General features: G+C 66.7%; 113 protein-coding genes and 2 riboswitches (1 of these 115 only partly in view). Of the genes, 51 read left to right on the top strand and 62 right to left on the bottom strand.

The annotated features are described in order from the left end of the window. Positions 1–988, bottom strand: the 5' end (the start) of a protein-coding gene (locus IPU70_RS19090) for a hemagglutinin repeat-containing protein (protein ID WP_207469375.1). 14,252 nt of this gene lie to the left of the window's left edge; the window shows 988 of its 15,240 coding nt (coding positions 1–988); its start codon is at positions 986–988; its stop codon lies off the left edge, out of view. 55 nt (positions 989–1,043) lie between these two features. Beyond that, entirely contained in the window at positions 1,044–2,750 is a 1,707-nt protein-coding gene (locus IPU70_RS19085) for a ShlB/FhaC/HecB family hemolysin secretion/activation protein (protein ID WP_207469373.1), read from the bottom strand. Positions 2,751–3,208: 458 nt separating this feature from the next. On the opposite strand from IPU70_RS19085, the gene IPU70_RS19080 reads away from it, so the two are divergent. From IPU70_RS19080 to IPU70_RS19050, 7 genes are all read left to right on the top strand, one after another. Next, the gene (locus IPU70_RS19080; protein ID WP_207469372.1) at positions 3,209–3,721 is read left to right on the top strand and encodes a winged helix DNA-binding protein; all 513 of its coding nucleotides are present in this window, start codon (positions 3,209–3,211) and stop codon (positions 3,719–3,721) included. A 9-nt stretch (positions 3,722–3,730) separates the two neighbouring features. Beyond that, the gene (locus tag IPU70_RS19075) at positions 3,731–5,584 is read left to right on the top strand and encodes a dipeptide ABC transporter ATP-binding protein (protein ID WP_242702587.1); all 1,854 of its coding nucleotides are present in this window, start codon (positions 3,731–3,733) and stop codon (positions 5,582–5,584) included. A 54-nt stretch (positions 5,585–5,638) separates the two neighbouring features. After that, positions 5,639–7,171 carry an ABC transporter substrate-binding protein gene (locus IPU70_RS19070; protein WP_207469371.1) on the top strand — a complete coding sequence of 511 codons (1,533 nt, stop codon included), beginning with the start codon at positions 5,639–5,641 and terminating at the stop codon, positions 7,169–7,171. A gap of 240 nt (positions 7,172–7,411) precedes the next feature. Then, complete coding sequence (locus IPU70_RS19065) at positions 7,412–8,335, top strand: ABC transporter permease (RefSeq protein ID WP_013394895.1); 924 nt, start codon at positions 7,412–7,414, stop codon at positions 8,333–8,335. Positions 8,336–8,340: 5 nt separating this feature from the next. Then, on the top strand, positions 8,341–9,210 hold the full coding sequence (locus tag IPU70_RS19060) for an ABC transporter permease (RefSeq protein WP_207469370.1): 870 nt from the start codon (positions 8,341–8,343) through the stop codon (positions 9,208–9,210). A gap of 34 nt (positions 9,211–9,244) precedes the next feature. Then, positions 9,245–10,984 carry a peptidase M14 gene (locus IPU70_RS19055; protein WP_207469369.1) on the top strand — a complete coding sequence of 580 codons (1,740 nt, stop codon included), beginning with the start codon at positions 9,245–9,247 and terminating at the stop codon, positions 10,982–10,984. Positions 10,985–11,049: 65 nt separating this feature from the next. Then, positions 11,050–11,487: an acetyltransferase gene (locus tag IPU70_RS19050; protein ID WP_013394898.1), complete on the top strand. Its 438-nt coding sequence runs from the start codon at positions 11,050–11,052 to the stop codon at positions 11,485–11,487. A 34-nt stretch (positions 11,488–11,521) separates the two neighbouring features. Here IPU70_RS19050 and IPU70_RS19045 read toward each other — a convergent pair whose 3' ends face one another. The 6 genes from IPU70_RS19045 to IPU70_RS19020 form a co-directional block, all read right to left on the bottom strand. After that, positions 11,522–11,707 carry an oxidoreductase-like domain-containing protein gene (locus IPU70_RS19045; protein ID WP_013394899.1) on the bottom strand — a complete coding sequence of 62 codons (186 nt, stop codon included), beginning with the start codon at positions 11,705–11,707 and terminating at the stop codon, positions 11,522–11,524. After that, positions 11,704–12,312: a GNAT family N-acetyltransferase gene (locus IPU70_RS19040; RefSeq protein ID WP_207469368.1), complete on the bottom strand. Its 609-nt coding sequence runs from the start codon at positions 12,310–12,312 to the stop codon at positions 11,704–11,706. The genes IPU70_RS19045 and IPU70_RS19040 overlap by 4 nt, the downstream gene beginning before the upstream one ends. 76 nt (positions 12,313–12,388) lie before the next feature. Continuing rightward, positions 12,389–12,991 (bottom strand): bifunctional 2-polyprenyl-6-hydroxyphenol methylase/3-demethylubiquinol 3-O-methyltransferase UbiG, encoded by a 603-nt coding sequence (locus tag IPU70_RS19035; RefSeq protein WP_207469367.1) that lies wholly within the window; start codon positions 12,989–12,991, stop codon positions 12,389–12,391. Continuing rightward, on the bottom strand, positions 12,988–14,628 hold the full coding sequence (locus IPU70_RS19030; protein WP_207469366.1) for a lytic murein transglycosylase: 1,641 nt from the start codon (positions 14,626–14,628) through the stop codon (positions 12,988–12,990). The genes IPU70_RS19035 and IPU70_RS19030 overlap by 4 nt, the downstream gene beginning before the upstream one ends. A gap of 135 nt (positions 14,629–14,763) precedes the next feature. Beyond that, positions 14,764–16,146 (bottom strand): MATE family efflux transporter, encoded by a 1,383-nt coding sequence (locus IPU70_RS19025; protein ID WP_207469364.1) that lies wholly within the window; start codon positions 16,144–16,146, stop codon positions 14,764–14,766. 54 nt (positions 16,147–16,200) lie between these two features. After that, on the bottom strand, positions 16,201–16,908 hold the full coding sequence (locus IPU70_RS19020; RefSeq protein WP_242702586.1) for a hypothetical protein: 708 nt from the start codon (positions 16,906–16,908) through the stop codon (positions 16,201–16,203). Between the two features lie 159 nt (positions 16,909–17,067). Here IPU70_RS19020 and IPU70_RS19015 point away from each other — a divergent pair, with 159 nt between their 5' ends. From IPU70_RS19015 to IPU70_RS19000, 4 genes are all read left to right on the top strand, one after another. Beyond that, positions 17,068–18,003 carry a LysR family transcriptional regulator gene (locus IPU70_RS19015; protein ID WP_207469363.1) on the top strand — a complete coding sequence of 312 codons (936 nt, stop codon included), beginning with the start codon at positions 17,068–17,070 and terminating at the stop codon, positions 18,001–18,003. 60 nt (positions 18,004–18,063) lie between these two features. Further along, positions 18,064–19,014: an adenosine deaminase gene (locus tag IPU70_RS19010; RefSeq protein WP_207469361.1), complete on the top strand. Its 951-nt coding sequence runs from the start codon at positions 18,064–18,066 to the stop codon at positions 19,012–19,014. Positions 19,015–19,162: 148 nt separating this feature from the next. Continuing rightward, positions 19,163–20,431, top strand: coding sequence for a carboxylesterase family protein (locus IPU70_RS19005; protein WP_207469360.1), 1,269 nt, complete (start codon positions 19,163–19,165; stop codon positions 20,429–20,431). Positions 20,432–20,504: 73 nt separating this feature from the next. Then, positions 20,505–21,455 carry a tripartite tricarboxylate transporter substrate binding protein gene (locus IPU70_RS19000; RefSeq protein ID WP_207469359.1) on the top strand — a complete coding sequence of 317 codons (951 nt, stop codon included), beginning with the start codon at positions 20,505–20,507 and terminating at the stop codon, positions 21,453–21,455. 23 nt (positions 21,456–21,478) lie between these two features. Here IPU70_RS19000 and IPU70_RS18995 read toward each other — a convergent pair whose 3' ends face one another. Further along, positions 21,479–22,108 carry a TetR/AcrR family transcriptional regulator gene (locus IPU70_RS18995; RefSeq protein WP_207469358.1) on the bottom strand — a complete coding sequence of 210 codons (630 nt, stop codon included), beginning with the start codon at positions 22,106–22,108 and terminating at the stop codon, positions 21,479–21,481. A 143-nt stretch (positions 22,109–22,251) separates the two neighbouring features. Here IPU70_RS18995 and IPU70_RS18990 point away from each other — a divergent pair, with 143 nt between their 5' ends. Both IPU70_RS18990 and IPU70_RS18985 read left to right on the top strand, forming a co-directional pair. Next, positions 22,252–23,745 (top strand): MFS transporter, encoded by a 1,494-nt coding sequence (locus IPU70_RS18990; protein WP_207469357.1) that lies wholly within the window; start codon positions 22,252–22,254, stop codon positions 23,743–23,745. Between the two features lie 144 nt (positions 23,746–23,889). Further along, a complete protein-coding gene (locus IPU70_RS18985; protein WP_013394911.1) occupies positions 23,890–25,278 on the top strand; it encodes an amidohydrolase in 1,389 nt (462 codons plus the stop codon). A gap of 48 nt (positions 25,279–25,326) precedes the next feature. On the opposite strand, the gene IPU70_RS18980 is transcribed toward IPU70_RS18985, so the two are convergent. Continuing rightward, entirely contained in the window at positions 25,327–25,824 is a 498-nt protein-coding gene (locus IPU70_RS18980; protein WP_207469356.1) for a GNAT family N-acetyltransferase, read from the bottom strand. A 175-nt stretch (positions 25,825–25,999) separates the two neighbouring features. Here IPU70_RS18980 and IPU70_RS18975 point away from each other — a divergent pair, with 175 nt between their 5' ends. Beyond that, positions 26,000–26,803 carry an aspartate dehydrogenase gene (locus IPU70_RS18975; protein WP_207469355.1) on the top strand — a complete coding sequence of 268 codons (804 nt, stop codon included), beginning with the start codon at positions 26,000–26,002 and terminating at the stop codon, positions 26,801–26,803. A gap of 25 nt (positions 26,804–26,828) precedes the next feature. On the opposite strand, the gene IPU70_RS18970 is transcribed toward IPU70_RS18975, so the two are convergent. After that, positions 26,829–28,697 (bottom strand): ABC transporter ATP-binding protein/permease, encoded by a 1,869-nt coding sequence (locus IPU70_RS18970; RefSeq protein ID WP_207469354.1) that lies wholly within the window; start codon positions 28,695–28,697, stop codon positions 26,829–26,831. Between the two features lie 205 nt (positions 28,698–28,902). On the opposite strand from IPU70_RS18970, the gene IPU70_RS18965 reads away from it, so the two are divergent. Genes IPU70_RS18965 through IPU70_RS18955 form a run of 3 tightly spaced genes read left to right on the top strand, consistent with a single transcriptional unit; the run spans position 28,903 to position 30,062 of the window. Beyond that, positions 28,903–29,283, top strand: a complete 381-nt coding sequence (locus tag IPU70_RS18965) for an RNA-binding S4 domain-containing protein (RefSeq protein ID WP_207469353.1) — start codon at positions 28,903–28,905, stop codon at positions 29,281–29,283. A gap of 46 nt (positions 29,284–29,329) precedes the next feature. Beyond that, on the top strand, positions 29,330–29,689 hold the full coding sequence (locus IPU70_RS18960) for a translation initiation factor Sui1 (RefSeq protein WP_207469351.1): 360 nt from the start codon (positions 29,330–29,332) through the stop codon (positions 29,687–29,689). A 19-nt stretch (positions 29,690–29,708) separates the two neighbouring features. Beyond that, the gene (locus IPU70_RS18955; protein WP_207469348.1) at positions 29,709–30,062 is read left to right on the top strand and encodes a DOPA 4,5-dioxygenase family protein; all 354 of its coding nucleotides are present in this window, start codon (positions 29,709–29,711) and stop codon (positions 30,060–30,062) included. 4 nt (positions 30,063–30,066) lie between these two features. Here IPU70_RS18955 and ppk2 (IPU70_RS18950) read toward each other — a convergent pair whose 3' ends face one another. Further along, complete coding sequence (gene ppk2 / locus IPU70_RS18950) at positions 30,067–31,299, bottom strand: polyphosphate kinase 2 (RefSeq protein WP_207469346.1); 1,233 nt, start codon at positions 31,297–31,299, stop codon at positions 30,067–30,069. A gap of 187 nt (positions 31,300–31,486) precedes the next feature. Here ppk2 (IPU70_RS18950) and IPU70_RS18945 point away from each other — a divergent pair, with 187 nt between their 5' ends. After that, positions 31,487–31,966: a hypothetical protein gene (locus IPU70_RS18945; protein ID WP_207469345.1), complete on the top strand. Its 480-nt coding sequence runs from the start codon at positions 31,487–31,489 to the stop codon at positions 31,964–31,966. Here the strand turns inward: IPU70_RS18945 and IPU70_RS18940 are convergent. The 7 genes from IPU70_RS18940 to IPU70_RS18910 all read right to left on the bottom strand — a co-directional run bounded on the left by IPU70_RS18940 (position 31,941) and on the right by IPU70_RS18910 (position 38,860). Further along, positions 31,941–33,131 (bottom strand): PLP-dependent aspartate aminotransferase family protein, encoded by a 1,191-nt coding sequence (locus tag IPU70_RS18940; protein WP_207469342.1) that lies wholly within the window; start codon positions 33,129–33,131, stop codon positions 31,941–31,943. The two genes, IPU70_RS18945 and IPU70_RS18940, sit on opposite strands and share 26 nt — an antisense overlap. A gap of 54 nt (positions 33,132–33,185) precedes the next feature. Beyond that, positions 33,186–33,842, bottom strand: a complete 657-nt coding sequence (locus IPU70_RS18935; protein ID WP_207469341.1) for a methionine ABC transporter permease — start codon at positions 33,840–33,842, stop codon at positions 33,186–33,188. Next, a complete protein-coding gene (locus IPU70_RS18930) occupies positions 33,823–34,926 on the bottom strand; it encodes a methionine ABC transporter ATP-binding protein (protein WP_242702594.1) in 1,104 nt (367 codons plus the stop codon). The genes IPU70_RS18935 and IPU70_RS18930 overlap by 20 nt, the downstream gene beginning before the upstream one ends. 18 nt (positions 34,927–34,944) lie before the next feature. Continuing rightward, entirely contained in the window at positions 34,945–35,760 is an 816-nt protein-coding gene (locus IPU70_RS18925) for a MetQ/NlpA family ABC transporter substrate-binding protein (protein WP_207469339.1), read from the bottom strand. Positions 35,761–35,915: 155 nt separating this feature from the next. Then, on the bottom strand, positions 35,916–36,341 hold the full coding sequence (locus tag IPU70_RS18920; RefSeq protein WP_237709922.1) for a CopD family protein: 426 nt from the start codon (positions 36,339–36,341) through the stop codon (positions 35,916–35,918). Positions 36,342–36,434: 93 nt separating this feature from the next. Then, complete coding sequence (locus tag IPU70_RS18915) at positions 36,435–37,271, bottom strand: DUF2242 domain-containing protein (RefSeq protein ID WP_207469338.1); 837 nt, start codon at positions 37,269–37,271, stop codon at positions 36,435–36,437. 212 nt (positions 37,272–37,483) lie between these two features. Then, positions 37,484–38,860 carry an MFS transporter gene (locus IPU70_RS18910; RefSeq protein WP_207469337.1) on the bottom strand — a complete coding sequence of 459 codons (1,377 nt, stop codon included), beginning with the start codon at positions 38,858–38,860 and terminating at the stop codon, positions 37,484–37,486. A gap of 124 nt (positions 38,861–38,984) precedes the next feature. Between IPU70_RS18910 and IPU70_RS18905 the strand changes: the two genes are divergently transcribed. The 3 genes from IPU70_RS18905 to IPU70_RS18895 all read left to right on the top strand — a co-directional run bounded on the left by IPU70_RS18905 (position 38,985) and on the right by IPU70_RS18895 (position 42,219). Then, positions 38,985–39,995: an AraC family transcriptional regulator gene (locus IPU70_RS18905; protein ID WP_242702585.1), complete on the top strand. Its 1,011-nt coding sequence runs from the start codon at positions 38,985–38,987 to the stop codon at positions 39,993–39,995. 114 nt (positions 39,996–40,109) lie between these two features. Beyond that, a complete protein-coding gene (locus IPU70_RS18900) occupies positions 40,110–41,207 on the top strand; it encodes an NAD/NADP-dependent octopine/nopaline dehydrogenase family protein (RefSeq protein ID WP_207469336.1) in 1,098 nt (365 codons plus the stop codon). A 16-nt stretch (positions 41,208–41,223) separates the two neighbouring features. Next, positions 41,224–42,219 carry a 3-hydroxybutyryl-CoA dehydrogenase gene (locus IPU70_RS18895; RefSeq protein WP_371818999.1) on the top strand — a complete coding sequence of 332 codons (996 nt, stop codon included), beginning with the start codon at positions 41,224–41,226 and terminating at the stop codon, positions 42,217–42,219. Between the two features lie 17 nt (positions 42,220–42,236). Here IPU70_RS18895 and ampC read toward each other — a convergent pair whose 3' ends face one another. Beyond that, positions 42,237–43,373, bottom strand: coding sequence for a class C beta-lactamase (ampC, locus tag IPU70_RS18890; RefSeq protein WP_371819008.1), 1,137 nt, complete (start codon positions 43,371–43,373; stop codon positions 42,237–42,239). Positions 43,374–43,529: 156 nt separating this feature from the next. After that, a riboswitch (glycine riboswitch) is annotated at positions 43,530–43,622 on the top strand. A 1-nt stretch (position 43,623) separates the two neighbouring features. Then, positions 43,624–43,712, top strand: a riboswitch (glycine riboswitch). Positions 43,713–43,756: 44 nt separating this feature from the next. On the opposite strand from ampC, the gene IPU70_RS18885 reads away from it, so the two are divergent. The 3 genes from IPU70_RS18885 to IPU70_RS18875 all read left to right on the top strand — a co-directional run bounded on the left by IPU70_RS18885 (position 43,757) and on the right by IPU70_RS18875 (position 45,669). Further along, positions 43,757–44,986, top strand: coding sequence for a D-amino acid dehydrogenase (locus IPU70_RS18885; protein WP_207469333.1), 1,230 nt, complete (start codon positions 43,757–43,759; stop codon positions 44,984–44,986). A 72-nt stretch (positions 44,987–45,058) separates the two neighbouring features. Beyond that, positions 45,059–45,340 carry a type II toxin-antitoxin system Phd/YefM family antitoxin gene (locus IPU70_RS18880; protein ID WP_207469331.1) on the top strand — a complete coding sequence of 94 codons (282 nt, stop codon included), beginning with the start codon at positions 45,059–45,061 and terminating at the stop codon, positions 45,338–45,340. Further along, on the top strand, positions 45,337–45,669 hold the full coding sequence (locus tag IPU70_RS18875) for a type II toxin-antitoxin system RelE/ParE family toxin (RefSeq protein ID WP_207469329.1): 333 nt from the start codon (positions 45,337–45,339) through the stop codon (positions 45,667–45,669). The genes IPU70_RS18880 and IPU70_RS18875 overlap by 4 nt, the downstream gene beginning before the upstream one ends. 62 nt (positions 45,670–45,731) lie before the next feature. On the opposite strand, the gene IPU70_RS18870 is transcribed toward IPU70_RS18875, so the two are convergent. Then, entirely contained in the window at positions 45,732–46,286 is a 555-nt protein-coding gene (locus IPU70_RS18870; protein WP_207469327.1) for a DJ-1/PfpI family protein, read from the bottom strand. 108 nt (positions 46,287–46,394) lie between these two features. Here IPU70_RS18870 and IPU70_RS18865 point away from each other — a divergent pair, with 108 nt between their 5' ends. Further along, positions 46,395–47,840, top strand: a complete 1,446-nt coding sequence (locus IPU70_RS18865; protein ID WP_207469326.1) for a PLP-dependent aminotransferase family protein — start codon at positions 46,395–46,397, stop codon at positions 47,838–47,840. Positions 47,841–47,875: 35 nt separating this feature from the next. On the opposite strand, the gene IPU70_RS18860 is transcribed toward IPU70_RS18865, so the two are convergent. Both IPU70_RS18860 and IPU70_RS18855 read right to left on the bottom strand, forming a co-directional pair. Continuing rightward, complete coding sequence (locus tag IPU70_RS18860) at positions 47,876–49,189, bottom strand: amidohydrolase family protein (protein ID WP_207469323.1); 1,314 nt, start codon at positions 49,187–49,189, stop codon at positions 47,876–47,878. A 65-nt stretch (positions 49,190–49,254) separates the two neighbouring features. Beyond that, positions 49,255–50,037 (bottom strand): alpha/beta fold hydrolase, encoded by a 783-nt coding sequence (locus tag IPU70_RS18855; RefSeq protein WP_207469321.1) that lies wholly within the window; start codon positions 50,035–50,037, stop codon positions 49,255–49,257. A 251-nt stretch (positions 50,038–50,288) separates the two neighbouring features. Here IPU70_RS18855 and IPU70_RS18850 point away from each other — a divergent pair, with 251 nt between their 5' ends. Continuing rightward, on the top strand, positions 50,289–51,143 hold the full coding sequence (locus IPU70_RS18850) for a helix-turn-helix domain-containing protein (protein WP_207469319.1): 855 nt from the start codon (positions 50,289–50,291) through the stop codon (positions 51,141–51,143). 25 nt (positions 51,144–51,168) lie between these two features. On the opposite strand, the gene dmpG is transcribed toward IPU70_RS18850, so the two are convergent. From dmpG to IPU70_RS18825, 5 genes are all read right to left on the bottom strand, one after another. Then, positions 51,169–52,212, bottom strand: a complete 1,044-nt coding sequence (gene dmpG / locus IPU70_RS18845) for a 4-hydroxy-2-oxovalerate aldolase (RefSeq protein ID WP_207469318.1) — start codon at positions 52,210–52,212, stop codon at positions 51,169–51,171. A gap of 12 nt (positions 52,213–52,224) precedes the next feature. After that, positions 52,225–53,130: an acetaldehyde dehydrogenase (acetylating) gene (locus IPU70_RS18840; RefSeq protein ID WP_207469316.1), complete on the bottom strand. Its 906-nt coding sequence runs from the start codon at positions 53,128–53,130 to the stop codon at positions 52,225–52,227. A 41-nt stretch (positions 53,131–53,171) separates the two neighbouring features. Continuing rightward, positions 53,172–54,455 (bottom strand): TRAP transporter large permease, encoded by a 1,284-nt coding sequence (locus tag IPU70_RS18835; protein ID WP_207469314.1) that lies wholly within the window; start codon positions 54,453–54,455, stop codon positions 53,172–53,174. Beyond that, a complete protein-coding gene (locus tag IPU70_RS18830) occupies positions 54,452–54,934 on the bottom strand; it encodes a TRAP transporter small permease (protein WP_207469312.1) in 483 nt (160 codons plus the stop codon). The genes IPU70_RS18835 and IPU70_RS18830 overlap by 4 nt, the downstream gene beginning before the upstream one ends. Before the next feature lie 143 nt (positions 54,935–55,077). Beyond that, positions 55,078–56,100, bottom strand: a complete 1,023-nt coding sequence (locus IPU70_RS18825) for a TRAP transporter substrate-binding protein (protein WP_207469311.1) — start codon at positions 56,098–56,100, stop codon at positions 55,078–55,080. A 260-nt stretch (positions 56,101–56,360) separates the two neighbouring features. Between IPU70_RS18825 and IPU70_RS18820 the strand changes: the two genes are divergently transcribed. Beyond that, on the top strand, positions 56,361–57,788 hold the full coding sequence (locus IPU70_RS18820; protein ID WP_242702584.1) for an FAD-binding oxidoreductase: 1,428 nt from the start codon (positions 56,361–56,363) through the stop codon (positions 57,786–57,788). Between the two features lie 53 nt (positions 57,789–57,841). Here IPU70_RS18820 and IPU70_RS18815 read toward each other — a convergent pair whose 3' ends face one another. The 8 genes from IPU70_RS18815 to IPU70_RS18780 form a co-directional block, all read right to left on the bottom strand. After that, on the bottom strand, positions 57,842–58,639 hold the full coding sequence (locus IPU70_RS18815; protein ID WP_242702583.1) for an IclR family transcriptional regulator: 798 nt from the start codon (positions 58,637–58,639) through the stop codon (positions 57,842–57,844). A 109-nt stretch (positions 58,640–58,748) separates the two neighbouring features. After that, positions 58,749–60,305 (bottom strand): L-aspartate oxidase, encoded by a 1,557-nt coding sequence (gene nadB / locus IPU70_RS18810; RefSeq protein ID WP_207469308.1) that lies wholly within the window; start codon positions 60,303–60,305, stop codon positions 58,749–58,751. Between the two features lie 20 nt (positions 60,306–60,325). Continuing rightward, the gene (gene nadA, locus IPU70_RS18805) at positions 60,326–61,465 is read right to left on the bottom strand and encodes a quinolinate synthase NadA (RefSeq protein ID WP_207469307.1); all 1,140 of its coding nucleotides are present in this window, start codon (positions 61,463–61,465) and stop codon (positions 60,326–60,328) included. A 146-nt stretch (positions 61,466–61,611) separates the two neighbouring features. After that, complete coding sequence (locus IPU70_RS18800; protein ID WP_207469306.1) at positions 61,612–62,400, bottom strand: PhzF family phenazine biosynthesis protein; 789 nt, start codon at positions 62,398–62,400, stop codon at positions 61,612–61,614. 93 nt (positions 62,401–62,493) lie between these two features. After that, positions 62,494–62,991 carry a transporter suffix domain-containing protein gene (locus IPU70_RS18795; RefSeq protein WP_207469305.1) on the bottom strand — a complete coding sequence of 166 codons (498 nt, stop codon included), beginning with the start codon at positions 62,989–62,991 and terminating at the stop codon, positions 62,494–62,496. A gap of 14 nt (positions 62,992–63,005) precedes the next feature. Further along, complete coding sequence (locus IPU70_RS18790) at positions 63,006–64,070, bottom strand: DUF2955 domain-containing protein (RefSeq protein ID WP_207469304.1); 1,065 nt, start codon at positions 64,068–64,070, stop codon at positions 63,006–63,008. Next, the gene (locus IPU70_RS18785) at positions 64,060–65,169 is read right to left on the bottom strand and encodes an HlyD family secretion protein (protein WP_207469302.1); all 1,110 of its coding nucleotides are present in this window, start codon (positions 65,167–65,169) and stop codon (positions 64,060–64,062) included. The genes IPU70_RS18790 and IPU70_RS18785 overlap by 11 nt, the downstream gene beginning before the upstream one ends. Beyond that, positions 65,162–66,709, bottom strand: a complete 1,548-nt coding sequence (locus IPU70_RS18780; RefSeq protein ID WP_207469300.1) for an efflux transporter outer membrane subunit — start codon at positions 66,707–66,709, stop codon at positions 65,162–65,164. The genes IPU70_RS18785 and IPU70_RS18780 overlap by 8 nt, the downstream gene beginning before the upstream one ends. Positions 66,710–67,065: 356 nt before the next feature. On the opposite strand from IPU70_RS18780, the gene ppk2 (IPU70_RS18775) reads away from it, so the two are divergent. The 3 genes from ppk2 (IPU70_RS18775) to IPU70_RS18765 all read left to right on the top strand — a co-directional run bounded on the left by ppk2 (IPU70_RS18775) (position 67,066) and on the right by IPU70_RS18765 (position 68,769). After that, positions 67,066–67,887 carry a polyphosphate kinase 2 gene (gene ppk2, locus IPU70_RS18775; RefSeq protein ID WP_207469299.1) on the top strand — a complete coding sequence of 274 codons (822 nt, stop codon included), beginning with the start codon at positions 67,066–67,068 and terminating at the stop codon, positions 67,885–67,887. Positions 67,888–67,934: 47 nt separating this feature from the next. Further along, positions 67,935–68,189, top strand: a complete 255-nt coding sequence (locus IPU70_RS18770; protein ID WP_013394949.1) for a hypothetical protein — start codon at positions 67,935–67,937, stop codon at positions 68,187–68,189. A 133-nt stretch (positions 68,190–68,322) separates the two neighbouring features. Continuing rightward, on the top strand, positions 68,323–68,769 hold the full coding sequence (locus IPU70_RS18765) for an SRPBCC family protein (RefSeq protein ID WP_207469298.1): 447 nt from the start codon (positions 68,323–68,325) through the stop codon (positions 68,767–68,769). 34 nt (positions 68,770–68,803) lie between these two features. On the opposite strand, the gene IPU70_RS18760 is transcribed toward IPU70_RS18765, so the two are convergent. Beyond that, a complete protein-coding gene (locus IPU70_RS18760; RefSeq protein ID WP_207469297.1) occupies positions 68,804–69,388 on the bottom strand; it encodes a cyclopropane-fatty-acyl-phospholipid synthase family protein in 585 nt (194 codons plus the stop codon). A 177-nt stretch (positions 69,389–69,565) separates the two neighbouring features. Here IPU70_RS18760 and IPU70_RS18755 point away from each other — a divergent pair, with 177 nt between their 5' ends. Further along, positions 69,566–70,021 carry a DUF1801 domain-containing protein gene (locus tag IPU70_RS18755; protein WP_207469296.1) on the top strand — a complete coding sequence of 152 codons (456 nt, stop codon included), beginning with the start codon at positions 69,566–69,568 and terminating at the stop codon, positions 70,019–70,021. 51 nt (positions 70,022–70,072) lie between these two features. Here IPU70_RS18755 and IPU70_RS18750 read toward each other — a convergent pair whose 3' ends face one another. Beyond that, a complete protein-coding gene (locus IPU70_RS18750; RefSeq protein WP_207469295.1) occupies positions 70,073–71,029 on the bottom strand; it encodes a LysR family transcriptional regulator in 957 nt (318 codons plus the stop codon). Between the two features lie 162 nt (positions 71,030–71,191). Here IPU70_RS18750 and IPU70_RS18745 point away from each other — a divergent pair, with 162 nt between their 5' ends. Continuing rightward, positions 71,192–72,202 carry a tripartite tricarboxylate transporter substrate binding protein gene (locus IPU70_RS18745; RefSeq protein WP_207469293.1) on the top strand — a complete coding sequence of 337 codons (1,011 nt, stop codon included), beginning with the start codon at positions 71,192–71,194 and terminating at the stop codon, positions 72,200–72,202. 27 nt (positions 72,203–72,229) lie between these two features. After that, complete coding sequence (locus IPU70_RS18740; RefSeq protein WP_207469292.1) at positions 72,230–73,945, top strand: amidohydrolase family protein; 1,716 nt, start codon at positions 72,230–72,232, stop codon at positions 73,943–73,945. A gap of 84 nt (positions 73,946–74,029) precedes the next feature. Here the strand turns inward: IPU70_RS18740 and IPU70_RS18735 are convergent, their stop codons facing one another. Then, a complete protein-coding gene (locus tag IPU70_RS18735; protein ID WP_041654055.1) occupies positions 74,030–74,677 on the bottom strand; it encodes an IclR family transcriptional regulator in 648 nt (215 codons plus the stop codon). 94 nt (positions 74,678–74,771) lie between these two features. On the opposite strand from IPU70_RS18735, the gene IPU70_RS18730 reads away from it, so the two are divergent. Next, entirely contained in the window at positions 74,772–75,740 is a 969-nt protein-coding gene (locus IPU70_RS18730; RefSeq protein ID WP_207469290.1) for a tripartite tricarboxylate transporter substrate binding protein, read from the top strand. A 14-nt stretch (positions 75,741–75,754) separates the two neighbouring features. Continuing rightward, positions 75,755–76,630 carry a TauD/TfdA family dioxygenase gene (locus IPU70_RS18725; RefSeq protein WP_013394958.1) on the top strand — a complete coding sequence of 292 codons (876 nt, stop codon included), beginning with the start codon at positions 75,755–75,757 and terminating at the stop codon, positions 76,628–76,630. A 15-nt stretch (positions 76,631–76,645) separates the two neighbouring features. Here the strand turns inward: IPU70_RS18725 and IPU70_RS18720 are convergent, their stop codons facing one another. Continuing rightward, a complete protein-coding gene (locus tag IPU70_RS18720; protein ID WP_041654058.1) occupies positions 76,646–77,125 on the bottom strand; it encodes a thioesterase family protein in 480 nt (159 codons plus the stop codon). A 350-nt stretch (positions 77,126–77,475) separates the two neighbouring features. Here IPU70_RS18720 and IPU70_RS18715 point away from each other — a divergent pair, with 350 nt between their 5' ends. Beyond that, positions 77,476–78,030, top strand: coding sequence for a hypothetical protein (locus IPU70_RS18715; protein ID WP_207469287.1), 555 nt, complete (start codon positions 77,476–77,478; stop codon positions 78,028–78,030). A 60-nt stretch (positions 78,031–78,090) separates the two neighbouring features. On the opposite strand, the gene IPU70_RS18710 is transcribed toward IPU70_RS18715, so the two are convergent. Beyond that, positions 78,091–79,071 carry a GlxA family transcriptional regulator gene (locus tag IPU70_RS18710; protein ID WP_041654061.1) on the bottom strand — a complete coding sequence of 327 codons (981 nt, stop codon included), beginning with the start codon at positions 79,069–79,071 and terminating at the stop codon, positions 78,091–78,093. Positions 79,072–79,241: 170 nt separating this feature from the next. Here IPU70_RS18710 and IPU70_RS18705 point away from each other — a divergent pair, with 170 nt between their 5' ends. Next, the gene (locus IPU70_RS18705) at positions 79,242–79,598 is read left to right on the top strand and encodes a DUF1428 domain-containing protein (RefSeq protein ID WP_013394962.1); all 357 of its coding nucleotides are present in this window, start codon (positions 79,242–79,244) and stop codon (positions 79,596–79,598) included. 53 nt (positions 79,599–79,651) lie between these two features. After that, positions 79,652–80,155 carry a VOC family protein gene (locus IPU70_RS18700; RefSeq protein WP_207469285.1) on the top strand — a complete coding sequence of 168 codons (504 nt, stop codon included), beginning with the start codon at positions 79,652–79,654 and terminating at the stop codon, positions 80,153–80,155. Here the strand turns inward: IPU70_RS18700 and IPU70_RS18695 are convergent. Together IPU70_RS18695 and IPU70_RS18690 are read right to left on the bottom strand one after the other, a co-directional pair. Then, complete coding sequence (locus IPU70_RS18695; RefSeq protein WP_207469283.1) at positions 80,152–80,673, bottom strand: DUF1993 family protein; 522 nt, start codon at positions 80,671–80,673, stop codon at positions 80,152–80,154. The two genes, IPU70_RS18700 and IPU70_RS18695, sit on opposite strands and share 4 nt — an antisense overlap. Before the next feature lie 138 nt (positions 80,674–80,811). After that, positions 80,812–81,894 carry a PHB depolymerase family esterase gene (locus tag IPU70_RS18690; RefSeq protein ID WP_207469281.1) on the bottom strand — a complete coding sequence of 361 codons (1,083 nt, stop codon included), beginning with the start codon at positions 81,892–81,894 and terminating at the stop codon, positions 80,812–80,814. Positions 81,895–82,104: 210 nt separating this feature from the next. On the opposite strand from IPU70_RS18690, the gene IPU70_RS18685 reads away from it, so the two are divergent. Then, complete coding sequence (locus tag IPU70_RS18685; protein ID WP_013394966.1) at positions 82,105–82,749, top strand: hemolysin III family protein; 645 nt, start codon at positions 82,105–82,107, stop codon at positions 82,747–82,749. A gap of 12 nt (positions 82,750–82,761) precedes the next feature. On the opposite strand, the gene IPU70_RS18680 is transcribed toward IPU70_RS18685, so the two are convergent. Beyond that, positions 82,762–83,949 carry an NAD(P)/FAD-dependent oxidoreductase gene (locus IPU70_RS18680; protein ID WP_207469280.1) on the bottom strand — a complete coding sequence of 396 codons (1,188 nt, stop codon included), beginning with the start codon at positions 83,947–83,949 and terminating at the stop codon, positions 82,762–82,764. Between the two features lie 63 nt (positions 83,950–84,012). Beyond that, a complete protein-coding gene (locus IPU70_RS18675) occupies positions 84,013–84,780 on the bottom strand; it encodes a helix-turn-helix domain-containing protein (RefSeq protein WP_207469278.1) in 768 nt (255 codons plus the stop codon). Positions 84,781–84,905: 125 nt separating this feature from the next. On the opposite strand from IPU70_RS18675, the gene IPU70_RS18670 reads away from it, so the two are divergent. Together IPU70_RS18670 and IPU70_RS18665 are read left to right on the top strand one after the other, a co-directional pair. Then, positions 84,906–85,718 carry a sulfite exporter TauE/SafE family protein gene (locus tag IPU70_RS18670; protein ID WP_207469276.1) on the top strand — a complete coding sequence of 271 codons (813 nt, stop codon included), beginning with the start codon at positions 84,906–84,908 and terminating at the stop codon, positions 85,716–85,718. 211 nt (positions 85,719–85,929) lie between these two features. Beyond that, complete coding sequence (locus tag IPU70_RS18665) at positions 85,930–86,343, top strand: DUF4168 domain-containing protein (protein WP_207469274.1); 414 nt, start codon at positions 85,930–85,932, stop codon at positions 86,341–86,343. A 13-nt stretch (positions 86,344–86,356) separates the two neighbouring features. Here the strand turns inward: IPU70_RS18665 and IPU70_RS18660 are convergent, their stop codons facing one another. Further along, positions 86,357–86,815: a helix-turn-helix domain-containing protein gene (locus IPU70_RS18660; RefSeq protein WP_207469272.1), complete on the bottom strand. Its 459-nt coding sequence runs from the start codon at positions 86,813–86,815 to the stop codon at positions 86,357–86,359. An 80-nt stretch (positions 86,816–86,895) separates the two neighbouring features. Here IPU70_RS18660 and IPU70_RS18655 point away from each other — a divergent pair, with 80 nt between their 5' ends. The 4 genes from IPU70_RS18655 to IPU70_RS18640 all read left to right on the top strand — a co-directional run bounded on the left by IPU70_RS18655 (position 86,896) and on the right by IPU70_RS18640 (position 89,683). Further along, complete coding sequence (locus IPU70_RS18655; RefSeq protein WP_207469270.1) at positions 86,896–87,390, top strand: DUF2938 domain-containing protein; 495 nt, start codon at positions 86,896–86,898, stop codon at positions 87,388–87,390. A gap of 88 nt (positions 87,391–87,478) precedes the next feature. Next, positions 87,479–88,006, top strand: a complete 528-nt coding sequence (locus IPU70_RS18650; protein ID WP_207469269.1) for a GNAT family N-acetyltransferase — start codon at positions 87,479–87,481, stop codon at positions 88,004–88,006. A 16-nt stretch (positions 88,007–88,022) separates the two neighbouring features. Beyond that, positions 88,023–88,871, top strand: coding sequence for an arylamine N-acetyltransferase (locus tag IPU70_RS18645; protein ID WP_371819007.1), 849 nt, complete (start codon positions 88,023–88,025; stop codon positions 88,869–88,871). A gap of 113 nt (positions 88,872–88,984) precedes the next feature. Continuing rightward, positions 88,985–89,683, top strand: coding sequence for a glutathione S-transferase family protein (locus IPU70_RS18640; RefSeq protein ID WP_207469267.1), 699 nt, complete (start codon positions 88,985–88,987; stop codon positions 89,681–89,683). 25 nt (positions 89,684–89,708) lie between these two features. On the opposite strand, the gene IPU70_RS18635 is transcribed toward IPU70_RS18640, so the two are convergent. The 6 genes from IPU70_RS18635 to IPU70_RS18610 form a co-directional block, all read right to left on the bottom strand. Further along, positions 89,709–90,470: an ABC transporter permease gene (locus IPU70_RS18635; RefSeq protein WP_207469266.1), complete on the bottom strand. Its 762-nt coding sequence runs from the start codon at positions 90,468–90,470 to the stop codon at positions 89,709–89,711. Then, a complete protein-coding gene (locus IPU70_RS18630) occupies positions 90,467–91,390 on the bottom strand; it encodes an ABC transporter ATP-binding protein (protein ID WP_013394977.1) in 924 nt (307 codons plus the stop codon). Before IPU70_RS18630 ends, IPU70_RS18635 begins: the two co-directional genes overlap by 4 nt. Before the next feature lie 104 nt (positions 91,391–91,494). Beyond that, positions 91,495–92,424 carry a dihydrodipicolinate synthase family protein gene (locus IPU70_RS18625; protein WP_013394978.1) on the bottom strand — a complete coding sequence of 310 codons (930 nt, stop codon included), beginning with the start codon at positions 92,422–92,424 and terminating at the stop codon, positions 91,495–91,497. A gap of 2 nt (positions 92,425–92,426) precedes the next feature. After that, positions 92,427–93,599: an L-rhamnonate dehydratase gene (locus IPU70_RS18620; protein ID WP_207469265.1), complete on the bottom strand. Its 1,173-nt coding sequence runs from the start codon at positions 93,597–93,599 to the stop codon at positions 92,427–92,429. A gap of 46 nt (positions 93,600–93,645) precedes the next feature. Beyond that, positions 93,646–94,680: a 4-hydroxythreonine-4-phosphate dehydrogenase PdxA gene (locus IPU70_RS18615; protein ID WP_207469264.1), complete on the bottom strand. Its 1,035-nt coding sequence runs from the start codon at positions 94,678–94,680 to the stop codon at positions 93,646–93,648. Positions 94,681–94,687: 7 nt separating this feature from the next. Then, a complete protein-coding gene (locus tag IPU70_RS18610) occupies positions 94,688–95,662 on the bottom strand; it encodes a tripartite tricarboxylate transporter substrate binding protein (protein WP_207469262.1) in 975 nt (324 codons plus the stop codon). Between the two features lie 127 nt (positions 95,663–95,789). Here IPU70_RS18610 and IPU70_RS18605 point away from each other — a divergent pair, with 127 nt between their 5' ends. Together IPU70_RS18605 and IPU70_RS18600 are read left to right on the top strand one after the other, a co-directional pair. Beyond that, positions 95,790–96,722 (top strand): LysR family transcriptional regulator, encoded by a 933-nt coding sequence (locus IPU70_RS18605; protein ID WP_207469261.1) that lies wholly within the window; start codon positions 95,790–95,792, stop codon positions 96,720–96,722. A gap of 108 nt (positions 96,723–96,830) precedes the next feature. Next, positions 96,831–97,172 (top strand): zinc ribbon domain-containing protein YjdM, encoded by a 342-nt coding sequence (locus IPU70_RS18600; RefSeq protein ID WP_207469259.1) that lies wholly within the window; start codon positions 96,831–96,833, stop codon positions 97,170–97,172. Positions 97,173–97,247: 75 nt separating this feature from the next. Here the strand turns inward: IPU70_RS18600 and IPU70_RS18595 are convergent, their stop codons facing one another. From IPU70_RS18595 to IPU70_RS18550, 10 genes are all read right to left on the bottom strand, one after another. Then, on the bottom strand, positions 97,248–97,484 hold the full coding sequence (locus tag IPU70_RS18595) for a hypothetical protein (RefSeq protein ID WP_207469257.1): 237 nt from the start codon (positions 97,482–97,484) through the stop codon (positions 97,248–97,250). Positions 97,485–97,500: 16 nt separating this feature from the next. After that, the gene (locus tag IPU70_RS18590; protein WP_207469255.1) at positions 97,501–97,710 is read right to left on the bottom strand and encodes a FixH family protein; all 210 of its coding nucleotides are present in this window, start codon (positions 97,708–97,710) and stop codon (positions 97,501–97,503) included. Positions 97,711–97,730: 20 nt separating this feature from the next. Beyond that, positions 97,731–99,221, bottom strand: coding sequence for a cytochrome c oxidase accessory protein CcoG (gene ccoG, locus IPU70_RS18585; protein ID WP_207469253.1), 1,491 nt, complete (start codon positions 99,219–99,221; stop codon positions 97,731–97,733). A 76-nt stretch (positions 99,222–99,297) separates the two neighbouring features. Beyond that, positions 99,298–100,284, bottom strand: a complete 987-nt coding sequence (gene ccoP / locus IPU70_RS18580) for a cytochrome-c oxidase, cbb3-type subunit III (protein ID WP_207469251.1) — start codon at positions 100,282–100,284, stop codon at positions 99,298–99,300. After that, a complete protein-coding gene (locus IPU70_RS18575) occupies positions 100,281–100,457 on the bottom strand; it encodes a cytochrome oxidase (RefSeq protein WP_013394988.1) in 177 nt (58 codons plus the stop codon). The genes ccoP and IPU70_RS18575 overlap by 4 nt, the downstream gene beginning before the upstream one ends. 2 nt (positions 100,458–100,459) lie before the next feature. Further along, positions 100,460–101,179 (bottom strand): cytochrome-c oxidase, cbb3-type subunit II, encoded by a 720-nt coding sequence (gene ccoO, locus IPU70_RS18570; protein WP_207469249.1) that lies wholly within the window; start codon positions 101,177–101,179, stop codon positions 100,460–100,462. 10 nt (positions 101,180–101,189) lie between these two features. Next, on the bottom strand, positions 101,190–102,677 hold the full coding sequence (ccoN, locus tag IPU70_RS18565; protein WP_207469248.1) for a cytochrome-c oxidase, cbb3-type subunit I: 1,488 nt from the start codon (positions 102,675–102,677) through the stop codon (positions 101,190–101,192). A gap of 136 nt (positions 102,678–102,813) precedes the next feature. Next, positions 102,814–102,990 carry a cbb3-type cytochrome oxidase assembly protein CcoS gene (ccoS, locus tag IPU70_RS18560; protein WP_013394991.1) on the bottom strand — a complete coding sequence of 59 codons (177 nt, stop codon included), beginning with the start codon at positions 102,988–102,990 and terminating at the stop codon, positions 102,814–102,816. Next, a complete protein-coding gene (locus tag IPU70_RS18555; protein ID WP_207469247.1) occupies positions 102,987–103,961 on the bottom strand; it encodes a hypothetical protein in 975 nt (324 codons plus the stop codon). Before IPU70_RS18555 ends, ccoS begins: the two co-directional genes overlap by 4 nt. A 146-nt stretch (positions 103,962–104,107) precedes the next feature. Further along, positions 104,108–105,376 carry an adenosylmethionine--8-amino-7-oxononanoate transaminase gene (locus IPU70_RS18550; RefSeq protein ID WP_207469246.1) on the bottom strand — a complete coding sequence of 423 codons (1,269 nt, stop codon included), beginning with the start codon at positions 105,374–105,376 and terminating at the stop codon, positions 104,108–104,110. A gap of 146 nt (positions 105,377–105,522) precedes the next feature. Here IPU70_RS18550 and IPU70_RS18545 point away from each other — a divergent pair, with 146 nt between their 5' ends. From IPU70_RS18545 to IPU70_RS18530, 4 genes are all read left to right on the top strand, one after another. Further along, entirely contained in the window at positions 105,523–106,710 is a 1,188-nt protein-coding gene (locus tag IPU70_RS18545) for an aminotransferase class I/II-fold pyridoxal phosphate-dependent enzyme (RefSeq protein WP_207469245.1), read from the top strand. A gap of 26 nt (positions 106,711–106,736) precedes the next feature. After that, complete coding sequence (locus IPU70_RS18540; protein WP_242702582.1) at positions 106,737–107,393, top strand: alpha/beta fold hydrolase; 657 nt, start codon at positions 106,737–106,739, stop codon at positions 107,391–107,393. Further along, positions 107,390–108,826, top strand: coding sequence for a dethiobiotin synthase (bioD, locus tag IPU70_RS18535; RefSeq protein ID WP_207469243.1), 1,437 nt, complete (start codon positions 107,390–107,392; stop codon positions 108,824–108,826). Before IPU70_RS18540 ends, bioD begins: the two co-directional genes overlap by 4 nt. Before the next feature lie 377 nt (positions 108,827–109,203). After that, the coding region (locus tag IPU70_RS18530; RefSeq protein WP_207469241.1) for a hypothetical protein at positions 109,204–109,434 on the top strand (231 nt) is incomplete at its 3' end.

Genomic DNA, 109,434 nt, shown 5'->3' with positions numbered 1-109,434 from the left:
GCACGGACACGTCGCGCGCAGCCGCGAGCGCGGCCGTTGCGCCGGCCTGCGCCGCGCCTTGCACGGCCAGATCGCGGCCGCTGTCCACGCGCAGATTGCCGGCTGCCTGCGCCGTGCCGCGCGGCGCGATGCGGACGTCGCCCGCCGCCGTGACTTGCAAATCGCCGGTCAGGGCCACCAGGTTGCCGCCGATGTTCACGCCCACCCCAGCCTCGGTGCCGATCAGGCGCACGCTGTTGGCATACATGCCGCCCAGCGCCGCGGTATCCAGCGCCACTTCTGGCGCCGCGCCTTCTCCCGCCTGCGCCGAAACGGCTCCGGAGGCGTAATCGACGCGCGCCGCGCCCGCAGTCACGTTGAGCTTGTCGGCCCAGACGTCGGCATTGATCTCCAGTGTGCGCGCCAAGAGATCGACCTGGCTGAGATTGGCGCCGTTCAGGCCGGCGCCGTCGACACGGATCTTGCCGGAAGCGATATCGAAACCGATGCTGCCGTCAGGCCCGACCTGCGGTTTGCCCGTGGTCAGGGTGGCGCGGTCCGCATTCAGAAAACCGCAGCCGTTGCAGGTGATGCCTGCCGGGTTGGCGACGATCACATTGGCCCGGTTGCCAGCCACTTCCAAGGTGCCCAGCAGTTGCGACGGATTGGGCGCGGTGACCTGGTTGAGAATGGTGCTAGCGCGCTGGTTGCCCAACATGGGATTGCCGCCCACCTGCCCCGCCAACTGGGTCTGGCTGGCGCCGCCGCTGTTGTTGAGCACCGCGCCGGACGGACCGACGTTGAATTGCGTGTAGCGGTTGTTGGACACACCGCCGGCCGAAGGCGGCGCGATGTTGATGACCGGCACGCCGTTGCTGACGCCAACGGAAGGCTTCGCGCCCGCCACGCTCTTGTCCACCGAGATCGGCAAGGTCTGCGCCAGCACTGGCGACCAGACCTGGGTAAAGACGACGGACCAGACGATCAGGGAGCGAAGCTTGGACATCATGCGTATCCGGGTGGACTAAGAATGGACGGCGGTCAGGCGGCACGCGGCCGCCGGGTCAGAACTCGAACATCAGCACCGCCGCGAACACGGTCGAGGCGGTTTTCAGGGATTCAGGCTTTTTCAGCGGCCAGCCGGCAGACAGGTCATAGCTGGCATTGACATAGGGCATGGCGATCCGTCCGCGCAGCCCGGCCACGGCGCCGACCAGCGTGCGGCCGGACAGCGACGCCGCCGACGGACCGCCCACCCGGCCCACGTCCAGACCCGTGTACAACTGGTGGCCAGGCACGCGCAGCAGCTTGTCCAGGCCCAGCGACAAGTCGTTGCGCAAGGTCCAGCCGTCCTCGGCGGCCAGCGTCATCTGCCCGTCAAAGCCGCGCACCGCATAGCGGTTGCCGATGGTGAAGTAGTCGGACGGCACGATGGGCGTCTTGGCGTGCTGGATCTGCCAGTTCAATTGGTAGGCCCAGGGCTGCTCCGCCAACTCGAACGGCAGATGCAGGCCGGCGTTGGCCGAAACGATGGTGCTGCGCCCGTTCCAGTCCGGATCGCCATAGACGTAGCCGGGCCGGTCGGACAGTCCTGCGAGCGTGCCGCGCACGCCCCCGCCGATGTCCAACGCGGCGCGCCCCAGGTAGTGGCGATGCCCCAGGTTGAACTCGTAACCCGTGACGTCGCGCCGCTGCACTTCGATGTCCACATCGTTGAGCGTGCTGGTGGTGCGCTTGCGCAGCAGGGTCAGCGATGAGGTGCCCTTGTAAGTGGCGCCGCGATACGGCACCACCGAGACGCCCGCCTGCACCTGCTTGGTGGTGCCGCCGTAGATGATGGGTTCATCGAAGCCGGCCACGGTCTGCCGGTAGGTCGATTTGCTGGCCCCGGCAAAGAAGGTCCAGTAGCCGAAGGGGACGCTGTAGTTCAGGGAAGCCGCGCGCGTGTTCGACTCCGCGTCGCGCCAGCGCGCATTGCTGTTCCATGACACCGACAACTGGTCGTACAGAAACAAGGGCGAGTCCAGGGTCAGACCGGCGTTGACCTGGTACTTGCCGATAGCGTCCATGCCGGCGTTGTCGCCGCCGATGTATCCATGCCAGCGCTTGCCGGTGCCGGGACGGATGAGAATGTCGGAATCACCCAGTTCCGGTCCGGGCGCGACGTCAATGGCCGCGTCGGCCTGGCTGCCCAGCCTGCGGATGTTCTCCAGCGCCTGGTCCAGGTCGCGCTGGTTCACTTCGCCGCCCGGCCCGGTGGGCAAGGCCGTGCGCCACCAGCCTATGGCGCCCTCGCCCTTGACGGCGGAGATACGGCCCGGCAGGTAGCGCAGCGTCAGCGTTCCCGCAGCCAGCGATTGTTCCGGCACGACCACCCGCGCGGTGACGAGTCCGCGATCGATCAACAGGCCGATCAGATGTTCCTGCAAGGCCCGCAGCCCCAGGCCGCCCACGCAATGGCCAATCACGGCATCGGCTGCGCGCGCCAGCGATTCGGCAGGCTGCGCTCCGTCCCAGACGACTTCCTTCAGGGCGAAGCAAGGCGTTTCGACCGGCAGGACCAAACCGCCGGCAGCCGGCCCGGCGGGCGACAACACGTCTGGCCGTTCGGCCGCGCGGGCGCGCTGCGCGCCCAATTCCTGCTCTTGGCGGCGTTCGATCTCGGTGGCACGCAGGGCCGCCTCGGGCAGCGGCTGAGCGCCGGAACCGGCGGGAAAAAAGCCAGCCGCCAACATGCCCGCGGCCATGCGCAGGCGCCAGTAATGATTCATGCCGGTACGGCGCCTGCGGACGTGCGCGGCGCTCCTTGTTGTCTATGTATGAAACTAAATGTTTGCCAAGTTTGCCTTAACGCACAATTAATGACAATAAATATCTGATTGTATACAGGCTACTATCAAGGTACTTAAATGAAATTAGGAGATAAAGACTGATTAATTGAGGCCTGAATGCCATAGTTCCGGGGTGCGGAACTATCACGATTGCGCCAAGCGTGATTTGATATGAAACAAAACGCTAACAGCTCAGCCGCGCCGCCAGCTGCTGCTTTTTGGTCCCGGCCTTTTTTATTCGAGCATCTGGAGCGGATAAATAAGGGGCGTCCGAAAGCCTGCGGCCCGCCTTGTTCACACCGGTTGCACACGGGTTATCCCGGATACGGCCATATCCACAAATCGTCAATAATTCGCCAACGTTTTATCGCCGATCCGTCCCCTTTCCCTGCCAGCCCATGCCTGTATCCGTCCGGGACGCCATTGTTTCCTCCTCCCACCTGGCCTCTTCAGCTCCCGAGCTTTCCGAAGTCGAATTCGGCCTGATCATCGCCTCGCATGCGTTCAACCGCTGGATGGTGCGCTGCATGGCCTGTGCGGGACTGCCCGAGCTGACCTCGCTGGACATCCTGGTGCTGAACCACGTATTCCATCGCGGCCGCGGCAAGAAACTGGCGGACATCTGCTTCACGCTCAATGTCGAAGACACCCACCTGGTGAACTATTCGCTCAAGAAGCTGGAGCGCCTGGGCGTGGTGCAAGGTGCCAAGACCGGCAAGGAAGTGATCTACACGGCGACCGACGCTGGCGCCGCGGCGATCCAGCGCTACGCCGAAGTGCGCGAGCAGTGCCTCGTCAAACCCTTCATCGACTCCCCCGCCGCGGACGAAGCCAGCCATCAGCTGGCCAACACCCTGCGCGCCCTTTCGGGCCTGTACGACCAGGCTGCCCGCGCCGCCACCTCGCTGTGAGAATCCACGTTGTCTAGCATTACTGCATCCACTTCCGCCCCGCTGTTGTCCGTGCGCGGCGTGTCGGTCGACTTCAATACCGAAAATGGCGTGTTCCGCGCCGTCGACAACCTGGATTTCGAGGTGCGCCCCGGCCGGACGCTGGCCATCGTCGGCGAATCGGGCTCGGGCAAGTCGGTCACGTCCATGGCCATCATGCGCCTGACCGACTACACCAGCGGCCGCATCGCCACGGGCCAGATCCTGTTCCGCGACAGCGCCGACCGCGAAATCGACCTGACCGCGGCCTCCGACGAAGACATGCGCGCCATCCGCGGCAACGACATCGCGATGATCTTCCAGGAGCCGATGACCTCGCTGAACCCGGTGTTCACCATCGGCGACCAGATCGTCGAGGCCATCATGCTGCACCAGCAGTTGTCGCGTTCGGCCGCGCGCCAGTCCGCATGCAAGCTGCTGGAAAAGGTGCGCCTGCCCGACGCCGAGCAGATGCTGGACCGCTATCCGCACCAGCTATCGGGCGGTATGCGTCAGCGCGTGATGATCGCGATGGCGCTGTCGTGCCAGCCGCGCCTGCTGATCGCCGACGAACCGACCACGGCGCTGGACGTCACCATCCAGGCGCAGATCCTGAACACCATCCGCGAACTGCAGCGCGATCTGGGCACGGCCGTGATCTTCATCACGCACGACATGGGCGTGGTGGCGGAAATGGCCGACGACGTGGTGGTGATGCTGCGCGGCAAAAAGGTCGAGCAAGGCACGGTGGACGAAATATTCAACGCGCCCAAGCATCCCTACACCCGTGCGCTGCTGGCGGCGGTGCCGCGCCTGGGCAGCCTGACGGGCCGCGACCTGCCGCTGCGCACGCCGCAAACTGTCCTGGAAGGCGACACGCTGCGCGAAGTGGGCGAAACCCGCGAGCAGGACACAGCGACCTACGACGAGCCCGTGCTGCGCGTGGAGAAGCTGACCACGCGCTTCGACGTGGGCCACAATTTCTTCGGCCGCGTCACGCATCGCGTGCACGCCGTGGAAGAAGTGAGCTTCGACGTCTACCCCGGTGAAACGCTGGCGCTGGTGGGCGAATCCGGCAGCGGCAAGTCCACCATCGGCAAGACCCTGCAGCAGCTGGTGGCGCCGACCTCGGGGGCCGTGCGCTACAACGGCCAGGACATTTTCTCGATGGACAGCGCCGGTCGCCAGCGCCTGCGCCAGGAGATTCAGTACATCTTCCAGGATCCCTACGCTTCGCTGGATCCGCGCAAGACGGTGGCCTTCAGCATCGCCGAGCCGATCCGCACGCACGGCCTGCTGAGCGGCGAGGACGCCATCGCCCGCCGCATCGGCGAACTGCTGGAACAGGTCGGCCTGAAGCCGGAACACGCCAAGCGCTATCCGCATGAATTCTCGGGCGGCCAGCGCCAGCGCGTGTGCATCGCGCGCGCGCTGGCCAGCAACCCAAAGCTGATCATCGCCGACGAATCCGTGTCGGCGCTGGACGTGTCGATCCAAGCGCAGATCCTGAACCTGCTGATGGACCTGCAGAAGGACCGCGGCCTGTCCTATCTGTTCATCACGCACGACATGGCGGTGGTGGAAAAGGTCAGCCACCGCGTCGCGGTCCTGTACCTGGGCCAGATAGTCGAGCTGGGCACCCGCCGCCAGATTTTCGAATCGCCGCAGCACGCGTACACGCGCAAGCTGCTGGCCGCCGTACCCGTGGCCGAGCCCGGCCGCCACATCGACACCTCGCTGATCGAAGGCGAGATCCCCAGTCCGGTACGGCGCGTCGGCGACGAGCCCGCCATCATTCCCCTGGTTGAATTCGCGCCCGGCCACCAGGTGGCCCGCGCGGCTTGAGCCGCATCCTCTTTCCACGTCGGCCGACCCGACTTCCCGTCCCTGGAGTTGAACATGCTCTCCCTACGCAAAACCTACACCGCCACCGCCCTGGCTTTGGCGCTGGGCGGCGCGCTGCCCGCCGTCTTCTCGACCGCGCATGCCGCCGGCACGCTCAATGTCGCCATCAACCAGGACCCGGGCAGCTGGGATCCGATCGACACCTTCGTGACCTTCTGGGGTTCGGTGGGCAGCAACCTGTATGACGGCCTGACCATGCGCGGCGCCGACCTGAAGCTGCAGCCGGGCCTGGCCACCAGCTGGGAATACCTGGACGACAACAAGCGCCTGCGCTTCAAGCTGCGCGAAGGCGTCAAGTTCCACAACGGCGAACCCTTCAACGCCGAAGCCGTGAAGTTCACCTTCGAGCGCCTGTTGGGCGCGGAAGGCGCCAAGGGCCCGCAAAAAGCCAACTACGACTCGATCGGCGAGATCAAGGTCGTGGACGAATACACCGTGGACTTCATCCTGAAGCAGCCCGATCCCGTCCTGCTGACCAAGCTGGCCGGCTACGGCGCCATGATCGTGCCGCCCAAGTACATCAAGGAAAAGGGCGAGGACAACTTCAACATCAACCCGGTCGGCACCGGCCCGTTCAAGTTCGAAAGCTACCAACCCAAGGTCAACGTGACGCTGGCGCGCAACGACGACTACTGGGGCGGCAAGCCCAAGCTGGACAAGGTGGTCTACCGCTTCATCGGCGAGCCCGGCACCCAGGTGGCCGAACTGCAGGCCGGCCGCATCGACATCGCCACCCTGATCCCGCTGGGCCTGATCGAAACCGTGAAGAAGTCCGGCAACGCCGACGTCATCTCCACGGGCGGCCCGGTGGCCTTTGCCCTGCGCTACAACACCAAGAACGGCATCACGCAGAACCGCGACGTGCGCCGCGCGCTGATCATGGCGGTGGACCGCGATGCCATTGTCAAGCAGCTGCTGCTGGGCCAGGCCAAGACCATCGCCAGCTTCCAGGGCCCGCAGTCCTTCGGCTACAACCCCGAGCAAAAGCCGCTGCCCTTCAACCCCGCCGAAGCCAAGAAGCTGCTGGCCGCCGCCGGCGTGAAGCCGGGCGCCACCGTGCAGATCGACGTGCGCGGCAGCGATTCGAACTTCCGCGAAGTGGCCCAGGCCGTGTCGGGCTACCTGCAAGGCGTGGGTGTGCGCGCCACCATCAAGCCGTATGAAACCGGCGTGCTGCTCAACGACATCATCCCCGGCGGCAAGACCGGCGAGATGTGGCAGAACCAATGGGGCGGCTGGACCTACGACTACGACAACACGGCCTACCTGATGTACCACACGGGCCAGAAGTGGAACCCGTACGATAACGACGCCAAGCTCAACGGCATGCTGGAAGCCCAGCGCACGGTCTACGACGTGAAGAAGCGCGAAGCCATGCTGCAGGAGATCGCCGGCTACGTGGCCGACCAAGCGCTGGAACTGCCGCTGTACAGCCTGAACACGATAGTCGGGGTGAACAAGCGCGTGAAGGACCTGGAGGTCCCGGGCGACATCCGCTTCCGCTTCCTGAACGCCGCTATAGAGTAGGCCCCCCCGAAGCGCTGCGCGCTTCCCCCCAGGGGGCATGTCTACGGACCGGCAAAGCCGGCTCCGCAAGGAGGGCTCCCCCCCGAAGCGCTGCGCGCTTCCCCCCAGGGGGCATGCCTGCGGACCGGCAAAGCCGGCTCCGCGGCATCCCGCTAGATTGATATACGTTGAAGCGTCGGCGATGTCCGTTGCCGCATTAACCCCACCGACCCGTCCCGGCGCAAGCCGGGGTGGTGATTTATGACCGGATTTCTCATCAAACGCGTGTTGCAGGCCGTCTTCGTGATCGTGGCCGTGACACTGCTCGTCTCCTATGCCGTGCGCCTGACCGGCGACCCTGCGCTGATGCTCAGCCAGGGCTCGGGCAGCGTCACCGAGCAGGACCTGGCCAATATCCGCCAGGCGCTGGGCTTGAACCGCCCCTTCCACGAGCAATACCTGTCTTATATGCAGGGACTGCTGCACGGCGATTTCGGCCGCAGCTTCATGGGCGGCACGTCGGTCGCCAAGCTGATTGGCGACGCCCTGCCCGCCACGCTGATGCTGGCGTTCACTTCGCTGCTGGCGTCCATTCTGATCTCGTTGCCGCTGGGCATCCAGGCCGCGATCAAGCGCGGCAAGGCCACCGACCAGGCGATACGCATCCTGTCGCTGGTGGGGTTGTCCTTCCCCAATTTCTGGCTGGCGCTGATGCTGGTGCTGCTGCTGTCGATCACCTTCCCGCTATTGCCGCCGTCCGGCTGGAGCGGTCCCGCCAGCCTGGTGCTGCCGTCGCTGACGATGGCCATCATCCTCAGCGCCACCAACATCCGGCTGGTGCGCACCACCATGCTGGAAACGCTGTCGGCGCAATACATCATGGTGGCGCGCAGCAAGGGCCTGAAGGAACGCGTGGTGCTGTACAAGCACGCGCTGCGCAACTGCGCGATTCCGCTCATCACCTACCTGGGCTTGCAGTTCGGCGGCCTGATCGGCGGCATCGTCGTGATTGAAATGGTCTTCAACTGGCCGGGCCTGGGCACGCTGGCGTTCGATGCCATCTCCGGCCGCGACTACCCGGTGTTGCAGGGCACGGTCACCGTGTTGGCCACCGTCATCGTCCTGGTCAACCTGATCGTCGACATCGCCTACGGCATCGTCGACCCCCGCATCCGCACGCGCTGAGCCTTATGCAGACTACTACTCCCACCGCCGCCGCCCCCAAGGCGGCCAAGCCCCGCAGCCGCTACCGCTCGCTGGAATTCGTGCTGGGCGCCGTGCTGACCGGCACCATGATCCTGCTGGTACTGACTTCCGGCTGGCTGTTCCCCGATGGCGGCGAAGCCATGGACCTGGCCGCCCGCCTGACCGCGCCCTTCGCTTCGGCGGCCCATCCCTTCGGCACCGATCCGCTGGGCCGCGACGTGCTGGCGCGCGTCATCGTCGGCGGCAAGATCTCGCTGACGGTGGGCTTCGTCTCGGTCGTAGGCGGCGCGCTGCTGGGCATCGTCATGGGCCTGATCGCCGGCTACTACCGCGGCTTCTGGGACATGATCGTGATGCGCTTTGCCGACGTGCAGCTGGCACTGCCGTTCATCCTGGTGGCCATCACTTTCATCGCCATCCTGGGCGGCGGCCTGTTCAACGTCATCTTCTTCATGATCGTGTCGCAGTGGGTGCAATACGCGCGCCTGGTGCGCGCCCAGGTCCTGGCCCTGCGCGAGCGCGAGTTCGTGCTGGCCGCCCGCGCCTTCGGCGTGCGCGACCTGGCCATGATCCGCCACCACATCGTGCCCAACCTGCTGGGCCCGCTGGTCATCCTGATGACCTTGAACGTCGCCAACAACATCCTGCTGGAAAGCAGCCTGACCTTCCTGGGCCTGGGCGTGGATCCCATGATCCCGAGCTGGGGCGGTATGCTTGCCGACGGCCGCACGTATATGCAGACGGCCTGGTGGGTCAGCGTCTTCCCGGGCCTGGCCATCATGCTGACGGTACTGGGCCTGAACCTGCTGGGCGACTGGCTGCGCGACCGCCTGGACCCGACCGGCAAGGTCTGAAGCCGCCCCGGTCCGCCTGAAAGGAATATCGAGTATGTCTTTGCTGGAAAAAACATTCGACCGCACGCTGGACGCCTGGACCCACGCCTACATGGCGCCGGCCTGGCGCGGCGCGGTCGTGGAAGGCTGGCTGTTCGAAGGCGTGGAGGCGCGCCGCGCGGCGCAGGAACGCCTGGCCCAGGCCGGCGTCACGGCGCGCTTTCGCAGCGCCTACAAGCCGCTGCTGCACTACTTCCTGGAAGAGGTCGAGCGCGCAGGGCTGGCGTCCGTCGTGGTGCGCTATCCGCTGCACGAACAAGCCCAGGCCAAGCGCTTCACGCTGGAAGCCTATCCGCTGATCGCGCTGCTGGACGGCGTGGACGTCGTAATGCAGCCCGGCGCGGACGACCTGCATTACGACGTCAGCCTGAGCTACATTGACGGCCGCAAGATCGATACGCGCGTCTATGCGCCCAACCAGATCGGCTACGCCCAGGACGGCACGCCGGAGCTCTCGCCCACCGGTTGGCTGCGGGTGCGCGACGCCGAGGGCGCGCTGCAGACTGATGCAGCGCAGGCCACCGAGTACCAGCAGGCATTCCGCGCCATCGTGGACACGGTGCGCAACCATGCCTGGGGTGCGCACGAGCCCTATTTCGAACGCCTGGAAATCCGCGTGGACCTGCCGGGCATCGACTTCGCCCTGCCGGTGGACGAGGAAATCGTCAGCACCTTCGAAGCGCTGCACGAAGACATCTATTTCTCGCTGCTGGAACACTTCCAGAAGCATTCCGGCCGCCCGTCCGGCGACCGCGGGCTGCAACCGGGCCAGATCATTCCCGACATCCGCCGCCACGACGGGGCGGCGCGCGTGCAGATCTCGCTGGAACATTTCGGGGCTTTGACGCCCGTCGCTCCCGCCGCGCCCGATGCGCCGCTGGCCCAGCTCCGCGAACCGCTGTCCGCCGGGCAGATCGCCGGCTGCATGGCCGCGTTCGGCGGCGACGCCTTCCAGGCCGTCTCGCGCCAGGGCCGCCCGGTGCTGGGCACTTATCTGCGCGGCCCCGGTCCCGCCGTCTTCATCTCGGGCGCGCAGCACGCCAATGAAACCTCCGGCGTGGTCGGCGCCCTGCGCGCGGCGCAAACGCTGGCCGCGCGCGGCGACGCCCATTTCGCCCTGATCGCCGCTGAAAATCCGGACGGCTACGCGCTGTTCAACCGCCTGCGCGAGCACCACCCGCGCCATATGCTGCATGCCTCGCGCTACAGCGCGCTGGGCGATGACATCGCCTACCGCGAACGCGCCCCGTTCTTCGAGCGCGAAGGCCGCCACCAGGCGCACGCCATCAGCGGCGCGCAGTTGCACATCAATCTGCACGGCTATCCCGCCCATGAATGGACCCGGCCGCTGTCCGGCTATCTGCCGCGCCACTTCGAGCTGTGGACCATCCCCAAGGGCTTCTTCCTGGTGCTGCGCCATCATCCGGGCTGGGGCGATCGCGCCCGCCGCCTGATCGAAGGCGTGACCGCCAGGCTGGCCCGCAACGTCCCCGGCCTGGTCGAGTTCAATGCCCGGCAGCTTGAACTATTCCAGGCGCACGCGCTCGAAACCGGATTCGATGTGCTGAACGGCATCCCGGTGCAGATCAGCGAAAGCGACCGCGAAGACCTGCCCATGGCGCTGATTTCGGAGTTTCCGGATGAAACCGTCTACGGCGACCGATTCGTTTTCGCGCATACTGTGCAAATGGAAACCGTCCTGGCGGCGACCGAGCTCTACCGCGCAGGGCTCTAGCGGCAAAAAAGCCCGGCGCAGGCCAAGGACCACGCCGGCACCCGACCTGTAAAACCATTAGAAAAATGAATATCCGAGAACGCAACCACGGCGATGACCTGGCCCTGGTGGACATCTGGCTCCGTTCGGTACGCGCCACCCACACGTTCCTGACGGAAAAGGAAATCCAGGCCATGTACCCGCAGGTGCTCAACACCCACCTGCCTTCGGTACGGGTCTGGGTCTGTGAGGACGATGCCGGCGAGGTCGCCGGCTTCATGGGCCTGAATGGCAACAAGGTCGAAATGCTGTTCGTGGACGCCAACAAGCGCGGCAAGGGAGCGGGCCGGCGCCTGCTGAATTTCGCGCGTTCGCTGCACGGCACCCTGCTGGTGGACGTGAACGAGCAGAACCCCCAGGCCCATGGCTTTTACAAGCACTACGGTTTCGAGGACGTGGGCCGTTCGGCGCAGGACGACTCGGGCCGCCCCCGCCCCATCATCCACATGAAGCTGGCGGGCTGAGGCCCTGTTGGCGCCCGTCCCCCCTGACAGGCGCCTAGCCCTTGGATTGCTCCGGATGCCTGGCCCGCCAGGCTTTCAGCGCTTCCCGGTAGTCGTCCATGGCTTCGTTATAGGTGTCATAGACGCAGGGTATGCAGCCGCTGTTGCAACACTCTTCGGGCGCGGGCGCTTCGGGTGGAACGGGCTGCGGGTCGTCGACGGGGATCTGCTTGGTGCTCATACCCGAATCTTAGCGCCGATGCCGGGAGCAGCGTCCGCGGCCGGCAGCGGCCATTCGGCGCGGCGGATTTCGTAGTGGCGCTTGCCGGCGCCGCCCGCGCCCGCGCCGCCGATCTGGCGCATGCCGCATTTTTCCAGCACCCGGCAGGACGCCGCGTTCTCTTCCAACGCCACGGCGGCCAGCGCGTCCACCGACAGTCGCTTGAACCCCAGCGACAGCAGCGCCTGGGCGATTTCCGTGGCGTATCCCTTGCCCCAGCTCGCGGGCAGGAAGGCATAGGCCACCTCGACCTCGTCGCGGCCCCGCGACTGGGTACGCTTCAGGCCTGCCCGCCCCGCCAGCAGGCCGCTGGCGCGGTCAGTCAGCACATACATCCCGAAGCCTTGCTCGGCCCAATGCTCGACGTTCTGCAATAGATAGCGGCGGCTGGCCGACTCCGTCCGGGTGCCGCCCATGGTAGCCATGAGGCGTTCGTCCGCATGCATGGCGGCAATGAAGGAAATATGCGTGTCATCCATGCGCCGGGCGTGCAGCCTGGCGGTCTGGAAGGTATCGGGGAGTAGCGCGGCAGGCATGGCGGGCGGAAGGGACGGGATGCTGGACATGATACCGGCGGCCGGCCCGCCAGCCCATCGTCCGATGGACGAATCCCCCGGGCCGAGGCCGGCCCGGGATCCGGCTTCAGTCGCGGCGCAGGCCCAGGAAACTCCAGCGCACGTCGGCGCGGTCCAGCATGTCTTCGCGTGAACTGAGATGGTGCGAAGACAAGCCGTGGCCGGCTGCCAGCGCGATCGTTTCCTGCGCGGACACGTCGAACATGCGGCGTCCTTGCGGCACCGGACCGTGCCGCAGCGACATCAGGATCTGGCCCTGCGGCGCCAGCAGCGCGGCCAGCGCCTGCATGCCCTGGCGGCGTTCGTCGGTGTCCAGGTGCATCCAAACGGCCGTCAGCATGATCACGTCGAACAACTGGCCCTGCCCGCGCAGCACGGCCAGGTCCGGCAAGGCGTCGTCGACCCACTCCAGGTTGGGCAGCGCATGACGGCGCTGACCCTCCTGGCGGAGTTCGGGCGTGGGTTCGGCCGCAACCACCGCATGGCCCATCCGCGCCAGCGCGGCGGCGTCGCGCCCTGACCCCGCGCCTATGTCGGCGATGCGCGACGGCGCCGAGGGGATCAGGTGCGCCACGTCGCGGTGCACGTCCGCGAATGCAATGCTCTCGTACTGGTCTGCCAGGGCTGCGGCGTTTTCGCCATAGCCCTGCGTGCCGGAAGCTCCTGTCATTGCTGGGCCGCCGGGCGGGCCTGGATCGCCGCGGGCGGCCAGGTGGCCTTGATCGCATCGTAAATGCGCTTGCCCACGCGGCCGTCCTCGGGCAGCTTGCGCTTGACCTGTTCTTCGCGCACAGCATCGCGGGTCTTGCTGCCCGGGATGCCATCGGCCACGCCTACGTCATGGCCCAGGCCATAGAGCATCTCCTGCAGTTCCTTGATCTGCGCGCGCGACAGCCCCGGATCGTCCGTGGGCCAGGCCGCGACCAGGTCCGGACCGCCTTGCAGGCGGTTGAGCAGCATCGACACCGCCAGGCCATAGCGGCGCGACTGGTTGTAATGCAGGATGGCGTCGAAGTTCACGGTGGCCAGGAACACCGGGCCGGCGGAGCCGGTGGGCGCGAACAGATAGGCCTGCTCTTCGTTGCCCGAGGGCAGCTTCAGCGCCGAGCCGTTGCCCTGCTTCAGGCCGGCCTGGGCCCACTGGGCAATCGTGCGGCGGTCCTGCGAGCCCACGTATTCCGCGTCGGGCGAGGCCGGGATGGCGGCGGCCAGCTCGGCCGGCACGCGCACTTCAATCACGGCCGGCAGGTTGTGGGTCCATTTGGCGCGGCGCTTGCGCAGGTGGTTGGCGGTGGAGGCCAGCGCATCGGGCAACGAGTTGTACAGGTCGATCTTGCCGTTGCCGTCGCCGTCGGCGGCCAGTTCATAGAACGAGGTCGGGATGAACTGCGTCATGCCGAAGGCGCCGCTCCAGGAGCCGATAAAATTATCCGCCGGCACCACGCCATCACGCAGCAGGCGCACCGAGGCGTAGGCGTTCTTTTCCCACAACTGCTTGTTCTCGGTGCAGGCGCGCGTCAGCCAGGCGTCCAGCACATTGGTCTTGCCGACCTGGCGGCCGTAGTTGGTTTCGATGCCGAAGATGGCGACCAGCGTCGCCGGGTCGACCTGATACTGCTGGCTGATGGCCGACAACTGCGGACCGTATTTGGCAAGCACCGCGAGGCCGTCGCGCACGCGCTCTTCGTCCACGGTCTTGGCGATGTAATCCCACCAGGCTTCGCGCCCTTCGGGCTGGCCCTTGGCGGATGCGACCGTGGTGGGCAGCAGCTTGGCGTTGGCGGTGTACTTGTCCCAGTCCGCCACGGTCAGGCCGTTGGCCGTGGCGCCCTTGCGCAGCTTGGCGATGCAGGCCTTGGTGTCGAGTTCGGTCGGGATGATGACCGTGGGAGCGGGGGTGGCGGTGGCGGCCGGCGCGGCGGCAGCAGCCGGCGCAGCGGCGGCGGCGGGAGCGGCGGTCGCCGCCGGAGCGGCCGCTGCCGGGGCCGCTGCGGGCGCGGGCAAGGTTGCGGGCGCAGGCAAGGTTGCCGGCGCAGGCGCGGCCGACCTGGGAGGCAGCGTCTGGCCGGCCCGGTCGTCAACCGAAGCCGCCGGCGCATTGCTGCCAGGCGCGGGCGCATCGTCGAAGCTGCGCTTGGGCGTCAGGGCGGGCAGGGTCTGGACCGGCACAGCGGGCTGGGCGCGCGAGCCGGTGGCGGAAGCAGGCCCCTGCGCCTGCGCGGCGCCTGCGGCGGCGGCAGTAAACGCCGCGGCCAGCAGCACGCGGGAGAAGGAGTCGATTCGAAGGCGTACGGAACGCTGACGCATGGCTATCCTGAAAAATCGAAGTCAGCCGGGATCGTACCGCGACCGGCCGTCAAAATCGAACGCATCGCAGGGCCAGTCCGCCTGCAGGGCCGCGCCCACGGGCCAAGCCAGCCTGAAAGCAACTTCGCGCCGTCCCTAGGCGGCTTGCCTCACGCCCACCGCGCTGTTCGCCGGCGGCGCGCGCAGCACGCGCCGGCACAGCAGCATGGCGATCAGGCTGAACAAGGCGAAGCCCGCCGTCTGTCCCGCCAGCACACCCTCCGGGCCGCCGTAGTGCGCGCCCAGCCAGACAAAGGGCAAAGTGCCCACGGTGGCGCGCAGCCAGCCGATGACGGTGGAGTACGTGGCATAGCCCAGGTTGTTGAACACCGCGATGGCAACGAAATACAGGCTGTTGAGCGCCCAGGCGAAACTGCCGTAGCGGCAGAAGAAGACGATCAGGTCGCGCCCCGGCCCGGTCACCTGGAACAGGTCGGGCATCCAGGGCGCCAACAGGGCCAGCAGGACAGCTACCGAGAAGCCGTAGATCAAGGACCAGCGCGTGGTCAGGCGCGCCGTCTGCTGCACGCGGTCCCACTGCCCCGCACCCAGGTTCTGCCCAAGGATGGGCCCGATGGCACCCGGCAACACGAAGAACAGCGCATAGGCCAGTTGCAGCACCCGGTCCACCACCGTCGCGCCCGCCATCACGCTGGAGCCGAAGCCCGCATAGGTAGACACGGTGAAGATGACTGCCGCGGGCGTGGCCAGCGTGGTCAGCGCAGCCGGCAGGGCGATCCGCCCGATCGCCGCGAGGTGCGCGCGCAGCGCGGCGCCGGCGGGCCAGGCCACCAGGCGATGCTTGCGGAATACCAGCCAGGCACCCAGCGCCACCGTGACCAGGCGGCCCACCCCGCCGGCCCAGGCCACTCCCTCCATGCCGCCGTCCAGCACGAAGATGACCAGCGGGTCCAGCGCCGCGACCGTCGCCGTCCCGGCCAGCAGCACCCACATGGACTGGCGTCCATGGCCCGCGGCTCGCAGCAGGTTGGACAACATCATGCCCACCCCCATCACGACCGCGAACGGGGTCGTAATGAACACATAGGACAGCAGATGCGCGCGCACGTCCTCTGCCAGGTCGATAGCCGCCGTGTAGGGTCCGATCACGGCCAGGAACAACGCGCCGGACACGAGCGCGGCCGTGGCCATCAGCACCAGCGCAGCCCCGCCCAGCGCGCGGGCACGCGGCCCATCCCCGGCCCCCAGCGCGCGCGACACCAAGGCCGTGCCGCCCACGGTCACGCCGATGCAGATCGAGATGATGGTGAACTGCGTCATCGATCCGAAGCCCACCGCGCCCAGCACCGCCTCGTCCTGGAGCGTGCCCAGGTATAGCAGCGACAGGAACTCCACCGCGAACACGGCCAGCATGCTGGCCCAGCCGGTCAGCACCATTTCGAGCACATGCGGGCCCATCGGCCCGAAGATGAAGCGGGCGCGCGGGTCCTTGGCGGCGGAAGGACTTGCTGAGCTCATAAGGCAATCACATCGACTGCGGCCCAGGCCGCGGGAAAAGTGGAGGACACGCGCTCAGCGCCCCACGGGCGCGAACCAGTATTGGTACACGCTGCCCTCGTTCGAATACCAGGGCAAGAGGCCAATGCTGTCCGACTCCCGCTGTACCGTCACCAGTAGGCCGCCCTTCTCGAGCCGCAACAGCGCCACGTGGCGCCGCACACCCATCGACTCGTACTGGTGCCAATCATGCCGCACGCTGACCCACAGCCGGCCCTGGCTGCAGCCGCTGACACGCCGGATGCCGTCTGGCCAGGACGGCCGGGCCGCGCCAGGCAAGGCGGCGGGATCCTGCACACCATTCAGCTGCGCCAGATGGCCGGACGAGCGCGCGCCCTGTCCGTCCAGCGCCAGCACCTGCCATCCGTCCGCGGCGGCCGTGAAGGCCACAGTGGCCTCAGGTCCGGAGCGCCATTCCGGCAACGGATTGTCGTCCATGCCCGGCAGGTCCAGCGGGTACTTCAGGAAATTGCGCAGGTCCGGCAACGCGCCGGCCTCGCGATCGCCCGAGACGAACTCGCCCTGTGCCCGGTAAGTGCCGGCCAGATCGGGGCATTGCGCCGGATCGGCAGGCAATGACGCGAGCGTGCCGTCCCGGAAGGGCGGCCAGGTCACGGCCACGCCGTCGACCTTGGAAGCGCCGCAGCCGCTCAGCATCAGCGCGGCCAGCGCCAACAGGGCGAGCCTGCCCATCCCCCGCGCGCCGCATACCGCTGCATTCATGGCTGTCCCTATTCTTCTGCCGGCCGCGCGACCCGCGCCGCGCCTGCGATGATCGGCCTGGCGCGAACTATATCCGAATCCCGGCCGGCCGAATCCCGGCCGGCGTTGCCAAGCGCGCAGCGCGGGAGAATAATCGGCATCTCCCTCCCGACCCGCGCCATGACACCGTTCCGAGGCAAGCTCCGCATCCGGCACCTGGAAATCGTGCTGACCGTCGCCGAATTGGGCAACCTGTCCAAGGCAGCCGCCCAGTTGCACAGCACGCAGTCCGGCCTGTCGCGCGCCATCGCCGAAATCGAGGAGCTGGTCGGCGCGCGGCTATTCGAACGCACTGCCAAAGGCACCACCTGCACGCCGCTGGGCGAGACCATGTGCCGCCACGCCCGCCTGCTGCTCACCGATTTCCGCAAGGCCGAGATCGACCTCGCCGCGGTCTCGCGCGGCGATGAGGGCAGCCTGACGGTAGGCTGTTTTTCGATGTTCGCGGGCTGGCCGGTGGCCGAGGCCGCGCGCGCCTACCGCCAGGCCTATCCGCGCATCACGCTCACTATCGAGATCGGCACGCATGAACGGCTGATCGAAGACCTGGACGCGGGCGCGCTGGACGTGCTGATCAGCCGCTTCTCGTCGACCGTCAATCCGCAGATCTACCGCTCCACCACGCTGCTGGAAGATTCGGTGGTGCTAGCCTGCGCCACGCATCACCCCTTGGCCCTGCTGCCCGGCGCCACGCTGGCCGATTACGTGGCCTACCCCTGGATCACCGCCCTGCCCGGCAGCCGCATCCGCGGCGAACTGGAAATGTCGCTGCGCCAGGCCGGCCTGGAAATTCCGGATATGATCGGCGCCCTGTCGCTGGAATTCGGCCGCGAAATGCTGCTGGACGGCCTGTACCTGTGGATGCTGCCCGGCAGCGTGGCGGCCATCCGGCAGGCGCGCGGCGAACTGGTGGTCCTACCGGACAGGCCGGTCCTGCGCAAGTCGCCGCTGGCCGCCATCTGGCGCCGCGACCGCCCCAGCACGCGGCAGGCGCGCGCCTTCGCCGCCCAGCTCCAGCTTGCCATCCAGGCCGACGCCATCGCGCTGACGGCCTGAGCCTGCAAGCGCATTGCGCGTTATCCTGGACGGGCAACACTTTTCTTGATCGGAGCACCCATGTACGACTGGCTCAACGCACTGCCCAAGGCGGAACTGCATCTGCACCTGGAAGGTTCGCTCGAACCCGAGCTACTGTTCCGGCTGGCGCAGCGCAACGGCGTGGCGCTGCCGTGGCCGGACATCGAGTCCCTGCGCGCGGCCTACGACTACGGCAATCTCCAGGAATTCCTGGACCTCTATTACCGCGGCGCGGACGTGCTGCGCACCGAGCAGGATTTCTACGACCTGACCTGGGCCTATCTGCTCAAGTGCCGCGAGCAGAACGTGGTGCACACCGAACCGTTCTTCGATCCGCAGACCCACACCGACCGTGGCGTGCCCTTCGAAGTGGTGCTGGGCGGCATAAGCCAGGCGCTGGCAGACGGCCGCAAGCAACTGGGCGTGAGCAGTGGGCTGATCCTGAGCTTTCTGCGCCACCTGCCCGAAGAGCAGGCCATGCGCACGCTGGAAGCCGCGCTGCCCCACCGCGACGCCTTCATCGCCGTCGGCCTGGACAGCAGTGAAATGGGCTTTCCGCCGCGCCTGTTCCAGCGCGTGTTCGAGCGCGCCCGCGCCGAAGGATTGCCCGGCGTCGCGCACGCGGGCGAAGAAGGGCCGCCCGAATACATCTGGGAAGCGCTGGACCTGCTGAAGGTGCTGCGCATCGACCACGGCGTGCGCGCCGCCGAAGACCCGGCGCTGATCGCGCGCCTGATCGACGAGCAAATCCCGCTGACCGTCTGTCCGCTGTCCAACACCCGGCTGCGCGTGTTCGAACACATGCGCGAGCACAACATCCTGTCGCTGCTGGACGCGGGCGTAAAGGTCACCGTCAACTCCGACGATCCCGCGTATTTCGGCGGCTACGTCAACGAGAACTTCCACGCGCTGTACGACCATCTGGGCATGTCACGCGCCCAGGCCCAGGCCCTGGCGGACAACAGCCTGGACGCGCGCATCCTCAAGTAGCAAGCGCGCCCCCAGCCCAGCCATGCGGATTGCGCATGGCAATGTTCGAAACCTGCATGCCTGGCGCGGCTCATTCCTCCCTACCATAGTCCGACCGCCGCGGCGCCTGCCGCGGCCGGGCCATGGACCAATACACAAGGGGCAGGATATGAGTCAGTTGGTAGAGGCGGCGCTGCAGGCAGGCACGCTGACCGGCGTGCAGCAAGGCGGCGTTTGCCGCTACAGCGCCATTCCCTATGCGCAGGCGCCAATCGGCCGCCTGCGCTTCGCGCCGCCGCAACCCGCCGCATGGCACGGCAAGCTCGACGCCACCCGGCCGGGACCGGTCGCGCCGCAATTGCCCTCGCGCCTGCGCGGCGCCATGGGTGACTTCAACGCCGAACAATCCGAGGACTGCCTGCACCTGACCGTGTGGACGCCGGCCGCCGACGGCAAACGGCGGCCGGTGGTCGTGTGGCTGCACGGCGGCGCCTGGCAAAGCGGCGGCGGCGCGCTGGACTGGTACGACGGCGCGAACCTCGCGCTGCGCGGCGACCTGGTGGTGGTCGCGGTCAACTACAGGCTGGCCGCGCTGGGCTGGCTGTATGTGCCTGGCCAGACTGCCAACGCGGGCCTGCTGGATCAGGAAGCCGCCATAGCCTGGGTGCTGGACAACATCCAGGACCTGGGCGGCGATCCCGAACGGCTCACGGTCATGGGCCAATCGGCGGGCGCGTCCTCGATCTGCGCCATGCTGGCGCGCAAGCCGCGCTTCTCCCGCGCCATCCTGCAAAGCGCGGCGCTGGGCCGGGGCTTTCGCAGCGCGGAGCAAGCCGACGCACTGGGGCAAGCCTTCCTGCGGGCCGCGGGCGCCGACTCCCTGGAGGCCGCGCTCGAACTGCCCGTGACGGCATTGCTGGCTGCACAGCAGGCGCCCGCCGTGGCCGAAGTACTGCGCGCCGAGGGCAGCAGCCGCAGCCAGTTCGCCCCGGTGCTGGACGGCCAGGTGCTGCCGCAAGACATCGCGCCCGCGCTCGAGCAGGCCGCGTCCCGCGCCGACGTGCTGGTCTGCTATACCCGCGACGAAATGGCCGCCTTTCCCGGCAATGGCAGGGATGCGTCCGACCAGGAACTGGGCGACGAGGTATTCGGCGCGCCATCGCGCCAGTGGGCGCGCGACGCCGCTGCCCAGGGCCGCCAGGCCTGGCTGGCGCGCTTTGATGTGGCGCCCACGGCGAACTTCGGCGCCTGCCATTGCATCGAGCTGCCCTTCGTCTTCGACACGCTGCCGGCATACGCTGACGCGCCCATGCTTGCCGGACTGCCGCCTGCGCAGGCGCGGCAACTGGCCCAGGCCACGCAGCAGGCATGGATCGCCTTCATCCGCGGCGACGGCCCCGGCTGGCCGGCGGCTCCGCATATGCAGATCCTGGCCTGAGCGCGGACCGCACGCGCATCGGCGCGGGCGCACTCGGCCCGCGCCTCAAACACATCAAAACAAGGGGAATTCCATGTTCAAGCAAACCGCGCTCGCGCTGGCGCTGTTGACGCCGCTGGCGGCCACCGCCGCCTATCCCGACAAGCCCGTCAAGATCATCGTCTCCAATCCGCCTGGCGGTCCCGTCGACGTCATGCTGCGCGTGCTGGCCAGCAAGCTCGGCGCCGCCTGGGGCCAGCCGGTGGTGGTGGAGAACAAGCCCGGCGCCTCCGGCATCATCAGCACCGGCGCGCTGGTCAAGTCCGCGCCCGACGGCTACACGCTGGGCATGGTGGTCGCATCGTCCGTCACCATCGTGCCTTTCGCGGTGGACAGCCTGCCGTTCGATACGCAGAAAGACCTCAAGCCGATCTCGCTGGTCGCCCGCACGCCCTTCATTTTCATCGTGCCCAAGGACAGTCCGCTCAAGACCTGGGAAGACTTCGTGCGCGAAAGCAAGGCGCGCAACCTGAGCGTCGGTTCGTTCTCCATCGGCACCGCGTTCCACCTGGTCTGGGAACAGACGGCACGGCGCGCCGGCATCAAGGCCTTGTACGTGCCCTCGTCCTCATCGGGCAAGACGCAGAACGACCTGATCGGCGGCCAGCTCGACGTCGGCCTGGACGCGCCTTCGAGTTCCAAGGGCCTGATCGACAGCGGCCGGCTGCGCGCCCTGGCGATCACCAGCCCGCAACGCTTCGGCGGCCTGCCCGACACGCCCACGCTGGAGGAATCAGGGCTGAAGGGCTATGCGCCGCAACCGTGGATCGGGTTGATGGCGCCCGCCGGCATTCCGGACGACCGGGTCGCGCTGATCCAGAAATCGGTGGCGGACATCCTGAAAGAACCCGCGATGCGGGCGCAGATGGAAACCCTGGGCATGATCCCCATCGGCAGCACGCCAGAGGAACTGGCCGCGACCATCGAGGCCGACCGCGCCGACATGGGGCCGCTGATCAAGGAACTGGGCATCAAGCTGCAATAGCGGCGATCACGGCGGCGCCGGCCTCAGCCCGCGCCCAGCGTGCGCAGGAACATCGCCGACAAGGGGCCGGATAGCGCCTGCGCGTCGCGCCGGCCCTGCGCAATACTGGCGTCCACCGCGCCATGCATGCCGTGGTAAAGCACGATGGCGGTCAGCGCCGCATCTTCCAGCTGCCAGCAGCCGGCGCGCGCGCCCGCCTCCAGAATGGCTTCCAGCTGTTCCAGCACGGCGCTTTTCTCGGCCACGCCGCGGTCGGGATGCTGGGCGTCGTGGAACACCACGTCATGCAGTTCATAACCGTCGAAGTAGGCCTCGACACCCGCCCGGGTCCAGGCGCGCAACCGCGCCACGCCGTCGTCCGGCGCACAGGCTTGCACCTGGCGGTCGATATGGTCCAGGAACCCCTGCGAGAACTTGGCCCGCAGCGCCGCCAGCATGTCGTTCTTGGAAGTGAAGTAGTGATAGAACGTGCCCTTGGCCACGCCCGCGCGCTCCACGATCTCGTTGATGGTGGCAGCCTCGACGCCCTTCTGGATGAAAAGCGCTGCCGCGGCCGCCATCAGCTCGTCCAGCCGCACGGCGGCCGGTTTGGTGCGGGGTTTGGGAGCGGCGTCCGGGCCTGGCAAGGCAGACGGGTCGGCGGGAGCAGGCATATCGTTCAGGGTCGGTTCAGTAGCAAGGCGCCAGTGTAGAGGAGGCGCGGGGACAGGGCCAAAATTTGAGAATCGTTCTTCTTTCCATTGACCGACGGTCGGTCGATGAATAGAATAACGCTTCCCCTACTCTGCGTCCCGCCATGCATCCCGCACGCCGCCGCGCCCTGGTCCTAGCCGTCAACCTGGGCAGCTTCATCACCATCCTGGACATCAGCATCGTCAACGTGGCCCTGCCCACCATGCAGGCGGCCCTGCGCATCGACATGGCCGGACTGCAATGGGTGGTGGACGCCTACGCCCTGTTCCTGTCGGCCTTCATGCTGTCCGCGGGGCCGCTGGGCGACCGCTACGGCCGCAAGCGTTCCTGGCTGGCGGGCGTGCTGCTGTTCACTGCGGGATCCGCCCTGTGCGGCCTGGCGGACAACCTGACGGCGCTGCTGATCGGCCGCGCCGTGCAGGGCGTGGCCGGCGCCCTGCTGGTGCCGGGCGCGCTATCGCTCTTGACCCAGGCCTTCCCCGATCCCAAGGAACGCGCCCAGGCCATCGGCATCTGGGCTTCCTGCAATGCGATTTCGCTCATCGTGGGCCCCATGCTGGGCGGCGTGCTGGTGGCCCACTTCAACTGGCAGAGCATTTTTCTCATCAACCTGCCGGTGGGCGCGCTGGCCATCGCGCTGGGCGCCTGGAGCATCACGGAAAGCGCCCATCCCGAACATGCCGCCTTCGACCCCGCAGGCCAGGCCCTCAGCGTGCTGTGGCTGGGCGCGTTGACCTATGGCCTGATCGCTGCCGGCGAATATGGCTGGGCCGCGCCGCAAGCCACGGTTGCGCTCGCCATCGCGGCCACCGGCCTGCTCGCCTTCCTGTGGGTCGAGCATCGCGCCGCGCGGCCCATCCTGCCGCTGGGGCTGTTCCGCGACGCCGGCTTCGCCATCACCAACTTCGCGTCCTTCGTGCTGGGCTTTTCCGCCTACAGCAGCCTGTTCTTCTTCTCGCTCTACCTGCAACACGTGCGGGGGCTGTCGCCGCTGGCCACCGGTTGGCAACTGGCGCCGCAGTTCGCCGCGGCCGGGCTGGTATCGCTGGTATTCGGCCGGCTCAACCTGCGCTTCGGCCTGCCCCGCCTGATGATCGCCGGCTTTGCGTTCATCGGCCTGGCCATGCTGGGCATGACCAGCTTCGAGGCCCACACGCCGTATGCCGTGTCCGGCGCCCTGCTGGTGCTGCTGGGCCTGGGCACCGGCCTGGCGGTTCCCTCGACCAGCATGGCCGTGATGGCCACGGTGCCGCGCGAACGCTCCGGCATGGCCTCGGCCACCATGAACGCGCTGCGCCAGACCGGCATGACGATAGGCATCGCGCTGCTGGGCGCGCTGATGAGCGGGCGCGCGATCGAGGCGCTGACGGCCTCGCTGTCGCGGCTGGGCTCGGCCGACGCGCAGGCCTTGGCGCGTGCCGCCATCACCCTGCATGAGCTGCCCGGCCAGCCCGGCAACGCGGCCGAATTGGCCGTCGCCGCGCTGGCCGGCGGCTTCCATGCCGCCATGCTCTTCGCGGGCGCCGCAGCGCTGCTGGCTGCGCTGTTGCTGCTGTTCCTCGCACGCGGCGCGAAGAACGTTCTGCGCACCGCATGAACCCCGGATTCCGGCGCGCGGAATTCCATCCGCCGGAATCAAAACGGCCTGTTTTTAAGCGTTGGTAACAAACGCGCCCGCTATCTTGCGCTTCGGTAAGATCCTCGTCCAATAACAGGTTAACAACCACGAGGAGAGCAAAACATGCCTTACCGCAAACCCCTGTTCCGCCTGGCCCCGCTGGCGCTCGCCGCGCACCTGCTGATGTCCGGCCCGGCCGCCGCGCAAAGCGCGCCCGGCACCCAAGGACCGCTGGTTCCCGCCCCCAATCCCGCGCTCGCCGCGCAGATCGATCAGCGCGCCAAGGCCATCGAGGACAAGCTCATCGCCTGGCGCCGCGACATCCATGAACACCCCGAACTGGGCAACCAGGAAAACCGCACCGCCAAGCTGGTCGCCGACCACCTGCGCGCGCTGGGCATGGAAGTGAAGACGGGCGTGGCCGGCACCGGCGTGGTCGCCGTGCTCAAGGGCGGCAAGCCCGGCCCGGTGGTGGCGCTGCGCGCCGACATGGACGCGCTGCCCGTCAAGGAACAGGTGGACCTGCCCTTCGCCTCCAAGGCCAAGGGTACCTATCTGGGCAAGGAAGTGGACGTGATGCATGCCTGCGGCCACGACACCCACACCGCCATCCTGATGGCCACGGCCGAAGTGCTGGCCGGCATGAAGGACCAGCTCCCCGGCAGCGTGAAGTTCATCTTCCAGCCCGCCGAGGAAAGCCCCGCCGACTTCGAGCCGGACGGCAAGAAGATCTGGGGCGCGAAGATGATGGTGCAGGAAGGCGTGCTGGAAAATCCCAAGGTCGACGCCATCTTCGGCCTGCACGTGTCCAGTTCGTATCCGGTGGGCAAACTATCGTGGCGCAGCGGCCCCGCCATGGCCGCCGCCGACCAGTTCTGGATCGACGTCACCGGCAAGCAAACCCATGGCGCACGGCCCTGGTCGGGCATCGATCCCATCGTGGTCAGCTCGCAGATCATCCTGGGCCTGCAGACCATCCCCAGCCGCCAGATCAACAGCATGCTGGAGCCGGCCGTCATCACCGTGGGCGCGATCCACGGCGGCAACCGCATGAACATCGTGCCGGACAACGTCGCCATGACGGGCACCATCCGCACCTATGACGAAGGCATGAAGAAGGACATCCACCAGCGCATCGCGCGCACCGCCGACATGATCGCGCAGAGCGCGGGCGCCAAGGCGGACGTGCGCGTGGTGGAGCTGTACAACGCCACCGTCAACAATCCCGCGCTGACCGAGCAGATGGGTCCGACGCTGCGGCGCGTGGCGGGTGAAGGCAACTACGGCCTGCAACCCAAGTCCACCGCGTCGGAGGACTTCTCCTTCTACCAGGAGAAGGTGCCGGGCATGTTCTTCTACCTGGGCGTGACGCCCAAGGGCACCGACGTCGAGAAGGCCGCGCCCAACCATTCGCCGCGCTTCTACGTCGATGAGTCCGGCCTCATCAACGGCGTGCGCGCGCTGTCGAACCTGACCGTGGACTACATGACGCAGGCGCAGAAAGGCAGCTGATCCGCGCGCCTCGCGCGCTTGAAACAAGCCTGCCGCCGTCCGCGCCGGCTAGGCCGTTGCTTCGAAACCCGGGTGATACGCGACCTGGCCTTGCGCCGGGCGCGTGTACACCTGGGCCATGAAGTACTCCGGCGGCACGCCGGGATAGGTCAAGCCAGGCATCTGCGCAAAGCCGAATCGCCCGTAGTACGCCGGATCCCCCATGACCACGCAGCCGGCGGCGCCCAGCGCCTTCAGGCGCTCCAGGCCGTCCCGGATCAAGGCCGCGCCGATGCCCTGGCCTTGCAGATCGGGCAGGACCGCCACCGGCCCCAGGCCGTACCAGTCCGCCGAGCCATCGCTGACCGTCACCGGAGAGAACGCGACGTGGCCTGCGACGCGTCCATCCACCCGCGCCACCAGCGACAGCGTCAATGCCCCCGCCTCGCGCAGCGCGTTGGTGATGTAGCCCTCGGTCTGCTGGCTGTGGGGGTGGTCTTTGAACGCGGCTTGCGTCAGCGCGAAGATCGCGTCGCGGTCGCCCGGCGCTTCGGGGAGGATATGCATGCCTGTACTCCTGTCGATCCAGGCGCAAAGTGTAGCCGGGCATGGTCGCCATTCCGCATTGACGCCTGCCGGCACGGTGGCTACAGTGGCCGACAGCCCGGCGCCGCGTTCTCGCATAGTCGCCCAGCCCCTTCCGAACCGCCCGCGGCACGCCGCGGCCCTACTCTGGACCCTTATGAACAGCTACCGCGTCGGCATCGCCGGCTTCGGCGCCATCGGCCAGGCCGTGGCGCAATCCCTGGATGCCGGCCTGCCCGGCCTGACGCTCGCCGCCGTGGCGGTGCGCGATCCCAAGGCCCCGCCGGCCTTTGCCTGGACCCAGGCGGCGCCCGCCTACACCACCATCGACGCGCTGCACGAGCACTGCGACGTGGTGGTGGAATGCGCGCCCGCCGCGGTGTTCCGCGACATCGCCGAGCCCGTGCTGCGCGCCGGCAAGAAGATGGTGGTGCTCAGTTCCGGCGCCTTGCTGCGCCATGACGACCTGATCGAACTCGCCCGCCAGCACCACGGCCAGATCCTGGTGCCCTCGGGCGCTATCCTGGGCCTGGACGCCATTACCGCCGCGGCCGAAGGCGTCATCCATTCCGTCACCATGATCACCCGCAAGCCGGTGCGCGGCCTGCTGGGCGCGCCCTACCTGACCGACAACAACATCGACATCGCGGACATCACCGAGCCGCGCCTGATCTTCCGCGGCTCGCCGCGAGAAGCCGCGGTGGGCTTTCCGGCCAACCTGAACGTGGCGGTCAGCGTGTCGCTGGCCGGCATCGGCCCGGACAAGACCACCCTGGAAATCTGGGCCGATCCTTCCCTGGAACGCAATCTCCACCGCGTCGAAGTCGTGTCCGACTCGGCCTCGTTCTCGATGGAAATCCAGAACATTCCGTCGGCCAATCCCAAGACCGGCCGCATCACTGCGCAAAGCGTGATCGCCGCGCTGCGCAAGCTGACCGGTCCGCTGCGCGTGGGCACCTGATCGCAGCCGGGCGGCAGGTGGCCGACTAGGCCGCCGCCCGCTGCCGCCCGCCGGACACGTCGTCCGCCGGGCGCAAACGCTCCACCTGGCCGCCCGCCCGGACCATCGGCCCGATCCGCCAATTCCCCGCGCCATCCAGATCCAGCCTGTCCGTGTGGAACGCGTCCAGCGTGCTGCGATGCCCCACGCTGACCAGCATGCAGGATGGCAGCTCCTCGCGCAGCAGGCCATACAACGCATGCTCCAGCCCTTCATCGGTGGCTGACGTGGCCTCGTCCAGGAAGACGATGGCGGGCCGGTTGTACAGCACGCGCGCGAACGCCACGCGCTGCTGCTCGCCTATGGACAGGATCCGCGACCAATCGGCCACCTCATCCAGCCGGCCGGCCAGATGCCCCAGGTTGACCTGCCGCAACGCATCGGCCAGGCGCGCATCGTCCTCGGGTTGCGCCAGCCCCGGATATGCGACCGCGCCACGCAGGTCGCCCAAGGGCAGATACGGCCGTTGCGACAGGAACAAGGCGCAAGCGCCCTGCGGCCGGCGCACCGAGCCCTGCGCATAAGGCCACAGGCCCGCCAGCGCGCGCAGCAAAGTGGTCTTGCCGCTGCCCGACGGTCCCTTGATCAGCAGGGCCTGGCCCGGCCGCAAGCTCAGGTTCAGCTCGCGCAGCAGAACCGTGCCGTCGGGCCGCGCCACCTGCATGTCTTCGATATCCAGGCCGCCGGACAAGGGTTCGGTCTGCACCGCGGGCAGCGCACGCGCGGCCTCGTTGGCGTCCAGAAAACCGTTCAACCGGTCCAGCGTGGCGCGGTACTGCGCGAAGGTGTCGTAGGAAGTACGGAAAAAGGACAGGGAATCCTGCACCTGTCCGAAGGCCTGCGAAGTCTGGATGACGTCGCCCAGCTTGATCGCGCCGCTGAAAAAGCGCGGCGCCTGCAGGATGAAAGGAAACACCACGGCCACCTGGCTCACCGACAGGTTGAAGCCGTCGAACTTCAGCCCCCGGTACACGCGCGCCCACAGGTTGGCGATATAGGCGGAAAAACGCGTCCACAAGGTCGCGCGCTCCACGTTCTCGCCTTGATAGAACGCCACGTTCTCGGCGTTTTCGCGCAAACGGACCAGCGCGTAGCGGAAGTTCGCCGTCAGCCGTTCGGACAGGAAATTCAGCTTGATCAGCGGCCGCCCGATCTTGAACGCGAACAAGGTCGCCACGATCACGTACAGGTACACCATGAACACCATGGCGCGCGGGATTTCCACGCCGGCCAGGGTCAAGGCGCCGGACAGGCCCCAAAGGATGGAGGTGAACGCCACCAGCGAGACCACCGCGCTCAGCGCGCCGATCGCCAGTGTGCGCGAGCCCGTCACGAACATGGCGATGTCCTGCTCGATGCGCTGGTCGGGGTTGTCGACCGGAGCATCGACGAAATGGCCGCGGTAGTAGGCGCCCGCGCCCAGCCAGTCGCGGGTCAGGCGATCGTTGAGCCACACGCGCCAGCGGATGTCGAAGGCCTGCCCGGCATAGCTGTCGGCCAGCGTGCGCACCACGTGCACACAGGCCAGCACCGAGAAGATGCCCAGGAAGCGCCAGAACGCGCTCTGATCCAGCGCCTGCAAGGCGCTGTAGAAGCCGTTGTACCAGAACGAAAACAGCACGGTCATGCGCACGGCGAACATCGCCAGGAACAGCAGCAGCGCCAAGGTCAACAAAGGCCGCCAGCTGCGCCGGGGGTCCAGATACGGCCACGCCAGCCGCCAGAACTTGCGTCCCCAGTCCGTGTAGCGCGCAAGCAGGCCCGTCACCAGCACCAGCGCGATGGCCGAAACGCCGAACGCGCGCGCCAGCCAGAGCCCGCTCTCCGCCAGTTGCTGCTGCCAGTTCAGGTCCATGAGCCGATTGCCCTCCAGTACGCGTTTCTGGTTAGACGAGGCACGCGCATCGAGTTCCAGCGCACGGGCCGTTTTAAGCCTGGCTTAAGCGTTCTGGCAGGGTGAGCGAAAGCGATCTGACAGCAAGCGCCTGCCTCTCGGGCCGGCAGGCTTCCCGCGGCGGCTATCATGGACACCTGAGCAGCAATCCGGCAGGTACGGGACGATGGACAAGATCCGGCTAGACAAATGGCTATGGGCCGCGCGCTTCTATAAGACGCGCAGCCTGGCCGTGCAGGAAATCGGCAAGGGCCGGGTATTGGTGAACGACCAGCCAGCCAAGCCCGCGCGCGAGGTCGCCCCCGGCGATCTGGTCACGGTGCGCAAGGAAGATCCGGCGCTGCACGTGCGGGTGATGGGCGTCAGCGGCGTGCGCGGCCCCGCCCCTGTCGCGCGCCAGCTCTACGAGGAAACGCCCGAAAGCGTGGCGACGCGGGAGCGCGCCGCGGAAATGCGCCGCCTGGCGCCCGAGCCCGCGCTGGGCATAGAGGCCGGCCGCCCGACCAAGCGCGACCGGCGGCTGATAGACCAGATGCGCGGCAAGTAAATCCGCCCGCGCGCACGACGATCAACTCTTCTTTCGCAAGCCCATCATGAAAAGCAGTTCTACAGGCGGCCTGGTCTATTCCACCGACGGCGGCCGCATGTGTCCCGAATGCCGCAAGCCGCTGCCGCAATGCCTGTGCAAGCAGGCCCAGGCGGTTCCCGCCGGCGATGGCGTGGCGCGCGTATCGCGCGAAACCAAGGGACGCGGCGGCAAGAGCGTCACCGTGGTCAAGGGCCTGGCGCTGGACGGCGCGGCGTTGAACGCGCTGGGCAAGCAGTTGCGCAACGCCTGCGGCTCGGGCGGAACGGTGAAGGACGGCGTGATCGAAATCCAGGGTGACCACTGCGAGCGCGTCATGGAAACCCTGCAAAAACAAGGCATCCGCGCCAAGCGCGCGGGCGGCTGACATCGACGGAGTACTAGCAATGACCGATCTGCAAACCAGCGATGTCGCCAGTTGGCACGCCCATGTGTATTTCGACGCCGCCAGCCGCGACGCGGCGCACGCGCTGCGCGAACGGATCACCGCACGCTTTGCTGGCAAGATGGAAATGGGGCGCTTCCATGAGCGCCCCGTCGGCCCGCATCCCCAGTGGAGCTACCAGATCGCCTTCACGCCGGAGCATTTCGCGGAGATCGCCACCTGGCTGACCCTGCACCACGGGGCGCTGGACGTCTTCATGCATCCCAACACCGGCGACTCGATCCGCGACCACCGCGACTGCGCCGTCTGGATCGGCCGCAGCTACACGCTGAACCTGAAGGCGCTGGGCGCCTGAACGGCTACAGCGCGCGGCCCACGATCAACGAATCCAGCGCCATCATGGGATCGCCGCTCTTGCCTTCGTACGGCAGGCGGCTGAGCACATAGCGCATCGCATTAATCCGCGCGCGCTTCTTGCAATCGGACTTGACCACCACCCAGGGCGCGTCGGCCGTATCGGTGTGCGCGAACATGGCTTCCTTGGCGCGGGTGTAGTCGTCCCACTTGTCCAGCGAGGCCAGGTCCACGGGGCTGAGCTTCCACTGCTTGAGCGGATGCACCTTGCGCTGCAGGAAGCGGCGGCGCTGTTCTTCCTGGCTGACCGAGAACCAGAACTTGACCAGATGGATGCCGCTGCTGACCAGATGGCGCTCAAAGTCCGGCACCTGGCGCAGGAAGTCCAGGTATTCGTTCTGGGTGCAGAAACCCATCACACGCTCCACGCCAGCACGGTTGTACCAGGAGCGGTCGAACATGACGATCTCGCCCGCGGTGGGCAGGTGCTGCACGTAACGCTGGAAGTACCACTGGCCCTTTTCCGTGTCGGACGGCTTCTCCAGGGCGACCACGCGCGCGCCGCGCGGATTCAGGTGTTCCATCATGCGCTTGATGGTGCCGCCCTTGCCCGCGGCGTCGCGGCCTTCGAACAGGATCACGACGCGCTGGCCGGTGGCCTTGACCCAGGCCTGCAGCTTCAGCAGTTCGACCTGCAGGCTGTATTTCTGCTTTTCGTAGTTACGGCGCAGCATGCGGTGGCGATAGGGATAGACGCCTTCGCGCCAGTCCGCGGCCAGCTCGTCGTCGGGGTTGCGGCGCACGCGCGGCGCCGCCGAATTGGCTTCCACCAGCGCGCGGTGCACGGCCTGCGCATCGTCCGGCGACAGCTCCTCGATGACCGAGCGCAGCGCCTCTCGGGAATGGGCTGGCGCGCTGACGTTGTAGCGGCGGGCAATATCGGCCAGGACCGCCACGGTCTCCTGGCGCGCGGCATCCTGGCGGGCGACGACACGCTTGCGCACATTGAGAGCCGGCTCGGCGGCGGCTGCCGCGGATATGGGATCAACAACCGCGGGGGCCTTGGCCGCGCGTGGTTTACGGCTGGTGGTCACAGGCGCGACCACCGTCTTGACCACCGTCTTGACCACCGTCTTGGCGACCGGTTTGGTGGACGCGACGGCGGTGCGCCTGGCGGCGCGCTTGCGCGGCGCCTCGGCGATGGCTTGTCCGGTGGCTGGGGTGGTCTTGTCTGTCATCGATCCTGTCCTTGCTACGCTGATCGTCCTGTCCGCGGCTGCCGGGCTTGCGCCTGCGGCCTTGGTCGGGAAAAGCGCAAACGCTACCCCGAGCCCTGCCCTGCGGATTTGACTACGATCAAACGTTGTAACATTTTTGCAGCGACGAAGGCCGCTACACTGGCCTCCCTTCATCTGCCTCCGCGCCATGTGGTCATTCATCAAACGGCTGCTTGCCGGTCCGACACCGCCCGAGAATCCCCTGAGCGAGACCATATGCTTCGACGAGGCCGGTTTCACGCGCAGCGGCGAGCTGGCGCGCGCCCTGGGCCAGCAGGAGTTCTGGCCCTGGAGCGACATCCAGGAATTCGGGTTCCGCTACACGCAGGCCATCTACCCCGATCCCTGGTCGGGCGACTACATGGAGGGCCTGTGGTTCCTGCGCGTGCCCAGCGACGGCGGCGGGCTGATGGCCATGGAGCTCGACGAGGCAACGCTGGACGTCGAACGCCTGCCTCCCCCCCTGCTGCACAACATGCCCGGACTGGACATGGGCGCGTTGCGCGCGGGGCTGGCAGCCGCCGCGCGCGGACCGCGCAACTTCGAGTGCGCGGGAGAATGGGTAGCCTGGCGGCGCGGCACAACCACGCCCCCCGCGGCCGCTACAGCCGGTCCAGGCCCTGTCTGAGATCGGACAGGATGTCTTCAGGCGTCTCCAGGCCCACCGACAGGCGCAGCAAGCCCTCGGACAATCCATAGCGTTCGCGGTCCTCAGCCGTGTAACTGGCGTGCGTCATCGACGCGGGATGCTGGATCAGGGTTTCAGGATCGCCCAGGCTGACTGCGATGCGCGCCAGCTTCAGACTATTGAGCAGGTTGCGGCCAGCGGTCAATCCGCCCTTCAACTCGAACGCGACCAGGCCGCCACCCGCCGATTGCTGGCGGCGCGCGATCTCGGCCCCCGCAGTATCGGCCAAGCCGGGATAGAACACGTCGGCCACCGCCGCATGCTCGCGCAGCAGCTTGGCCACCCGCAAGGCGGATTCGCTATGGCGCGCCACGCGCAATTCCAGCGTCTTGATCCCGCGCAGCACCAGGAAAGCCGTGAAAGGCGACAAGGTGGCGCCGGTGAAGTAGCGCAACCCCTGCAACCGGATCGCGTCAATGTGCTCCTTGCGGCCCAGCACCGCGCCGGCCAGCAGGTCGCCGTGGCCGCCCAGGTACTTGGTGGCCGAATGCAGCACGATGTCCGCGCCATGCTGCAGCGGCCGCTGCAGCACCGGCGTGGCGAAGGTGTTGTCGACGATAGTCAGCACACCTTTGCCGCGGGCGATGGCGGACACCGCCGCGATATCCACCAGGCGCAGATTCGGATTGGCGGGCGTTTCGAAGTAGACGGCGCGCGTCTTGGGGCCGATGGCCGCGGCCACGGTCTCGGGACGGGTGAAGTCGGCGAACACCGCGCGCACGCCGAACCGCGCCAGGCCCTGCGTGAACAGGGTGAAGGCGGTGCCGTACACGATCTGGTCCACCACGATCTCGTCGCCGCTTTGCAAAAGCGAGAACAAGGTCGCCGAAATCGCTGCCATGCCCGACGCCGTCACCACGCCAGCCTCGGCTCCCTCCAAGGATGCCAGCCGCTCTTCGAGCAGCGCCTGCGTCGGATTGCGCGTGCGGCCGTAGACGTAGCCCTGCTTCTCACCCAGGCGGATCTGGTCGAAGGCCTCGATGCTGTCCTGGGTGTAGGTGGAGGTCAGGTAGAGAGGCGGCGCCAGCGCGCCCTGCTCGTCCAGCGGGTCGTAGCCCAGGTGGATGGCGCGCGTGGCGAAGCCGTGTTGCGGGGACTCGGACATTTCAGTGTTCCTGTGTTTTCGGGTAAGACCGGAGCATGCGGCCCCGGTGCAAAGTCAGCGTTTGTGGTCGGCGCGGCGCGACAGCCATTCGCCGGTGAATTGCACAATGGAAACCAGCGCGATCAGGATCACGATCACCTCGAACATGACGCGGGTCTCGTAGCGTTCGTAGCCGTAGCGGATCGCCAGATCGCCCAGGCCGCCGGCGCCCACCGCACCGGCCATGGCCGAGGCGTTGATCATGGCAATGACGCTGACCGTCATGCCGCCGATGATGCCCGGCAAGGCTTCCGGCAACAGCACGTGGCGCACGATGTGCCAGCGGCGGCAGCCCATGGCCCGCGCTGCCTCCACCAGGCCGTGGTCCACGTCGTTCAGGCTGACCTGGGCGATGCGCGCGAAGAACGGCACCAGATTGGCCGACAGCGGCACGATGGCGGCCCAGGTGCCCAGCGTGGTGCCCACCAGGAAGCGCGTGAACGGCAGCATCGCCACCAGCAGGATGATGAAGGGGATGGCGCGGAAGGTATTCACCGTCACCGACAGGACCTTGTTGAAGCGCGGCCGGGGATACAGATTGCCGGGCGCGGTGACGGTCAGCACCACGGCCAGCGCCAGGCCCAGAACGATGGCGATGATGGCGGATACGCCCACCATGGCCAGGGTCTGCAGAAAAGCCTGCAGGTATTTATCAAGCATCGGCAGCGACATAACCCAGCACCTTGATCTGATCGGCCACCAGCGCGGCGCGCGTGGCCTCTTCCTGTAATGCGCCCGCTGGCACGGAAACCAGCAGACTGCCTTGGGCGTGGCCGCGCAGGCGGTCCAGGCCGCCATGCAGCAGCGTCGCGCCGGGGCCGAGCGCCGCCAGCGCCTGCAAGGACACGCCCTGCGGGCGCCCCTGCCCCGTGAAGCGCAGCCGCAGCACCGCCACGCCCGCGCGGCCTTGCAGGTCGGGCACCAGCCTGCCCGCCAGGTCGGCCGGCAGGTCGTGCTGCAAAGGCCGTAGCAAGGCCCGCGTGGCATCGGCCAGGGGGTTGCCGAACACGCGCCAGACCTCGCCTTCCTCGACCTTGCGGCCGCCGTCCAGCACCAGCACCTTGTGGCAGACCTCGCGGATCACTGCCATGTCGTGCGTGATCAGCACCACCGTCAGGCCCAGTTTGCGGTTGATGTCCAGCAGCAAGGCCAGGATCGACTGCGTGGTCTCGGGGTCCAGCGCCGACGTGGCTTCGTCGCACAGCAGGATCTCCGGCTGGTGCACCAGCGCGCGTGCGATGCCGACGCGCTGCTTCTGGCCCCCGGACAGCTTTGCCGGATAGGCGTCGGCCTTGTCGCGCAACCCCACCAGTTCCAGTAATTCCTCCACCCTGGCCCGCGCGGCCGCGGGCTTCACGCCAGCCACCCGCAAGGGCAAGGCCACGTTCTCGGCCACCGTCTTGGCCGACAGCAGGTTGAAGTGCTGGAAGATCATGCCGATGCGGCGGCGCAGGCCCACCAGCGCATGCTCATCCAGGCCGCCCACATCGACGCCGTCCACCAGCACGCGGCCGGCGCTGGGGCGCTCCAGCATGTTGATGGAACGCAGCAGCGTGGACTTGCCCGCGCCGCTGCGTCCGATGATGCCGAACACCTCGCCGCGGGCGATGGAGAACGACACGTCGGACAAAGCGGCCACCGGCCCCTGCGTACCCTCGTAGCGCTTCTGCAAGCCTTCGAAGACGATGTGCGCGTCGCCGGCCGGCGTTTGCGGCGCGGCGTCGACCAGCCCGCTCACGGAAAATTCGTGTTGCATCATTGCCCGCTTCCAGCCTCAGAAAACCGGAATGACCGAACCTTCGTACTTGCTCAGAATGAACTGGCGCACCTCTTCGGAGTGGTAGGCCTTGACCAGTTCGGGCACCCAGGGCGCGTTCTTGTCCTGTTCGCGCACCGCGATGATGTTCACGTAGGGATTGTTTTCCTTCTTTTCCACCGCGATGCCGTCGCGCGTGGCGATCAGCCCGGCCTGATAGGCGAAGCTGTTGACGATGGCCGCGGTGTCCACGTCCGGCAGCGAGCGCGCCAGCACCACGGAAGCGCTTTCCACGAAGTTGAGCTTCCTGGAGTTGGAGGTCACGTCCGCCAGGGTCGCCGTGCCGGTGGCAGGATCGAATCCGTCCTTCAGCGTGATCAAGCCCTGGTCGCGCAGGATGACCAGCGCGCGCGTCTGGTTGCTGGGGTCATTGGGGATGCCGACCCGGGCGCCCTCGGGCAATTCCTGCAGCGACTTGTACTTTTTGGAGTAGAACGCGATGGGCGAGATCAGCGTGTTGGCCACGGACACGAGTTTGTAGCCGCGCTGCTTGATCTGGTCGTTCAGGAAAGGTATGTGCTGGAAGGCGTTGGCATCGAGGTCGCCGTTGTTGAGCGCCTCGTTGGGGCTGGCGGTGCCGGTGATGATGACGGGCTCCACCGCCAGGCCGTTCTTCTTGGCGACCTGCGCCACCACCTCCCAGATCTGCTCGTCGACGCCGCCGCGCACGCCCACCTTGAGGGGCTTGGGATCAGCCGAAAACGCCGGGCCATGGAACATTGCCGCCGAAGCCAGCACCGCGCCCAGCAGGCGCTTGAAGAAACGGGAAGTCATGTTGGAATCGCCTCTCAGGCTATGCGGTTATGAGAGAAACGATTCTAGGGAGAGGGACGGAGCACGCGAACGAATAGTTCGTTGAGTCCTTATTACAGGGGCGTTTGGTTATGGCGGCTGGGCATATGGTCCCGGCACATGTCCGGCCGCGCGGATCAGAAAGGCTTGACGACCACCAGCGTCACGATGACCGCGGAAGCGATGACGGTGAACGGCGCGTACAGGTCCACCAGCGGCGGGCGCTTGGCGCTGCCGTTGGCCATGCGGCGCAACGCCGCGCTCTGGATGCCGAGCAGCGCCGACAGCGCCAGCGCGAAGGCCACCTTGACCCAGATCCAGGTCATGGCAAACCAGCCGAAGGTCATGGCCAGGTGCAGACCGACCAGCCAGGTCAGCACCATGGCCGGCGTGGTCACGTACAGCGTCCAGCGGCGCAAGGCGCCCAGCATCTTGCGTTCTTTCGGCGCTTCTTCACTGTCCTGCGGCTGCGAGGACAGCAGGAAGAGCGACACGAACAGCGATCCGCCCAGCCAGGCGACCACGGCCGCGACGTGGAGCATTTTCAGGAGTTGATAGGTCATGATGCCCGGCATTATCGCCGGATTGCGGACCGCGCCGCGTATCGGCGCGCCGCAACTGTTTGCGCTACGGCAAGCCGGCGCGGCGGCGCGGCCCTACTTGGCCGCTTCGGGGCTGGCCTCAGCGGCCGGCGCTGGCGTGGGTTTTGCTGCGGGCGCGCTGGACGCAGGGGCGGCAGATGCTGGTGCAGGCGCTGCGGGCGGGGAAGCCGTCGACGCAGGCACAGCGGGCGAACTGGCGCCTCCCGCCGCTGGGGTTTTCGGAGATTCGCCGGCGCCGTTGGCCGCCGCCGGATTCAACGTGTCCGCCGGTTTGTCGGGCGATTCCGCCGGCTCGGCCGGCGCGATCTTGGGCTGCGGCTTTGCCCGGCCGGTCGCGGGCGCAGGCGGCGCGGCGGCCGCCTGCGCATCTGGCAGAAAGCGCTGCAACAGCTGGAAAAACCCTTCATAGAACTTGGGCCGCGCAACCGTCTGGCTGCCCGTCTTCACCAGCGAGTCGTCGCTGGAGCCGAACGGCATGGACACCTGGCCCAGCACGCTTACGCCCACGCTGGCCGAGCTGTTGGTGCGCTTGATCGAATAGCGGTCCTGCACCGCGTTGGCGAACACCGTGGCGCGCTCGCTCGCGCCGCCGTCGGAGGCGCATTCGATGTTGAAGGCAATCTGCGTGTGCTGTCCGCTTTCGTCCTGGAAATTCTTGTGTCCCGTGACGCGCGAGCCCTCGAACTTGTCGATGTTGTAGCCCTGGCTCAGCAAGGCGCGGCGGCCGGCATCGCAGGCCGCGACGTTACTCGCGGCGACGGTGCGCGAGTAAGTGTTGTTCTGGGTGAAATCTTCTTTTTCGAACTCTGGCTTGGGGGAAGAGCACCCTGCCAGGACGCCCGTCAGGACAAGCAAGGGAACCAGGAAGGGACGGCGGTAAACAGGGGGCATGAATTGGGGTCCGGCATGGGACGGCGTGGGGCGCGGCCAGCCAGCATGGCGGCCCGCCCACTGCGCCAGGCACGGAACAGTGATGCGTAAAGCGTTCGTTATAGCGCATCCCCGGCACCATTTCCTTTACCAGGGATGTGTAGTTCAACGCAGAGGTAACAGGATCCAAAAAAGGGCCGCATCGTGGCCCCGGCAGCCCCTGGACGCCCCTTTCAGGACGACACGCGCGCGGGCTCAAGCGGCCGGAGGTCCTGCGCTTCCAGGTTCAGGCTGCGCCGGTAGTGCTTGCAGCCCAGCGCCAGCAAGGCGATGCACAGCACCGTCGCCACGCCGACCAGGACAGACATGGATTGTCCAACCGCCGCCGGACTCTTGAACAACCGGTCCGTCAACATGGCCACGGCAGTGGTGCCCAGCCCCAGCCCGATCAGGTTCGAGATCAGCAGGAACAGCGCCGACACCTGCGCGCGCAGTTGATTGGGAGGAAGTATCTGCATCGCGGCCGTCGAGGTCGGCATGGGAAACGACGCAAAGAACATGGCGGGCAGCAACAGCCCCACCGACAGCCACAGGGAATCCACCTGGGTGAAGATCACCGCCGGCACCGCCATGCCCGCCGCGCCGATCACCCCGGCGCGCAGCGGCGCATCGCTGTAGCCCCGCCGGGCCAGCCAGTCCATCAGCCAGCCGCCGCAGAACACGCCTGCGGTATTGGCGACCAGCACCACCACGCCCAGCATGTAGCCGGCATCCACCGGCGACATGCCGAACTTGCGCATGTAGAACGCCGGCGTCCAGCCCAGCAGCGCAAACAGCGCCATCGCATAGAAGGAGAAGCCCAGGTAGTGGCAGAAAAAGGTGCGGCGGTGGCGCCCGAGGAAACGGAAGGTGTCCTTCATGGCGGGCTTCTGGGCCTGCCCCGATGCATTGCGCCGCAAACCCAGCCGCTGCGGATCGCGCACCGTCAGCAGGATCAGCAGCGCGATCAGCAGACCAGGCAGTCCCACGATGAAGAAGGTCACCTGCCACGGCCGCATCGCGCCTACCCAGGGCAAGGTGACCGTGTCCACGCTCTTGAGCAGATCGATGACATAGCCGCCGATCAGAAAGGCCATGCCGCCGCCAATGAACGAACCGATCGAATAGACCCCGACGGCGCGCCCCAGTTTTTCACGCGGAAACATGTCGCTGAGCATGGAGTAGGTGGCGGGCGACAGCGCCGCCTCCCCCACGCCCACGCCAATGCGCGCGAGGAACATCTGCGCGAAATTGCGCGACAGGCCACAGGCCGCCGTGGCCAGGCTCCAGAACGCCACGCCCATGGCGATGATTTTCGGGCGCGAATAGCGATCCGCCAGCAGCGCGATGGGGATGCCCATGAAGGCGTAGAACAGCGAGAACGCCAGTCCGTGCAGCAAGCTGAATTGCGTATCGGACAGTTGCAGATCGTGCTTGATGGGTTCGATCATCAGCGCCAGGATCTGCCTGTCGACGAAGGAAAATATGTACGCTAGCATGCATATCACCACGACGTACCACTCGTAGGCGTAGCTGGGTTTTGATCCGTGCCGCGGGCTGCCGTCAGTCATGGTTTGTTTCCCTTGTATGGTGGTGAGATCTGCCCATCGCCCAATGGGCGAGGTTGCGCCTCACTTGCTTGCAGGCCCATCTTTTGTAGGTCTTTGCGCGGCCAGCCTCTGTACGCCTGACGCAATGACTGTTCCCGCTGCGCAGGAAAGCATGTTCAACGACACCAATCCGCTGGACCGCCATTGCTTGCTGGACTCGGGCAACATCGCCGAGATCAAGGATCAGGTCAGCCAGCACCTATGGTCGCACCGCATGTGCGTGCCCCCGGGAAAGCCCCTGCAGTCGCGGCTGTATGGCGTGTTCTTCGGCAACGCCGCGCTGTTCGATCTGCATTACGGCGCCGAGGTCGAGATCGACGCCGGCGACATCGCCAGCTACTACCTGATCCGCATCACCCTGCAAGGATCCGGACTGATCACGCTGGGCAAGCGCAGCGCCTCCATGAACGCGGGCAGCCTGACCATCTCCTCGCCCTCCGAACGCAGCGTGATCCGCATCGGCCGCGACTGCCGCAACCTGATCCTGCGCATCGAACGCGAAGCGCTGGAACGCCAGCTGCAACGGCTGCTGGAACGCCCCATCAAACAGGCGCTGGTATTCGACCTGCAAATGGAGGCCGACGCGCCCGGGCCGGTGGCAGTGCGTGAAACGCTGGACTATCTATGCCGGCTGTACCGCAACCCCGCCATCGAAGGCGTCACGCAGACGCTGGCCGCGGGCTTCTCGGACTATCTGCTGACGCTGCTGCTGACCCAGCTGCCGCACAACTATTCCGCAGCCTTGCTGGCCGATCGCCGCCAGCCGCTGCCCCTGCACGTACGCCGGGCGCGCGACTACATAGAAAGCCATCCGGACGAACCTCTTTCGCTATCGGACCTGGCCGCGCACTGCGGCGTATCCGTGCGCACGCTGCAAAACGGCTTCACGCAGTTCCTGAAGCAAAGCCCCAGCGACTACGTGCGCAACCAGCGGCTGGCCCTGGTGCATGCGGCGCTGGAGCAAGCCAGCGCAGGCGACAGCGTCACCGATATCCTGTTGCGGCACGGCATCGCCAGCTTCGGGCATTTCGCCACGCATTACCGCAAACGCTACGGCTGCCTGCCCTCGGATACCCTGCGCCGCAACAGGCATTAGGCGCCGCCAGACGACTGGATTCGCTTGCCGGATCGGAACGCCGCTTGCGCGTTCGGCGCAGCCCCGCCTGCAAGCCGCCGCTAGGATCGAGACTCCATCAGACGGAGCTTGTCCATGAGAATCAGCGTCATAGGCGGCGGCCACGGCTGCTATGCGGCGGCGGCCGACCTGTTTGAAAAAGGCCATCAGGTGCGCTGGTGGCGCCGCGACTGGGCAGCCTTCCAGGGATTGCGGGACGCAGGCGCGCTGGCCGTCACCGACTATCGCGGCAGCCGCCAGATCCCGCTGGGCGATGGCCCCCAGCAATTGCAGCTGGTGCGCGACCTGGCCGCGGCCGTGGGCGATGCGGAACTGCTGGTCATTCCCCTGCCGTCGACCACGCACGAAGCCCTGGCGCAGGAAATGGCTCCCCTGCTGCGCGACGGCCAGGTCGTGTTCCTGCCGCCGGGCACCTTCGGCAGCTACGTCTTCGCCCGCGCCATGAAAGACGCCGGCAATTCCGCCGATACCGCCTTTGCCGAGACCGGCACCCTGCCCTACCTGGCCCGCAAGCACGGCGAAAAGGTGGTGATCAGCGGCTACGCGACCCGTCTGCCTACCGGCGTCTTTCCGCGCCGCCTGTCCGGGCCCGCGCTGGCCGTGGTCAAGCGCGCCTACGACAGCATCGAACCGATAGAGGACGGGCTCTCCGGCGCGCTGATGAATGCCGGTCCCATCATCCACCCACCGCTCATCATGATGAACGCGGGTCCGCTGGAGCACTTCGACAAATGGGATATCCACAATGAAGGCACACAGCCTGCCATACGGCGCGTGACCGACGCGCTGGACACGGAGCGCATCGCCATCCGCGTGGCCTTGGGCTATGCCGCGCCGCACTTTCCGCTGGCCGACCACTACGCCGCCGCAGGCGACGAATGGATGTACGGCCGCGGCGCCCACGGCAAGCTCACCGACAGCGGCGACTGGCGCGAGGACATAGACCTGCGCACCCACCGCTACATGCTCGAGGACACGCGGCTCGGCCTGTCGTTCCTGGTGTCCGCCGGCCGCTGGGCGGGCGTGTCCACGCCCGTGGCGCAAGGCCTGCTGAGCCTGGCCAGCGCGGTGACCGGCCGCGACCTCTACGCTGAAGGGCGCACGCTGGAACGCCTGGGCCTGGACCGCCTGTCGCGCGACGACATGCGCAAGCTGCTGACCGAAGGCTGCTGAAACGAGGATGCATGCCATGAACGAGAAACTGTGCGTGATCGGCGCCGGCCGCATGGGCGTGGGCATCACGCTGTCATATGTACATGCGGGGCTGGACGTCACACTGATAGACATCAAGCCGCGCACGCCCGCAGAGCAATCCACGTACTTTTCCCGAGTACGGGATGACCTGCGCCGCGAACTGGGCATCCTGGCCCGGCTGGGCTTGCTGGACGCGTCGCAAGCGGACATCGCGCTGGCGCGCGTCCGCCTGTGCACGCGCCAGGACGCGGCTGAAGACTTGCGGCAGGCGCGCGTGGTGTTCGAAGCCGTGCCCGAACGCCTGGACGCCAAGCGCGATGCTTTTCTTTGGCTGAGCGCTGCCTGCGCGCCAGACAGCATCATCGCTTCCACCACGTCCACCTTTCTCGTCACCGAGCTGGCGGAACTGGTGGAAAGTCCGCAACGCTTCCTGAACGCGCACTGGCTCAATCCCGCCTACCTGATACCGCTGGTGGAAGTCAGCCGCGGTCCGCAAACCAGCGAGGCCGCGACGCAAGGCCTGCTGCAAGTGCTGCGCCTGGCAGGCAAGAAGCCGGTGCAATGCGCGCCCGCCGCCGGCTACATCGTGCCCCGCATCCAGGCCCTGGCCATGAACGAAGCCGCCCGCATGGTGGAGGAAGGGGTGGCCAGCGCCGAAGACATCGACACCGCCGTGCGCCTGGGCTTCGGCCTGCGCTTTTCGGTGCTGGGCCTGCTGGAATTCATCGATTGGGGCGGCGGCGATATCCTCTACTACGCCTCGCGCTACCTGTCCGATGCCATCGATCCGCGCTTCGCCTCGCCCGCCGTCATCGCCCGCAACATGGAGCAAGGACGCAACGGACTGCGCGACGGCCAGGGCTTCTATGACTACGCCGGCATGGACGTGAACGCCTACAAAATGGAACGGCTGGCGCAGCTGTGCAAGCGGCTGGAGGTGATGGATATGCTGCCCCGCTTCGACGCGGCGCGGCAGCTGCCCGCGCGCTAGCCCATTGGCCGGCGCGCCTACTTATCCAGTTCGCCCAGGATCTTGTAGGCCAGCCGCACCCGCGCCTCGTTCGGATAATTCCGGTTGGCCAGTATCACGATGCCCAGCTGCTTCGACGGCACGAACGCCACGTAGCCGCCGAAGCCGTTGGTCGAACCCGTCTTGTTGATCCACACGGCGTCCTGCGGCGGCAGCGGCGGGTTCAGCGCAACCACGGCCTGGCTCTGGCTGTTGTAGTTGCCGGCATTGGCCGTCAATAACGCGTCCAGCGCCACGGGATAGCGCAACTGCTCCCAGACCAGATCTTGGGTCATGTCGCCCAGCTGGTAATAGCCGACTTGCGTCTGCGCGATCGCGTTGCGGAGTTCGGCATCGGCCACATTCAGGCCCATGTTCGCATCGACGAAGCGGATCAGGTCGCGCGCGCTGGTCTTCACGCCGTAGGCTTCGTCCGCCAGCACGCCAGGATTCACCCGCACGGGAGCATCCTGCTTGTTGTAGCCCTGCGCGTAGTCCGCCATCCTGGCGGGCGGCACGTCGATGTAGGTGCTGGTCAGGCCCAGCTTGGGAAACAGGTCCCGCTCCATGGCCGTCTTGAACGGCCGGTTCAGGCTCCTGGCGGCGATCACGCCCAGCATGCCGATGCTGGGATTGGCGTAGGTGCGATACGTACCGGCGGCGTGCTCCGGCTTCCAGGCCTTTAGATAGGCCATCAACTGCGCCTGGTCCCGCACCGTGCCGGGCACCTGCAGGGGAAAACCGCCCGTCGTGTGCGTGCCCAGATTGATCAGGCTGAGCTTGGCGAAGTTGCTGCCGGCCAGCTCGGGCAGGTATTTGGCCGGGCTGTCGCTCAAGGCGAGACGACCGCGCGCCTGAGCGTAGCCGGCCAAGGTTGCCGTGTAGGTCTTGCTGATGGACCCGACTTCGTAAAGCGTATCGCTGCCGGCCGGCTTGCCCGTTTCCTTGGACGCCACGCCGTAGTTGTAGAAGCGCTGCGTCCCGTTCTGGGTAATAGCGATCGACAGGCCGGCGATGCCGTGTTCACGCATGACGGCCTGCGCCGCTTCGTCGACCTTGCGGTCCACCTCGGCCTGGCCGCCATACGCCACGGCGCAGCCGCCGGCTATCAGCGCAAACAATCCCGTGCGCAACATTCCGTTCAAGCGCATTCCCGTCATCCCATGTGGTGTTGAATTTCCACGACGCCGTAGGCTGGCGACGCGCATGCATCGTAACGCGACGGGACGATTCATTGGTATTAACCCTTGGTCTCATTCCGGTGGATTTTGGCTATCCTCGCCTCGTCGATCCAAAACCCCGCAGAAGAGACCCGTCCACAGCGGCAGGCGCCGACGGAGCAACCGCCCCGGAAACTCTCAGGCAAACAGGACTGCGCGGTCTAGACAATCTGGAGAGAGGCGCCGAGCGCGCCCACCGAAGGGGAACCCGCCGCCTGCGCTGCGGGTGAAGCTCTCAGGTACAGAGACAGATGGGGTGCTGCGGCCGGGTGGCCGCGGCCACCCAATCTGGAGCCATCATGCCCCGCATCGCCATCATTGGCGCCGGTATCACCGGTGTCACGTCCGCCTATGCCCTGAGCAAACTGGGATACGACGTCACCGTCTACGACCGCCAGCGCTACCCCGCCATGGAAACCTCCTACGCCAACGGCGGCCAGTTGTCCGCCAGCAACGCCGAGGTCTGGAACAGTACCGCGACCATCCTCAAGGGCCTGCGCTGGCTCGGACGCCACAACGCCCCGCTGCTGCTCAATCCCCGCTTCAGCTGGCACAAGTATTCGTGGCTGGCGCAGTTCATCGGACAGATCCGCAACTACCGCAAGAACACCATCGAGACCACCCGCCTCGCCATCGCCGCGCGCCAGCATCTGTACACCATGGCTGAAGAGGAAGGGATAGATTTCGACCTGGAGCGCCGCGGCATCCTGCACATCTACCACGACGCCGCCAGCTTCGAGACCGCCCGCCGCGCCAATGCCCTGCTGCAGGAAGGCGGGCTGGAGCGCTACGCGGTATCCCCCCAGGAAGCGCGCGACATCGAACCCACGCTGCAAACCTCCTGCTACGGCGGCTTCTACACGCCCTCGGATGCCACCGGCGATATCCACAAGTTCACAAGCGGCCTGGCCCGCGCCTGCGAGCGCCGCGGCGTGCGCTTCGCGCAGGACGCCGACATCCGCAATATCAGCCTGGACGGCGCGCCCTACGTGCTCGACGTCGCGCGCGAAGGCGGCGCGCGGACCGAACAGCACGAGGCCGATGCCATCGTCGTCTGCGCCGGCGCCGTCAGCCGGCAATTCGCCAGGCAGTTGGGCGACACACTCAACATCTATCCAGTCAAAGGCTACTCCATCAGCGTGCACCTGGACGACGCCGCCAGCCAGGCCGCCGCGCCGCAGGTCAGCCTGCTGGACGAAGCCGCCAAGATCGTCACCAGCCGCCTCGGCGACCGCTTCCGCGTGGCCGGCACGGCGGAGTTCAACGGCTTCAACATGGACATCCGCGCCGAACGCGTGCAGCCGCTGGTGGACTGGACCCGCAAGCACTTCCCCGGCATCCGCACCTCGCGCGTGGTGCCCTGGTGCGGATTGCGCCCGATGACGCCCAGCATGATGCCGCGGGTCGGCCCCGGCAAGCGGCCGGGCGTGTTCTACAACACGGGGCACGGGCATCTGGGCTGGACGCTATCGGCGGCAACGGCGCAGATGCTGGCGGCGAGCGTGAGGATGGGGCTGGGCGAGGCTTGATCTGATGGAGGGGGGACTGAATTCAGACTATAATCGGTCTTACTGACATATCCGCTCGGAGATCAGTCCCCCATGAAATACTCGACTCAAGTCAAACCGATTTCCTATCTCAAAAGCCATGCGGCGGAAATCGTCACAACTCTCTCGCAAACTCGCGAGCCCATGCTCATCACGCAGAACGGCGAGGCCAAGCTGGTTGTCATGGATGTTGAAAGCTATGAAGAACAGGAACAGGCCATGGCCTTGCTCCAGTTGCTCGCGCATGGCCGCAAGGAGATAGAGGAAGGCCGGATTACGCCAGCCGCGGATGTCTTTGCCCAGATCGAAACGATGGACAAGGATGATGAAGAATGAGCCACAAGGTTGTCTTTCTTCAAACTGCGGTAGACGACCTTCATGAAGTCCGGCGGTACATCCGCAAGCATTTCACGCAAACGACGTGGCTGAACGCCTATTCCAAAATCAAGAAGGCGATCCTGAAGCTTGAGCAATTCCCGAATGCGGGACATGCGCTGCCGGAGCTGCCGGCCACTCATTTTCTGGAAATCTTCGCCGTGAAGAATCGCGTCATCTACGAAGTCATTGGAGACCGGGTCTATATCCACATCATTTGTGATGCCCGCCAGGATTTCAAGACGAAATTGACCCGGCGTCCTGTGCAAACACTCAGAGCAAAAAAATAAGGATTTCAGTGTCTCGCCGCGGAAGCACCTGTGGCAAGGCCGCAGAGCGGCGCCACGCATCCTCAATCCACCTTGGCGATCATCCCCAACATCGCCTCGGACTTCTCCTTGCCCAGCAAGCGTTCGACGATCCAGCCCGCGAGATCCTGGGTGGAGAGGCATCCGCCCGCCGAAGCCACATTGCCATGCACCACCAGCGGTTCGTGCACAGTGCTGATTCCCATCGACTCCAGTTCGGCGAACACGCCGGGATAGGTCGTGGCCGTCTTGCCTTCCAGCAAGCCTAGCCTGGCCAGGAACAGCACGCCCGAATCGATGGCTCCGATCACCTGGCGGTCCGGGTCCAGTTGCAAGCGTCCCATGAAGTCCGAGTCCGCCAGTTTGGCGCGCGAACCGGGACCGCTGACGATGAACACGGCGTCGGCCTCGCGCAGTTCTTCCAGCTTTCCATGCGGCCGGAAGCTGATGCCGGTATTGGACCTGACCTCATCCACGTCTGAACAGATGCGGACCGACCAAGTCCCCTGGTAGTTCACGTAGTCCGGATCCTGCACGCGATTGAACAGGTCCCAGGGCAGGAACAGATCCACATCGGTGAACCCGTCATACGCAAGCATGGCAACTTTCATCAAAACCCCCGGCAAGTAGACAAGATCTGATGCTAGTGCCATCGCCATTCAATCTGTATAGTCAGATTTATATAAATATTACCTATACAGAATTTCATGGCCAGTTCCACCACGACTTACGGCCGCATCGCCTCGCGGCTAGGCGCCATCATCGCGCGCGGCCAGCTCACGCCCGGCGACAAGCTGCCATCGGTGCGCCAGCTGGCACAAGCCAACGAGGTCAGCGCGCCCACCGCCGAACGCGCCCTGCGCGAACTGGAATCGCTGGGCCTGGTCGTTGCCCGCCCCCGTTCCGGCTACTACGTGGCGCCGCGGCAGCAGACACCGGCGGCCCGTCCTCTCCCCAAACGGCCGGCCGCCCTGCCCCGCCCCGTCACGCTGACCGGGCAGGTCCACGATCTGTTCGCCCAGGCCCGCTCGCCCGACCTGGTCATGTTGGGCGCGGCCACGCCCTGCCCCGATTGGCTGCCCAGCCGCGCGCTGGCCCGCAGCGCTGCGGCCGCGCACCGCCGTCTGGGCGCGCAGGGCGTGCTGTACAGCGTGCCGCCCGGTCGCATGGACCTGCGCCGCCAGATCGCGAAGCGCGCGCTGCGCTGGGATGGGAACCTGGATCCGGACAAGCTCATCATCACGGCAGGCGCCACACAGGCCATGCAAATCGCGCTGGGCGTGGTAACCAAGGCGGGCGATACGGTGGCGGTCGAATCGCCCTGCTACTTCGGCACGCTGATGCTGCTGAAGGCGCATGGCCTGAAGGCGCTGGAGATTCCCGCGCATGCGGATCGGGGCATGGATCTGGATGTGCTCGAAAGCGCACTGAAGCGCTACCGGATCGCAGCGGTGGTCGCTAGTCCCACTGCGAACAACCCTTCCGGCTTCACCATGCCCGTGAAGGCCAAACAGCGGCTGGTGAAAATCCTCGCGCACGCGGGGGTGCCGCTGATCGAAGACGATCCGTATGGCGACATCACCATGCAGGCGCAACGCGAACCCTCATGCAAGACCTTCGACACCGCAGGCATGGTGCTGTATTGCTCGTCCGTGTCGAAGACACTGGCTCCGGGCTGGCGTACCGGCTGGCTGGAGGCCGGACGCTTCGTACACGAAGCCACGGAAAAGCGCGTCGAAGCCAGCCTGGCGGGATCGCCCATCATGGAGGCCGCGCTGGCCGACCTGATGCTCAGCGGCGACTATGACCGGCACTTGCGGCGCTTCGCGGCCAGGACACAGGCTTCGATGCGCGCCATCACGGCGCGAATCCGGTCTACTTGGCCCCCAAGCGCCCGCTATGCGCAACCGCATGCCGGGTTCCTGCTATGGCTGGAACTGGCAGCCGGAACCGACACGCGGGAATTGATGCGCCAGGGGCAAACAGAAGGCTTCAGCATCTGCCCGGGCGCCATGTTCTCGGCAGACGGCAGCCTCTACTCGAATTGCCTGCGGATGAACACGGCCTTGCCGGCGACGCCGCAACTGCTGGCATTGATAGACCGGATCGGCGAACTGATCGCGCACGGCGCGGCTGTTGCACGTTCGGTCTGAAGGAAGGCCGCGCCCCTTGCGGCGGCCGCTCGCGCTCAATGCGCCGCGGTCTCCCTGAGGCTCTCGCTTATCTGCAACGCTGCGGCATCGCCCTGCGCGGGCGAGCGAGTGTCCTTGCACACTTCCCCATCCTTCATCACCAGCACGATCCTGTCCGGATCAACCAGCAAGGACAGGTCCTTGAGCGGATCGCCGTCGACCATGACCACGTCCGCCAGATAGCCGGGACGCAGCATGCCCAACTCATCCGGGCGCTGCATGATGTGGCCGCCCAGGCCGGTGGCGGACACCAGCGCCTCCGTGGGGGTCATGCCGATGTAGTCGACGAAATACTGGAGGTCGTTGGCGTTGGTGCCATGCGGCATCCAGGCAAAGCCGTAGTCGCCGCCGGGCAGGATGCGGATGCCGCGCTGGTGCATTTTTCGCAGCGATTCCGAGGCGATTTCGAGCTCACGCTTGTAGCCCATCTGCTCGGCGATGGCGGGGGTGATGCCGTACTCGGAGGCGTTGAAGGCGGTCCGGATCAGCCAGCCTATGCCTGGGGCAACGAAGTGCCTGTCCTTGTTAGCTTCCAGCATGTCGAGCGCTTCCTCGTCCGCGAAGCTGGCGTGGTAGATCATTTCGATGCCATGGCGCACGCATTGCTTGACCGACTCGCTGGAACGCGCATGCGCCGCGACCCGCTTGCCATAGCGCTTGGCCTCGCTCGCCAGCATGGCGATCTCGTCTTCGGCGAAAGGCGACATCTCGGCCGGCAGCCCGGCGATGTACTCGCCGGACAGGTTGATCTTCAGGTGGTCGACGCCGTACTTGATGAAAGTGCGCGCCGAACGCCGGATCTCCTCGGGCCCGCTGCACACGCTGCCGAAGCTCAATTCGTCGAACGGCATGTGCGGCAGCGAATTGTCGCCCAGCGCGCCTATGGTCGTGATTTCCTGGCTGCCCGCCAGGTAGCGCGGCCCCGGGCACTCGCCCGCATTGATGGCGTTGCGCAGCACTACGTCCAGACGCGGCTTGGCGGCGGCCGCGCCGATGGCCGAGGTCCAACCCATTTCCAGATAGCGCTTGGCCACGCGCACGCACCAGAGTATGTGTTCCTCCGGCGGCATGAATTGGATCGCGGCCAGTGTGGGCTGATCGTTCCAGGAAAAGTGCGTATGCGCTTCGGTCATGCCGGGCATCAGGAAGCGGCCGCGCCCGTCGATGACGCGCGCGCCATCGCGGCTCACCTGCTGGGGCGCGCGCGCGACCTGCGCGATGCGCGCGCCTTCGATCAACACTTCGCCTTGATAGGTTTCCGCGCCGCTGCCATCGAAGATCGCGACGTTGGTAATGGCAATTCTGGACATGACAGGTCTCCTCCGGCCTGCGCGGCAGGCCGATTTTTTATGTTGAAGCGCCAGGAAAACGTGGCTTAGCGCAGCGCCGCGTGGAACTCCCGCAGAACCTTGATGCAGGCCTGCGGCTTTTCGTAGGTGGTCCAGTGGCCGCATCCGTCCAGCACGATGCGGCGGCTGCCCGCCATGCGCGCGGCCAGGGCCTCGACGTTGGCGGGCGTGGCCACGCCATCCTGGTCGCCCGTCACCAGCAGGGCCGGAATGCCGAGCGCCTCGACGGCTGCAGGCTGCGCGTCCGCCAGCGCCTCGCAGCTCTGCGCATAGCCTTCCGGCGGCTGGCGCATCACGCTCTCGCGCACCAGCGCCAGCACGGCGGGCTGCTCTTGCCTGGTCTGGGCGCTGGTCGCGCCCTTGACGATGGCGTCGGCGATTTCCTGCATGGCGGCGTCGCCGCCGCGCGCCAGGTCTGCCCGCGCACGAATGCCGGGCCGGCCCGCCTCGGGCGGCGCGGCCAGCGGCCCGAACAGGGCCAGCGACTTGACCCGTCCGGGATGCATCACGGCGAGATGCTGGGCCACCACGGTCCCCAGCGAATGCGCGGCGATATGCGCTGCGTCGATGTCCAGCTTGTCCAGCACTCCTGCCATCGCCTCCACATAGGCCGCGATGGACAGGCGCTGCCCGCCCACGGGCGATCGCGCGCTGCCCGGCAGGTCGGGACGGATGACCCGGAAGCCATCGAGAGCGTCCATGACAGGCGTCCACGTATTCGAGGATCCACCCAGGCCGTGTATGCACAACAGTGCCGGCCCCTCGCCGTCGATTTCCACGGCCATGCCGTTGACGTGTTGCGTGCCCATGCTGCTGCCTCCTTCGTCAGTCCCGCTCTGCGCCGTCGTTACGCCGGCAATTTTCAGGACTGTATCGGCTCGGGCAGCCGCGCGCTTATCGCCGGGTGCGCGGACTTATCGCAGAGTCAGATTTTGTGCCTAGTGAATACACCTAGGGCGGACGGAAGCGCAAACACCCATAAAATTCCCTGAGCGCCGCACCCGCCCCAGGCGCAGGCTCTGGCTTGCGCCAGGGGCGATAAGAAAAACGGGAGACAGAGATGCAGGAGACCTACGCCTTGCATGAGGGTGCGTTCGGCCGCGCCGTCGTGCTGGAACTGCGCGACGACCTGATCGCGCACGCGCATGCGGAAGTGCAGCTGGCCCTCTGGCTGGGCGGCGCGCGCGTGCTGGGGCATGTCGGCCAGACGCCGGTCCCCTACAGCGAGCACCTGGCGCTCGGCACCAACACCTACGAGTCGCACGATGCCAGGCTGCTGGAACGATCCGGCCCGGCCATCTTCCTGGTCCTCTATATCGCCAAGCCCTGGCTGGATGAACGGCGCGCCGCCACCGGCCGGCCGTTCCACTTCGAAGCGCCCGGCGTCCCGATAGACGCGGCCGTGCGCCAGGGCTGTTGGCGGCTGCTGGACAAGATCGTCGCGCCGCACGAACACCCCGGCGCCGACCTGGATGCGGAGGTCGAGGCCCTGCTGCAAGCGGCGATCGAATCGTCCACCGGACCGGAACGCCCACGCAGTCTCATGCCCGCCGCGCCGGCGCTGGACCGCAGGCTGCGCGCTGCAATCGCCTACATGCGCGAGCACGCCCATGAGCCGCTAACGGCGGAAGAAGTCGCCAGCCGGGTGGGCTTGTCGCGCGGTCACTTCTTCGCGCTGTTCCGCGACCAGCTCAACACCACGCCGCAGGTCTTCTGGAGCGCGGTGCGCGTGGAGGAAGCCGTGCGCCTGCTGGTGCACCAGGAACAGCCCCTGACTTCGGTGGCGCTGGACCTGGGCTTCTCCACGCCCGGCAATTTCTCCCGCTTTTTCCGCGAACACATGGGCGTGTCGCCGTCGCGCTTCAGACGGGCGGCGACCGGCGCGGCACAGCATCTGCTGACCGGCGTACCGTGAACGCGACGCCGGCCGGCAGCCCGCCTCAGGCGGCGCTGGCGGCGGTCGCCCGCTTTTGCCGCAGCAGGGACAGGGCCGTATCCTCGATCATGTCTTCCTGGCCGCCTATCATGCCGCGGCGCCCCATCTCGACCAGGATCTCGCGCGCCGGAACGCCGTACTTCTGTTCCGCGCGCTTGGCAAAGAGCAGGAACGAGCCATACACCCCGGCATAACCCAGCGTCAGCGCGTCGCGGTCGATGCGGATCGGGAAATCCATGATGGGGACCACCAGGTCTTCCGCCACATCCTGGATCTTGAACACGTCGACGCCCGTCTCGGCGCCCATCAGGTCCAGCACCGACACCAGCACTTCCAGCGGCGTGTTGCCCGCTCCCGCGCCCAGCCCGGCCGCGGCCGCATCGATGCGCACCGCGCCGGCCTCGATGGCCGCGATGCTGTTGGCCACGCCCATGGCCAGATTATGATGGCCGTGGAACCCCAGTTCCGTCTCCGGCCGCAGCGCGCCGCGCACGGCTTCCAGGCGGGACTTGACGGTATGGGGCAACAAATGCCCGGCCGAATCCGTGATGTAGATGCAATTGGCGCCGTAGCCTTCCATCAGCTTGGCCTGCCGCACCAGCCCTTCCGGACTGTTCATGTGGCTCATCATCAGGAAGCCCACCGTGTCCATGCCCAGCTTGCGCGCCTCGGCGATATGCTGCTCGGCCGTGTCCGCCTCGGTGCAGTGCGTGGCCACCCGGAGGGTGTGCACGCCCAGCGCATGCGCGCGCCGCAGGTCCTCGACCGTGCCGATGCCCGGCAACAGCAAGGCCGACACCTTGGCCTGTTTCATGACCGGAACCACGGCCGACAGGTACTCCTCGTCTGAGTGCAAAGGGAAGCCATAGTTGACCGATGCGCCCCCAAGACCGTCGCCGTGGGTGACTTCCAGCAGCGGCACGCCTGCATCGTCCAGGCCGCGCGCAATCGAGACCATCTGTTCCAGCGTGATCTGGTGGCGCTTGGGATGCATGCCGTCGCGCAGCGTCATGTCGTGCAGTACGACTTTCTTGCCTTTCAATTCCATGGTCTTCATCTCCTAGTTTGCTGCCTGGGCGGCGGACGCCAGCATCTGCTCGGCGAACATTTCGGCGCTGCGCACGGCCGCCGCGGTCATGATGTCGAGATTCCCCGAATACTTGGGCAGGTAGTCGCCCAGGCCCTCGACCTCCAGGTAGACCGACACCCGGTTGCCGTCGAACACCGGTCCGTTGACCAGGCGATAGCCCGGCACGTACTTCTGCACTTCGGCGATCATGGCGTGCACGGACTCGGTGATGCGCGCCTGGTCCGGCTCGCTCTCGGTCAAGCAATGGACCGTATCGCGCATGATCATCGGCGGTTCCGCCGGATTGAGGATGATGATGGCCTTGCCCCGCTTGGCTCCGCCGATGCGCTCCACCGCGCCGGCCGTGGTGCGGGTGAACTCATCGATGTTCTTGCGCGTGCCCGGCCCCGCGGAGCGCGAGGACACGGTGGCCACGATTTCGCCATACGCCACCGGCTGCACGCGCGACACCGCATACACCATGGGAATGGTCGCCTGGCCGCCGCAGGTCACCATGTTGACGTTGTTCTCCTGCCGGCCCGCCAGATCCTTGAGGTTTACCGGCGGCACGCAGTAGGGGCCGATGGCGGCCGGCGTGAGATCGATCACCTTGACGCCCAGCGCGGTGAGCTTGTCCGAGTTCTCTTTGTGGACGTAGGCGCTGGTGGCGTCGAAGGCGAAACGGATGCCGGCCTCTGCCACGTGGGGAAGCAAGCCGTCCACGCCGTCGGCGGTGACCTCAAGGCCCATGTCCCGCGCGCGCTGCAACCCGTCCGATTCCGGATCGATGCCCACCATCCAGACCGGTTCCAGCACCGCGCTGCGCTTCAGCTTGGCCAGCAGGTCGGTGCCGATATTGCCCGAGCCGATGATCGCGACCCGCAGTTTTCCTGACATGCTTTACTCCTGGTTTGATAGAAAAAAAGAACGCGGACCCGCTAGTTGCCCATCAGGCTCAACGGCGCCAGCGAGAGCGCGGGCACATATGTGATCGCCAGCAAGGTGACGATCATGGCCGCGATGAAGGCAAGAGAGCCGGCCGCGGCTTTCTCCAACGGAATGCCGCCGATGCGGGCGCCGACGAACAGATTCACGCCCACCGGCGGCGTCACCATGCCGATCGCCAGGTTGACGATGATCACGATGCCGAAATGCACCGGATCCACGCCGACCGCCATGACCACCGGCAGCAGGATGGGCGTGAGGATGATGATGGCCGCTATCGTCTCCATGAACATGCCAACAAACAGCAGCAGCGCGTTGATCAGCAGCAGGATGACGATGGGGTTGTCCGTCAGGTGCACGATGTAGTCGGCGATCAGGAACGGAATCCGCTCGATCGCCAGCACTCGCCCGAAGATCGTGGCCGTGCCGACGATCACGATCACGGTGGCCGAGGTCAGCGCGGACCCGGCGATCACCTGGTACAGCCCCTTGAACGTCAGCTCCTTGTGCACGAAGGCGCCGACGACGAAGCCGTAGAGCACGCCGACCGCAGCCGCTTCCGTGGGCGTGAACACGCCGCCGTAGATGCCGCCCAGAATAATGACCGGCGCCAGCAGCGCCCACTTGGCATCCCACACCGCCGCCGCGATTTCACGGCCGCTGTAGCGGCGGTCCACGCCGCGGTAGCCATGCTTGCGCGCGCTGAAGTACGCGACGATCATCAGGCCCACGCCTATCAGCAGGCCGGGGATGATGCCGGCCAGGAACATCTTGGTGATCGACACATTGGCCGACACCGCATAGATGATCATCGGGATGCTGGGCGGAATGATGATGCCGATGCTGCCCGCGGCGGCGATCAGGCCGACGGAATAGCCCTTGTCGTAGCCCTGCTGAGCCATGGCGGGCAGCATGATGCCGCCGATGGCCGCGACCGTGGCGGGCCCCGAACCGGAAATCGCGGCGAAGAACATGCAGGTGACGATGGCGATGATGGCCAGCCCGCCTGTATAGCGGCCGAACAGCACGTTGCCCACATTGAGCAGGCGCCGCGACAGTCCGCCCTGCCCCATCAGATCGCCGGCCAGGATGAAGAACGGCACCGCCATGAGGGGAAAGGAATCGATGGAGGTGACCAAGCCCTGCGCAATGTAGCTGCTGCTGACCTTGCCGCTGTAAAGCAGCGCGACCGCGGAGGCCAGGCCCAGGGAGATGGCGATGGGAACGCTGAGTATCAGAAGCGCCAGGAAACTGCCGAACAGCAATAGCGAGATCATGCCCGGCTCCCTTGGCGCAACGCGCCCAGCTCGAGAAAAATGCTCTGGATCAGGCGCAGGATGACCAGTCCGAAACCGACGGTGGGCGCCAGATAGATCACCCCCATGGGCAATCCCAGCGACGACGAGGTTTGCCCGAACTTGAAGATCTTCAGCGTCAGCGCGTAGCCTTCCTTCACCACCAGCACGGCGAACACGATGAACAGCAGGTGCGACAGGACGACGAAGCAGGCCTTCAAGCGACCCGGAAAGCGGGAGATCACCGCTTCAACGCAGATATGCGCATTGCGCTTGACGGCGTAGCTCACGCCCAGGTAAGTGGCCCAGATGAAGCAATAGCGAGCCAGCTCTTCCGACCAGGCGAGCGAGCTGTCCATGACGTAGCGCATGAAGACCTGCGCGCAGATCAGCAGCGACATGGCCGACAACAGGAGCACGGTCAGCATCTCTTCCAGATGCTTGTCTAGAAATTTCCACATGGTGTCGTAGTTCCGGAGAAGGCCGGCTTGCGGCGGGCAGCAACCCGGCCGCGCCACCGCGTTTGCGGTTGCCGGCTTGAACACGCGCGCCCGCCAGCGGCGCGGCGCGCGCAAGGATGAGGCGGCCTAGGCGCCGCGGGCGCTCAGCTACCCGCCTTGTTCACTTCAGCCACGATCCTGTCGACGATGGTGCCGCCCACCTTCTTCTTCACCATCTCCTGGATCGGCCCCATCTTGCCGGAGAACGCCGACAGTTCCTCGGGAGTCAAGGCGGTGAAGGTGACCGTCGTCATCGCGGCTTCAGCCTTCTCGTCGGCCTTCTGCGCCAGATCGCGCTGGTAGGCGGTGGTGTCCTTGACCGCCTGTTCGAGGATCTTCCTGTCGGCATCGCTGAAGCGGCCGTATACGTCCGGATTGATCAGCAGGGGCCAGGGCGAATAGACATGATTGGTCTTGGTGATGTACTTCTGCACCTCGTCGAACTTCATGTCGTAAAACAGATTGATCGGGCCTTCCTGCGCGTCGAAGGTACCCTGCTGGAGCGCGGTGAAGAGCTCGCCGAAGGCCAGCGGCGCGGGGTTGGCGCCTTCGGCCTTCCATGCGGCGATGTGCACTTCGTTTTCCATGGTGCGCATCTTCATGCCGGCCAGGTCCGCGGGCGACTTAATGACCTTCTTGCTATTGGTCAGCTGGCGAAAACCGTTCTCCCAGTACGCCAGGCCCTTGATCCCCACCTTGTCCAGGCTGCCGAGCAGCCCTTGCCCGATCTCGCCGTCCAGCACGCGATAAACGCTGGCCCGGTCCTTGAACAGAAAGGGGATGTCCAGCGCGAAGAATTCCTTATTGAAATTGCCCAGGACGGCGGACGACACGAAGGTCATGTCCACATTGCCCAACTGGATGCTCTCCACCAGTTCGCGCTCGCTGCCCAGCTGGGAGTTCGGGAAGATCTCCATCGTGATGCGGCCATCGGTCTTGGCCGCGAGTTCCTTGGCCAGATGTTCCAGAGCCAGGTGCCCGGTGTTGCTGGTGGACGCGGCATGGCCCGCCTTGAGCACGATCTTTTCCGCAGCGGCGGCATAGCCTGCGTAGCCGGCGGCGAACACGCCCAACCCTGCCGCCATCGCCGCGGACCGGAACAGCTTTCTAGTGATACCCATCATCATTTCTTTGTCTCCAACAATGCGCTGCTCCCGTGGGAAACAGACCTTTCTTCTGCGGAAAATCAGCGGATTCAACTGCGCTGACGCGCGGCGGTTTCCTGGCCCATGGCGCTCGGAAGGACGCCGCAGGGCCGGTTGTATGTGCCGTCGGCGCATTCTAGATTGATGCTAAAATTTTTTCAAACCCTGAGAACATCTCTCAACATATGAGAGATTATAAAAACGGCATGAACGTGAAAGACACGTCAAAAGGAGTGATGCACATGAAGATTGCGGCGCCCGAAGCGGCATCGGTTCCATGGAGCCCGGAGCAAGTGCTGGCCGCGCTGCGGCGCGAACCTGGCATCGGCGAGGTGCTGACGGGCGCCGACATCGACCGCAAGCACCTGCATGACTGGAGCGATGAACAAGGCGGAACCCCGCTGGCGTTGGCGCGTCCGCGCAGCACGGGCGAAGTCGCCCGTCTGCTCGCCTTGTGCCACGCCGCGCGTTGCCCGGTAGTGCCGCAAGGAGGCCTGACCGGCCTGGCGGGCGGCGCCGTGCCGGTGGAGCGCTGCGTGCTGGTTTCGTTGGAGCGCATGTCCGGCGTCGTGGAAATCGATGCCGCCTCGGCCACCATGACCGTGCTGGCCGGGACGCCGCTGCAGACCATCCAGGAGGCCGCCCAGGCAGCCGGATTCTTCTTTGCCCTGGACCTGGGCGCGCGCGGCTCGTGCCAGATCGGCGGCAACATCTCCACCAACGCCGGCGGCAACCGGGTCATACGCTACGGCATGGCGCGCGACCTGGTGCTGGGCCTGGAGGCCGTGCTGGCCGACGGCACCGTGCTTTCCATGATGAACAAGATGGTCAAGAACAACGCCGGCCCCGATCTGAAGCACTTGTTCATCGGCACCGAAGGCACGCTGGGTATCGTCACGCAGGCCGTGTTGCGCCTGCATCCGGGCGTATCAGGCGCCAACACGGCGCTGGTGGCCGCGCCCGACTTCGGGTCGGCCATCAAGCTGCTGCGGCATGCGCAGCAACGCCTGTCCGGACAGGTCAGCGCATTCGAGGTGATGTGGCAGGACTACTACCAGGCGGCCACCACCGCCGGCGGCATCGCCGCGCCGCTGCCCGCCGTCCACCCGCTATACGTGTTGCTGGACCTGCAGGCGGCAGCCCCCGAGGAAGACGCGGCCAGGTTCGAAGCCGTGCTGGAGCATGCGCTCGCCGAAGGCTGGATCGCCGATGCGGCAGTCGCGCAATCGCACGCCGATGCCGAGGCGTTCTGGGCATTGCGCGACTCCATCTCGGAGATGCTGAAGACCTATGCGCCCACCATCAACTTCGACGTATCCGCGCCCATTTCGCGCATCGAGGAATGCGTCGGGCGCATGAGAGAGGCGCTGTCCCGGGACTTCCCCTCGGTGCAGGCGATCTATTTCGGGCATGTGGGCGACGGCAATGTGCATATCGTGGTCGGCCCCTTGCCGGCTGACGGGCATCGCACGGAAAAGCAGATCGAAGCCGCGTTCTACGGCATCGTGCGCAGCCTGGAGGGCTCGGTCTCGGCCGAACACGGCATCGGGCTGCACAAGCGGCCCTGGCTGCACTACAGCCGCAGCGAGGCGGAGCTGGCGCTGGTCCGCGGGCTCAAGCAGGCTTTGGACCCGCTAGGCATCATGAACCCTGGCAAGATCCTGGCCTAGACCGTTCCCCTGGCCCGATCTTGCCGGCAGGCGCCTGAAGCGGCGCCTGCTGCTCAGCCCTGGCTGCTGCCAAGTTCCGCGCTGATCCTGCGCGCCGCTTCGCATACCACCGGCACCAGCGCGGCCATGCGCTTTTCATCCATGTATTCCAGGGTGCTGGAAACGCTGACGGCCGCGACCGTCTTGCGGCGGCCGTCGCGGATGGGCGCCGCCACGCAGCGGATGGACGGTTCGTCCTCGCCCGTGTCATAGGCGTAGCCGGCCTGCGCGTAGTTGCGCATCAGCTTCAGCCATGCGGCTTTCGATACAGGCAGGCGCAGCAGATGGCGCTGACTTTCGTAGATGGCTTCCCACTCCTGCTCGCCGGCGTCGAGCAGCAAGGCCTTGCCTACCCCGGTGGAGATCAGCGGCTTGCTGCCGCCGATGCGCGAACTGATCTCGATCGCGCGGCGGCTGGCAATCTTGTCCAGATAGATGACCAGCCCATGATCCATGGTGGCCAGGTGCACGGTATCGGATGTCTGGTCCGCGAGACCTTGCAGGATGGGGCGCGCAATCTGCGTCAACTCCACTTCCGAATACGCGTGGAACCCTAGCTCCAGCAATTTTCTGCCCAGCATGTAGCCGCGCTGCGGATCGCGCTTCAGATAATTGCGCCGCGCCAGCGCCAGAACCATGCGATGCACCGTGCTGTAGGTCATGCCGGTGTGCTGCGCGATATCTCCCAGATCGCTGACGCCCGCGGCCACCGATTCGATGATGTCCAGGCCGCGCAGCAACGTCTGGCTGGCGGCCGGTTCGGGGCGCGCGGCCTTGTCCTTTTGCTTGGTCTTGGCCGTCTTGGAGGACATCTCTGCTTGCTTCACCTGTTTCACCATACCGCCGCGTGCATTGCGTGCCGCGCATCCAGTTCGCCCAAGACCCTTGATCCGATGATGCCTGAGTCCCGCCGACGGTATTCTACGGTATTGCGTATGGCGCAAGCGCCTGTGTTTCGGCGCGGATCGGCCTGTCGCTGTTGAAATGCGCGCCCCGGCTTTCATCGCGCGCGCTGGCCGCACGCACGATCAGATCGGCAACCAGGGCCAGGTTGCGCAGCTCCAGCAACTCCAGACTCACGCCCTCACGCAACAGCCGCGCCTCCATCTCCACGCGCAACGGTCCAATGAAGGCGGCCGCGCGCGTGAGCGATGCGTCGCTGCGCAGCACACCCACGTCCCGGCTCATCAGCTGGCGCAAGTCGCGCCGCAGCGTCGCCAGATCCGCGGACGCCGGACTGGTCCTTTCGTCGGCGGGCCGCGCGCGGCCCGCCTTTGACAACGGGGCCTGCCCCAGAATGTCTTGCGCCGCAGCCCTGCCCGTGACCACGCACTCCAGCAGCGAGTTGCTGGCCAGACGGTTGGCACCATGCAATCCGGTGCAGGCCGCCTCGCCTACCGCATACAGGCCCGGCAGATCGCTGCGCCCCGCCATGTCCGCGACGATGCCGCCGCAGGTGTAATGCGCGGAGGGCGCGACTGGAATGGGGTCTTTCGTGATGTCCAGGCCCAGCGCCAGGCAGCGCGCATGGATGGTGGGAAAGTGTTCCCGCAGGAACGCCGGCGGCTGGTGGCTGATATCGAGGTGCACGCATTCCAGCCCATGGCGTTCGATCTCGCTCTGGATGGCGCGGGCGACGATGTCGCGCGGCGCCAGTTCGGCGCGCGGGTCGTGCGCCGGCATGAAGCGGGCGCCATCCGGCAGGCGCAGCACGCCGCCCTCGCCGCGCACGGCCTCGGAAATCAGGAAGCCGCCCGCCTGCGGGTGATGCAGGCCGGTGGGATGGAACTGCGTGAATTCCATGTTGGCGACGCGGCAGCCCGCGCGCCAGGCCATGGCGATGCCGTCGCCGGTGGCCGCGGCCGGCGCGGTCGTCGTCTGGTACGCCTGCCCCGCGCCGCCGCTGGCCAGCACCACGTGGCTGGCGGCGGCGTCGAAAATCCGTCCGCTGCGCAGGTCCAGCAATCGCACGCCCTGGCAGCGCGCTCCTGCGGCGCCCGCAGCGCCGTCCAGGATCAGGTCCACGGCGCAATGCGCTTCCAGCAGCGTGATGCCGGGCTGCCGCCGCGCCCTGCCCTCAAGCGCCGCGATGATGGCGCTACCGGTCGCATCCGCCGCGTGTGCGATGCGGCGCAGGCCGTGGCCCCCTTCGCGCGTCAAGTGCAGTCCATCCAGCTCCGCCGTGAACGCCACGCCCTGCTCTTGCAGCCACGCGATCGCGCCGCATGCGCGGGAAATGATGCTCTGCGTAGCCGGCAGATCGCACAGGCCGGCGCCCGCGATCAGGGTGTCGCGCACGTGCGCCTCCACGCTGTCGTCCGCCGCCAGCGGCGCGGCAATGCCGCCCTGGGCCCGGTTGCTGGCGCTGTCGCGCAATTCACCCTTGGATATCAGCGCGACCCGCCGCCGCGGAGCCAGTTCCAGCGCGACGGCCATGCCCGCCAGCCCGCTGCCGATGATGATGACGTCGAATTCCATGAGCGGACCTCCCGTAGTCCTTATGCCGGCCCGACGCTGGCGTACAGCGGCGTGTCTTGCGCCAGGTCGCCGCTGGCCTGCACGCGGCGCTTGCGCCGTTCCGCGAAGTCCAGCATGCGGTCGATCGGCGCCTTGGCGCGCAAGCCCAGCACCGGATCCAACCTGATTTCGTTGCGGCCGTGCTCCAGCGTCTCGGCCAGATTGGTCAAGGCATTCATGGCCATCCAGGGACATTGCGCGCAGCTCTTGCAGCTGGCGCTGTTGCCCGCCGTGGGCGCGGCCAGGAAAGTCTTGCCGGGCGCCAGCGCCCGCATCTTGTGCAGGATGCCCTGGTCGGTCGCCACGATCAGCAGGCCGGTGTCGAACTTGCGCGCGGCCTCGATCAGCTGGGTGGTCGAGCCCACCACGTCCGCCTGCGCCAGCACCGCCGCGGGCGACTCCGGATGCGCCAGCACCTTGGCCTGCGGATGTTCGGCGCGCAGCAGCTCCAGTTCGACGCCCTTGAACTCGTCGTGCACCAGGCACGACCCCTGCCACAGCAGCATGTCGGCGCCGGTCTGGCGCTGCACATAGTCGCCCAGATGCCGGTCCGGCGCCCACAGGATTTTCTCGCCGCGCGCATGCAGGTCGGCGATCACGTCCAGCGCGATGGACGAGGTGACGACCCAGTCCGCGCGCGCCTTCACTTCGGCGCTGGTGTTGGCGTAGACCACCACCGTCCGGTCCGGATGGGCATCGCACCAGGCGGCGAAATCGGCGGCGGGACAGCCCAGATCCAGCGAGCACGTGGCATCCAGGTCCGGCATCAGGATGCGCTTGTCCGGGCTCAGGATCTTGGCCGTCTCGCCCATGAAGCGAACGCCAGCCACCACCAGCGTGCCGGCCTCGTGATCGCGTCCGAAGCGCGCCATCTCCAGCGAATCGCCGACGCAGCCGCCGGTCTGTTCGGCCAGTTCCTGCAGTTCCGCATCGACGTAATAGTGGGCCACCAGGACAGCGCGTTCCCGCGCCAGCAGTTCGCGTATGCGCGCCACGCAGGCTGCGCGCCCGGCGGCCGGCAAGGGTTCGGGCACGCGCGCCCAGGCCTGGCCGACGGCGCTGGGGCAGCTGGGCGTGGCAGGCAGATCGAATTCGACGTACCGGCGGTTGGGGGTATCCATGGGCTTGTCTCCTCGCGGAATTTTTATGCTCAATTTGAGCATTTATTGATCAAAAAAAGAGCACTATTTATGCTAGTATTGAGCATAAATAGTGTCAATCTCTTTTTTCAGCGCCGCTGCGCGCCCTGGCAGCGGCCCGGCCCCGCTCAGATAAAGATCAAGCCGCGCATATACAGCGCCGCCTGGCCGCTGATGATCACGCGGCCGTTATCCAGTACCTCGCAATGCAACTGACCCTTGCGCGCCCCGCCCTGCTGCGCGCTGAGGCTGCGCTGGCCCAGCCGCTGGGCCCAGTACGGCGCCAGCGAGGTATGCGCCGATCCGGTCACCGGATCCTCGTTCACGCCCACGCGCGGCCCGAACCAGCGCGACACGAAATCGAATTGCGCCGACGGCGCCGTCACCGCCACGCCGCGCGTGTCGAAGGCCGCCAGCGCGGCGAAGTCCGGCTTCAAGGCATCTATCAAGGTTTCGTCATCGATCACCACCAGATAGTCGTCCGTCTTGTAGAACGCCTGCGCGTCCGGCAGGCCCAGGGCCTGCAGCAAGCCCGCCGGAATTTCCTGCGCTTCGGGCCGCTTGGTCGGGAAATCCATCGCCAGCCGGTCGCCGGCGCGGCGCACCTGCAATTCGCCGCTGCGCGTGGCGAAGCGCAGCACATCCTCGGTTGCGCCCAGTTGCTCGAACAGCACCCAGGCCGACGCCAGCGTGGCGTGGCCGCACAAGTCCACCTCCACCGCGGGGGTGAACCAGCGCAGTTCGTAGACATCGCCCTTGCGCACGAAGTAGGCGGTTTCCGACAGATTGTTTTCTTCGGCGATGCGCTGCAGCGTTTCATCCGGCAGCCAAGCCTGCAGCGGCACCACCGCGGCGGGGTTGCCGCCGAAGGGAGCGGCGGTGAAAGCGTCTACCTGATAGATATCGAGTTGCGGCATGGCGGGTCCTGGTTGATGGCTGAGATTGCGCGTTGAAACGCAAGCCGGCATTTTCCTATGAAAATGCCGGCGCGCATGCTCAAGCCGTGGCCGCTACACCGTGCGCACGAACAACGCCCGCAGCTTGCTCCAGAAATCCCCCCCCAGCACGAAGAAGCTGGCGATCAGCATGAGGTCTCCGGCCAGTTGGGCCTGCCACAGATTGGGCCGCAAGCCCGGCCACATCTCGTCGATGTAGGGTTCCAGCACCGAGGTCAGGATGGGCAGGAAGAACATGACCAAGCCGATGGCATGGCGCACGCGGCCGACCTTCTGCACGGGAGCGAGTTTCTTGGCGTGGCCGAACACGATGGACTTCAGACGCTGGAATCCCTCCTTGCCCATGACGGCAATACAGCTCAGCAACAGCACCTTGTTGGCGATGAACACGGTGCCGGTGAGCGCCGCGATGCGCGAACCCGGCACGTCCATGTAACCCGCCACCGGGATCAGAAACCACAGGGAAAAGGCGATGATGAACAGTCCTATCCCGCATTTGAAGCGCCATCCCGCCGCGGGCGCGGGTTGGGCCGGTTCGTCTGGCAATGACATGGCTGCCTCCTGGTTCAAACGTCTTGAGGGACTGCGGTTGAAGGATTCTGTACAGGCGCCTGGCCGCCTGGCGAGCGGGTCCGGGGTTCGAGCAGACGCAGCATCAGGCAGGCGTAGAGCGTGACGCCGATGAACAGGCCCATGCGCACCGCGAACGCGGTGTAGACGTCCTTGCCCGCGGCGCTGTCCTGCACCGACTGGCCCAGCAGGATGATCAGCGTCACCAGCGTGTTCAGCCAGAAGCTGGGCGGATGCGGGGTCGGACTCAGCCGATAGAGCTTACGCGCGGCCACGAGACCGAACAGCAGCATCCAGAGAAAGAACATCCACAGGTTCACGAACAGGCTCAGGGCGCACCAGAAGGCGACCGCCAACGCGCCGCCCAGCAGGGTCGAGCCCAGCAGTTCGCGCGCCGCACCCTGCGCCGCCGTGACGCAGCTTTGCCGCCCCAGGCTGACCGACTTCAAGATGATGGGCATGTAGCCCAGCGGGTCGGTCAAGGCCAGCAGGAAGGCCGGCATCACCACGAGCGAGGCGCGCAGGGCCTTGCGGCTGGCCTCGTCCGGCGGCAGGATCGGAGCCACGGGCGGCGCGGGCGCGGCCGACGGCTCGGGGAACAGCAGGTGGCAGGCGCCCAGCGCCAGGACGGCGACCAACAGGCCTTTGCCGAGCGCCTCGATCACCAGGGCGGCCAACGCGAAGTCGACCGTGCCGGCGGCGGAAATCATGGTCAGGCCGATGATGAGGAAAGTCGACAGCAGGTTGTTGCCGCCGCGCAAGCCATAGAGGAAGGCGTAATAGAGGCACAAGGCGATGAGCAGCACGCCGCTCAAGGGGTAGTAGCGTAGCAAGGGGCTCAGCAGCAGGCCGATGGCGGTGGTGAGCAGCGCCATCAGCATCAGGCCCAGCCCGCTCTTGAACGACAGGGGCCGGTTCATCGAAGCCAGCAGCAGCACGCCCAGCACCGGCGCGACCATGGGAATGGGCAGGTCCAGGCCGAAGCTGACGGCCGTGCAGAAGGCGGTGCCCGCGCCCACACGCAAGGCGCGTTGTCCGCGAGGATCGAGGTCAGTACGCATAGGAGAGCCAGCTCATCAGCCGCATGTAGGCGCGGCCCAGCAGATTGAGCGGATTGCCGGAACTGGGAAACGCCATGACCTCGGCCTGTCCGCCCACGCGCACGCCGCTCAGGGCCGGCAGGTCGCCGAGATCGAACTCCACGATGACGGGAAAGCGCTGCGCGGGCCGCAGCCAGTCGCGGCTGTTCTGCACCGTGGGCAGGCTGCCTGGCGGCGTACCCGGCCCCACGTTGACGCCATAGCCGACGCTGCGCACGCGGCCCTTGAATAACTGCCCGGGCAGCGCGTCAAGGATGATCGCCACCGGCGTGCCGGGCTCCACATGGCCCAGGTTGTTCTCCGTCATTTCCGCGCTGATCCAGACGTCGTGGATGGCGATCAGCGTCATGACCGGACTGCCGGCGGCGGCGAACTGTCCGGCATCGGTGCGCAGGTCGGTGATCAGCCCCGCCGAACGCGCCCGCACCTGCGTATTGGCCAGGTCCAGCTCGGCCTTTTCCAGGGCGGCCGCGGCGCTGCGCAGCTTGGCGTTGTCTTCCTCGCTGCCGCCTTCCTGTTCGCGCGCGCGCTGTACTTCGGCGCGCGCCGCGGCGACCTGGCTGATGGCTTGCGCCAAATTCGCCCGCGCGATTTCCAGCCGCCGCAGCGAAACGGTGCCCTGATCCTCGCGATACAGGCGTTCGAGCCGGGTGCTGTCCTGGCGCGCCTTCAGTTCGTTGGCCTGCGCGGCGCGCAAGGAGGCTTGCGCCGAATCGATGCCCGCGGTGCTGGCGCCGATCTGCCTGCGCGTGGATTCCAGGTCGGCGCGGGCGCGGTCGACGGCAATGCGGTAGTGCTCGGGGTCGACGTCGAACAGCACCGCGCCGGCGTCAACGTCCTGGTTGTTGCGCACGTGCACCCGGGTCACGCGCCCGGAAACCTCCGACGCCACCGGCACGACAAAAGCCTGCACCCGCGCCTGCTGGGTGTACGGGGTGTAGCGGTCGGCCAGCAGGTACCAGGCCAGGCTCAGGACAATGAACAGGACGACCCATCGAACGCCCTTTTTCGCAGGGTCCGGCGCAGGTGCGGCGGTGGGCTGGGATGGCGAGTCACTCATCGGGTCGCACCTTTTGCGCGGACACGGCGGCGGCCGGGGCAGGCGCCGGTTCGGACAGCAGATCGCCCCAATCGGTGCGCTGCCGCATCTGTTCGCGGGTCGCCGGGTCGAGCACCGGCTCCGCGCTGTACCAGCCCCCGCCCAGCGCCTTGTACAGGGCGATGAGGTCGCTTACCGCGCCGCCCCGGTTCACGACGTAGGCGTCCTGCTGGACCGCCAGCGCCTGCTGCGCGTCCAGCACGCGCTGGAAATCGGTATAGCCCTCGCGGTAGAGCGCGTTGGCCAGGGTGAGCGAGCGCCCCGCGGCCTGCGCCGACTGCTGCAGGATGCCGTCGCGCTCCAGGGCCTTGATCAGGCCGCTGGCCGCGTCGTCGGCCTCGCGCGCCGCCTGCCGGACGTCATCCTGGTAGGCCACGATCAGTTGCTGCAGCCGCGCGTCTTGAACGCGCACATTGTTCTGCAGACGGCCATGGTCGAACACGTTCCAGCTGAGGGCGGGACCTGCCAGCAGCGCCATGCCGCCCGCCGTGCCGGCCAGCGACGTGGCGGACCAGGCAATGCTGCCCAGCAGGGTCAACGAAGGATAGAGATCCGCCGCGGCCACGCCCACTTGCGCCGACTGCGCGGCGATGCGCAGTTCCGCGGCGCGGATGTCGGGACGGCGCAGCAGCAGGTTGGCGGGCACGTCCTGCAACACCGCCCGGCCGATCAGCGGCACGACCGCCGTCTTGTCATCCAGTTCCGGCATGGGGCCGGGCGGGCGGCCGACCAGGACCGCCAGGGCGTTACGGGTCCGCAAGATCTGGCTTTCGAATTCGGGGATGGTGCCCAGGGTGCTCAGGTACTGCGTCCTGGCCTGCTGCAAATCCAGCTCATCGGTCTCGCCGCTGCGGAACAGTTTTTGCGTGATCTCGTAGCTGCGCTTCTGGATGCCGGCGTTGTCGCGGGCGATCCGCAGCCGCGCCTCGGCGGTGCGCAGCGCGTAGTAGCTTTCGGCCACCTGGGCGTGCAGCAGCACCAGCACGTCGTCGCGATTGGCCTGGGCCTCGAAGTACAGGGCGTCGGCCGACTCGATGGCGCGGCTGAACCGGCCCCAGAAATCCAGTTCCCAGCCTATGTCGAAGCCGGCGCTGTATTGCCAGAAGCTGCTGGGACGCGGATTTCCTTCGGCCGAGCGCGATGACCGGTGCTGATACAGGGCGTTGGCCCCGACCACCTGCGATTGCGGGTAGCGGCCGCTCTGGGCGATGCCGAGTTGCGCGCGGGCTTCCATGATCCGCAGACCCGCGATGCGCAGGCCGGCGTTGTTCGCGTCGGCCTGCGCGATCAGGTATTCGAGGACCGGATCGCCGAAGACCTGCCACCACTGCCGGGCATCGGGCTGCAGCTGCTGGAGACTGGCCTGCTGCAGCGCGGGCGTGTTCCAGTCCGCGGCCCAGCTGGTGCGCGGGGGCTCGAAGTCGGGCCCGACACGCATGCAGCCGCCCAGGCACAGAATGCCGATCAGCAGCAGCCGATTCGAACAAGTCAGCGGCGACATCGGGTATCAGGTCCGTCTAGAGCCTAACCGCCATGGTCCACGACGCCGCCCGGTCCCGGCAGGGCGCGGCGTGGCCGCCTGGGTCCGCGCCGCAGCGGTCCGGCCCTTACTGCCGGTTGCGCAAGCGCCGGACCGTCAAAATCGAAGGATGCCTTTTCGCCTCGGCGAGATGCCATCGGTTGAACGATCAGTACTTTGCCAATTGATTCTATTGGCCTTTTCGGCTTCCCGCCAGAGGATCGCCTCTAGGTAAAAAGCACTGCCTCCGGAGGCTCGTATACAAGCGCGGCCAGTTGGCGCTACAGTCAAAAAGAACGTTCCGCCCGTTTCCCCGCAGCATATTCTGGAGTGCCATCATGACCGCTCAGAAGAAGGCAGCAGCAGAGGACAAGCAGCCGGCGCAAGCCAAGCTCTCGGGTAAGAAATACGCAGAGGAGCTGGCCAGGCTGCACGTGGAACTGGTCAAGCTCCAGGAATGGGTCAGCCAGACCGGCGCCAAGGTCTGCATTCTTTTCGAAGGACGCGACGGCGCGGGCAAGGGCGGAACGATCAAGGCGATCACCGAACGCGTCAGTCCGCGCGTCTTCCGCGTGATCGCCCTGCCCGCCCCCTCGGACCGCGAAAAAACCCAGATGTACATGCAGCGCTACCTGCCCTACCTGCCGGCGGCGGGCGAGGTCGTGATCTTCGACCGCAGCTGGTACAACCGCGCCGGCGTCGAACGGGTGATGGGCTTCTGCACCAAGGACGACGTCAAGATCTTCCTGAAAGGCGTGCCGCTGGTCGAACGGGCCATCGTCGGCTCGGGCATCATCCTGCTCAAGTACTGGCTGGAAGTCAGCGAAGAAGAACAGACCCGCCGGCTGCAGGCCCGCATCACGGATGAGCGCAAGATCTGGAAGCTGACCAGGATGGACCTCGATTCGTACAGCCGCTGGTACGACTACTCGCGCGCGCGCGACGACATGTTCGCGGCCACCGACACCAGCGTATCGCCCTGGTTCGTCGCGCAGTCGGACGACAAGAAAAAGGTGCGCCTGAACATCATCAGCCACCTGCTCGCCCACATCCCGTACAAGCGCATGCCGCGGCCCAAGGTGAAGCTGCCCAAGCGGCAGAAAGCCGGCGGCTACCGCGATCCGGGGCATCCCTTGCGGATGGTTCCCGCCAAATACTGAGCGACGCGCTGCCCTCTCCCGCCCGTCAACACCCAAGGAGAACGATCTTGGCTGCCCTGCTGATCAACCACGTGGAAGAAAGCACCTCCGACGAAGACATCCGGAGCTTTCTCATGAAGTACGGCTTTCCGTCCTTCGACCGCATCCAGCGCGTTCCGAGCGAGGGGGAGCGGCCCGCCGTCCTGGTGACGTTCGACGGCACCGGCCCCGAAGACCTGCGCGTGCTGGCGCCCCGCATACACCAGGTGTTCTGGAAGAACCATACGATCGCGGTGCTGGTCATGCGGGAACCCATTGAATAAGGGTCGCATCGCGCCGGTCCAAATCGTGACCAGATGTGCTTTTTGAGGGTTTCCCCCAGGATTCCGGGTGTCGATTTCCAGTCAACTCGTACGTCGTGTCAGTACGCACAACTTTTTCAAAGGCGGACTTACCATGACTACCGGAACCGTAACCCTGCATCGCGTCATGCGCGCGCCGGCCGAGCGCATCTATCGGGCCTTCCTGGAACCCGACGCGATCGCGCGCTGGCTTCCCCCTTACGGCTACACCTGCCTGGTCCACCAGTTGGACGCCAAGGTCGGCGGCATGCACAAGATGTCGTTCCGCAATTTCGGCACCGGCCACAGCCACAACTTCGGCGGCGAATACCTGGAGCTGGTGCCGGGCCAGAAGATCCGCTACTCCGACCAGTTCGACGATCCGAACCTGCCCGGCCGCATGCAGACCACCGTCACCCTGCGCCAGGTCGCCTGCGGCACGGAGGTAAACATCGTGCAGGAAGGCATACCGGCCGCGATCCCGCCGGAGATGTGCTACCTGGGCTGGCAGGAGTCTCTGGCGCAACTGATGCGACTGGTCGAACCGGAGATTCCCGAGTGAGCGTCAGCCCGCAGCGAACCGGGCCTGCGCAGCTTCACTTCTTTCTTGCGATGAACTGCACCACGCATGCCGGCCCCGTGTGGAATATGCCCTCGACCACATCGCGCTCGATCTCGCGCGCAAGCAGCACCTGGCAATTCGGGAAGTCCTGCTCCAGGTCCGCGAGCGCCATGAGCATGTCCGCGTCCGGAGGGCCGCCCGTGCCGCGGCCCAGCTGCGCCTTCCGGTATGCCTCTAGCAGGAGGATGCCGCCCGGCTTGAGCGAAAGTTCGGCCAGGCGGTGCACTCTCTTGCGCAAGTCGCTAGGCATGTGGGCGAAGATCGACACGACGGCGCCGAAGGATTCTGGCGGCGGTTCATATCCGGCAAAATCCGCGGTTTCGGTGCGGATCGACACCCCCTTCGCGGCCGCCAACCTGCGCGCCTTGGCGAGCCCGACGGCGGAACCGTCCACGCCAAGCACGTCCAGGCCGAGCGAGGCCAGGAAAACGGCGTTGCGTCCTTCCCCTTCGGCCACGCTGAGCACCGGCCCGGAAAGCAGGCCCGCGTGCTCCGCCAGAAAGGCGTTTGGCTCGGTCCCATACACGTACTCGTCAACGGCGTAGCGTTCATCCCACATAGGCTTGCACTCCCTGAATGCTCGTCATGGCCCGCGGCCAGGAAGGGTTCCCGTCCGGTCCGCGCCAGAAAGCAGCCAGTCTTGCACTTCAAGTCGACTTGAGGTCAAGCAGATCATGCGGCCGGATTTCGCCCAGTTGCGGGTCCACCGCAACCCCACCATCGAAGGAGACCATACATGGCAGAAAAGCCCCCCGCCAAAGCAACGAAAGCCGTCAAGAAAACCAGCTCGCAGCCTGTCCTGTTGTCCGGCGGCAATCCGCAGATCGCCAAGGGCGAGGGCGACGCGCCGGTGCAGGCGTACATCGCTGCCATGCCGGGCTGGAAGAGCGACCTCGGGCGCCGCCTGGACACACTGATCGAGCGCGCCGCGCCCGGCGCGCACAAGGCGGTGAAGTGGAACTCGCCGCTGTATGGCGTGGAAGGCCAAGGCTGGTTCCTGAGCGTTCACTGCTTTACCAAGTACGTGAAGGTCGCGTTCTTTCGTGGAGCTGCGCTGCGGCCCGTGCCGCCGGGACCGTCCAAGAGCCAGGACACCCGCTATCTCGATATCCGCGAGGACGACGAGCTGGACGAGGAGCAGTTCATGGACTGGGTGAAGCAGGCCAGCGCGCTGCCGGGCGAGCGGATGTGAAAGCGGCTCCGTGGGTCCTGTCCGCCGCGGCCGTTGCCGCTGGACAGGATGCTAGCGCCGGGCCGAGCGCTTCCTCGCGGCGGAGGCTTGCGGCGCTGTGGCGCCCGACAGCAGGTCCTGCACCAGCTCTATGACCCGCTCCGCGGTTGGGGAAAGCGTGCGGCGCGCGCGATGAATGACGCTGTAGGTCAGCGGCCCCGCCGCGGGATAGGCCAGCGGCAGCGGTTCCAGGACGCCCTGCGCCAGTTCGGCCGCGATGGCCTCGCGCGTGCAGAACAGCACCACGTCACTGCCCAATGCCACGTCGCGCAGCGTGGCGACGCTGTCGCATTCGAAGGCGATGGGCAGGTCTTCCGGCCGCGCCACCTGGTACAGCCGGGCCAGGTACTCGCGCGCCCGCAGCGGCAGGTCGGTGGCGGCCAGTCGATACAGCGCCAGCGCGGCGCGCAGGCGCGGTTTGCCCAGACCCTGCAGCGGATGTCCAGCGCGGGTGAACAGGCCGCCGTGCTGCGGCGGCAAGGGCCGCACGGTGAAATCGCCGGGCGGCGGCAGGCTGTGCGTCACCGCCACGGCCAGATCCAGCTTGTCCTGCTGCAGCTTGTCCAGCAGGCGCTGCCAGCTTTCGATCTCGACGTGCACGCTCAGGCCGGGATGTTCGCGCGCGATGCGCACCAGCAACGGCGACAGGAATCCCGCCGCCGGAAACGCCCCCACGCCCAGGCTCACGCGGCCCGTGTCGTGGCCCCGTATCAGGTCGGCTTCGCGCCGCAGGTCGCGGGTTTCTCCCAGGATGCGCTGCGCGCGCTCCAGCACCATGCGGCCGGCCTGCGTCGGCGTCACGCCCGTGGACGCCCGGTCCACCAGCACCAGCCCCAGCGAGTCTTCCAGCGACTGGATGCTGCGCGTCAGCGCGGACTGCGTCAGATGCAGCCGCTGCGCCGCGCGGGAGTAGTGCTTTTCCTCGGCGAGCACGGCGTAGTGCTGGAGCGACCGTATTGTGAGGCTCATGTATTTTTCTCATCAATATTGGGCTAAATATGCATTTGATTGCGCGCAAACGCAAGACTACAAACGACTTGCCGCGACGGAGAAAATGCAGCACCGGCCGCCCTGTGGTGAACCTCATTCCAGAGCAATGCAAGACATTGCCTACCCCCAGGAGGAGACAACATGAACCGCAAGTCGTTTTTGAAGCTGTTGGGTAGCGGCGGGGCTGCGATGCTGGGCGCCCTGGCCTGTCTTTCGGCGGCTGCCGCCCCCGTCACCCAGGCGCCGCCCTGGCCCGGCGGCGGCAAGCCCATCCGCCTGGTGGTGCCGTTTCCGGCCGGATCCGGGTCGGATGCGCTGGCGCGGATGCTGGCGATGAAGGTCACGCAACGCACCGGCGCGCCGGTCATCGTCGACAACAAGCCCGGCGCCGGCACCATGATAGGCGCGCAGGAAGTGGCCCGCGCCAACCCCGACGGCTACACCCTGCTCTACACCATCGTCGTCACCCACACGCAGAATCCGCACCTCTACAAGAAACTGCCCTACGACCCGGTGAAGGACTTCACTCCGGTCATCCAGGTGGTGCGCTCGGCCACCGTGCTGGTCGCCAACAAGGACGCGCCGTTCTCGACCACCGCGCAGATGATCGACTACGCCCGGGCCAATCCAGGCAAGTTGAATTTCGCTTCCTACAGCCCGGGGTCTACCTCGCATCTGAACGGCGAGATCCTGAAGCAGCAGACCGGTATCGACATCGTGCACGTACCCTACAAGGGCACCGCCGACGCCAGCCGCGCGCTGCTGGCGGGCGAGGTCCAGGTCTACTTCGACGGCACGGCCACTGCCGTGGAGAACGCGCGCGCCGGCAAGGTCAAGCTGCTGGGGCCGGCCACCGACCGCCGCCTGAGCGTGCTGCCGGACCTGCCCACCCTGAAGGAGCAAGGCATACCCGGGCTGGACATCGTCGGCTGGCAGGGCATCTTCGGCCCTGGCGACATGCCGCCGGCATTGGCCGAGCGCGTGGCCCAGGTGTTCCGCGAAGCGCTGGACACGCCCGAGGTCACCCAGAGCATCGTGTCGCAGGGCAATGAAGTCAGCGGCGCGGGCCCCAAGGAATTCGCGCAGATCGTCCAGCAGGACAGCGTGCGCTGGGGCGCCGTGATCAAGCGCATCGGCCTGGTCCTCCAGTAACTCCGCGCGTATCGAAAGGAGAGCGCAATGCATGATCTGGTCATACGCGGCGGCACGATCGTCGATGGTTCGGGCCAGCCCCGCTACCAGGCGGACCTGGCCATAGAAGACGGACGCGTGGTCCAGGCCGAAGGCAGGGCCGGCGCCGCGCGCCGCGAGATCCGCGCCGACGGCTGCCTGGTGGCGCCGGGCTGGGTCGACATCCACACCCACTACGACGGCCAGGCCACCTGGGACCCCTATCTCAGCCCTTCCACCTGGCACGGCGTCACCACGGCCATCATGGGCAATTGCGGCGTGGGCTTCGCCCCCGTCAAGCCGGAGCGGCGCGAGTGGCTCATCAAGGTCATGGAGGGCGTGGAGGACATCCCCGGCTCGGTGCTGTCCGAAGGCATCCAGTGGGATTGGGAGACCTTTCCCGAATACCTGGATGCGCTGGACCGCCGCCCCAAGGCGCTGGACGTGGGCGCGCAGATCCCGCACAGCGCGGTGCGCGCCTATGTCATGGGCGAGCGCGCCATCCACCACGACGAAGCCTCGCCCGCCGACCTGATCGCCATGCGGGAAGTGGTGCGCGAAGCGCTGGCCGCGGGTGCGGTCGGGTTCTCCACCTCGCGCACCTTCCTGCACAAGTACGACGAGCGCAAGTATCCGCCTGGCACCTTCGCCACCGGGGAGGAAATCACCGCCCTGGGGTCGGTCATGGGCGAGGTCGGGCATGGCGTATTCCAGATGACCGCCAACCATCCCGCCATGGAAGGCGAAATGCCCTGGCTGGAGCAGCTGGCGCGCCACAACCGCCTGCCCGTGCTGTTCAACCTGCAGCAGACCGACGGCGCGCCCGACGTCTGGAAGCAGATCGCCGCCAGCCTGGAGCGTGCGCACCGCGAAGGCGTGCCGCTGCTGGCGGGCATCAGCGGACGTCCGCTGGGCATACTGTTTTCCTGGCAGAGCACGCTGCACCCGTTCATCGCGCATCCCAGCTACCAGCCGCTGCATGCCCTGCCGCTGGCGGAGAAATTGGCCCATCTGCGCGACCCAGCCACGCGCAGCCGCATCATGAATGAACAGCGCGGCCTCTTGGACCGCCGCGCCGAAACGCTGTTCAGCAGCTTCCACAAGATCTACCGCCTGGGCAGCAATCCCGACTACGAGCCGCTGCCCGAGGAAAGCGTGGCCGCCATGGCGCAGCGCGACGGCCGCGCACCGCTGGAAATCGTGTACGACCTGATGCTGGAGAACGACGGCCAGGCCATCCTGTACTACCCGTCCTTCAACTATTCGTACGAGAACCTGGATCATCTGCACCAGCTCATGCAGCACCCCAACACCGTCAACAGCCTGTCCGACGGCGGTGCGCATTGCGGCTACATCTGCGACGTGAGCATGCCCACCTTCATGCTCAGCCACTGGACCCGCGACCGCCGCCGCGGCCCGCTACTGGAGCTGGAACACGTGGTCAAGCGGCAGACGCGCGATACCGCCAGCGTGTACGGACTGCTGGACCGCGGTCTGCTGCAGCCCGGCTACAAGGCCGACGTCAACATCATCGATCCCGCTGCCGTGCGCGTGCATTGTCCGGAAATGGTGTTCGACCTGCCGGGCGGCGGCCGCCGCCTGATCCAGCGCGCCGACGGCTATGTGGCCACGCTGGTCAACGGCGTGCCCATCTTCGAGGGCGGCGCGGCCACGGGCGCGCTGCCGGGCAAGCTGTTGCGCGGGGCGCGCAGCCAGCAGGCATGAAGCACATAGGGCAGGCTTTCCGGCCGACCCTATGTGCCAGCCGGGCGCCAGTCCTCGAGGACTGAGTCCGCGGTCCGGCCACGCCTAGACCACGCCGACCCGGATCACCCCGGCGATGGTCTGCGCCGCCTGCTGCAAGGCGGGCACCATGTCGGCTTCCAGCCGGTCGCCTTCCACTTCCGGCGCGGCCACCGATATCCCCACCGACAGCAGGCGCGAGCCCGCCTGCGGCACGGGCACGGCCACCGACACCTGGTTGCTGTCCGGATAATCGAACCGGGTCCACTGCCCCGGCGCCAGGCGCAAACCGCCGGCCAGCGCGCTGGCCGGCGGCAGCACGCTGCCCACGCGCAGATTCATCACCACCAGACGGCGGCGCTCGGCTGGCGCCATGGCGCGGCCGATGATGATCACCCCCTCGGGATTGGCCTCGCCCAAATTGGAAGTTCCTGAATAGGCATCGGCCAGATTCTGCAGGATCTCCTGCACGGCATCCGTGACGCCCAGGCTTTCCATGGCCGCGAACCCCAGTTCGAAGACCTGCGGCGTGAGGCGCCAGCGACTGTCTTCGCGCGCGGCGTAGCCCTCTTCTTCCAACGTCTGCAGGAAGCGCAGCACGGTCGCGTGCGGCAGCTCGACGGCGCGCGCCAACTCGGCCAGCGTGGGCCGGCCGTTGCCGCGGAAGGCCCGCATGATGGATAGACACCGCTGGATCGATCTATTATTCTTCAATCGTTCACCTGATAAACGTATTGATCACTAGGTGAACAATACACATAAACGACGCTCCCGGCAAGACCGGCGAGCCAGGGAAGGAGACATATCAATGAAACGCATCGCACTCGCCTTGGCGGCGGGTCTCGTGTTCTGTACGGGATCCGCCGCGGCGCAAGCAACGTGGCCTGCGCAGCCGGTCAAATGGATCGTGCCCTATCCGCCGGGCGGATCGACGGACATGCTGGCCCGGCTGGTCAGCCACAAGCTCGGTGAACGGCTGGGCCAGCCCGTCATCGTCGAGAACAAGGCCGGGGCGGGCGGCAACATAGGCACCGATTTCGCCGTCAAACAGCCGGCCGACGGCTACACCATCGTGATGGGCAATATCGGCCCCATCTCGATCAACCCCGCGCTTTATCCGGACCTGCCGTACAAGCCGCAGCGGGACCTGGCGCCCGTCACGATGCTGATGAGCGTGCCCAACCTGCTGGTGGTCAATCCCTCGGTACCGGTGCGCTCGGTGCAGGAACTGATCGCCTACGCCAAAAAGTCGAAAGCGCCGCTGGACTACGCCACGCCCGGCGCGGGTACCTCGCTGCACCTGGCGGGCGAACTGTTCGCCTCGTCCGCGGGCGTGCGCCTGACCCACGTGCCCTACCGCGGCAGCGCGCCGGGCCTGAACGACACGGTGGCGGGCCACGTGCCCATGATGTTCGACAACATGCCCTCGGCGCTGCAACTGGTGAAGGCCGGCAAGCTGCGGGCGCTGGCGATCACCAGCACGGCGCGTTCGCCGCAGCTGCCCGACGTGCCGACCATGGCCGAGGCCGGCCTGCCGGGCTATGAGATCGCCGGATGGTTCGGCGTGCTGGCGCCGGCGGCCACGCCCAAGCCCATCATCGAGCGCCTGAACAAGGAACTGCTGGCGGTGCTGGCCATGCCCGACGTGCGTGAACAGATAGGCGCCATGGGCGGCATCATTTCAGCCGAGGGACCAGCGGACTTCGGCCGCTACATCGCTGCGGAAACCGATAAGTGGGGCGCGTTGGTCAGCAAGGCGCAGATCAAGCTTCAGTAAGCAAGGAGACAAGCATGAGCACGTATCGCCATCTGGAAACCCAACCGATAGCCGGCGCGCTGGGCGCCGAGATCCGCGGCATCGATCTGTCGCGGCCGCTGTCGGACGATCAATTCGACGACGTGCGCGCCGCGCTGCACGAGCATCTGGTGGTGTTCTTCCGCGACCAGCAGCTGACGCCGCAGCAGCACATCGATTTCAGCTCGCGCTTCGGCGAACTGCTGGAAGTGCCGTTCGTGCGGGCGCTGGACGGACACCCGACCATCCTGCCGGTGATGAAAGGCAAGTCGGAAACCACCCGGCGCCTGTTCGGCGGCCTGTGGCACACGGACATGAGCTACGCCGAGGAGCCGCCGCTGGGCTCGGCGCTATACGGCCGCGTCATACCGCCCTATGGCGGCGACACCATGTGGGCCAATATGTACCGCGCCTACGACGCCCTGTCGGACAAGCTGAAGCAGATCCTGGACGGGCTGGGCGCGGTGCACAGCGCGGTGCGCTCCTATGGCGCGGGCGGCGCGGTGGTGAACAACGGCGACCCAGCCCACAAGATGGATGTGCGCACCGACGACCGCGCCGCCAGCGAGGTGGTCCATCCCGTGGTGCGCGTGCACCCGGCCACGGGCAAGAAGGCGCTGTATGTGAACGGCACGTACACGCTGCGCTTTGACGGCATGACCCAGGAAGAAAGCGAACCCCTGCTGCAATTCCTGTACCGCCACGCGGCGCGGCCGGAATTCACCTGCCGCTTCCGCTGGACGCCGGGTTCGCTGGCGCTGTGGGACAACCGCTGCACCCAGCACCTGGCGATGAACGACTACGACGGCTTCGACCGCGAGATGCATCGCACCACCATTTCGGGCGACCGGCCGATCGCGGTGGCGCGCTAGGCTATCCGGAACGGCTCAGCGCGGCGGCTTCAGCGGCAAGAGCCGCCGATAGCCTGCCGGCAGCGGCTGGGCGGCGTGCTCTGCGACCGTGCGCGCCAGCCGCTGCGCCAACTCCGGCGGGAACGGCTTGGCACGCCGCGTTTCCAGGTCCACGTGCAGCGACAGCTGCTCCATCGTGGCCGCGACGTAGCCGTCGCGCGTCTGCATCAACTCCATCAGGCACAGCAGGCGCTTGTCATCCGCTTCCAGCAGGCGGATACGCAGTGCCAGCGGATCGCCCGCCAGCACTTCGCGCAGATAGGCCACGTGCACGTTCATCGTGTAGATGCCGCAGCGCGTGGCTTCGGTGTAGTCCAGCCCTACCCCGACCTCGCGCAACAGCTGGAAGCCGACGCGGTCGAAGATGCCCACGTAATGGGCCGCGTTCATGTGGCCATATTCGTCGATCCAGGCGGGGTCCACGCTCAGGGTCGTGGATGGGAGGGCTGATGTCATGGCTTCCTCGGGGACAGGGTTTTCGCTCAACGCATGACATTAGCCGAGGCCGGCCGACGGATCAACGCCGGCGGCTTCGTACCGGGGAGGAAGCCGTCGGTCGTAAGCCCCACGGGCTGCACGCCATCCTCGCACTAGTTCCTCCCGGCTGGCCGGCGCCGGCCAGATGGCGGATGGAGCGCCAGGCCGCCGGGAAAATGGTCCATCCGCGCCCCGCCATCCAGGCGATAGGCGAACGGCGTCATATACCGCACCCTGGCGGACAGGCGTAAGTAGACAAGTTCGCGTCTTGATTCTCAAGGCGACGCTGCAAACGCGCAGAGGCGCGCGCTCAAGGTCGGGGAACCAAGATGAATATCCTGTTGGCGTTCACGCCATTCATCGTGTTTGTCATCATCGAAAGAACCGTCGGCGTACTGGAAGGACTGGCGGCCGGCACCTTCGTATCCGCCGGGCTGGTGCTGCGCGACTGGCTCAGCCCCGAACGGCGCATCAAGATCCTGGAAACTGGCACGCTGCTGCTGTTCATGGGGCTGACCCTGTATGCCCCGATGGTGGACGGCGATTCCTGGACGATCGCCCAGGCGCGCCTGCGGGTCGACGCCGGGATGCTGGTACTGGTGCTGCTGACCCTGGCGCTGCGCCGGCCATTCGCCCTGGAGTACGCGCGGGAAAAAGAACCGGAGTATGTCTGGAAGAACCGCCGCTACGCCCGCATGAACTATGCCGTCGCGATGGCCTGGGCGCTGGCCTTTGCGACCATGGTGGCGGCGGACGTGCTGCTGCTGTACAGGCCGCAATTGCCGCAGGCCATCGCGATCGCCGTGACGGTGGCGGCACTGGCCGGCGCGATGAAATTCACTGCCTGGTATCCGGACCGGGTGTCGGCGACAACGCTGAGGTAGCCCGCCCCGAATCGGCAGGCTGCGCTATGCGCGGGCGTAACGGTATCGGGGCAGAAGCCGCTACTGGAAGTGGTAGCGTTCGCGGTAGCCCACCGGCGACATGCCGCAGTACTTGTTGAAAATATCGCGGAAGGCCTTGGTGTCGTTGTAGCCGACTTCGTACATGACCTCGGCCACGCTCTTGCGCGAGGTTTCCAGCCGCTTCTTGGCGGCTTCCACGCGCACCCGCTGCACGTATTCCACGATGCTGTTGCCCGTGGCCTGGCGAAAGCGCCGCTCCAGCGTGCGGCGGCCCATGGCGTGGCGGTCGGCCAGTTCCTCGACGGTGATCTTTTCCGTGTAGCGCCCTTCGATGTAGTCCTGCACCGCGCGCACGACCTCGTCGGCGTGGGACTTCTGCCCCATGAACACCGTAAACGGCAGCTGACTCTGGCGGCTCCAGTCCAGCTGGAAGTACTTGGCGCACCAGATGGCGGTGTCGCGGTCGGTGTACTTTTCGATCAGGTGCAGCACCAGATGCGCGGCGGAGAACGCGCCGCCGCTGGTGTAGATGCCGTTATCGGCCATGACGATGCGGTCGCTGACCCATTGCACGCTGGGAAACAGGCTGGCGTAGAGGTTCTGCGCCACCCAGTGCACCACCGCCTGCTGGCCGTCCAGCACGCCGCCCGCGGCCAGCAGCGCGGCGCCCATGCACAGGCTGGCGACTTCGCCGCCCTCGCGATGATGGCGCGACAGCCATTCGATCAGTTCGCGGTTGGACAGCACCGCGTCGGACACCGATCCCAGCAACGGCGGCGCGATGCAGATGTCGATGTCATGGGCATCCGCCAGGACCATGTCGGCCTGCACCGTGATGCGGCCCTGGTCCAGGCGGACTTCGCGGGTCAGGGCCAGGGTACGCACCGTGAACCGGGGTTCGCGCCCATGCGCGGCCAAGTATTCGTTGGCGACCAGAAAGCCATGCCTGGCGGTCTCCAGCGAGGCAATGTTGGCCCCCAGGGGCAGCAGGAAAGCGACGTTTTTCATCCTGCAAAGCATACCCCCGCCGGCTGTCGCAATCCACCCTCAAGATTGTCGCAATTGCCTATCGGAAATCGCTGCCGATCCCGATACAGTGACACTTACCGGAATGAGATCCGGGCTGCGCCACAGGCGGCTTGCGGGCGTCCTGGCGCGGAACAGAACAACGTGGATCCAAGGAGTTACTAATGGAAAAGTATGTAGACGGTTTCCTGCTGCCGGTGCCCAAGGCCAACCTCGAAACCTACCGGAAGATGGCCCAACAGGCGCAGACAGTCTGGCTGGAGTATGGCGCGCTGGATTACCGCGAATGCGTCGCGGAAGATATCGACAAGGAAGGCGCTGGCTCGTTCAGCGCCGCCGCCGGCGCGCGCGAGGGGGAGACGGTGGTGTTCGCGTGGATCACCTACGCCAGCAAGGCGGATCGCGACGAGATCAATGCCAAGGTCATGGCTGACCCCCGCCTTGGGGAAAACTGCTGCGAAGGCGTATTCGACTTCAAACGCATGTGCTGGGGCGGCTTCACCACGCTGGTAGGAAACTGAGGCGATCGGAAATCCTTCCCCGCCCTTTCAAACTGAACATTCTGGAGACCCCCATGGCAAATCCTGCAAGCAAACCCATCCCCGAAGGCATGCACACGCTCACCCCGCACATCGTGTGCGAAGGCGCGGCGGATGCCATCGACTTCTACAAAAAGGCTTTCAACGCCGAGGAGCTGGCGCGGCTGCCCGGCCCCAACGGCAAGATCATGCATGCCGCCATACGCATCGGCGATTCCGTCATGATGCTGATGGACGACTTCCCCGAATGGGGCAGCCTGGGCCCGAAGGCGCTCAAGGGCACGCCCGTTACCCTGCATCTCTACGTCAATGACGTGGACGCCGCCATGAAGCAGGCGGTGTCGGCCGGAGCCCAGGTGACCATGCCCGTGGCGGACATGTTCTGGGGCGACCGCTATGGCCAGGTGGTGGATCCTTGCGGCCACCGCTGGTCCATCGCCACGCACAAGTTCGACCTGACGCCGCAAGAGGTGCAGGAGAACATGGCGAAGATGGGCCCGATGGAAGGCTGCGGCGACCCGTCAAAGAAGCAAGGTTAAGCGGCCGGCTGCGGATACGGCCCCAGGAAGTCCAGCTTGCCGATCTTCACTCCCGCGTGGCGCAGGATGGCGTACGCCGTCGTCACGTGGAAGTAGAAGTTCGGCAGCGCGAACGTCAGCAGATAGTCGTCGCCACGGAATTCCTGCTTGAAGTCGCCGAACGCCAGCGTGACCTTGCGGCCTTCGGCGCCATCCAGCCTGTCTGCCGCCACCTCCTGCAAGTACGCAATGGTGGCGGCGATGCGCTGCTGCAATTGCTCGAAAGTGGTTTCCTCGTCGGGAAATTTGGGCGCTTCCACCCGCGACAGGCGCTGCACGGCGAACTTGGACGCATCGCTGGCGCGCTGAATCTGGCCGCTCAGCGGATACATGTCCGGGGCCAGGCGGGCATTGATGAGCTCGGCCGGATCCATGCCGGCGGCCGCGGCATGCCCGGCGGCCTTTTGCAGCAGCGCGGTCAGGACGTTGAGGCCGCGGATGAAGGCAGGCACACTGGCCTGGTACATGGAAAGAGACATGGCGGGGACTCCGGACAGGATCTGGGCGGCTCGCGCGGGACGCGTCGGCGCGCCGGGGAATACGCTGATCTTACCGCCGCGCCGCAGGCCGGGCTCCGGCCCCTTATGCGCGCGAAAACGCGGCGCCCGGACCCTGGCCTATTCCGCCTGCCCGGGGGCCACGCGGCGCTGTCCCTGAAAGAAGCGCCAGATCAACGCCGAGGCGTCTGGCCCGCTGCGCGCGTGATACCTCACCGAGGCGTCACCGCCGCTCCAGGCATGCTCCACCAGCGTGATTTCGCATAGCCGAAGCACGGTCCGGCTGCCGCGCAGCATGTCCACGCGGCGGTAGGATTTATCCGTACCCAGTCCCAGCACGCGCTCGACCGGCACGCTTTCGGACGGCAAGTCGTTCACGGCGCGAAATTGCTCGAACAACTGCCTGGCGTTGCGCGGCGCCACCGTCGGGTCCAGTTGCCCTTGCAGAATCATGGCGGGCATGCCGAGCTGGAACACGGCCGGATCCGCGACACGTTCCAGCAAGGGCAGCAGCGGCTTGAGCGCGCCGCGCCGCATGGTGCCGATGCCGCCAGTGGCGCTGTGGGCGTCGCCCGCCACCGGCCCGGAATGCATGGCCACGGCGGCTATCAGCCGCGGATGCCGCAAGGCCACCAGCGCGGCCATGCCCGCGCCCGCGGACAGGCCCGCGATGTAGATGCGTTCGGGGTCCAGCGCATGCCTGGCGCACTCCGCGCGGATCAGCGCTGCGATCAGATCGGCTTCCGCCCCGCCGTGCGCGTCGTCCGGCTGGAACCAGCGCCAGCAGCGCTGCACCTGACGGGCCATGGATTGCTGCGGGTACAGCACCATGAAGCCGCCCGCGTCGGCCCATTGATTCATGCGCGAGCCGCGCGCGAACGAGAGCGAGGTCTGCCTGCAGCCGTGCAGCATCACCACCAGCGGCATGCCGGCGCGGGGCGCGGCTGCGGGCGTGTAGCGCGCGAAGGTGAGACGGCGGCCCTGGCCGTCGGAGAATTGCCGGGAAGCCTCCCAGCGGCCCGTGCCCAGCGAAGGCGCGGCGGCGCTGCGCGAGGCAGAGGCCGTCGCCGGCTTGGCCGCCTTGCGCTTGGGCGCGCCACGCTTTTTGGCAGTCTTGGGAACGGCCATGCGCATTGCGGCGCGCTGCAATTTGCCGATCTTCTTCGCGGCCTTGAAAAACAGATTGGTAAAACTGCGCGCCATTGCGAGGCCTCGGCCAGTAAACCTGCGTTTGCTTGCGCGCTGAATGTATCACAGAGTAACTTTTGGACAGCCCTTTTCGCGTGTCGGTGAGCGGCCCGATTTGCAGTAGATCAAGCGGGCCGCACGCTGGGCGCGGCAAGCCCGCTTGCCGGCTTGAGCCGCCGCGCCAAAGCGCCTAAGGTGTACACCTGAACCAACCAAGACGCATTCATGTTCCCCAACGACAGACCCCAGACCCTGGGCGAGGAAATCGCCAACGCCATCAGCCACGGCGTCGGCGCCGCGGGCGCCCTGGCCTCCGCCCCCATTCTGATCCTGGCCGCCGTGCGCCAGGGCGATGCCGCCTTCATCGCGGGCGCCGCGGTCTTCGCCGCGACGATGTGTCTGCTGTACCTGGCATCCACCATCTATCACGCCCTGCCCAAGAGCCGCGCCAAGCAGCTGTTCAACGTGCTGGACCATTCCGCCATCTATCTGCTGATCGCGGGTACCTACACGCCCTTCGCCTTGGGCGCCCTGCGCGGGCCCTGGGGCTGGACCCTGTTCGGCCTGGTCTGGGGCATGGCGCTGCTGGGCGTAGGCTTGAAAGCCAGCAAGCGGCTCAACCGTCCCGCCATCTCCACGGGCCTGTACCTGGCGATGGGTTGGCTGGTCATCATCGCGGTCAATCCCCTGATCGAGCGTGTGCCCAGCGGCGGCCTGTGGTGGCTGGTGGCGGGCGGGCTGGCGTATACCGGCGGCGTGGTGTTCTTCGTGCTCGACAACCGCTGGCGCTACAGCCATTTCATCTGGCATCTGTTCGTGCTCGCAGGCACGGCCTGCCACTTCTTCGCCGTGCTCTGGTACGCGGCCTGAACGCCGCGCCGGTCAGCCGCGGCCGGATCCGCCCGGTTGCGGCATGGCCAGCAGGCCGCGCTTCATCAGCGCCTTCATGCCGGGCACCAACAGCCCGCCGCCAAACAGCAGATCGCGCCATAGCCCCGGCCCCGAGGCCTGGAAGCAAGGCGTCAAGGCGCGGCTGAGCGTCTGGTACATGCGCGAAGGCAGCAGCCGGCTGCGGGCGTAGCGCGCCGGCCCGGCGGCCGCGCCATGCTGCGCCAGGTTCCGCGCCAGCGCCAACGCATCCAGCACTGCCAGGGTCGTTCCCAGGCCCAGTTGCGGGCTCATCGCGTGGCCCGCGTCTCCCACGGCGCAGTACGGACCCGCGGCCAATCCGCGCGGCCAGGTATGGCGGTAGGTAGCCACCGCCAGATCGTCGTGCCGCGTGATCTGGTCCACCACCGGCGCGGCCTCGGGCCACAGGGACAGCATGCGCTCCTTCCAGGCGCCGATGGGCGCGGCGCGCCAGGCCGGCAAGGCGTCGTGCCGAATGCTCCAGAACAGCGACAGCCGCACGCCCTGCGGACCGATCTCGGTAGGCAGCAGGCCCATCATTTCGCGGGTGCCGCGAAAGCGCTGCAATAGCTGCGTCGCGCCAGCCCAATCGGGCGTCCAGAACTGGCCCCACAATGCGCCCCACGCGTAGACGCGCGAACTCGCCGCCAGCCCGACCTGCTCGCGCAGCGCGGAGGCGGCGCCGTCGGCCACCACGAACACATCGAAACACGATTCGGCCCGGGCATCGCCCGTACCGTGCGTCACATGCGCCCTGCCCTCGCGGGTCTCCAGCGTCATGACAGGACAGCCGAACGAGAATTCGGCGCCCGCGCGCCGGGCGGCTTCGAACAGCACCCCGCCCAGCGCGGCCCGCGTCACCGCCCGCGCGCCGTCGCCCACGTAGTCGATGTCCACGACCCGCCAGCCGCGATGCGACAGGCCCAGCAAGCGATCGATCGGCGCGCCCACGTTCAGCGCCGCCACGTCCACGCCCAGCGACTTGAGCGCGCGCACCCCGGGCGGCTGCAGCAGCAGTCCCGCGCCCAGCGTGGTGAACCCCTGGTGCTTTTCAAAGACGCGCACCTGATGGCCGGCTTGCGCCAGCGCCAGCGCGGCGGCGAGTCCGGCGCTGCCTGCGCCGGCGATGCCGATGGATAGCGGCGAATGCGTAGTAGTCATGGAATGGCATGGCCCGGCTGCCCGAAGGGGCTGCCACGGGAGCCGGCATAGTACCAACTGCCTTCACGCTTCGCGCAGGTACTCCGTGGGCGGCCGGCCCAACACCCGCCGGAACATCGTCGAAAACGCCGCCGGACTCTGGTAGCCGAAATCCAGCGCGATGGCGGTCACCGGATCGCCCGCGGCCAGCCGCGGCAAGGCCAGCACCACGCAGGCGCGCTGACGCCATTCCGAAAACGCCATGCCGGTCTGCTGGCGGAAATGGCGGCTGAATGTGCGCGGGCTCATGTGCAATCGTTCGGCCCAGGTTTGCGGCGCGGCGCGCGCGTCTGGCGCGGCGATGAAGGCCCTGCACAAGGGCGCCAGGCGCTTGTCGCGCGGCAGCGGGATATGCAGGGGCAGCACCGCCGCGCGCTCGACCTCATGCAGCAGCAGGGCCGCCAGCGCGCCGTCGCGCCCCGTCAGGTCGTACCCGGCCGGCATGTCCACCGCTTCCAGCAGCAGTTGGCGCAACAGCGGCGACACCTCGATCACCTCGCAGGCGCCACGGTCCGCGCGCGCCGCCCCGGGCTCGATGTAGGCGCTGCGCGTGCTGACGTCCAGCATGCGGACCTGATGCGTCACGCCCGCCGGGATCCACACCGCGCGCTGCGGCGGCACCACCCAGTTGCCATCGCGCGTGACCACATGCATGACGCCGGTGGCGCCGTAAAGCAATTGGGCGCGGCGGTGCGCATGGGCCGGCAGCAGCAGGCCCGACGGATAGTCGTTGCCGATGGCGACGACGGCGCGGTCCAGATGGTCGTAGCGGTCGATGTGGGTATTGCGCATAGCCTTGGAAGCCGCCCGCGCGGCGGCGCGTCGATTGGCCGAAACTCGAACATTATTGTCTCATCCTCGAAAGCGGGCCACGGCCCACCGCCGTATGGTGACGGCTTTCCCTGGAAGGACACAGCATGCTTTATCTGATTCTGGCCCTGTTCGGCTGCTTGAGCGGCGTGACCACCGTGCTGTTCGGTTTCGGCGGCGGTTTCGTCGTGGTGCCCGTGCTGTACGCGGTGCTGACGTCCGCGCACGGGACGCACGACGCCATCGGCCTGGCGGCCATGCACATCGCGGTGGCCACGTCCACCTGCGTCATGATCGTGAATTCGATCGCGGCCACACGCAAGCACCAGCGCGCCGGCAACATCCTGCGCGCCTACGTCTGGCCCCTGGCCGGCTTCATCGCCGCAGGCGCGGCGCTGGGCGCGCTGGCCGCCACCCGCGCCAGCGGCGATCTGGTGCGCTATGCCTTCATCGCCTACCTGGGCGTGACCATCCTGGACTGCCTCTTGCGCCAGGGCTTCATGGCGCAAGGGGACGAGCGGCCCCGTCCGCTGGGCCACGGCGTGCTGGTGGGCGGCGGCCTGGCTATCGGCGTGGTCGCTGCCTTCCTGGGGGTGGGCGGCAGCGTCATGACCGTGCCGCTGCTGCGGCGCCGCGGCCTGCCCATGGCCAAGGCGGCGGCGATGGCCAATCCGCTGACGCTGCCCGTGGCGGTGGTGGGAACGCTGGCCTACATGGCGGCGGCCGGCGGCCTGGCCGCCCCCCTGGCGCCGTGGATCGTGGGCTATGTGGACCTGCTGGCCTTCGCCGCGCTGGCGCTGGGCTCGTTGGCCGGCATCCGGCTGGCCGCGCCGCTGATCCCGCGCATCCCGGACCATCTGCACGCCCGGGTCTATGTGCTGCTGCTGGCGCTGGTGATGTTGAGCATGATGCTCATCTAGGACCCGTCCCGCAAAAACCTAAGGAAACATCGCGGCCAGCAGCGACTACGAAACCGCGCAAAACGTTTCCGCCGCGCCCTTGGGGGGCTCCCTCCCAAGGCGCGCGCGCGTCCCGTGGCCTGCCGACACAGGAAAACACATCGCGAAACTTGCCCCAAGGCCGGCCGGGTTGTCATCATGGCCCGACATTCAACCGGAACAAGGAGGTTTCATGCAGCGTTCCACTTATGCATTCCTGTCCGCCGCCGTGCTGGCGACGGCGCTGTCCGGTGCTCCCGCCCTTGCGCAGCAAGCCAGCCAGGCCCAAGGCCAGACCCAGGCCCAGCCGCGCATGGCGCCCCCGCCCGCGATCCAGCCGACCGACCAGCAACTGCAGCGTTTCGCTTCGGCATCGCAGAAGATTTCCGGCGTGGTCGACGAATACCGCCCCAAGGTCGACGCCGCCAAGACGGATCAGGCCAAGCAGAAGGTCGTTGAGGAAGCCGACGCCAAGATGGTGAAGCTGGTGCAGGCCGACGGCTTGAGCGTCGAGGAATTCAACGGCATCGGCCAGGCCATACAGCAGGACCCCCAGCTCAAGCAACGCTTGATGAGCATGGGCAAGAGCGCCCCCGCCGCGAAGTAAGGCTCTCCGAGAGCTAGCCCTGGCGCCATCCGTCCTTCTCTGGACGGGTGGCGTTTTTTTGTTTTCCCGCCGCCGTCCTGCCCTGCTTCACCCTGCCCGCCGCGGCCTTGAGCAGACGCTGGAAAGTCGGGCATTGCGCATGGTTGGGAGCCGGACATACCGCGGCATGGCGCAGGCCCTGGCTCATGGCCCGCAAGCGCTTGATGGTCGCGTCGATACTATCGGCCTTGTCCAGCAACAACTGCCGATCCACCTGCGGCGCTCCCTCGGGGGTGAGCATGGCCTGGATCTCGTCCAGCGACAGGCCGCCGGCCTGCCCCAGCGCAATCAGCGCCAGTTGATCCAGCACCCCGGGCGCAAAGCGCCGCCGCTCGCCGGCAGCGCTGACCGCCGCGATCAAACCCTTGTTTTCATAGAAACGCAGCGTGGAGGCCGGCAGGCCCGTGCGCCGGGCCACTTCCGAAATATCCATGGCGCCCTCCTTGACTTGAAGTTGACTTCAACTTCTATCATGACCGCATACGATGATTTCATCAATGCAAGGACCCGGACATGATATCGGTGGAAATAGCGGCAAAAGTAGTTTTGATCGGAATCGGCGCGACCGTCGTGATGGACCTGTGGGCCATGATCCAGAAGGCCCTGGGCATGCCCACGCTGGGCTACGCGATGGTAGGCCGCTGGGCGGGCCACTTGTGCCGGGGCACATACGCGCACGCCAATATCGGCCGGGCCGAGTCCATCCCGGGCGAATCGCCGCTGGGGTGGACGATCCACTACGCCGTGGGCCTCGCCTTCGCCGCGCTGCTGATCGGCGTCCAGGGCGCGGCGTGGCTGCGCGATCCCACCTGGCTGCCTGCCGTGGCCGTGGGCCTGGCGACCGTCGTCATGCCCTTCTTCCTGATGCAGCCCGCCATGGGCGCGGGCATCGCCGCATCCCGCACGCCTACGCCCTGGAAGAACCGCCTGCGCAGCCTGGCGACGCATGCGGTGTTCGGGTACGGCCTTTATCTGTCCGCCGCCTTGCTCAAGCTGGTATGGGACTGACGCCTCCCCGGCATGCCCCAGGCCGAACCTCTAAGATGGAGCCGAGCAGGAAGCCCCTGAACGACCCAGACCCGGAGGAATTTTGACCTTGACCGCAAAACCCGCTGACGCACTGACAATCCGCCGCGCGAGCGTGGAGGATGCCCCCGCCGTATTGCAGATCTTCGACGAGGTGATTGCCTGGTTCGTCGGCATGGGCAACGAGGGCCAATGGGGAAGCGAGCCCTGGTCGGCGTTGCCGCAGCGCATCGCGCGAGTGACGGAGTCCTGCGCGCTGCCAGGGGCCTGGGTGGCCGAGGGGCCGGGAGGCGGCATCCATGGCGCGCTGGTACTGGGCGACGCCATGCCTTACGTGCCCGCGGCAACCGGCCCGGAAGTCTACGTGAGACTGCTCGTCGCCTCCCGGGATGCGCGGGCGCGCGGCATCGGCAGGCGCCTGCTGGCCTTTGCCGATGACCAGGCGCGGGCCGCGGGGGTGGACCGCCTGCGCGTGGACTGCTACGGCGGCGGCAGCGCAGCCCTGGTGCGCTTTTATGAATCCTGCGGCTACGCCCGGATCTCGACCTTCGACGTAAACGGTTGGCCCGGCCAATTGTTGGGCCGCAAACTTGGGTAGACCCTGAATGACTGCAATTCCAGACGCTTTCCTCGCGCACTACTTCGACCGCATCGGCTATCACGGCCCCGTCGAACCCACGCTGGACGCGCTGCGGCAACTCCATCTGCTGCATCCGCAAGCCATCCCGTTTGAAAACCTGGCGCCGTATACCGGCCAACGCGTTCAACTGGACCTGGACGCCCTTGCTGAAAAGATGATCGCGCGGCGGCGCGGCGGATACTGCTTTGAGCACAACACGCTGCTGCTGGCCGTACTGCGACAGATGGGCTTCCACGTGACCCCGCTGATCGCGCGGGTGCGTTGGCAGGTGCCCGCGGAAATCCACACGGGGCTGACCCATATGCTGTTGCGCGTGGAACTGGAAGGCCGCAACTGGTTCGCCGATGTAGCCTTCGGCTCCACCACGCAGACCGCCCCTCTGGAATTCCTGCCCGGTATCGCTCAAGCCACTCCCCACGGCGTGTTCCGCATCACCCAGGCGGGAGATGAGCTGAGCCTGGAGTTCCAGACGTCCGCCGGCTGGCAGACGGTATATCGCTACACGCTGGAACCCGCGGCCGACGTGGATTTTGAAATCGGCAACTGGTACACGTCGACCCATCCCCAGTCGGTGTTCCTGAACAGCCTGCTCATCAGCCGCACCCAGCCCGGCGCCCGCGAACTCATGGTGAACGATACCTACACCCGCCGCGACAACGACGGCAGCCTGCAGAAGCATCAATATGCCGACGCGTCGGCGTGGGCAGCATGCCTGCGGCAACGCTTCGACCTCGATCTTGGCCTTGATGAAGCCGTCAGCCTGTTCCGGCGTGTCGCGGCGCATGGCGCTGAAGCGGGCATCGCCGAACTTGCTCCAGGCTGACCCTGCCGAACGGCCAGCGCGCGCGTTGTCGGGCGCCAGTCAGCCTTGCTGCCTGCGCAACCGGTTATCCTGTTCCGGATTCCCTCACCGACACGTAGAAGGAGCGCAGTATCTTGACCCCGGAACTCACCCTCTATGACCTGGCGGGCGCCGATGCCTCGCTGCGCTTCAGCCCGCATTGCTGGAAGACCCACATGGCCCTGGCCCACAAGGGCCTGAGCGCGACCACGGTACCCTGGCGCTTCACGGAAAAGGAAGCGATCGACTTTTCCGGCCAGAAGCTGGTGCCGGTGCTGGTAAACGGCACGCATGTGGTCAGCGATTCCTGGCAGATCGCCTGCTACCTGGAAGACACCTTTCCCGAGCGGCCCTCGCTGTTCGGCGGCGCCAGCGGCCGCGCGCTGAGCCTGTTCGTGAATGCATGGTCGGACACCACGCTGGTGCCGACGCTGGCGCGGCTGCTGCTGCCCAGCATCCACGGCCTGATCCATGAAAAAGACCGGGACTATTTCCGCGCCACGCGGGAAAAGCGCTTCGGCAAGCTGGAAGACCTGCCCGCGGGCTACGAGGATCAGGTTGCCGCCTTGCGTTCCGCGCTGCTGCCCTTGCGGCAGATGCTGGGCAAGCAGCCCTATCTGGCGGGCGAGCAGCCGGCCTATGCCGACTATGCCGTGTTCGGCATGTTCATGTGGGCGCGCTGCACCAGCGCGCTGGAACTGCTGGCCGGGGACGACCCAGTCCATGCCTGGCGCGAGCGGCTGCTCGACGCCTACGGCGGCCTGGCGCGCCGCGCGCCGACGGCGCAATCCTGAGGCGCCTGCCCCGCGTTGGCGGGCGTCAGGTCTTCAGCCGGTAGCCGGTCTTGAAGATCCAGCGCACGCCGACCAGGCAGGCCAGCAGGAACACCAGCGTCATGCCCACGCTGACGCCGACGCTGACGTCCGACACGCCATAAAAGGCCCAGCGGAAGCCGCTGACCAGGTAGACCACCGGGTTGAACAGAGTGGCGGTCTGCCAGAACGGCGGCAGCATCTTGATCGAATAGAAGGTGCCGCCCAGGAAGGTCAGCGGCGTGATGATCATCAGCGGGATGATCTGCAGCTTCTCGAAGCCGTCGGCCCAGATGCCGATGATGAAGCCGAACAGGCTGAAGGTCACCGCCGTCAGCACCAGGAAGCCCAGCATCCAGAACGGATGCGCAACCTCGAACGACACGAACAGGCGCGCCGTGGCCAGCATGATCAGCCCCAGGATGATGGACTTGCTGGCGGCCGCCCCAACGTAGCCCATGACGATCTCCACGTAGGAGATGGGCGCCGAGTGGATTTCGTAGATGGTGCCCGAGAACCTGGGCATGTAGATGCCGAAGGACGCGTTGGCGATGCTTTGCGTCAGCAGCGACAGCATGATCATGCCGGGCACGATGAAGGCCCCGTAGCTCACGCCGTCGATCTCGACCATGTGCGAGCCGATGGCGGAGCCGAACACCACGAAGTACAGCGAGGTGGAGATCACGGGCGAGAGCACGCTCTGCATCAGCGTGCGCCAGGCGCGGGCCATTTCAAACAGGTAGATAGCGCGGATGGCGTAGAAGTTCATGATTGACCGTGCACCAGGCTGACAAAGATATCCTCGAGCGAGCTTTCCGACGAATTCAGGTCGGTGAATTCGATCTCCAGCCGGGCGAGTTCGTGCAGCAGCCGGGAAATCTCCCCGCCGCCCTGGTTATCGTAGGTATAGACCAGCTTGTGGCCGTTGTCGGACAGATCCAGCTGGAAGGCGTCCAGCGCGGTGGGGATGCCAGGCAGCGGCGCCTTCAGGGTCAGCGCCAGCTGGCGCTTGCCCAGCTTGGCCATCAGCGCGTGCTTTTCCTCGACCAGGATGATCTCGCCCTTGCGGATCACGCCGATGCGGTCGGCCATTTCCTGGGCTTCCTCGATGTAGTGCGTGGTCAGGATGATGGTGACGCCGCTTTCGCGCAGCTGCCGCACCATTTCCCACATGCCGCGCCGCAGTTCGACGTCCACGCCGGCGGTGGGTTCGTCCAGGAACAGGATGGCGGGTTCGTGCGACAGCGCCTTGGCGATCATGACGCGGCGTTTCATGCCACCCGACAGCGCCATGATGCGGCTGTCCTTCTTGTCCCACAGGGACAGGTCGCGCAGCACTTTCTCGACGTAGGCGTGGTCTGCCGGCTTGCCGAACAGGCCGCGGCTGAAGTTGACGGTGTTCCAGACGCTTTCGAACGCGTCGGTGGAGATCTCTTGCGGCACCAGCCCGATCTTGGCGCGGGCCGCGCGGAATTCGGAGACGATGTCGTGGCCGTCGGCCAGCACGCGGCCGGCGGTGGGATTGACGATGCCGCAGATGATGCTGATCAGCGTCGTCTTGCCCGCGCCATTGGGACCAAGCAGGGCGAAGATCTCGCCGCGCCGGATGTCCAGGTTCACGCTCTTGAGCGCCTGGAATCCGGATGCGTACCGTTTGGATAGATCCTGAACTGAAATGACCGGCTGCACACGCGCCCCCGACTGGATGGATAGCCAGGGATTTTAACCGTCATGCGTGACAGGCTTGTTCGGCGTGACGGAACAGTGTGTTTGGCGGACTGCGCAATCCCTGCTCAGCGCCCCCAGCGCAGCACCAGCGGGTCCAGGCGACGGGCGGTCTCCAACAAGCCCTGGCGGACCTCCTCGCGCATGGCCGGCAGCGGGTGCCGCGGCGCCTCGCAGGCGATCACCCCGCCGGCCTTCATCAAGGCCTTGGCGCTGAGGATGCCGCCCTGCCGGTTCTCGTAGTTGATCAGGGGCAGCCAGCGTTCGTACAGGCGGTAGGCCTCGTCCCGCCTGCCGGCGCGGTGGGCCTCGATGATGGGACGCAGGCCGTCGGCGAAGCCGCCGCCGGTCATGGAGCCCGTGGCGCCGGCGTCCAGGTCGGGCAGCAGGGTGATGGCTTCCTCGCCGTCCCAGGGGCCTTCCACGGCCGCGCCGCCCAGCGCGATCAGGTCGCGCAGCTTGGAGGCCGCGCCCGCCGTCTCGATCTTGAAGTAGGCCACGTGTTCGATCTCGCGCGCCATCCGCGCCAGCGCCTGAGCCGACAGCGGCGTGCCGGCCACCGGCGCGTCCTGGATCATGATGGGGATATCCACCGCGTCCGACACGCGCTGGAAGAACCCCGTCACCTGTTCCTCGGACACGCGGATCGTGGCGCCATGGTAGGGCGGCATGATCATCAGCATGGCGGCGCCCTGCTCCTGCGCGCGGCGGCTGCGCGCGGCGCAGACCTGGGTGCTGAAGTGCGTGGTGGTCACGATGACCGGCACGCGGCCGGCGACGTGTTCCAGGATGGACCGCGTCAGGATCTCGCGCTCTTCGTCCGACAGCACGAACTGCTCCGAGAAATTGGCCAGGATGCAAAGACCGTCGACACCGGAGTCGATCATGAAATCCACTGCCCGCTTCTGGCTGGGCAGGTCCAGCTCGCCGGACTCGGTGAAGGTGGTCGGAACGACCGGGAATATGCCGCGATAGCGCGGGTTCTGGTAGGTAGCCATGGTTATTCGATGATGTTGAAGTGCTTGAGGTATTCGGTCTTCAGCGTCAGGCCCAGCCCGGGCTTGTCGTCGTCCAGGTCGATGAAACCTTCCTTGGCCACCGGCTCGCCGTCGAAGATGTAATAGAACAGCTCGTTGCCGACTTCCACGTCGAACATGGGGAAGTACTCGCTCATCGGCGAAGCCAGCGTGCTCATCGTGAGGTGGTAGTTGTGCATCTGACCGGCATGCGGCACGACCGGCACGCTGTAGGCCTCGCACAGCGCGTTGATCTTGTGCGCCGCCGTGATGCCGCCCACGCGGTTGGTGTCGTACTGCACCACCGACACCGCCTTGCGGTCCAGCAGCTGCTTGAAACCGTAGAGCGAGAACTCGTGCTCGCCGCCGGAGATCGGAATCGAGGTCAGCTGGTTCAGTTCCGCATAGCCGTCGATGTCGTCGGCGATGACCGGCTCTTCCAGCCAACGCGGCTCGAATTTCTCCAGCTTGGGCAGGATGCGCTTGGCGTACTCCAGATTCCAGCCCATATAGCACTCCAGCATCAGGTCGGTGTCGTAGCCGATCACCTCGCGCACCGCCTCCACCGACTTGAGGTTCTCGGATACGCCCTTCTGCAGATGCGCCGGGCCATAGCCGAAACGCATCTTGAAAGCCGTGAAGCCCTGGTCCAGATAGGTCTGGGCTTCTTCCTGCATGGCCTTAAGGTCGGTGCGGTAGAGCTTGGAGTAATAGACCGGAATTTTCTCCTTGGTGCGGCCGCCCAGCAGCTTGAAGACGGGCTTGTTCACCGACTTGCCCAGGATGTCCCAGATCGCCAGATCAATGGCCGAAATCGCGGCCATGGTCACGCCCTTGCGGCCCCAGGCGTGGGTGGACCGGTACATGCGCTGCCACAGGTATTCGTAGTCCCAGGGATCCTGCCCGATCACCAGCGGCGCCAGGTACTGGTCGATGATGGCCTTGGCCACGCGCGGCGCCAGCGCCACATTGCCCAGGCCGACGATGCCGTCGTCCGTCTCCACCTCGACCACGGTCCAGCCGTGGAAGCGGAAGGTGCTCATGGTTTCCTGCTTGGAATACAGCAGATCCATGGCGTTGGAGCAGAAGTTGCCCTGCGGCGGCACGGTCTTGCCGGTCCATTCGTAGACGCGGGCGCGGACGGATTTGATCTTCATGTAGCGTTCCTGCTTGAAATTGGGAGTACGGAATGAATGCGGCGGATCAGCCCGCCTGCGTCCGCGAGGCGCGGTGCGACAGGCCCATGCGGCAGGCGATCAGAAAGGCCTGCCAGGTGGCGTCCAGGTTGGCGCGACCCTGGCCGGCGATGTCGTACGCCGTGCCGTGGGCCGGCGTGGTGATGGGAATGGGCAGGCCTCCCTGCACCGTCACGCCGCGCGAGAAGCCCAGCAGCTTGATCGCGATCTGGCCCTGGTCGTGATACATGGTGACGATGGCCTGGAACTCGCCGGCCTGCGCCTTCAGGAAGATGGTGTCAGCCGGGAACGGCCCCTGCACCGGCAGGCCCTCTGCGTTGAGCTGGCGCACGGCCGGCGCGATGATGTCCACCTCTTCGCGGCCGCAGGTGCCGCCGTCGCCGCCATGCGGATTGAAGGCGGCCACCGCCACTCGCGGCTCGGCCATGCCGTTGGCCTGCAGCGAACGGTAGATCAGGCGGGTCGCGGCCTTGATGCCGTCGATGCTGAGCGCGGCCGCCGCGTCCTTCAACGGAATGTGCGAGGACACCCGCGAGGTCCACAGGTCTCCCAGGGTGTTGAATTCGCAGAAGTAGCCGGTCACACCCAGGTACTGCGCGAAGTGGTGCAGTTCGTCATCGTGCCCCAGGCCGCCCAGCTTCATGGCGTACTTGTTCAGGGGCGCGAAGCAGATGGCGTCGACGTGGCCGTCGCGCGCCGCGTCCATGCAGGCATTGAGCACCCGCAGCACCGACGCACCGCCCGCGGCCTCGGCCTGGCCGAGGTGCACCTGGCCGGGTTGGATGGTGTCCATGGCCAGCCAGGCGGGCACGCCGCTGTCCGGCCGGCCGCGCACCGCCTCGACGCTGTCCACGGCTTGGGTGGCGACCTGCACGCCCGCCACCCGCTGGCCTTCGCGCCACAGCCACTCGTCGCCTACCAGCACGATGTTCGCCCGCTGCGTGGCTTCGGGCCTGGCCAGCAGGCGCGCGATCAGTTCGGCGCCGATGCCGGCGGGATCGCCCAGGGTCAGGGCGATGACGGGTTTCTGCTGCGTGCTCATGTCTGGGTCATTCCACGGAAATGTTGTTCTTCTTGATGACGCCGGCGTAGCGCTGGTTCTCGCTCTTGTGGAACTGCGCGAACTGCTCCTGGCTCATCGGGTTGATGTCGGCGCCGATCGCCTGCAGGCGGGCCTGCGTGTCGGGCAAGGCCAGGATGCCGTTGACGGCGTCATGGATGCGTTTCTGGTTGGCGGCGGGCGTGGCGCTGGGCATGTAGATGCCGTACCAGGCGCTCATTTCCACGCCGGGCACGCCGGCTTCGGCCATGGTCGGCACGTCGGGCAGCTGGGCGTTGCGCTTGGCGCTAAGGACGGCCAGCGCGCGCACCTTGCCGCTCTTGATATGGGGAATCACGGAAGACGCAGTCTCGAACGCGATCTGCACCTGGCCGCCCATCAGGTCCACCAGCGCCGGGCCGCTGCCGCGGTACGGGATGTGGATCATCTGCACGCCGGTGGCGTCCTTGAACAGTTCGGCGGCGATGTGCTGGGTGCTGCCCGAGCCGCTGCTGGCGAAGTTGTAGGTGCCGGGCTTGCTCTTGAGCAGCGCGACCAGCTCCTGCACCGACTTGGCCGGCACGTCGTTGTTAACCACCAGGATGTTGGGCACGGCGCCCACGAACACCACCGGCGTCAGGTCGCGGTCGTTGTCGTAGCCCAGCTTCAGCAGGTGCGGCGCGATGGCGTGGGCGGTGGATACCCCCATCACCATGGTGTGACCGTCCGAGGACTTGGCCGCCAGGTCGGCCGCCAGCGTATTGGATGCGCCGGGCTTGTTCTCCACCACCACGGTCTGCTTGAGCAGAGGACCCAGCTTGTCGGCCACCGCGCGCGCCATGGCGTCGGTGCCGCCGCCCGGGGCCGATCCCACCAGCAAGCGCAGGGGCTTGTTGGGCCAGTCGGCGTTTTGCGCCTGGACGGGCGCCAGGGCCGACAGGCACAGGGCGCCGGCCGCCATCGCGGCCAATAGCCGAATCTTCATGGTTGTCTCCTTGGTTGATGTTTTTTTGCCCTGGGACGGGCAATCTTTTATGGGTCCATCTTAGAAAGAAGCTTCGTTTCCGTAAAATGAAACTTTTGCACCAATCGTTCACCTGAGGCGATCAATCATGGAACGCGCCATCCACGTCCCCGCCCTGCTGGCCCGCCTGCGCATGCGGCAGATCGTCCTGCTGCTGGCGATCGAAGAGCGCGGCACCCTGCGCGCGGCCGCCAGCCAGCTCAACATGACCCAGTCCGCCGCCAGCAAGATGCTGCACGAACTGGAGCTGGCCATCGGCCAACCGCTGTTCGGAAGGATCGGCCGCGGCCTGGCGCTGACCGCGGCCGGCGAGTGCGTGATGGGATACTTCCGGGGCATGCGCGGGACGGTCTCGTCGCTGGCCCGCGAACTGGAGGAGCTGCGCCTGGGCAGCGCGGGCAAGCTGTTCATCGGCAGCATCATGGCGGCCTCGCCCGGCCACCTGACCGACGCCCTGCTGCGGCTGAAGCAAACCTATCCGCTGCTGGCGGTGGAGATCTCCACCGGCACCAGCGACCTGCTGATCGGCCGCATGAACGAAGGCAAGCTGGACGTGGTGATCGGCCGCATGCTGACCCTGTCGGACAGCCAGTATGTGTTTCGCCCCATCGGCGACGAGGCCTTGTCGGTGATCGCGGCGGTGGACCATCCGCTGGCCGGCCGCAAGCGCGTGGGCTTCGAGGCCATGCTGGCGTATCCCTGGGTCCTGCAGCCGCATGGCAGTCCGATGCGCGACGTGATCGAACAGGAGTTCCGTTCGCACAATGCCGCCACGCCCAAGGGACTGATCGAATCGGCCTCCATCCTGACCACCACCAACCTGGCGATGAAGTCAACCATGCTGGGTGTGATACCGGAATCAGTGGCCAGCCGCTACGCGGCGCATGGCCTCCTGGCGATACTGCCCTACCAGATCCGGCAGAGCCTCACGGCCTTCGGCAGCATCGTGCCGCGGGACCGGCCGCTAAGCGCCGCGGCGCGTCATTTCGTGGGACTGCTGCATGGCGACGAGACGGTTTGAGGCCGCGCAATGTAAAGGGGAAAACGGCCCCCGGCGCAGGGAAAAACAGGTCTGGCGCAGTACAATCGCGTGTTGCGCATCGCGCGTTTTTTTGATCGAGGTCCACACGTGAGCGCATTGCCCGCCTGTCCCAAGTGCAAGTCCGAATACACCTATGAAGACGGCGCCCTCTACGTCTGCCCGGAATGCGCGCATGAATGGTCGTCGCAAGCCGCCGAGTCCTCGGACGAGGCTGCCAAGGTCTATCGCGATTCGGCCGGCAACGTGCTGCAGGACGGCGATACCGTCACCGTCACCAAGGACCTGAAGCTCAAGGGGTCGGGCGGCGTGATCAAGATGGGCACCAAGGTCAAGGGCATCCGCCTGGTCGACAGCGACCACGACATCGACTGCAAGATCGACGGCTTCGGACCGATGAGCTTGAAGTCGGAGTTCGTGAAGAAGGTCTAGCAGCGCGGCGCGTGATGGGTTGCGCGCGTTGGAGCTTCCGGGTTCTTGCCGGAAGTCTCGCGCGCCCTACCCATCCTACAGATCCTCGCTCTCTTCCGGCTTGGGCATCAGGTACGCCGTCAGCGTGCTGGACAGCCCCGCCATCACCCACAGCACGAAGAAAGACACGGTATAGAACCCCGTGCGTCCCGTAGGGACGTGGCCGAAAATCGCCACGTCCAGCGGATCGATCAGGGCGAAGATCAGCGCGCTCCCCGCCGCGGCCGCCATGAACGACGGCCACAGGATCCACATCAATGATCGCAAGCCCATCTGTTGTTCTCCCGGGTTACGGATTGGCGCTGGGCGCAACCTGCTCGATGACCAGGCCGCGCTTGACCACGCCCTCCTGGATCGGCTGGTTGCTGAAGTTCGAGAAAGCGAAGTAGATCGTGACGAAGCAGCCTATCATGGCCGCGAAAGGGCCGGCCATCAGGATCCAGGGCCAGGGTTCGCGGTACCAGGGCTTGGCGGCTTTGGCGGATTGGGCGGGGTTCATGGAGATGTCCTTTTCAGTGCTCAGTCGGGTACATAGAAGCTGGCGGGCTCGTCGGTCTCGACCGGACGCTGCTCGCCGTCCTGGCCGCGCGCGCGCAGCGTGATGGCATGGGCGCCGGGCTCGGCGCCGGCCGGCGCGCGGATAACCATGGGCACCAGCTTGTTGGCCGCCGCCTCGACGTCGACCGTATCCGAACCCTGCTGCCCCATCATCACCTTCAGGCCGGGCATGCCGTCGGCCGCGAGCTGCAAGCGCATCGGCTGGTCGGAAGTATTGATGATCTGCAGGCGGTACACGTTTTCGATCATGCCGCCGGCGACTTCGCGTCCCAGCGCGCCGCGGTCGCGGATCACATCCACCCGCAAGGGGTTGCGCAGGGCCAGCGAGACCACGAAGGCAATGGCCAGCGCCAGGATCAGCGTGCCGTAGATCAGCACCCGCGGACGCAGCAGATGGGAGCGGGCGCTCTTGGTGGACAGCCCGTCCAGCATGGCGCGTTCCGAGGTGTAGCGGATCAGGCCCGGCTCATACTGCATCTTGTCCATGACCTGTTCGCAGGCGTCGATACAGGCGCCGCAGCCTATGCACATGTATTGCAGGCCGTCGCGGATGTCGATGCCGGTCGGGCAGACCTGCACGCACAGGCTGCAATCGACGCAGTCGCCCAGGCCGGCGGCCTTGTGGTCCACCTTGCGCGAACGGCCGCCTCGCGGATCGCCGCGGCGCTTGTCGTAGGTGACCACGAAGGTGTCGGGGTCCACCATCACGCTCTGGAAGCGCGCATAGGGGCACATGTACTTGCACACGGATTCGCGCATGAAGCCGGCGTTGCCCCAGGTGGCGAAGCCGTAGAACAGCATCCAGAACCACTGCCAGGGGCCCAGTTGCAGCGCGAACAGTTCATGCCCCAGTTCGCGGATGGGAGCGAAATAGCCGATGAAGGTGGAACCGGTCCACCAAGCCAGCGCAATCCATAGGAAATGCTTGGTGATCTTCAGGCGCGCCTTGCGCCAGGTCCAGGGCGATTCGTCCAGGCGGATGCGCGCGACGCGGTCGCCTTCGACCTTGCGCTCGATCCACATGAAGATTTCGGTATAGACGGTCTGCGGACAGGCGTAGCCGCAGAACAGCCGTCCCGCCACCGCGGTGAACAGGAACAGCGCCAGCGCCGAGATCACCAGCAGCACGGCCAGATAGACCACGTCCTGCGGCCACAGCACCAGGCCGAAGAGGTAGAACTTGCGCGCGCCCAGGTCGAACAGCACGGCTTGGCGGCCGTTCCACTGCAGCCAGGGCAGACCGTAGAAAACCAGCTGGGTGAGAAAGACGAACGCGATGCGCCAGCGGGCGAAGATGCCGCTGACAGAACGCGGGTAGATCTTGCTGCGCACGCCCGCCAGCGTCTGTTCCAGGGTTTCCGTCCCGGGCCGCGGCGGCCTCACGTGCGGCCGCCAGGGCGGCGGGTCACCGTCAGGCGAATTGCCGACCCTTGCGGCTGACCCATCTTCCATTTGCTGCTCCCTGCTGTAAGTCCAGTGATATGGGGGCCGCGCCAGGCGCGGCCCCCAGACAAGCTCTGCAAAGCCTTTACTTCGTTGCCGTTGCCGTTGCCGGCGCGGTGCCTACCGGCGCGGTGCTTACCGGCGCGGCGCTGGCAGTCGCTTCGGGCTTGTTCGACAGGCCCCACACCCATGCGGTCAGGATCTTGATCTGCTCGGGCGTCAGGATGTCGCCGTGCGCCGGCATGCGGTTGTCGCGGCCGTCGAGGATGGTCTTGACGATGGTGGCCTCCGAGCTGCCATAGAGCCAGACGTCGTCCGTCAGGTTGGGCGCGCCCAACGCCTGGTTGCCCTTGCCGTCGACGCCGTGACAGGCCACGCAGTAGTTGGCGAACTCGCGCTTGCCGCGGAACACGCGGACCGGATCGGCCGTGAGCCCCGACAGCGAACGCACGTACTGCGCGATGTCGGCGGCGGTCTTGGCGTCGATCGCGGCCTTCCACGGCGGCATGACGCCGACGCGACCCTGTGTGATGGTCTGCGTGATGGCTTCAGGCGAGCCGCCGTGCAGCCAGTCGCCGTCGGCCAGGTTGGGGAAGCTGGGGCCGCCCTTGGCGTCCGAGCCATGGCATTGCGCGCAGGTGTTCAGGAACAGGCGCTGGCCGATTTCGCGGGCGCCCGGATCCTGGGCGATCTGCGGAATGTCCATGGTTTCGAAGCGCGCGTAGATCGGGCGCACGGCCTCGGCCATCTTGGCCTGCTGCCTGGCCACTTCTTCCGTGCTGCTGTAGCCCAGCTGGCCCTTGTACTCGCCCAGGCCCGGCATGAAGAACAGGTAGCCCAGGGCGAAGGCGCAGGCCAGCAGGTACATCCAGGTCCACCAGCCCGGCACCGGGTTGTTCAGCTCGGTCAGGTCGCCGTCCCAGACGTGGCCCGTGTCCTCGACCTTGCCGTTGGCCGGCTTGGTGCTGAGCCAGCGACGCTGCGTGTACAGCAGCCAGACGCACCAGACCACGCCGCCCACGGCGACGATCGAGATGAAATACCCCCAGAAGCCATTGACGAAATCGCTCATGACCGATTCGCTCCATCTTGTTGTCCCTGCCCGAATTCATCGGGCAGTGCGAACGGCAGCATGGCCGATTCGCGGTTGGCGCTCTGGCGGCCGCGCGAGCAGGCCCACCAGACAATGCCGAAGAAAGTTGCCATCGAGATGGCGGTAACGATTGCGCTCAGGTAGCCCAGCATGATCAGCCTCCCGAGGCCGCGGGCGCGGCGGGTTGAGCAGCGGACTGGGCGGCCTTCTTGGCCGCTTCCGCCTGCTTGGCCTGTTCGGCCTGCTTGGCCTTGCGCACGCCCACGCCCAACCCTTGCAGGTAGGCGACCAGCGCGTCTTCCTCGGTCTTGCCTTCGATGGCCTGGGGCGCCGCCGAGATTTCCTCGTCCGTGTAGGGCACGCCCAGCTTGCGCAGGGCGCGCATGCGGTCGCTCACGTTCTCGCCGGTGATGACGGTCTTTTCCAGCCAGGGATAGGCTGGCATGTTGGACTCCGGCACCACCTTGCGCGGGTCGCGCAGGTGGATACGGTGCCAGTCGTCGGAGTAGCGCTCGCCCACGCGCGCCAGGTCGGGACCGGTGCGCTTGGAGCCCCACAGGAACGGATGGTCGAACACCGATTCGGCGGCGATCGAATACGAGCCGTAGCGCTGCACTTCGGCAGCCAGCACCCGCACCTGCTGCGAATGGCAGCCGACGCAGCCTTCGCGGATGTAGACGTCGCGGCCCATCAGGCGCAGCGGGCTGTAGGGTTCGACGCCCGCGACGGGCTGGGTCGTGCTGTGCTGGAAGAACAGCGGCACGATCTGGACCAGGCCCGCGAAGGACACCACCAGGATACTGGCGATGATCATCCAGCCGATGTTCTTCTCGAGCGTCTGGTGGGAAAAGAAACCAGATTTCTTGTTGGCCATGATGTCCTCGTCAAACAGTGGCCGGCGCGGCGGTCACGGCGACCGGCGGGCGAGCGGCGTGGGGATCGTCTTGCGGAATGGCGGGGTTGACCGGCTGCGCGCCGCGCACCGTCATCCACACGTTCCAGGCCATGACGAAAACACCCGACAGGAACAAAGTGCCACCCAGCAAACGGATCAGGTAGTACGGGACGCGCGTCTTCAGTTCTTCCACGAAGCTGTAGACCAGGGTTCCGTCGCTGGCGGTATCGCGCCACATCAGGCCCTGCTGCACACCGGCGATCCACATGGCGGCGATGTACAGCACCACGCCGATGGTCGCGATCCAGAAGTGCAGTTCGATGGCCTTGACGCTGTACATCTTTTCGCGGCCATACAGGCGCGGGATCAGGTAGTAGAGCGAGCCGAAGGAGATCATGGCGACCCAGCCCAGCGCGCCCGAGTGCACGTGGCCAATGGTCCAGTCCGTGTAGTGCGACAGCGCGTTGACCGTGCGGATCGACATCATCGAGCCTTCGAAGGTCGACATGCCGTAGAACGACAGCGCCGTCACCATGAACTTCAGGATCGGGTCGGTGCGCAGCTTGTACCAGGCGCCCTGCAAGGTCATGATGCCGTTGATCATGCCGCCCCAGGACGGCGCCAGCAGGATCAGCGAGAAGGTCATGCCCAGCGACTGGGTCCAGTCCGGCAGCGAGGTGTACAGCAGGTGGTGCGGGCCCGCCCACATGTAGGTGAAGGCCAGCGCCCAGAAGTGGACGATGGACAGGCGGTAGGAATAGATGGGACGGCCGGCCTGCTTGGGCACGAAGTAATACATCATGCCGAGGAAGCTGGTGGTCAGGAAGAAGCCCACCGCGTTGTGGCCGTACCACCACTGCACCATGGCGTCCTGCACGCCGGAGTAGGCGGAATAGGACTTCCACATCGACACCGGCATCTCGATGTTATTGAAGATGTGCAGGATGGCGATGGTCAGGATGTACGAGCCGAAGAACCAGTTGGCCACGTAGATGTGCTTGGAGCGGCGCTTGATGATGGTGCCGAAGAACACGATGGCGTAGGCCACCCAGACCAGGGTGATCAGGATGTCGATGGGCCATTCCAGTTCGGCGTATTCCTTGCTGCTGGTGAAGCCCATGGGCAAGGTGATGGCGGCGGCGACGATGACGATCTGCCAGCCCCAGAACGTGAACGCGGCCAGCGGGCCGCAGAACAGGCGCGCCTGACAGGTACGCTGGACCACGTAGTAAGACGTCGTGAACAGCGCGCTGCCGCCGAAGGCGAAAATCACCGCGTTGGTGTGCAGCGGGCGCAGGCGGCCATAGCTCAGCCATGCGGTGTCAAAGTTCAGCTGCGGCCAGATAAGCTGCGCAGCGAGAAAAACGCCCACAGCCATGCCGACGATGCCCCACACTACCGTCATGAGCGCAAACTGCCTCACGATCTTGTAGTTGAAGGTGTCGGCCTTGCTTGCGATTGCGGCGCAATCGTTCATCGCCCTTCCCCTAAAGTAACAAATAGCTCCAGACTGCAATGATGGGACTAGTCACAAGGGGCAGCGTTGATCTGGATCAAGCATCTGGCTGCGCGCAGGGGAACGCGGCGCCGGCGCAACGGGTCCAGGCGCGAAATCAAACGCGGCGTTCAGCCGCGCGACTGGCGGGTCCGCTGTCGTCATCGAGCAGGATGGCGCGACCCGCGTCGTCGGTGTCGTCGTACTGGCCGTTGAAAACGGCCCACCACAGCGACACGCCGATGGCCAGCACGAACAGCAGGGACAAGGGCAGCAGCAGGTAGAGGATGGTCATTGCGCCGCTTCCAGCGCGGCGGCGGGCGCTGGCGCGCCAGCCCAGTCGCGGCGGCACAGGCGCCACGAGTTGTAGGCCACTGCCAGCGAGGACACCAGCATGGTGATGGCGGCCAGCCACGGCGTGACCCAGCCGATCAGCGCCAGCGGCGTCATCAGCAGATGCCAGATCAGCGAACCGTACAGGTTCTGGCGCGCGCGGCGGCGCGCCTCGCCCAGCAGCTCGTCCAGCGCCGCGTCGGGCATGTGGGGATGGGCGGCCAGCGCCGAATGGGCGGAGGCCATGGCGGTGGGCACCGCCATCGACATGGCGCAGGGACAGCTCATCACCAAGAGCGCCACCATCACCGGGATGCTGTGCGCCGGATCGATGTAGGCCCAGGCGGCCGCGGCGGCCAGCGCCAGCGCGACCTGGGCCATGACGAAGCGCGAGGCCAGCCGGTCGGCGCGCGCGCCAAGTTCCAGACGCTGCGCCTCCACGCGCTCGTGGCGCGATCCGCCCGCCGCGCCGCCGAAGGACTGGCGGGCGCACAGTTCCAGGTAGCGCGCGGTCAGCAGAAAGGCCACGAACATCGTGACCGAGTCGAAGTACACCTCGCCCCGCCCCGTATAGGTGGCGTGGACGCTGGGTATGAAGGCGGCGACGATGCCCAGGGCCACCGGCACGTCCATGCCGGCGCGGCCGTGGCGCAGGTTGTCGCCCGCGTGGCGCCAGATCGGCCAGGCCGAATACACCACCACCGGCACGGTCAGCGCAAAGCTGGCCCAGTTCATCAGCACGATGGCCCAGTCCAGTGTTTCGAGCGCATCGGCGGGCATGCTTTCGTGCCGCAGGTAGCCGGGCCAGGCGAACATCATCACCTGCATCATCGCCAACCATGCCAGCGACAGGCGCACCAACGCATGGCGGCGCTGCTGGCGGTCGGCGTCGGACAGGCTGGCCGGGACGGCGAAGATCGATTTTGCTCGCATGCGCCGATGTTACTCAGCGCGTTACAAGACTGCCTTGATCTGGATCAATGCGGGTCCGGCCGGTTTGCCCCGGCAACGCGGACGGGTTCGGCCCCGCCCGGATTGGAGGAGCCCGGCTCTGGGGGCCGGGCTCGGGAGCGCCTGGCTCAGGGCCGCTGGCGACGCAGCACGTCCACCACGGCCTGCATCAAGCTGGCCAGATCGTCCTCGGCCATGGTCAGCGCCGGAGTCAGGTAAACCACATTACCGAACGGCCGCACCCAGACGCCGGCCTCGACCAGGCGCCGCTTCAGGCCCTCGCGGTCGGCGATGCCGTCCAGTTCGACCACGCCGATCGCGCCCAGCACGCGCACGTCGCGCACCCAGGGCAGTTCGCGGCAGGGCTCCAGGCCCGCCGCCAGCGCCACCGAGATCGCCTGCGCCTGCGCCAGCCGCGGTTCGGTCTCGAACAGATCCAGCGAGGCGTTGGCCGCGGCGCAGGCCAGCGCGTTGCCCATGAAGGTGGGGCCGTGCATCAGCGCGTGCGAGGGATCGTCGGACCAGAAGGCCTCGAACACGCGCTTGCTGGCCACCGTGGCGGCCAGCGGCAAGGTGCCGCCGGTCAGCGCCTTGGACAAGGTCACGATGTCCGGACGGATGCCGGCTTGCTCGAAGGCGAACATCGTGCCCGTGCGGCCAAAGCCGGTGAAGATCTCGTCGAAGATCAGCAACAGGCCATGGCGGTCGGCCAGGCGACGCAGGCGGCGCAATACTTCCGGGTCATGCAGCAGCATGCCGCCCGCGCCCTGCACCAGCGGTTCGACCAGGATGCCGGCCAGCCGGGATCCATGAAGCTCCAGGTGGGCCTCCAGCGCGGCCAACTCGGCGTCGCTGCGCGGCAGGTCGACGATGTCGTGCCCGGCCAGCATGCCGCGGAACAGGCTGTGCATGCCCTCGTCCGGATCGCAGACCGCCATGGTGCCGAAGGTGTCGCCGTGATAGCCGCCGCGGAACGCCAGGAAGCGGCTGCGGCCGCGTTCTCCCTGGTTCAGCCAGTACTGCAACGCCATCTTCATGGCGACTTCCACCGCCACCGAGCCGGAATCGGTATAGAAGACGCGATCCAGTCCCGGCCCCAGCATGGCGGCCAGGCGGCGGGCCAGAGTCAGCGCCGGCTCATGGGTCAGCCCGCCGAACATGACGTGCGGCATGGCGTCCAGCTGCGCGCGCAGCGCCTGGGCGATGTGCGGATGGTTGTACCCATGGCATGCCGTCCACCAGGACGCCACCCCGTCGATCAGGCTGCGGCCATCGGCCAGTTCAAGCCGGCTGCCGTGGCTGCGCACCACCGGCAGCGGCGGCGTCGCCGTCTTCATTTGGGCATAGGGGAGCCAGATATGGGGTTGGCCCTGGGCCACCCAGTCGGGCGTGTGCATGATTCACCTCTCGATACCGGCGGCGCGCTGGGGTCCGTCCGGCGGATCCGGCCAGGACAGGGGCGGCGCCCGCCTCCACTACAATGGCTCGCATTCTACGGCTAGTCGCGGGCACGCCCGCTGCCGGGCCGCTGCCGGAAATATTGATGTCCAAGCTGGATCCGCTTTTCTCCTCCGAATTGGCGCGCGCCGAAACGCGCCGCGTGCGCCGCCGCCTGCGCACCGCCACCGCCGCCGCTCCGGGACGCCTGATCCTCGAGGGCGAGCCGGTCCTGAACTTCTCCAGCAACGATTACCTCGGCCTGTCGCGGCATCCGCTGCTGGTCGAACGGTCGCGCGAATGGGCGGCCCGCCACGGTGCGGGCGCCCAGGCTTCGCGCCTGGTGACGGGCAACCTGGACCTGCACGAACAGGTGGAGGCCAAGCTGGCCCGGCTGAAGGGCACTAAAGCCGCGCTACTGCTGGCCTCGGGCTGGCAGGCCAACGCCGCCGTGCTGCCGGCGCTGCTGCGCGCCGCCGCCAGCCAGGGCGAGGTCGAGCTGTACGCCGACAAGCTCAACCATGCCAGCCTGCACCACGGCTGCCAGGCGGCGGGCGTGAAGCAGATCCGTTTCCGGCACAACGACCTGGACCATCTGGAAAGCCTGCTGGCAGCCAGGGCGGAAAGCGCGGCCGGCCAGACCGTGTCGCGCTTCATCGTCACCGAAAGCGTGTTCAGCATGGACGGCGACCGGACCGACGTGGAGCGGCTGGCCGCCCTGGCCGACCGTTACCGCGCCTTCGTCTACCTGGACGAGGCGCACGCCACCGGCGTGCTGGGTCCGAACGGCATGGGCCTGGCGGGACTCGCGCCCGGCCGCATCGACCTGGCCATGGGTACCTTCAGCAAGGCGCTGGGCGGATTCGGCGCCTATGTGGCCGGTTCACGCGCGCTGTGCGACTACCTGATCAACGCCTGCTCAGGCTTCATCTACACGACGGCGCTGCCGCCCGCGGTGCTGGGCGCCATGGATGCGGCGCTGGACCTGGTGCCCACGCTGGACGCCGAACGCGCCCGGCTGGCGACCGCGGGCGACAACCTGCGCGCCGCGCTGCGCTGCATGGGACTGGACACGGGGGCATCCTCCACCCAGATCGTGCCCGCCATCGTGGGCGACGAAGACCGCGCCCTGGCCCTGGCTGCCGGGCTGGAACAGCGTGGCCTGCTGGCCGTGGCGATCCGCCCGCCCACCGTCCCCGCCGGCACCAGCCGCTTGCGCGTCACGCTGAGCGCGGCGCACCGCGACGTGGACGTGGCGCGGCTGATCGATGGCTTCGCCGCCGCGCTGGCCTGATGGGCGCTGTCTCGATGCAAGCCGGTATGCCCCGCCCCACCCTGCTGTTCGTGCACGGCTGGGCCTTCGACGCCTCGGTCTGGGCGCCGCTGCGCGCCGAGCTCCAGGAATGGCCGCAAGCCGTTTTTGATGCCGGCTACTTCGGACCCGAGCAAGAGCCGGCCGTCGGGGGCCAGGTGATCGCCATCGGCCATTCGCTGGGCGTGCTGCGCCTGCTGCGCCAACTGCCGCCAGGCTGCCTGGGACTGGTGTCCATCAACGGCTTCGCGCGCTTCACCGCCGGCGCGGACTTCGAAGCCGGCGTCGCGCCGCGCGTGCTGGAGCGCATGTCGCGGCGGCTGTCCTCGGACCCCGTGGCGGTGCTGCGCGACTTCCGCCAGCGCTGCGGCGACGACTCCGATGTCGGCGAGCCGCGGCTGGCGCCGCTGGCGCGCGACCTGCAAGCCTTGCGCGACGAAGACCGGCGCGCGGCCCTGGCGGCGCTGCCCGTGCCGCTGCTGGTCCTGGCCGGCGCGGACGATCCCATCGTTCCCGCGCCCATGACGCAGGCAGGCTTTGCCGGTCGGGCCGACACGGAGATCCACGAATGCACGGGTGGCGGCCACCTGTTGCCCGCGTCGGACGCCGCCTGGTGCGCGGCGCATATCCGCGCCTTCATTTCCCGCCTGGCGGCCGCCGCATGACGCCAGCCCCGCGCAACGCCGGAATCGGCGCGCGCTTCGGCGCCGCCGCGCAGGCCTACGAAGGCCACGCGTCCATCCAGCGCATTGCGGCCGAACGGCTGGCCAGCGATATCGCCCTGCTGCCCCTGCCCGCACATCCGCGCATCCTGGAGATCGGCTGCGGTACCGGCCTGCTGACCCAGGCGCTGGCGCGCCGCATCGGTCCGGCCGACTGGACCGTTACCGACATCGCTCCCGGCATGCTGGCAGCCGCGCAACGCGGCCCGGCCCTGCCGGGCCAGGCCCGTTACCAGTTGCTGGACGGCGAGCATCCGGCCGGACTTGCGGGCGGCTACGACCTGATCTGCTCCAGCCTGGCGGTGCAGTGGTTTTCAGATCTGAACGCGGGGCTGGGCCGACTGGCCGCGCTGCTGGCGCCGGGCGGCTGCCTGGCCGTGGCGACGCTGGCGGACGGTACGTTCCAGGAATGGCAGGACGCCCATGCCGCGGCCGGACTGAGCGCCGCCACGCCGCGCTATCCGTCCATTGCCGCCATCCATCCAGACAGGGGCAATCTGGCCGGTGGCGTGCGCAGCGAACGGCTGATACAAAATCATCCTGACGGGCTGCGTTTCCTGCGCGGCCTCAAGGGCATAGGCGCCACCACGCCCGCCCCCGGACGCGCGCCTCTGGGCGCGGCGCAACTGCGGCGGGTATTGGCGGCGTTTGACGAACAAGGAGCCGGGGTGACCTATCACCTGGCCTACGGTATGTGGAAAAAAACGAACCAACACGCCACCGGCGTTTTCGTGACCGGCACCGATACCGGCATCGGCAAAACCCTGGTGTCCGCGATCCTGGCGCGCGCCTGGAACGCCGACTACTGGAAGCCGGTACAGACGGGCGTGGCGGAAGAACCCGGCGACACCGAAACCGTGGCACAGCTGGCAGGGCTGCCGCCTGAACGCCTGCATCTGCCGGCCTACGTGCTGCAGGCGCCGCTGTCGCCCTGGGCCGCCGCCACGCTGGAAGACACCATCGTCGACGCCACCAGCATCGTGCCGCCGGTCACGCAGGCGCCGCTGATCGTGGAAGGCGCCGGCGGCCTCTACGTGCCGATCGACGACAGCCACATGATGATCGACCTGATCGCGCGGCTGGACCTGCCGGTGGTGCTGGCTGCGCGCAGCGGACTGGGCACCATCAATCACACCCTGCTCAGCCTGGAGGCCCTCAAGCGCCGCGGCATTCCGGTGCTGGGCGTGATCATGAGCGGGCCGCTCTCGGCGGGCAACAAGGAAGCCATCGAGCGCTTCGGCGAGGTGCGCGTGCTGGCCGAGATTCCGCCGCTGACCAAGGTCGACGCGCAAACCGTCGCGGCGCTGGCCAGCGCCATTCCGCCGCTGGCGGAATGCCTGCAGGCCTTGGGCGATGCGCCGGCCGTAGCCAGCTAGCCCCCGCGCGCGGCCCCGGACGGCGGGGTTTCCGGGGCCAGAGCCGTTACGCATTCGTACAAAATAAATTCCGCTGGCGGCCGACCCTGCTTCGAGCGGATGCATGCCGCCGCATCGCTTTCCGGCTGCGCGGATGGCGCCCGCAGCTTCATGCAAAGCATGAACTTCCCGAGTGAAGGCGCAGGCCTTCTACATCCTTCAGCCACATCCGGATTCTCAAACCGCCGGCTGCCGCGGCAGCCGCCGCCGCGCGGCTGTACGTTGTTGACTACTAACGCAACACAACGATAATTTTCGCCACATTGGCAGTTCGATTCGCAGGTAGCTGGACGTGCAGGATTTCGTTCCTGGGTTTCCTTATTTGCAGGAGAACTGGCATGGTCACCAGAAGGCTGAACATTCCTGTCCTGGCCCCAAGTCCCAACCGCAATTTCTTCGACGGCACCCGCCCCGGCCATGCCGTGCTGCGTCCGGCCGATCTGCTGGCCTTGCGGCTGGAGCTGCACAATCTGACGGTGACGCCAGGCCAGCCGCCGCGCTTGAAGAAAGCGGGCGACGGGGCCGCCACGCTCATCGTCCACTTCCCGCCGCAATCGATCACCGAAGAA

It is taken from the genome of Achromobacter sp. SD115, assembly GCF_017355315.1.
GTDB lineage: Bacteria > Pseudomonadota > Gammaproteobacteria > Burkholderiales > Burkholderiaceae_B > Achromobacter > Achromobacter xylosoxidans_B.
Note: the sequence above shows the minus strand (reverse complement) of the source record. Positions and strands in the feature narration are given on the sequence as shown.

What these genes read in the sequence shown, in the direction of transcription:
- IPU70_RS18885 (WP_207469333.1), top strand. Translation starts at nt 43,757, where the DNA reads ATGCCCCGCATCGCCATCATTGGCGCCGGTATCACCGGTGTCACGTCC.
- IPU70_RS18860 (WP_207469323.1), bottom strand. Translation starts at nt 49,189, where the DNA reads ATGTCCAGAATTGCCATTACCAACGTCGCGATCTTCGATGGCAGCGGC.
- IPU70_RS18970 (WP_207469354.1), bottom strand. Translation starts at nt 28,697, where the DNA reads ATGGACCTGAACTGGCAGCAGCAACTGGCGGAGAGCGGGCTCTGGCTG.
- IPU70_RS18540 (WP_242702582.1), top strand. Translation starts at nt 106,737, where the DNA reads ATGCCCCGCCCCACCCTGCTGTTCGTGCACGGCTGGGCCTTCGACGCC.
- IPU70_RS18945 (WP_207469345.1), top strand. Translation starts at nt 31,487, where the DNA reads ATGTGGTCATTCATCAAACGGCTGCTTGCCGGTCCGACACCGCCCGAG.
- IPU70_RS18610 (WP_207469262.1), bottom strand. Translation starts at nt 95,662, where the DNA reads ATGAAGATTCGGCTATTGGCCGCGATGGCGGCCGGCGCCCTGTGCCTG.
- nadB (WP_207469308.1), bottom strand. Translation starts at nt 60,305, where the DNA reads ATGGAATTCGACGTCATCATCATCGGCAGCGGGCTGGCGGGCATGGCC.
- IPU70_RS18635 (WP_207469266.1), bottom strand. Translation starts at nt 90,470, where the DNA reads ATGAACTTCTACGCCATCCGCGCTATCTACCTGTTTGAAATGGCCCGC.
- IPU70_RS19070 (WP_207469371.1), top strand. Translation starts at nt 5,639, where the DNA reads ATGCTCTCCCTACGCAAAACCTACACCGCCACCGCCCTGGCTTTGGCG.
- IPU70_RS18655 (WP_207469270.1), top strand. Translation starts at nt 86,896, where the DNA reads ATGATATCGGTGGAAATAGCGGCAAAAGTAGTTTTGATCGGAATCGGC.
- IPU70_RS18690 (WP_207469281.1), bottom strand. Translation starts at nt 81,894, where the DNA reads ATGGCGCGCAGTTTTACCAATCTGTTTTTCAAGGCCGCGAAGAAGATC.
- IPU70_RS19040 (WP_207469368.1), bottom strand. Translation starts at nt 12,312, where the DNA reads ATGTCCAGCATCCCGTCCCTTCCGCCCGCCATGCCTGCCGCGCTACTC.
- IPU70_RS19045 (WP_013394899.1), bottom strand. Translation starts at nt 11,707, where the DNA reads ATGAGCACCAAGCAGATCCCCGTCGACGACCCGCAGCCCGTTCCACCC.
- IPU70_RS18990 (WP_207469357.1), top strand. Translation starts at nt 22,252, where the DNA reads ATGCATCCCGCACGCCGCCGCGCCCTGGTCCTAGCCGTCAACCTGGGC.
- IPU70_RS19060 (WP_207469370.1), top strand. Translation starts at nt 8,341, where the DNA reads ATGCAGACTACTACTCCCACCGCCGCCGCCCCCAAGGCGGCCAAGCCC.
- ampC (WP_371819008.1), bottom strand. Translation starts at nt 43,373, where the DNA reads ATGTTGCGCACGGGATTGTTTGCGCTGATAGCCGGCGGCTGCGCCGTG.
- IPU70_RS18940 (WP_207469342.1), bottom strand. Translation starts at nt 33,131, where the DNA reads ATGTCCGAGTCCCCGCAACACGGCTTCGCCACGCGCGCCATCCACCTG.
- IPU70_RS18835 (WP_207469314.1), bottom strand. Translation starts at nt 54,455, where the DNA reads ATGATCTCGCTATTGCTGTTCGGCAGTTTCCTGGCGCTTCTGATACTC.
- IPU70_RS18960 (WP_207469351.1), top strand. Translation starts at nt 29,330, where the DNA reads ATGAAAAGCAGTTCTACAGGCGGCCTGGTCTATTCCACCGACGGCGGC.
- IPU70_RS18675 (WP_207469278.1), bottom strand. Translation starts at nt 84,780, where the DNA reads ATGCGCAATACCCACATCGACCGCTACGACCATCTGGACCGCGCCGTC.
- IPU70_RS18755 (WP_207469296.1), top strand. Translation starts at nt 69,566, where the DNA reads ATGGCAGAAAAGCCCCCCGCCAAAGCAACGAAAGCCGTCAAGAAAACC.
- IPU70_RS18710 (WP_041654061.1), bottom strand. Translation starts at nt 79,071, where the DNA reads ATGCTTTGCAGGATGAAAAACGTCGCTTTCCTGCTGCCCCTGGGGGCC.
- IPU70_RS18780 (WP_207469300.1), bottom strand. Translation starts at nt 66,709, where the DNA reads ATGTCGCCGCTGACTTGTTCGAATCGGCTGCTGCTGATCGGCATTCTG.
- IPU70_RS18595 (WP_207469257.1), bottom strand. Translation starts at nt 97,484, where the DNA reads ATGGGCTTGCGATCATTGATGTGGATCCTGTGGCCGTCGTTCATGGCG.
- IPU70_RS18955 (WP_207469348.1), top strand. Translation starts at nt 29,709, where the DNA reads ATGACCGATCTGCAAACCAGCGATGTCGCCAGTTGGCACGCCCATGTG.
- IPU70_RS18830 (WP_207469312.1), bottom strand. Translation starts at nt 54,934, where the DNA reads ATGTGGAAATTTCTAGACAAGCATCTGGAAGAGATGCTGACCGTGCTC.
- IPU70_RS18820 (WP_242702584.1), top strand. Translation starts at nt 56,361, where the DNA reads ATGAAGATTGCGGCGCCCGAAGCGGCATCGGTTCCATGGAGCCCGGAG.
- IPU70_RS18895 (WP_371818999.1), top strand. Translation starts at nt 41,224, where the DNA reads ATGAACGAGAAACTGTGCGTGATCGGCGCCGGCCGCATGGGCGTGGGC.
- IPU70_RS18875 (WP_207469329.1), top strand. Translation starts at nt 45,337, where the DNA reads ATGAGCCACAAGGTTGTCTTTCTTCAAACTGCGGTAGACGACCTTCAT.
- nadA (WP_207469307.1), bottom strand. Translation starts at nt 61,465, where the DNA reads ATGGATACCCCCAACCGCCGGTACGTCGAATTCGATCTGCCTGCCACG.
- IPU70_RS18870 (WP_207469327.1), bottom strand. Translation starts at nt 46,286, where the DNA reads ATGCTTGCGTATGACGGGTTCACCGATGTGGATCTGTTCCTGCCCTGG.
- IPU70_RS18855 (WP_207469321.1), bottom strand. Translation starts at nt 50,037, where the DNA reads ATGGGCACGCAACACGTCAACGGCATGGCCGTGGAAATCGACGGCGAG.
- IPU70_RS18795 (WP_207469305.1), bottom strand. Translation starts at nt 62,991, where the DNA reads ATGTCATTGCCAGACGAACCGGCCCAACCCGCGCCCGCGGCGGGATGG.
- IPU70_RS19000 (WP_207469359.1), top strand. Translation starts at nt 20,505, where the DNA reads ATGTTCAAGCAAACCGCGCTCGCGCTGGCGCTGTTGACGCCGCTGGCG.
- IPU70_RS18935 (WP_207469341.1), bottom strand. Translation starts at nt 33,842, where the DNA reads ATGTCGCTGCCGATGCTTGATAAATACCTGCAGGCTTTTCTGCAGACC.
- IPU70_RS19020 (WP_242702586.1), bottom strand. Translation starts at nt 16,908, where the DNA reads ATGAATGCAGCGGTATGCGGCGCGCGGGGGATGGGCAGGCTCGCCCTG.
- IPU70_RS19005 (WP_207469360.1), top strand. Translation starts at nt 19,163, where the DNA reads ATGAGTCAGTTGGTAGAGGCGGCGCTGCAGGCAGGCACGCTGACCGGC.
- IPU70_RS18705 (WP_013394962.1), top strand. Translation starts at nt 79,242, where the DNA reads ATGGAAAAGTATGTAGACGGTTTCCTGCTGCCGGTGCCCAAGGCCAAC.
- IPU70_RS18920 (WP_237709922.1), bottom strand. Translation starts at nt 36,341, where the DNA reads ATGACCTATCAACTCCTGAAAATGCTCCACGTCGCGGCCGTGGTCGCC.
- IPU70_RS18695 (WP_207469283.1), bottom strand. Translation starts at nt 80,673, where the DNA reads ATGTCTCTTTCCATGTACCAGGCCAGTGTGCCTGCCTTCATCCGCGGC.
- IPU70_RS19025 (WP_207469364.1), bottom strand. Translation starts at nt 16,146, where the DNA reads ATGAGCTCAGCAAGTCCTTCCGCCGCCAAGGACCCGCGCGCCCGCTTC.
- IPU70_RS19015 (WP_207469363.1), top strand. Translation starts at nt 17,068, where the DNA reads ATGACACCGTTCCGAGGCAAGCTCCGCATCCGGCACCTGGAAATCGTG.
- IPU70_RS18785 (WP_207469302.1), bottom strand. Translation starts at nt 65,169, where the DNA reads ATGAGTGACTCGCCATCCCAGCCCACCGCCGCACCTGCGCCGGACCCT.
- IPU70_RS18725 (WP_013394958.1), top strand. Translation starts at nt 75,755, where the DNA reads ATGAGCACGTATCGCCATCTGGAAACCCAACCGATAGCCGGCGCGCTG.
- IPU70_RS18790 (WP_207469304.1), bottom strand. Translation starts at nt 64,070, where the DNA reads ATGCGTACTGACCTCGATCCTCGCGGACAACGCGCCTTGCGTGTGGGC.
- IPU70_RS18825 (WP_207469311.1), bottom strand. Translation starts at nt 56,100, where the DNA reads ATGATGATGGGTATCACTAGAAAGCTGTTCCGGTCCGCGGCGATGGCG.
- ccoG (WP_207469253.1), bottom strand. Translation starts at nt 99,221, where the DNA reads ATGGAAGATGGGTCAGCCGCAAGGGTCGGCAATTCGCCTGACGGTGAC.
- IPU70_RS18625 (WP_013394978.1), bottom strand. Translation starts at nt 92,424, where the DNA reads ATGGCTACCTACCAGAACCCGCGCTATCGCGGCATATTCCCGGTCGTT.
- IPU70_RS19065 (WP_013394895.1), top strand. Translation starts at nt 7,412, where the DNA reads ATGACCGGATTTCTCATCAAACGCGTGTTGCAGGCCGTCTTCGTGATC.
- IPU70_RS19030 (WP_207469366.1), bottom strand. Translation starts at nt 14,628, where the DNA reads ATGCGTCAGCGTTCCGTACGCCTTCGAATCGACTCCTTCTCCCGCGTG.
- IPU70_RS18765 (WP_207469298.1), top strand. Translation starts at nt 68,323, where the DNA reads ATGACTACCGGAACCGTAACCCTGCATCGCGTCATGCGCGCGCCGGCC.
- IPU70_RS18995 (WP_207469358.1), bottom strand. Translation starts at nt 22,108, where the DNA reads ATGCCTGCTCCCGCCGACCCGTCTGCCTTGCCAGGCCCGGACGCCGCT.
- IPU70_RS19080 (WP_207469372.1), top strand. Translation starts at nt 3,209, where the DNA reads ATGCCTGTATCCGTCCGGGACGCCATTGTTTCCTCCTCCCACCTGGCC.
- IPU70_RS18680 (WP_207469280.1), bottom strand. Translation starts at nt 83,949, where the DNA reads ATGACTACTACGCATTCGCCGCTATCCATCGGCATCGCCGGCGCAGGC.
- IPU70_RS18665 (WP_207469274.1), top strand. Translation starts at nt 85,930, where the DNA reads ATGCAGCGTTCCACTTATGCATTCCTGTCCGCCGCCGTGCTGGCGACG.
- IPU70_RS18750 (WP_207469295.1), bottom strand. Translation starts at nt 71,029, where the DNA reads ATGAGCCTCACAATACGGTCGCTCCAGCACTACGCCGTGCTCGCCGAG.
- IPU70_RS19010 (WP_207469361.1), top strand. Translation starts at nt 18,064, where the DNA reads ATGTACGACTGGCTCAACGCACTGCCCAAGGCGGAACTGCATCTGCAC.
- IPU70_RS18985 (WP_013394911.1), top strand. Translation starts at nt 23,890, where the DNA reads ATGCCTTACCGCAAACCCCTGTTCCGCCTGGCCCCGCTGGCGCTCGCC.
- IPU70_RS19035 (WP_207469367.1), bottom strand. Translation starts at nt 12,991, where the DNA reads ATGACAGGAGCTTCCGGCACGCAGGGCTATGGCGAAAACGCCGCAGCC.
- IPU70_RS18730 (WP_207469290.1), top strand. Translation starts at nt 74,772, where the DNA reads ATGAAACGCATCGCACTCGCCTTGGCGGCGGGTCTCGTGTTCTGTACG.
- IPU70_RS18930 (WP_242702594.1), bottom strand. Translation starts at nt 34,926, where the DNA reads ATGCAACACGAATTTTCCGTGAGCGGGCTGGTCGACGCCGCGCCGCAA.
- ccoO (WP_207469249.1), bottom strand. Translation starts at nt 101,179, where the DNA reads ATGGCCAACAAGAAATCTGGTTTCTTTTCCCACCAGACGCTCGAGAAG.
- IPU70_RS19050 (WP_013394898.1), top strand. Translation starts at nt 11,050, where the DNA reads ATGAATATCCGAGAACGCAACCACGGCGATGACCTGGCCCTGGTGGAC.
- IPU70_RS18740 (WP_207469292.1), top strand. Translation starts at nt 72,230, where the DNA reads ATGCATGATCTGGTCATACGCGGCGGCACGATCGTCGATGGTTCGGGC.
- IPU70_RS18800 (WP_207469306.1), bottom strand. Translation starts at nt 62,400, where the DNA reads ATGCCGCAACTCGATATCTATCAGGTAGACGCTTTCACCGCCGCTCCC.
- IPU70_RS18965 (WP_207469353.1), top strand. Translation starts at nt 28,903, where the DNA reads ATGGACAAGATCCGGCTAGACAAATGGCTATGGGCCGCGCGCTTCTAT.
- bioD (WP_207469243.1), top strand. Translation starts at nt 107,390, where the DNA reads ATGACGCCAGCCCCGCGCAACGCCGGAATCGGCGCGCGCTTCGGCGCC.
- IPU70_RS18880 (WP_207469331.1), top strand. Translation starts at nt 45,059, where the DNA reads ATGAAATACTCGACTCAAGTCAAACCGATTTCCTATCTCAAAAGCCAT.
- IPU70_RS18660 (WP_207469272.1), bottom strand. Translation starts at nt 86,815, where the DNA reads ATGGATATTTCGGAAGTGGCCCGGCGCACGGGCCTGCCGGCCTCCACG.
- IPU70_RS18760 (WP_207469297.1), bottom strand. Translation starts at nt 69,388, where the DNA reads ATGTGGGATGAACGCTACGCCGTTGACGAGTACGTGTATGGGACCGAG.
- ccoS (WP_013394991.1), bottom strand. Translation starts at nt 102,990, where the DNA reads ATGACCATCCTCTACCTGCTGCTGCCCTTGTCCCTGCTGTTCGTGCTG.
- ccoP (WP_207469251.1), bottom strand. Translation starts at nt 100,284, where the DNA reads ATGAGCGATTTCGTCAATGGCTTCTGGGGGTATTTCATCTCGATCGTC.
- IPU70_RS19055 (WP_207469369.1), top strand. Translation starts at nt 9,245, where the DNA reads ATGTCTTTGCTGGAAAAAACATTCGACCGCACGCTGGACGCCTGGACC.
- IPU70_RS18840 (WP_207469316.1), bottom strand. Translation starts at nt 53,130, where the DNA reads ATGTCAGGAAAACTGCGGGTCGCGATCATCGGCTCGGGCAATATCGGC.
- IPU70_RS18865 (WP_207469326.1), top strand. Translation starts at nt 46,395, where the DNA reads ATGGCCAGTTCCACCACGACTTACGGCCGCATCGCCTCGCGGCTAGGC.
- IPU70_RS18905 (WP_242702585.1), top strand. Translation starts at nt 38,985, where the DNA reads ATGACTGTTCCCGCTGCGCAGGAAAGCATGTTCAACGACACCAATCCG.
- IPU70_RS18615 (WP_207469264.1), bottom strand. Translation starts at nt 94,680, where the DNA reads ATGAGCACGCAGCAGAAACCCGTCATCGCCCTGACCCTGGGCGATCCC.
- IPU70_RS18900 (WP_207469336.1), top strand. Translation starts at nt 40,110, where the DNA reads ATGAGAATCAGCGTCATAGGCGGCGGCCACGGCTGCTATGCGGCGGCG.
- ccoN (WP_207469248.1), bottom strand. Translation starts at nt 102,677, where the DNA reads ATGAACGATTGCGCCGCAATCGCAAGCAAGGCCGACACCTTCAACTAC.
- IPU70_RS19085 (WP_207469373.1), bottom strand. Translation starts at nt 2,750, where the DNA reads ATGAATCATTACTGGCGCCTGCGCATGGCCGCGGGCATGTTGGCGGCT.
- IPU70_RS18720 (WP_041654058.1), bottom strand. Translation starts at nt 77,125, where the DNA reads ATGACATCAGCCCTCCCATCCACGACCCTGAGCGTGGACCCCGCCTGG.
- IPU70_RS18620 (WP_207469265.1), bottom strand. Translation starts at nt 93,599, where the DNA reads ATGAAGATCAAATCCGTCCGCGCCCGCGTCTACGAATGGACCGGCAAG.
- IPU70_RS18975 (WP_207469355.1), top strand. Translation starts at nt 26,000, where the DNA reads ATGAACAGCTACCGCGTCGGCATCGCCGGCTTCGGCGCCATCGGCCAG.
- IPU70_RS18550 (WP_207469246.1), bottom strand. Translation starts at nt 105,376, where the DNA reads ATGCACACGCCCGACTGGGTGGCCCAGGGCCAACCCCATATCTGGCTC.
- IPU70_RS18715 (WP_207469287.1), top strand. Translation starts at nt 77,476, where the DNA reads ATGAATATCCTGTTGGCGTTCACGCCATTCATCGTGTTTGTCATCATC.
- IPU70_RS18815 (WP_242702583.1), bottom strand. Translation starts at nt 58,639, where the DNA reads ATGTCCTCCAAGACGGCCAAGACCAAGCAAAAGGACAAGGCCGCGCGC.
- ppk2 (WP_207469346.1), bottom strand. Translation starts at nt 31,299, where the DNA reads ATGACAGACAAGACCACCCCAGCCACCGGACAAGCCATCGCCGAGGCG.
- IPU70_RS18915 (WP_207469338.1), bottom strand. Translation starts at nt 37,271, where the DNA reads ATGCCCCCTGTTTACCGCCGTCCCTTCCTGGTTCCCTTGCTTGTCCTG.
- IPU70_RS18670 (WP_207469276.1), top strand. Translation starts at nt 84,906, where the DNA reads ATGCTTTATCTGATTCTGGCCCTGTTCGGCTGCTTGAGCGGCGTGACC.
- IPU70_RS18575 (WP_013394988.1), bottom strand. Translation starts at nt 100,457, where the DNA reads ATGCTGGGCTACCTGAGCGCAATCGTTACCGCCATCTCGATGGCAACT.
- IPU70_RS18545 (WP_207469245.1), top strand. Translation starts at nt 105,523, where the DNA reads ATGTCCAAGCTGGATCCGCTTTTCTCCTCCGAATTGGCGCGCGCCGAA.
- IPU70_RS18745 (WP_207469293.1), top strand. Translation starts at nt 71,192, where the DNA reads ATGAACCGCAAGTCGTTTTTGAAGCTGTTGGGTAGCGGCGGGGCTGCG.
- IPU70_RS18925 (WP_207469339.1), bottom strand. Translation starts at nt 35,760, where the DNA reads ATGACTTCCCGTTTCTTCAAGCGCCTGCTGGGCGCGGTGCTGGCTTCG.
- IPU70_RS18685 (WP_013394966.1), top strand. Translation starts at nt 82,105, where the DNA reads ATGTTCCCCAACGACAGACCCCAGACCCTGGGCGAGGAAATCGCCAAC.
- IPU70_RS18980 (WP_207469356.1), bottom strand. Translation starts at nt 25,824, where the DNA reads ATGCATATCCTCCCCGAAGCGCCGGGCGACCGCGACGCGATCTTCGCG.
- IPU70_RS18555 (WP_207469247.1), bottom strand. Translation starts at nt 103,961, where the DNA reads ATGCGAGCAAAATCGATCTTCGCCGTCCCGGCCAGCCTGTCCGACGCC.
- IPU70_RS18850 (WP_207469319.1), top strand. Translation starts at nt 50,289, where the DNA reads ATGCAGGAGACCTACGCCTTGCATGAGGGTGCGTTCGGCCGCGCCGTC.
- ppk2 (WP_207469299.1), top strand. Translation starts at nt 67,066, where the DNA reads ATGACCGCTCAGAAGAAGGCAGCAGCAGAGGACAAGCAGCCGGCGCAA.
- dmpG (WP_207469318.1), bottom strand. Translation starts at nt 52,212, where the DNA reads ATGGAATTGAAAGGCAAGAAAGTCGTACTGCACGACATGACGCTGCGC.
- IPU70_RS18590 (WP_207469255.1), bottom strand. Translation starts at nt 97,710, where the DNA reads ATGAACCCCGCCCAATCCGCCAAAGCCGCCAAGCCCTGGTACCGCGAA.
- IPU70_RS18700 (WP_207469285.1), top strand. Translation starts at nt 79,652, where the DNA reads ATGGCAAATCCTGCAAGCAAACCCATCCCCGAAGGCATGCACACGCTC.
- IPU70_RS18910 (WP_207469337.1), bottom strand. Translation starts at nt 38,860, where the DNA reads ATGACTGACGGCAGCCCGCGGCACGGATCAAAACCCAGCTACGCCTAC.
- IPU70_RS18605 (WP_207469261.1), top strand. Translation starts at nt 95,790, where the DNA reads ATGGAACGCGCCATCCACGTCCCCGCCCTGCTGGCCCGCCTGCGCATG.